This is a genomic window from Pseudomonas taiwanensis DSM 21245 (assembly GCF_000425785.1).
Taxonomy (GTDB): domain Bacteria; phylum Pseudomonadota; class Gammaproteobacteria; order Pseudomonadales; family Pseudomonadaceae; genus Aquipseudomonas; species Aquipseudomonas taiwanensis.
On sequence record NZ_AUEC01000022.1, the window covers coordinates 1 to 115,343 of the forward strand.

The 115,343-nt window shown below is 62.6% G+C and carries 97 protein-coding genes and 1 tRNA gene (1 of these 98 running past the window's edge); 54 read left to right on the forward strand and 44 right to left on the reverse strand.

The window, feature by feature from the left end; genetic code table 11:
• Positions 1-517: 517 nt before the first annotated feature.
• Positions 518-1,717: a tyrosine--tRNA ligase gene (gene tyrS / locus H620_RS0110235; protein ID WP_023382642.1), complete on the reverse strand. Its 1,200-nt coding sequence runs from the start codon at positions 1,715-1,717 to the stop codon at positions 518-520.
• A gap of 215 nt (positions 1,718-1,932) precedes the next feature.
• Here tyrS and H620_RS0110240 point away from each other — a divergent pair, with 215 nt between their 5' ends.
• Both H620_RS0110240 and H620_RS0110245 read left to right on the forward strand, forming a co-directional pair.
• Positions 1,933-3,354: a peptidoglycan DD-metalloendopeptidase family protein gene (locus tag H620_RS0110240; protein WP_023382643.1), complete on the forward strand. Its 1,422-nt coding sequence runs from the start codon at positions 1,933-1,935 to the stop codon at positions 3,352-3,354.
• A gap of 4 nt (positions 3,355-3,358) precedes the next feature.
• Positions 3,359-4,450, forward strand: coding sequence for an anhydro-N-acetylmuramic acid kinase (locus tag H620_RS0110245; RefSeq protein ID WP_027907294.1), 1,092 nt, complete (start codon positions 3,359-3,361; stop codon positions 4,448-4,450).
• A gap of 57 nt (positions 4,451-4,507) precedes the next feature.
• Here H620_RS0110245 and erpA read toward each other — a convergent pair whose 3' ends face one another.
• The gene (gene erpA, locus H620_RS0110250; protein WP_023382645.1) at positions 4,508-4,858 is read right to left on the reverse strand and encodes an iron-sulfur cluster insertion protein ErpA; all 351 of its coding nucleotides are present in this window, start codon (positions 4,856-4,858) and stop codon (positions 4,508-4,510) included.
• Between the two features lie 145 nt (positions 4,859-5,003).
• Positions 5,004-6,038, reverse strand: a complete 1,035-nt coding sequence (gene argC / locus H620_RS0110255; RefSeq protein ID WP_023382646.1) for an N-acetyl-gamma-glutamyl-phosphate reductase — start codon at positions 6,036-6,038, stop codon at positions 5,004-5,006.
• Between the two features lie 142 nt (positions 6,039-6,180).
• Here argC and hemJ point away from each other — a divergent pair, with 142 nt between their 5' ends.
• The 6 genes from hemJ (at position 6,181) to H620_RS0110285 (ending at position 10,607) form a co-directional block, all read left to right on the forward strand.
• Positions 6,181-6,606, forward strand: coding sequence for a protoporphyrinogen oxidase HemJ (hemJ, locus tag H620_RS0110260; RefSeq protein ID WP_023382647.1), 426 nt, complete (start codon positions 6,181-6,183; stop codon positions 6,604-6,606).
• Between the two features lie 27 nt (positions 6,607-6,633).
• Positions 6,634-7,590 carry an NAD(P)H-dependent flavin oxidoreductase gene (locus H620_RS0110265; protein ID WP_023382648.1) on the forward strand — a complete coding sequence of 319 codons (957 nt, stop codon included), beginning with the start codon at positions 6,634-6,636 and terminating at the stop codon, positions 7,588-7,590.
• A gap of 67 nt (positions 7,591-7,657) precedes the next feature.
• Entirely contained in the window at positions 7,658-8,440 is a 783-nt protein-coding gene (locus H620_RS0110270) for an SDR family NAD(P)-dependent oxidoreductase (RefSeq protein WP_027907295.1), read from the forward strand.
• A gap of 64 nt (positions 8,441-8,504) precedes the next feature.
• Positions 8,505-8,843, forward strand: a complete 339-nt coding sequence (locus H620_RS0110275) for a histidine triad nucleotide-binding protein (RefSeq protein WP_023382650.1) — start codon at positions 8,505-8,507, stop codon at positions 8,841-8,843.
• A 65-nt stretch (positions 8,844-8,908) separates the two neighbouring features.
• Positions 8,909-9,556, forward strand: a complete 648-nt coding sequence (coq7, locus tag H620_RS0110280; protein ID WP_023382651.1) for a 2-polyprenyl-3-methyl-6-methoxy-1,4-benzoquinone monooxygenase — start codon at positions 8,909-8,911, stop codon at positions 9,554-9,556.
• A gap of 10 nt (positions 9,557-9,566) precedes the next feature.
• A complete protein-coding gene (locus H620_RS0110285) occupies positions 9,567-10,607 on the forward strand; it encodes a hypothetical protein (protein ID WP_027907296.1) in 1,041 nt (346 codons plus the stop codon).
• A gap of 80 nt (positions 10,608-10,687) precedes the next feature.
• Here H620_RS0110285 and H620_RS0110290 read toward each other — a convergent pair whose 3' ends face one another.
• Positions 10,688-11,110 (reverse strand): OsmC family protein, encoded by a 423-nt coding sequence (locus H620_RS0110290; protein ID WP_004376171.1) that lies wholly within the window; start codon positions 11,108-11,110, stop codon positions 10,688-10,690.
• A gap of 189 nt (positions 11,111-11,299) precedes the next feature.
• Here H620_RS0110290 and crp point away from each other — a divergent pair, with 189 nt between their 5' ends.
• Positions 11,300-11,944: a cAMP-activated global transcriptional regulator CRP gene (gene crp, locus H620_RS0110295; RefSeq protein ID WP_023382653.1), complete on the forward strand. Its 645-nt coding sequence runs from the start codon at positions 11,300-11,302 to the stop codon at positions 11,942-11,944.
• Here the strand turns inward: crp and H620_RS0110300 are convergent.
• From H620_RS0110300 to H620_RS0110315, 4 genes are all read right to left on the reverse strand, one after another.
• On the reverse strand, positions 11,941-12,645 hold the full coding sequence (locus tag H620_RS0110300; RefSeq protein ID WP_027907297.1) for a lipoate--protein ligase family protein: 705 nt from the start codon (positions 12,643-12,645) through the stop codon (positions 11,941-11,943). The genes crp and H620_RS0110300 overlap by 4 nt on opposite strands.
• A 68-nt stretch (positions 12,646-12,713) precedes the next feature.
• A complete protein-coding gene (gene trpC / locus H620_RS0110305) occupies positions 12,714-13,547 on the reverse strand; it encodes an indole-3-glycerol phosphate synthase TrpC (RefSeq protein WP_023382655.1) in 834 nt (277 codons plus the stop codon).
• Positions 13,544-14,593, reverse strand: coding sequence for an anthranilate phosphoribosyltransferase (trpD, locus tag H620_RS0110310; protein WP_023382656.1), 1,050 nt, complete (start codon positions 14,591-14,593; stop codon positions 13,544-13,546). Before trpD ends, trpC begins: the two co-directional genes overlap by 4 nt.
• 9 nt (positions 14,594-14,602) lie before the next feature.
• Positions 14,603-15,196 carry an aminodeoxychorismate/anthranilate synthase component II gene (locus tag H620_RS0110315; protein ID WP_027907298.1) on the reverse strand — a complete coding sequence of 198 codons (594 nt, stop codon included), beginning with the start codon at positions 15,194-15,196 and terminating at the stop codon, positions 14,603-14,605.
• Between the two features lie 381 nt (positions 15,197-15,577).
• Between H620_RS0110315 and estP the strand changes: the two genes are divergently transcribed.
• Positions 15,578-17,467: an esterase EstP gene (estP, locus tag H620_RS0110325; RefSeq protein ID WP_027907299.1), complete on the forward strand. Its 1,890-nt coding sequence runs from the start codon at positions 15,578-15,580 to the stop codon at positions 17,465-17,467.
• Positions 17,468-17,566: 99 nt separating this feature from the next.
• Here the strand turns inward: estP and trpE are convergent, their stop codons facing one another.
• The 9 genes from trpE to H620_RS0110370 all read right to left on the reverse strand — a co-directional run bounded on the left by trpE (position 17,567) and on the right by H620_RS0110370 (position 28,499).
• Positions 17,567-19,048, reverse strand: a complete 1,482-nt coding sequence (trpE, locus tag H620_RS0110330; RefSeq protein WP_023382659.1) for an anthranilate synthase component I — start codon at positions 19,046-19,048, stop codon at positions 17,567-17,569.
• Positions 19,049-19,118: 70 nt separating this feature from the next.
• The gene (locus H620_RS0110335) at positions 19,119-19,937 is read right to left on the reverse strand and encodes a phosphoglycolate phosphatase (protein ID WP_023382660.1); all 819 of its coding nucleotides are present in this window, start codon (positions 19,935-19,937) and stop codon (positions 19,119-19,121) included.
• Entirely contained in the window at positions 19,934-20,608 is a 675-nt protein-coding gene (gene rpe, locus H620_RS0110340; RefSeq protein WP_023382661.1) for a ribulose-phosphate 3-epimerase, read from the reverse strand. Before rpe ends, H620_RS0110335 begins: the two co-directional genes overlap by 4 nt.
• A gap of 132 nt (positions 20,609-20,740) precedes the next feature.
• Positions 20,741-21,568: an ABC transporter permease gene (locus H620_RS0110345; protein WP_023382662.1), complete on the reverse strand. Its 828-nt coding sequence runs from the start codon at positions 21,566-21,568 to the stop codon at positions 20,741-20,743.
• An 11-nt stretch (positions 21,569-21,579) separates the two neighbouring features.
• Positions 21,580-22,827 (reverse strand): ABC transporter permease, encoded by a 1,248-nt coding sequence (locus tag H620_RS0110350; protein ID WP_023382663.1) that lies wholly within the window; start codon positions 22,825-22,827, stop codon positions 21,580-21,582.
• 138 nt (positions 22,828-22,965) lie between these two features.
• Positions 22,966-24,000, reverse strand: coding sequence for an ABC transporter substrate-binding protein (locus H620_RS0110355; RefSeq protein WP_023382664.1), 1,035 nt, complete (start codon positions 23,998-24,000; stop codon positions 22,966-22,968).
• A 40-nt stretch (positions 24,001-24,040) separates the two neighbouring features.
• Positions 24,041-25,165, reverse strand: a complete 1,125-nt coding sequence (locus H620_RS0110360; protein WP_023382665.1) for an ABC transporter ATP-binding protein — start codon at positions 25,163-25,165, stop codon at positions 24,041-24,043.
• 306 nt (positions 25,166-25,471) lie between these two features.
• The gene (locus H620_RS0110365; RefSeq protein ID WP_177325270.1) at positions 25,472-26,104 is read right to left on the reverse strand and encodes a response regulator; all 633 of its coding nucleotides are present in this window, start codon (positions 26,102-26,104) and stop codon (positions 25,472-25,474) included.
• A 7-nt stretch (positions 26,105-26,111) separates the two neighbouring features.
• Positions 26,112-28,499: a PAS domain-containing sensor histidine kinase gene (locus H620_RS0110370; protein ID WP_027907300.1), complete on the reverse strand. Its 2,388-nt coding sequence runs from the start codon at positions 28,497-28,499 to the stop codon at positions 26,112-26,114.
• Positions 28,500-28,594: 95 nt separating this feature from the next.
• Here H620_RS0110370 and H620_RS0110375 point away from each other — a divergent pair, with 95 nt between their 5' ends.
• Complete coding sequence (locus tag H620_RS0110375; RefSeq protein WP_023382668.1) at positions 28,595-29,593, forward strand: alpha/beta hydrolase family protein; 999 nt, start codon at positions 28,595-28,597, stop codon at positions 29,591-29,593.
• 63 nt (positions 29,594-29,656) lie between these two features.
• Here the strand turns inward: H620_RS0110375 and H620_RS0110380 are convergent, their stop codons facing one another.
• Genes H620_RS0110380 through H620_RS0110390 form a run of 3 tightly spaced genes read right to left on the reverse strand, consistent with a single transcriptional unit; the run spans position 29,657 to position 32,098 of the window.
• A complete protein-coding gene (locus H620_RS0110380; protein WP_023382669.1) occupies positions 29,657-30,421 on the reverse strand; it encodes a TerB family tellurite resistance protein in 765 nt (254 codons plus the stop codon).
• A 1-nt stretch (position 30,422) separates the two neighbouring features.
• The gene (gene murU / locus H620_RS0110385) at positions 30,423-31,094 is read right to left on the reverse strand and encodes an N-acetylmuramate alpha-1-phosphate uridylyltransferase MurU (RefSeq protein ID WP_027907301.1); all 672 of its coding nucleotides are present in this window, start codon (positions 31,092-31,094) and stop codon (positions 30,423-30,425) included.
• Positions 31,091-32,098 carry an aminoglycoside phosphotransferase family protein gene (locus H620_RS0110390; RefSeq protein WP_023382671.1) on the reverse strand — a complete coding sequence of 336 codons (1,008 nt, stop codon included), beginning with the start codon at positions 32,096-32,098 and terminating at the stop codon, positions 31,091-31,093. Before H620_RS0110390 ends, murU begins: the two co-directional genes overlap by 4 nt.
• A 130-nt stretch (positions 32,099-32,228) precedes the next feature.
• On the opposite strand from H620_RS0110390, the gene H620_RS0110395 reads away from it, so the two are divergent.
• From H620_RS0110395 to H620_RS0110445, 11 genes are all read left to right on the forward strand, one after another.
• Positions 32,229-35,033, forward strand: coding sequence for an LPS-assembly protein LptD (locus H620_RS0110395; RefSeq protein ID WP_023382672.1), 2,805 nt, complete (start codon positions 32,229-32,231; stop codon positions 35,031-35,033).
• Positions 35,014-36,333, forward strand: a complete 1,320-nt coding sequence (surA, locus tag H620_RS0110400; protein ID WP_023382673.1) for a peptidylprolyl isomerase SurA — start codon at positions 35,014-35,016, stop codon at positions 36,331-36,333. Before H620_RS0110395 ends, surA begins: the two co-directional genes overlap by 20 nt.
• Entirely contained in the window at positions 36,330-37,319 is a 990-nt protein-coding gene (gene pdxA / locus H620_RS0110405; protein ID WP_027907302.1) for a 4-hydroxythreonine-4-phosphate dehydrogenase PdxA, read from the forward strand. The genes surA and pdxA overlap by 4 nt, the downstream gene beginning before the upstream one ends.
• On the forward strand, positions 37,316-38,116 hold the full coding sequence (gene rsmA / locus H620_RS0110410; RefSeq protein ID WP_023382675.1) for a 16S rRNA (adenine(1518)-N(6)/adenine(1519)-N(6))-dimethyltransferase RsmA: 801 nt from the start codon (positions 37,316-37,318) through the stop codon (positions 38,114-38,116). Before pdxA ends, rsmA begins: the two co-directional genes overlap by 4 nt.
• Before the next feature lie 145 nt (positions 38,117-38,261).
• Positions 38,262-38,642: a Co2+/Mg2+ efflux protein ApaG gene (apaG, locus tag H620_RS0110415; RefSeq protein WP_023382676.1), complete on the forward strand. Its 381-nt coding sequence runs from the start codon at positions 38,262-38,264 to the stop codon at positions 38,640-38,642.
• Positions 38,642-39,508 carry a symmetrical bis(5'-nucleosyl)-tetraphosphatase gene (locus H620_RS0110420; RefSeq protein WP_027907303.1) on the forward strand — a complete coding sequence of 289 codons (867 nt, stop codon included), beginning with the start codon at positions 38,642-38,644 and terminating at the stop codon, positions 39,506-39,508. Before apaG ends, H620_RS0110420 begins: the two co-directional genes overlap by 1 nt.
• 14 nt (positions 39,509-39,522) lie before the next feature.
• Positions 39,523-39,855, forward strand: a complete 333-nt coding sequence (gene glpE / locus H620_RS0110425) for a thiosulfate sulfurtransferase GlpE (RefSeq protein ID WP_023382678.1) — start codon at positions 39,523-39,525, stop codon at positions 39,853-39,855.
• 282 nt (positions 39,856-40,137) lie between these two features.
• The gene (locus tag H620_RS0110430) at positions 40,138-42,060 is read left to right on the forward strand and encodes a PrkA family serine protein kinase (RefSeq protein WP_023382679.1); all 1,923 of its coding nucleotides are present in this window, start codon (positions 40,138-40,140) and stop codon (positions 42,058-42,060) included.
• Between the two features lie 119 nt (positions 42,061-42,179).
• Positions 42,180-43,451 (forward strand): YeaH/YhbH family protein, encoded by a 1,272-nt coding sequence (locus H620_RS0110435; protein WP_023382680.1) that lies wholly within the window; start codon positions 42,180-42,182, stop codon positions 43,449-43,451.
• On the forward strand, positions 43,448-45,016 hold the full coding sequence (locus tag H620_RS0110440; RefSeq protein ID WP_027907304.1) for a SpoVR family protein: 1,569 nt from the start codon (positions 43,448-43,450) through the stop codon (positions 45,014-45,016). Before H620_RS0110435 ends, H620_RS0110440 begins: the two co-directional genes overlap by 4 nt.
• A gap of 60 nt (positions 45,017-45,076) precedes the next feature.
• Positions 45,077-46,183: a tRNA nucleotidyltransferase/poly(A) polymerase-related protein gene (locus H620_RS0110445; protein ID WP_023382682.1), complete on the forward strand. Its 1,107-nt coding sequence runs from the start codon at positions 45,077-45,079 to the stop codon at positions 46,181-46,183.
• Between the two features lie 62 nt (positions 46,184-46,245).
• Here H620_RS0110445 and folK read toward each other — a convergent pair whose 3' ends face one another.
• Positions 46,246-46,755 carry a 2-amino-4-hydroxy-6-hydroxymethyldihydropteridine diphosphokinase gene (folK, locus tag H620_RS0110450; RefSeq protein ID WP_023382683.1) on the reverse strand — a complete coding sequence of 170 codons (510 nt, stop codon included), beginning with the start codon at positions 46,753-46,755 and terminating at the stop codon, positions 46,246-46,248.
• Complete coding sequence (gene folB, locus H620_RS0110455) at positions 46,746-47,102, reverse strand: dihydroneopterin aldolase (RefSeq protein ID WP_027907305.1); 357 nt, start codon at positions 47,100-47,102, stop codon at positions 46,746-46,748. The genes folK and folB overlap by 10 nt, the downstream gene beginning before the upstream one ends.
• A gap of 74 nt (positions 47,103-47,176) precedes the next feature.
• Here folB and plsY point away from each other — a divergent pair, with 74 nt between their 5' ends.
• Positions 47,177-47,746, forward strand: coding sequence for a glycerol-3-phosphate 1-O-acyltransferase PlsY (plsY, locus tag H620_RS0110460; RefSeq protein ID WP_023382685.1), 570 nt, complete (start codon positions 47,177-47,179; stop codon positions 47,744-47,746).
• 15 nt (positions 47,747-47,761) lie between these two features.
• Here the strand turns inward: plsY and tsaD are convergent, their stop codons facing one another.
• The gene (gene tsaD / locus H620_RS0110465) at positions 47,762-48,787 is read right to left on the reverse strand and encodes a tRNA (adenosine(37)-N6)-threonylcarbamoyltransferase complex transferase subunit TsaD (RefSeq protein ID WP_023382686.1); all 1,026 of its coding nucleotides are present in this window, start codon (positions 48,785-48,787) and stop codon (positions 47,762-47,764) included.
• Between the two features lie 205 nt (positions 48,788-48,992).
• Here tsaD and rpsU point away from each other — a divergent pair, with 205 nt between their 5' ends.
• The 15 genes from rpsU (at position 48,993) to H620_RS0110540 (ending at position 68,395) form a co-directional block, all read left to right on the forward strand.
• A complete protein-coding gene (rpsU, locus tag H620_RS0110470) occupies positions 48,993-49,208 on the forward strand; it encodes a 30S ribosomal protein S21 (protein WP_003255575.1) in 216 nt (71 codons plus the stop codon).
• A 293-nt stretch (positions 49,209-49,501) separates the two neighbouring features.
• A complete protein-coding gene (dnaG, locus tag H620_RS0110475) occupies positions 49,502-51,484 on the forward strand; it encodes a DNA primase (RefSeq protein ID WP_027907306.1) in 1,983 nt (660 codons plus the stop codon).
• Between the two features lie 67 nt (positions 51,485-51,551).
• Positions 51,552-53,402 carry an RNA polymerase sigma factor RpoD gene (gene rpoD, locus H620_RS0110480; RefSeq protein ID WP_023382688.1) on the forward strand — a complete coding sequence of 617 codons (1,851 nt, stop codon included), beginning with the start codon at positions 51,552-51,554 and terminating at the stop codon, positions 53,400-53,402.
• Positions 53,403-53,521: 119 nt separating this feature from the next.
• Positions 53,522-57,265 carry a bifunctional diguanylate cyclase/phosphodiesterase gene (locus tag H620_RS0110485; protein ID WP_023382689.1) on the forward strand — a complete coding sequence of 1,248 codons (3,744 nt, stop codon included), beginning with the start codon at positions 53,522-53,524 and terminating at the stop codon, positions 57,263-57,265.
• Positions 57,266-57,281: 16 nt separating this feature from the next.
• Positions 57,282-57,358, forward strand: a tRNA-Ile gene (locus tag H620_RS0110490).
• Positions 57,359-57,524: 166 nt separating this feature from the next.
• Complete coding sequence (locus tag H620_RS0110495; RefSeq protein WP_023382698.1) at positions 57,525-57,986, forward strand: Lrp/AsnC family transcriptional regulator; 462 nt, start codon at positions 57,525-57,527, stop codon at positions 57,984-57,986.
• A gap of 276 nt (positions 57,987-58,262) precedes the next feature.
• A complete protein-coding gene (locus H620_RS0110500) occupies positions 58,263-59,945 on the forward strand; it encodes a flavin monoamine oxidase family protein (RefSeq protein WP_027907307.1) in 1,683 nt (560 codons plus the stop codon).
• Between the two features lie 14 nt (positions 59,946-59,959).
• Positions 59,960-60,763, forward strand: a complete 804-nt coding sequence (locus H620_RS0110505; protein WP_027907308.1) for a carbon-nitrogen hydrolase family protein — start codon at positions 59,960-59,962, stop codon at positions 60,761-60,763.
• A 75-nt stretch (positions 60,764-60,838) separates the two neighbouring features.
• Complete coding sequence (gene pqqF, locus H620_RS0110510; RefSeq protein WP_023382701.1) at positions 60,839-63,118, forward strand: pyrroloquinoline quinone biosynthesis protein PqqF; 2,280 nt, start codon at positions 60,839-60,841, stop codon at positions 63,116-63,118.
• A gap of 168 nt (positions 63,119-63,286) precedes the next feature.
• A complete protein-coding gene (pqqA, locus tag H620_RS25730) occupies positions 63,287-63,358 on the forward strand; it encodes a pyrroloquinoline quinone precursor peptide PqqA (RefSeq protein ID WP_008365141.1) in 72 nt (23 codons plus the stop codon).
• Positions 63,359-63,436: 78 nt separating this feature from the next.
• Positions 63,437-64,348: a pyrroloquinoline quinone biosynthesis protein PqqB gene (pqqB, locus tag H620_RS0110520; RefSeq protein ID WP_023382702.1), complete on the forward strand. Its 912-nt coding sequence runs from the start codon at positions 63,437-63,439 to the stop codon at positions 64,346-64,348.
• A gap of 98 nt (positions 64,349-64,446) precedes the next feature.
• Entirely contained in the window at positions 64,447-65,202 is a 756-nt protein-coding gene (gene pqqC, locus H620_RS0110525; protein WP_023382703.1) for a pyrroloquinoline-quinone synthase PqqC, read from the forward strand.
• Positions 65,199-65,474 carry a pyrroloquinoline quinone biosynthesis peptide chaperone PqqD gene (pqqD, locus tag H620_RS0110530; protein WP_023382704.1) on the forward strand — a complete coding sequence of 92 codons (276 nt, stop codon included), beginning with the start codon at positions 65,199-65,201 and terminating at the stop codon, positions 65,472-65,474. Before pqqC ends, pqqD begins: the two co-directional genes overlap by 4 nt.
• Positions 65,446-66,606: a pyrroloquinoline quinone biosynthesis protein PqqE gene (pqqE, locus tag H620_RS0110535; RefSeq protein WP_027907309.1), complete on the forward strand. Its 1,161-nt coding sequence runs from the start codon at positions 65,446-65,448 to the stop codon at positions 66,604-66,606. Before pqqD ends, pqqE begins: the two co-directional genes overlap by 29 nt.
• On the forward strand, positions 66,587-68,395 hold the full coding sequence (locus tag H620_RS0110540) for an alpha/beta hydrolase family protein (protein WP_027907310.1): 1,809 nt from the start codon (positions 66,587-66,589) through the stop codon (positions 68,393-68,395). Before pqqE ends, H620_RS0110540 begins: the two co-directional genes overlap by 20 nt.
• Before the next feature lie 51 nt (positions 68,396-68,446).
• Here the strand turns inward: H620_RS0110540 and H620_RS26420 are convergent, their stop codons facing one another.
• Positions 68,447-68,605 (reverse strand): YqaE/Pmp3 family membrane protein, encoded by a 159-nt coding sequence (locus tag H620_RS26420; RefSeq protein WP_009681539.1) that lies wholly within the window; start codon positions 68,603-68,605, stop codon positions 68,447-68,449.
• A 164-nt stretch (positions 68,606-68,769) separates the two neighbouring features.
• A complete protein-coding gene (locus tag H620_RS0110550; protein WP_023382707.1) occupies positions 68,770-70,050 on the reverse strand; it encodes an aspartate aminotransferase family protein in 1,281 nt (426 codons plus the stop codon).
• Positions 70,051-70,258: 208 nt separating this feature from the next.
• Here H620_RS0110550 and H620_RS0110555 point away from each other — a divergent pair, with 208 nt between their 5' ends.
• Positions 70,259-71,182 carry a LysR family transcriptional regulator gene (locus H620_RS0110555; RefSeq protein ID WP_023382708.1) on the forward strand — a complete coding sequence of 308 codons (924 nt, stop codon included), beginning with the start codon at positions 70,259-70,261 and terminating at the stop codon, positions 71,180-71,182.
• Positions 71,183-71,471: 289 nt separating this feature from the next.
• Here H620_RS0110555 and H620_RS0110560 read toward each other — a convergent pair whose 3' ends face one another.
• The 9 genes from H620_RS0110560 to bioB all read right to left on the reverse strand — a co-directional run bounded on the left by H620_RS0110560 (position 71,472) and on the right by bioB (position 81,904).
• Positions 71,472-73,250, reverse strand: coding sequence for an acyl-CoA dehydrogenase C-terminal domain-containing protein (locus H620_RS0110560; protein ID WP_027907311.1), 1,779 nt, complete (start codon positions 73,248-73,250; stop codon positions 71,472-71,474).
• A gap of 123 nt (positions 73,251-73,373) precedes the next feature.
• Complete coding sequence (locus H620_RS0110565; protein ID WP_027907312.1) at positions 73,374-74,657, reverse strand: GGDEF domain-containing protein; 1,284 nt, start codon at positions 74,655-74,657, stop codon at positions 73,374-73,376.
• 204 nt (positions 74,658-74,861) lie between these two features.
• Entirely contained in the window at positions 74,862-76,667 is a 1,806-nt protein-coding gene (locus H620_RS0110570) for a phenylacyl-CoA dehydrogenase (RefSeq protein ID WP_023382711.1), read from the reverse strand.
• A 367-nt stretch (positions 76,668-77,034) separates the two neighbouring features.
• Positions 77,035-77,331 carry a hypothetical protein gene (locus H620_RS0110575; protein ID WP_023382712.1) on the reverse strand — a complete coding sequence of 99 codons (297 nt, stop codon included), beginning with the start codon at positions 77,329-77,331 and terminating at the stop codon, positions 77,035-77,037.
• Between the two features lie 113 nt (positions 77,332-77,444).
• Positions 77,445-78,125 (reverse strand): dethiobiotin synthase, encoded by a 681-nt coding sequence (gene bioD, locus H620_RS0110580; protein WP_023382713.1) that lies wholly within the window; start codon positions 78,123-78,125, stop codon positions 77,445-77,447.
• Positions 78,126-78,135: 10 nt separating this feature from the next.
• A complete protein-coding gene (gene bioC, locus H620_RS0110585; protein ID WP_027907313.1) occupies positions 78,136-78,954 on the reverse strand; it encodes a malonyl-ACP O-methyltransferase BioC in 819 nt (272 codons plus the stop codon).
• Positions 78,947-79,678, reverse strand: a complete 732-nt coding sequence (locus H620_RS0110590; RefSeq protein ID WP_027907314.1) for an alpha/beta fold hydrolase — start codon at positions 79,676-79,678, stop codon at positions 78,947-78,949. Before H620_RS0110590 ends, bioC begins: the two co-directional genes overlap by 8 nt.
• The gene (bioF, locus tag H620_RS0110595) at positions 79,671-80,843 is read right to left on the reverse strand and encodes an 8-amino-7-oxononanoate synthase (protein ID WP_027907315.1); all 1,173 of its coding nucleotides are present in this window, start codon (positions 80,841-80,843) and stop codon (positions 79,671-79,673) included. Before bioF ends, H620_RS0110590 begins: the two co-directional genes overlap by 8 nt.
• A 2-nt stretch (positions 80,844-80,845) precedes the next feature.
• The gene (gene bioB, locus H620_RS0110600) at positions 80,846-81,904 is read right to left on the reverse strand and encodes a biotin synthase BioB (RefSeq protein ID WP_027907316.1); all 1,059 of its coding nucleotides are present in this window, start codon (positions 81,902-81,904) and stop codon (positions 80,846-80,848) included.
• 90 nt (positions 81,905-81,994) lie between these two features.
• Between bioB and H620_RS0110605 the strand changes: the two genes are divergently transcribed.
• From H620_RS0110605 to rarD, 4 genes are all read left to right on the forward strand, one after another.
• Positions 81,995-82,747, forward strand: a complete 753-nt coding sequence (locus H620_RS0110605) for a ComF family protein (protein ID WP_027907317.1) — start codon at positions 81,995-81,997, stop codon at positions 82,745-82,747.
• Positions 82,748-82,802: 55 nt separating this feature from the next.
• On the forward strand, positions 82,803-83,567 hold the full coding sequence (locus H620_RS0110610; RefSeq protein WP_023382719.1) for a TOBE domain-containing protein: 765 nt from the start codon (positions 82,803-82,805) through the stop codon (positions 83,565-83,567).
• A 98-nt stretch (positions 83,568-83,665) separates the two neighbouring features.
• On the forward strand, positions 83,666-84,640 hold the full coding sequence (locus H620_RS0110615) for a serine/threonine protein kinase (protein WP_023382720.1): 975 nt from the start codon (positions 83,666-83,668) through the stop codon (positions 84,638-84,640).
• A 64-nt stretch (positions 84,641-84,704) separates the two neighbouring features.
• Positions 84,705-85,592 (forward strand): EamA family transporter RarD, encoded by an 888-nt coding sequence (rarD, locus tag H620_RS0110620; protein ID WP_027907318.1) that lies wholly within the window; start codon positions 84,705-84,707, stop codon positions 85,590-85,592.
• Between the two features lie 224 nt (positions 85,593-85,816).
• Here the strand turns inward: rarD and H620_RS0110625 are convergent, their stop codons facing one another.
• Positions 85,817-86,335 (reverse strand): glycine cleavage system transcriptional repressor, encoded by a 519-nt coding sequence (locus H620_RS0110625; protein ID WP_027907319.1) that lies wholly within the window; start codon positions 86,333-86,335, stop codon positions 85,817-85,819.
• 441 nt (positions 86,336-86,776) lie between these two features.
• Between H620_RS0110625 and H620_RS0110630 the strand changes: the two genes are divergently transcribed.
• Positions 86,777-88,954 (forward strand): malate synthase G, encoded by a 2,178-nt coding sequence (locus tag H620_RS0110630; protein ID WP_023382723.1) that lies wholly within the window; start codon positions 86,777-86,779, stop codon positions 88,952-88,954.
• A 109-nt stretch (positions 88,955-89,063) separates the two neighbouring features.
• Here the strand turns inward: H620_RS0110630 and H620_RS0110635 are convergent, their stop codons facing one another.
• Positions 89,064-89,507, reverse strand: coding sequence for a response regulator (locus H620_RS0110635; RefSeq protein ID WP_027907320.1), 444 nt, complete (start codon positions 89,505-89,507; stop codon positions 89,064-89,066).
• Positions 89,508-89,693: 186 nt separating this feature from the next.
• Here H620_RS0110635 and H620_RS0110640 point away from each other — a divergent pair, with 186 nt between their 5' ends.
• The 8 genes from H620_RS0110640 (at position 89,694) to H620_RS0110675 (ending at position 100,888) form a co-directional block, all read left to right on the forward strand.
• Positions 89,694-91,631, forward strand: a complete 1,938-nt coding sequence (locus H620_RS0110640; RefSeq protein ID WP_027907321.1) for a DUF294 nucleotidyltransferase-like domain-containing protein — start codon at positions 89,694-89,696, stop codon at positions 91,629-91,631.
• A complete protein-coding gene (locus H620_RS0110645) occupies positions 91,628-92,338 on the forward strand; it encodes a 3'-5' exonuclease (RefSeq protein ID WP_023382726.1) in 711 nt (236 codons plus the stop codon). The genes H620_RS0110640 and H620_RS0110645 overlap by 4 nt, the downstream gene beginning before the upstream one ends.
• A 214-nt stretch (positions 92,339-92,552) precedes the next feature.
• Positions 92,553-93,071, forward strand: a complete 519-nt coding sequence (locus tag H620_RS0110650; RefSeq protein WP_027907322.1) for an RNA polymerase sigma factor — start codon at positions 92,553-92,555, stop codon at positions 93,069-93,071.
• On the forward strand, positions 93,068-94,024 hold the full coding sequence (locus tag H620_RS0110655; RefSeq protein ID WP_027907323.1) for a FecR domain-containing protein: 957 nt from the start codon (positions 93,068-93,070) through the stop codon (positions 94,022-94,024). Before H620_RS0110650 ends, H620_RS0110655 begins: the two co-directional genes overlap by 4 nt.
• A 160-nt stretch (positions 94,025-94,184) precedes the next feature.
• A complete protein-coding gene (locus tag H620_RS0110660) occupies positions 94,185-96,620 on the forward strand; it encodes a TonB-dependent siderophore receptor (RefSeq protein ID WP_027907324.1) in 2,436 nt (811 codons plus the stop codon).
• A gap of 106 nt (positions 96,621-96,726) precedes the next feature.
• Positions 96,727-97,839: a PepSY-associated TM helix domain-containing protein gene (locus H620_RS0110665; protein ID WP_023382730.1), complete on the forward strand. Its 1,113-nt coding sequence runs from the start codon at positions 96,727-96,729 to the stop codon at positions 97,837-97,839.
• Positions 97,836-98,009, forward strand: a complete 174-nt coding sequence (locus H620_RS27180; RefSeq protein WP_023382731.1) for a hypothetical protein — start codon at positions 97,836-97,838, stop codon at positions 98,007-98,009. Before H620_RS0110665 ends, H620_RS27180 begins: the two co-directional genes overlap by 4 nt.
• 68 nt (positions 98,010-98,077) lie before the next feature.
• Positions 98,078-100,888 (forward strand): dermonecrotic toxin domain-containing protein, encoded by a 2,811-nt coding sequence (locus H620_RS0110675; RefSeq protein ID WP_027907325.1) that lies wholly within the window; start codon positions 98,078-98,080, stop codon positions 100,886-100,888.
• Here the strand turns inward: H620_RS0110675 and H620_RS0110680 are convergent.
• The 8 genes from H620_RS0110680 to glnE all read right to left on the reverse strand — a co-directional run bounded on the left by H620_RS0110680 (position 100,849) and on the right by glnE (position 110,882).
• Positions 100,849-102,291, reverse strand: a complete 1,443-nt coding sequence (locus tag H620_RS0110680; RefSeq protein ID WP_023382733.1) for a lipopolysaccharide kinase InaA family protein — start codon at positions 102,289-102,291, stop codon at positions 100,849-100,851. The two genes, H620_RS0110675 and H620_RS0110680, sit on opposite strands and share 40 nt — an antisense overlap.
• The gene (locus H620_RS0110685; protein ID WP_023382734.1) at positions 102,291-103,043 is read right to left on the reverse strand and encodes a lipopolysaccharide kinase InaA family protein; all 753 of its coding nucleotides are present in this window, start codon (positions 103,041-103,043) and stop codon (positions 102,291-102,293) included. Before H620_RS0110685 ends, H620_RS0110680 begins: the two co-directional genes overlap by 1 nt.
• Complete coding sequence (locus H620_RS0110690) at positions 103,040-103,774, reverse strand: lipopolysaccharide kinase InaA family protein (RefSeq protein ID WP_023382735.1); 735 nt, start codon at positions 103,772-103,774, stop codon at positions 103,040-103,042. Before H620_RS0110690 ends, H620_RS0110685 begins: the two co-directional genes overlap by 4 nt.
• Entirely contained in the window at positions 103,774-104,580 is an 807-nt protein-coding gene (gene rfaP, locus H620_RS0110695; protein WP_023382736.1) for a lipopolysaccharide core heptose(I) kinase RfaP, read from the reverse strand. Before rfaP ends, H620_RS0110690 begins: the two co-directional genes overlap by 1 nt.
• On the reverse strand, positions 104,577-105,701 hold the full coding sequence (locus H620_RS0110700; RefSeq protein ID WP_027907326.1) for a glycosyltransferase family 4 protein: 1,125 nt from the start codon (positions 105,699-105,701) through the stop codon (positions 104,577-104,579). The genes rfaP and H620_RS0110700 overlap by 4 nt, the downstream gene beginning before the upstream one ends.
• The gene (gene waaC / locus H620_RS0110705; RefSeq protein WP_027907327.1) at positions 105,701-106,759 is read right to left on the reverse strand and encodes a lipopolysaccharide heptosyltransferase I; all 1,059 of its coding nucleotides are present in this window, start codon (positions 106,757-106,759) and stop codon (positions 105,701-105,703) included. The genes H620_RS0110700 and waaC overlap by 1 nt, the downstream gene beginning before the upstream one ends.
• A complete protein-coding gene (waaF, locus tag H620_RS0110710; protein ID WP_023382740.1) occupies positions 106,760-107,809 on the reverse strand; it encodes a lipopolysaccharide heptosyltransferase II in 1,050 nt (349 codons plus the stop codon).
• A 139-nt stretch (positions 107,810-107,948) separates the two neighbouring features.
• Complete coding sequence (gene glnE / locus H620_RS0110715) at positions 107,949-110,882, reverse strand: bifunctional [glutamate--ammonia ligase]-adenylyl-L-tyrosine phosphorylase/[glutamate--ammonia-ligase] adenylyltransferase (RefSeq protein ID WP_023382741.1); 2,934 nt, start codon at positions 110,880-110,882, stop codon at positions 107,949-107,951.
• A 383-nt stretch (positions 110,883-111,265) separates the two neighbouring features.
• On the opposite strand from glnE, the gene aceE reads away from it, so the two are divergent.
• The gene (gene aceE, locus H620_RS0110720) at positions 111,266-113,911 is read left to right on the forward strand and encodes a pyruvate dehydrogenase (acetyl-transferring), homodimeric type (RefSeq protein ID WP_023382742.1); all 2,646 of its coding nucleotides are present in this window, start codon (positions 111,266-111,268) and stop codon (positions 113,909-113,911) included.
• 13 nt (positions 113,912-113,924) lie between these two features.
• Positions 113,925-115,343: the 5' portion of a dihydrolipoyllysine-residue acetyltransferase gene (gene aceF, locus H620_RS0110725; protein WP_027907328.1), read on the forward strand. Its footprint extends 219 nt past the window's final position; the window shows 1,419 of its 1,638 coding nt (coding positions 1-1,419); the start codon lies at positions 113,925-113,927; its stop codon lies off the right edge, out of view.

Here is a 115,343-nt window from a genome sequence, read left to right on the forward strand (position 1 = left end):
TGTGACTATCAGTCCATACTCACAAGCACCCACACGAATTGCTTGATTCGATTTGTTAAAGAGCGTTTGGCTAAGAGCGTTTCGTCTCAACCGAGGCGCGCATTCTACGCTTTCCTCATTTGCTGTCAAGCGTTTATTTTGAAGTTTTTTGCGAGAAACTCGTTTAGCTTCAAACACTTGACTCGCTGCGATCTCTCGTAGCGGGAGGCGAATAATACAGCGTTTTAAAACGCTGTCAACCACCTCTTTCAGCGCTTCCGATTGCTTTCTAAACGCTCAACCTGTTGATTAACAAGGAGTTTTTCGTTTCGACTGCGTCGGAAGTGGGGCGCATTATAAGGGGATTCGAGAAGTGGTCAACCCCTAAATTCCATTAAACAGAAATAATTGTGAAACGGGGCCGCACGCCGTTGGCCGCTCGGTGTTGAGGCGGTCGGCCGTTAGGGACGCGCCATAAAAAAGCGGGGAGGCCTGTTGCCCCCCCCCGCTTCTATATAGCTGCAACACCTGCAAGCGATCACTCAGCCTTGAGGGTAACCCGCGCAAATGCCTTCTTGCCGGCCTGGCACACATGAGTCGCGCCAATTGCAAACATGAAATCTCGCTCAACCACCGCGCCATCGACCTTCACTGCTCCGGCACCGAGCAGATCCCGCGCCTGAGCCGAGTTCTTGACCAGACCAGCCCGGTTCAGCACCGCGGCAATCGGCAGGTCTTCAGTTGCACTCACCTCGACCTCCGGTAGATCTTCCGGCAGCTCACCTTCCTTCATGCGGTTACCCGCCGCACGGTGAGCATTGGCAGCCGCCTCTTCACCATGGAAACGCGCAACGATTTCTTCCGCCAGCTTGATCTTGATGTCCCGCGGGTTCGCACCATTGGCAACATCAGTCCGGAACTGATCGATTTCTTCCATCGAACGGAAGCTCAGCAGCTCGAAGTAACGCCACATCAACGTATCCGGAATCGATACCAGCTTGCTGTACATCACACCCGGCGCTTCCTGGATGCCCACGTAGTTGCCCAGCGACTTGGACATCTTCTTCACGCCATCGAGCCCTTCGAGCAACGGCATGGTCACGATGTTCTGCGCTTCCTGGCCATAGGCCCGCTGCAGCTCACGCCCCATCAGCAGGTTGAACTTCTGGTCGGTACCACCCAGCTCGACGTCAGCCCTCAACGCCACGGAGTCATAGCCCTGCACCAGTGGGTAGAGGAACTCGTGGATGGCAATCGGCTGGTTGGTGGTGTAGCGCTTGTCGAAGTCGTCGCGCTCGAGCATGCGCGCAACGGTGTACTGCGAGGCCAGGCGAATGAAGTCTGCCGGCGTCAGCTTGTCCATCCAGGTGGAGTTGAATGCGACTTCGGTCTTGGCCGGGTCGAGGATCTTGAACACCTGCTGCTTGTAGGTCTCAGCGTTTTCCAGTACTTGCTCGCGCGTCAGCGGTGGACGAGTCGCGCTCTTGCCGCTCGGATCGCCGATCATCCCGGTGAAATCACCGATCAGGAAGATGACCTGGTGCCCAAGGTCCTGGAACTGGCGCAGCTTGTTGATCAGCACCGTGTGCCCCAAATGCAGGTCCGGGGCAGTCGGATCGAAGCCTGCCTTGATACGCAGAGGCTGGCCGCGCTTGAGCTTCTCCACCAGTTCCGACTCGACCAACACTTCTTCCGCACCGCGCTTGATAAGCGCCAGCTGCTCTTCAACCGACTTCATAGACAGACCCGCAAGGCTCAGATTCAAGGGGAGCCAACCATACAAGATCGGCCATCAAATACAAGTTTCGCAAAGGAATGTGACCCGGGTGAAGCCTTCCGGCGTCTATGCGCCCTTGCGCGAAAATGGATTTGGTTATATTTTATACAGTTATTTCATCTTCATCATGTCATTCATCTTTTCCATATTCATTTTTCTTCAAAGCCACCTTACCTATGACCAACAAAACGCCTAAAGCGCCTCCGCTTTATCCGAAAAGCCATCTGTTGGCCGCCAGCGGCATTGCCGCCCTGCTCAGCCTGGCCTTGCTGGTGTTCCCCTCCAGTGAGGTCGAAGCCAAGAAGACCACGCTCTCCCTCGAACTGGAGAGCCCTGCCGAGCAATTGAAGGACGAAACCAGCAGCGCACCGCTGGTCCAGTCCGAAGGCGACCAAGGCTCCCCCTTCGCCCAGATCGAAAACGCCGAGCCGAGCACCGAACAGACAGCCTCCCAGCAAGCCCCGGAGGGCCAGCCGGAAACCGCAGCCAAGGACCCTGCCCACCGCGAAGTCACCGTGGCCCGTGGCGATACCCTGTCCACCCTGTTCGCCAAGGTCGGCCTGCCGGCGAACGCGGTCCATGACCTGCTGGCCAGCAACAAGCAAGCCAAGCAGTTCACGCAACTCAAGCATGGCCAAGTCCTGCAGTTCGAACTGGACAAGGATGGCCAACTGGCCAGCCTGCACAGCAAGGTCAGCAACCTGGAAACCATTCGCCTGAGCAAGACCGCCAAGGGCTATACCTTCGACCGCGAGATCAGTAAACCGATCGTGCGCACCGCCTACGCCCATGGCGTGATCAAGAGCTCGCTCTCTGCTTCCGCCCAGCGCGCCGGTCTGTCCCACAGCATGACCATGGACATGGCGCGAGTACTTGGCTACGACATCGACTTCGCCCAGGACATCCGTCCAGGTGACGAATTCGACGTGGTCTACGAACAGAAGGTCATGGATGGCAAGGTCATCGGCACCGGCAACATCCTGTCCGCTCGCTTCACCAACCGCGGCAAGACCTACACCGCCGTGCGCTACACCAACAAGCAGGGCAATACCAGCTACTACACCGCCGACGGCAACAGCCTGCGCAAGGCGTTCATCCGTACCCCAGTTGACTTCGCCCGCATCAGCTCGCGCTTTTCCGCCGGGCGCAAGCACCCGATCCTGAACAAGATCCGTGCGCACAAAGGCGTCGACTACGCAGCCCCTCGCGGCACGCCGATCAAGGCTGCCGGTGACGGTCGCATCGAGCTGGCCGGGCGTCGTGGCGGTTACGGCAACACCGTGATCATCGCCCACGGCAACCGCTACAAAACCCTCTACGGCCATATGCAAGGCTTCGCCAAGGGCATCAAGACCGGCAGCCAGGTCAAACAGGGCCAGATCATCGGCTACATCGGTACCACCGGCCTGTCGACCGGACCGCACCTGCATTACGAGTTCCAGGTCAATGGCGTGCACGTCGACCCATTGAGCCAGAAAGTGCCAATGGCTGACCCGATCGCCAAAGCCGAGCGCCAGCGCTTCCTGCAGCAAAGCCAACCCCTGATCGCACGCATGGATCAGGAAAAGGCCACGCTGCTCGCAGCCAACAAGCGCTGAGCCCATGGCGCTTTATCTGGGGGTAATGTCCGGCACCAGTCTCGATGGCCTGGACATCGCCCTGATCGAACAACGCGAGCAGCCCCGCCTGCTCGCTACCCACTACCTTCCGATGCCCTCAAACCTGCGCCAGGAGCTGCTGAGCCTCTGTGCCAGCGGCCCTGACGAGATCGCACGCGCTGCCCTCGCAGAAAACCGCTGGGCCAGCCTCGCCGCACAGGGCATCCGTCATGTACTGGCCCAGCAAGGGCTCGAGGCTGCTGCAATCCGCGCCATCGGCAGCCACGGCCAGACCATTCGCCATGAACCCTCTCGTGGCTTCACGGTACAAATCGGCAACCCAGCCCTACTCGCCGAACTGACCGGTATCAGCGTGGTAGGTGACTTTCGCCGTCGTGACGTCGCTGCCGGCGGTCAAGGCGCCCCGCTGGTGCCTGCATTCCATGAAACCTTGTTCGGCCACCTCGGCCAGCGCTTGGCAGTGCTCAACGTGGGCGGTTTCAGCAACCTCAGCCTGATCGAGGTCGACAGCCCGGTGCACGGTTTCGACTGTGGCCCAGGCAACGTGTTGATGGATGCCTGGATCGAGCGCAAGCGCGGGCCTTCCTATGATGCCGATGGCGCTTGGGCTGCGAGCGGACAGGTGCAGGTTGACCTGCTCAGCGCACTGCTCAGCGATCCGTTCTTCGCCGGCAGCGGCCCGAAAAGCACTGGCCGTGAGGTGTTCAACCTGCAGTGGCTCGATGGCCACCTGACTCGCCTGCCCCAGTACCGCGATGAAGATGTGCAAGCCACGCTACTGGAACTGACCTGCCGCAGCATCATCGAGTCGCTTCGCAATGCCCAACAGAGCACAGAAGCCCTGCTGGTTTGCGGCGGCGGGGCCCACAACAGAGCACTGATGGCGCGACTGGCTACCTTGCTGCCCGACGCCAAGGTCAGCAGCACAGCCGCCCATGGTGTGGACCCGGACTGGGTCGAAGCGATGGCCTTCGCCTGGCTGGCCCATTGTTGCTTGGAGGGTATTCCTGCCAACCGCCCCAGCGTCACGGCGGCACAAGGGCTGCGCATATTGGGTGCGATCTACCCGGCTTAGTCCCCTGCAGAAAGCAAAACGCCGCGCAATTGCGCGGCGTTTTCGTATGGCCGAAGCTCAGATCGAGAACGAGGAGCCACAGCCACAGGTGGTAGTAGCGTTGGGGTTCTTGATCACGAAGCGCGAGCCTTCCAGGCCTTCCTGGTAGTCCACCTCGGCACCCGCCAGGTACTGGAAGCTCATTGGGTCGACGACCAGGGAAACGCCTTCGCGCTCGACGATGGTGTCATCCTCGGCCACATCTTCATCGAAGGTGAAACCGTACTGGAAGCCCGAGCAGCCGCCACCCGTCACGAATACACGCAACTTCAGGCGATCGTTGCCTTCCTCGGAAACCAGTGTCTTCACCTTTTGCGCAGCCCCGTGAGTGAACTCCAACGCGGTGGGGGTGAAGGTTTCGACGCTCATGTTGATTCTCCCGGCGCACTGCCGCCATAAAACTCGATGGTGCGCATTATCCGCTTCTCCGAGAAAATCGGTCAAGAATTGTGCTGCTTTAGTCGCGCCCAACAAAAAGGCCCGCACAAGGCGGGCCTCAGGAACGAGCTTGCGCTTACGGCAGCAGGCCGGCGTGGGACAGCCCCATGCGCTCGTCCAGGCCGAACAGGATGTTCAGGTTCTGGACAGCCTGGCCGGATGCGCCCTTGACCAGGTTGTCGATGACCGACAGCACCACCACCAGGTCGCCGCCCTGCGGACGGTGAACCGCAATACGGCAGACGTTGGCGCCTCGCACGCTGCGGGTTTCCGGGTGGCTGCCGGCTGGCATCACGTCGACGAACGGTTCATCGGCATAACGCTTCTCGAACAACGCTTGCAGGTCGACCGAGGTGTCGACGACGTTCGCGTACAGGGTTGCGTGAATGCCGCGGATCATTGGCGTCAGGTGCGGCACGAAGGTCAGGCCGATGTCTTTCCCGGCCGCCAGGCGCAGGCCCTGGCTGATTTCCGGCAGGTGACGGTGCCCCTTGACCGCATAGGCCTTCATGCTCTCACCAGCCTCGCAGAACAGTGAGCCTACGGCAGCGCCACGGCCGGCACCGCTAACGCCCGATTTGCAGTCGGCGATCAATCGCGACGGATCGGCCAGCCCAGCTTCGAGCAGCGGCAGGAAGCCCAGTTGGGTAGCGGTCGGGTAGCAGCCCGGCACTGCAATCAGACGCGCCTGGCGAATCTTCTCACGGTTGACTTCAGGCAAGCCGTATACCGCATCCTTGAGCAGCTCGGGTGCACCATGCGGCTGGCCATACCACTTGCCCCATTCCACGGCATCCTGCAGGCGGAAATCGGCGGACAGGTCGATCACCTTGGTGCCGGCAGCCAGCAACTCGCCGGCCAGGGCGTGTGCAACGCCATGGGGGGTGGCGAAGAACACGACGTCGCAGGCACCCAGCGTCTTGCTGTCCGGCACACTGAAGGACAGGCCATCGTAGTGGCCACGCAGGTTCGGATACATGTCGGCAACCGCCACGCCCGCCTCGGAGCGCGAAGTGATGACCGCCACCTCGGCCTGTGGATGCTGTGCCAGCAGACGCAACAGTTCGACGCCGGTGTAACCCGTGCCGCCGACGATACCGACCTTGATCATAACGCTTGCCCCTTATCAACGAGCCGACTGGAAAGCGCACGATGATAGGGGGGCACGCCGCCTGTAACAACTCTTGGGGTGCCCCTTTGGGCGCTTGAGCTCTACTATCTGACGACCGTGAAAACCTGAAGGAACTCCCTCCATGCTTTATCTATGGATCAAGGCACTGCACATCATCAGCGTGGTCTGCTGGTTTGCCGGCCTGTTCTACCTGCCAAGATTGTTCGTCTACCACGCCCAGAGCCAGGACAGCATCAGCCAGGAACGCTTCATCACCATGGAGCGCAAGCTGTATCGGGGCATCATGAACCCGGCGATGATCGCCACGTACGTGTTCGGCGCCTGGATGCTCTACCTCACTCCGGGCTGGCTCAGCCAAGGCTGGCTGCACGCCAAGCTCACCCTGGTGATCCTGCTGACCGGCTACCATCATATCTGCGGCGCCCAGCGCAAACGCTTCGCCAGCGGCAGCAATACCCGCAGCCATGTTTACTATCGCTGGTTCAACGAGGTCCCTGTGTTGTTCCTGTTGGGCATCGTGATTCTCGTGGTGGTCAAACCGTTCTGACGACAAACCTGCCCGCAGGAGCCCTCCATGCCTTTGCCTGCCTCGCTTGAGCAACGCCTGCGCCTCCCGGTGGTCGCAGCGCCGATGTTCCTGATCTCCAACCCGCGCCTGGTCCTGGCTTGCTGTGCCAATGGCGTGGTGGGTAGCTTCCCAGCCCTGAACCAGCGCGACAGTGCCGGATTCAAGCGCTGGCTCGAAGAGATCGAGCAGGCTTTGCAAGCAATGGCCGCGCCAGCGCCCTACGCCGTCAACCTTATCGTCCACCCTACCAACCCTCGCTTGCAGGCTGACCTGGCTTTGTGCGTCGAGCACCGAGTGCCGATCGTCATCACGAGTCTTGGTGCGGTGAAGGAGGTGGTGGATGCCGTGCACGGCTATGGCGGCGTGGTGTTCCATGACGTCACCACACGGCGCCATGCCGAAAAGGCCGCCGAGGCTGGCGTCGATGGCCTGATCGCGGTAGCCGCCGGGGCTGGCGGTCACGCCGGCACCTGGAGCCCCTTCGCGCTGGTCGCGGAGATCCGCCAATTCTTCGACAAGACCGTGCTGCTGGCAGGCTGCATCAATCATGGCCATCAGATCCTCGCCGCCCAGCTATTGGGGGCAGACCTTGCCTACATGGGCACCCGCTTCATCGCCACGGCCGAAAGCCAGGCGCAGCCACAGTACAAACAGATGCTGCTCGATGCCCGTGCCGCGGATATCGTGCACACCCCAGCGGTGTCCGGCATTCCTGCCAGCTTCCTGCGCCAAAGCCTGCAGCAGGCGGGGTACGACATGGCCACCCTCGAGCGCGGCCACGAACAAGGCAAGCTCAAGCCGATCGACGACGAAGCCAAGGCATGGAAGACGGTATGGTCTGCTGGCCAGGGCGTGGGTGATATTCAGGACGTGCCTGGTGCAGCGGCACTGATCGAGCGCCTGCACGGCGAGTACCGGGCGGCTCTGGACCACAGCCTGGCGCTGCGTGACAAGGCCCTGTAGCAAAAGGCAACACCTTGCCTGACCAAGCTGTACACTAGGCGCCCTCTTCAGCCCCCAGGAGCCTTGCATGACCCGTTACGCCATGATTACTGGTGCTTCCAGCGGCCTGGGCCTGGCCCTGGCGGAAGCCCTGGCGCGGCGCGGTCGCAATTTGATCCTGGTAGCGCGCCAGCGCGAGACCCTTGAGCCGGTCGCCATCGAGCTCACCCAGCGCTTCGGCGTCGAGGTGCTGTTCCGCGCCTGCGACCTCAGCCAACCCTTGCGACTGTCAGGTTTCGTATTAGAGCTTGAGGAAGGCGAGCGGCGCATCGACCTGCTGGTGAACTGCGCCGGGCTGCGCAGCTATGGGCCATTTCTCGCCCATGAATGGGCCGACGAGCAAGATCTGCTGGAGGTCAACATCCTGGCCATGAGTCGCTTGTGCCACGCGATTGGCAACCTGATGGCGGTGCAAGGTGGCGGGCAGATTCTCAACGTCGCGGGACTGGCCAGCGCGGCCCCCGGCCCTTGGATGGCGACTTATGCCGCCAGCAAGGCCTATGTACTGAGTTTTTCCGAGGCACTGCGCGAAGAGCTCAGGCGCACGGGCATCAAGGTCTCGGTACTCAATCCTGGTCCCGTGCGTTCGTCCAGGCGCCCCATCCCGAGGCTCGAAGGCAAATCCCGTTGCCTGACGCCCGAAGAAGTTGCGCTTTACACCGTAAGAGCCCTCGACAAGAACCGCGCGCTGATCACCCCTGGCCGACGCAACCGCTGGCTGGCCTTCGTCCCACGCCTGCTGCCGCGCTGGCTGGTACGCAAGCTCGCAGGAGTGCTGCATCGGCGCTACTGCCCGATCGGCATGGAATAGCCACTGGGCGAGCGGCGCCCGGCTGAGTAAACTCGGCCCGGAACCTCACCATGGAGCAAGAGCTGTGGACGACTTATTCACCAGAATCATCAACCGGGAGATCCCGGCGAAGATCATCTATGAGGACGACCAGGTTCTGGCGTTCCACGATATCGCCCCCCAGGCGCCAGTGCATTTTCTGGTTATCCCGAAGAAACACATCCGCACCCTGAACGACCTGACCGAAGAGGACAAGGGCCTGGCCGGCCACATCCTGTTCACCGCCCAGCGCCTGGCCAAGGAACTTGGCTGTGAAGACGGCTTCCGCGTGGTCATGAACTGCAACGAACTGGGTGGACAGACCGTCTACCACATCCACATGCATGTGCTTGGCCAACGCCAGATGCACTGGCCTCCGGGCTGATCCAGGGCAAGCGACCCTGATCCGATTGCGGTAAACTGTCGGGCACACTCTAGCGGAGGTGCCCGATGGCTACCGAACGTCACTACTCGCCGCTCGACCGCTTGTTGCTGCAGGCCGATACCGCCATGCGCACCTTGCTGCCTTTCAGCGGCCAACCTTCCCGACCCTCCCCGGCCATCGTCCAGCCAGATGTCGAACTGGATGAAAGCCAGGCTCGTCACATCGCCGGCCTGATGCGGGTCAACCATACCGGTGAGGTGTGCGCCCAGGCGCTGTACCAGGGCCAGGCCCTGACGGCCAAGCTGCCGCAGGTACGCAAGGCCATGGAGCATGCCGCCGAGGAAGAAGTCGACCACCTGGCCTGGTGCGAACAGCGCATCCGCCAACTGGGCAGCCACCCGAGCGTGCTCAACCCATTGTTCTATGGCATGTCGTTCGGCATTGGCGCACTCGCCGGCCTGGTCAGCGACAAGGTCAGCCTGGGCTTCGTGGCTGCCACCGAGCATCAGGTGTGCAAGCATCTGGACGAGCATCTGGAACAGATCCCGCAAGAGGACGAGAAATCGCGCGCCATTCTCGAACAGATGCGCGTCGACGAAGAGCAACATGCCGAATCGGCCCTCGAAGCCGGTGGTTACCGTTTCCCCGCACCTGTGCGCTTTGGCATGAGCCTGCTGGCCAAAGTCATGACCAAGAGCACCTATCGCATCTAGGGCCAATACCATGACGGACCGCATCGACGCCAAGGACCTGGCGCGCGCCGTGCAAGCCGGCATCCTCCAGCCGGGCCAGGACCAGGCCCTGCTGGCATTCCTGCAACAGCCTCCGGTCCCACGCGGCACGCTGCAACTGGCCCACGTGGCGTTCTATTTCGGCGCCCTGCTGATCATGGGTGCCATGGGCTGGTTGCTGACCGAAGCCTGGATGCGTATTGGCGACGGCGCCCTGCTGGCCATCGCCATGCTGTACATCGTGCTAATGACCCTCTTCGCGCTCGGCCTGCAACGACGCCATCAACCCATCGCTGCCGGGGTGCTGGCCGCGGTCGCGGTAAGCATCGTGCCGCTGGCCGTCTTCGCCATCGAGCGTATGGCGGGGTGGTGGCCCATGGGCGACACGCAAACGGATTACCACCAGTACTACCGCTATGTGCAAGGCGGTTGGCTGTTGATGGAGGCCGCCACGGTGCTGGCAGGGCTGCTCATGCTGCGCCTGATCCCCTACCCGTTCATCGTCATGCCGATCGCCTTGGCCTTGTGGTTCATGTCGATGGACCTGAGCGAATGGTTCTACGGCTCGCCGTTGAGCTGGGAGCAACGCCGCACGGTATCACTGTGGTTTGGCCTTGGGCTGCTGCTGGCGGTGTTGATTCTGGACGGACGCACCCGCCAGGATTATGCCCACTGGGGTTATCTGGCCGGGCTGGCGGCATTCTGGGGCGGGCTGACATTGCTGGACAGCGGGAGCGAACTGGGCAGGGCGATGTACTGTGTGATCAACCTTGGGCTGATGGGCATGGCGGTGCTGCTGCGCCGACCGGTCTTCATGGTGTTCGGCGCGCTTGGCGTGGCGGCATACCTGGGTTACTTGTCGTACGACGTGTTTGCCGAATCCCTGTTATTCCCGGTAGTACTGACCTTGATCGGGCTGGGAGTGATCGGCCTGGGTCTGGCGTATCAGAAACGGCGAGAACAACTGAGCCAGGCCGTCCGGGGGCGCTTGCCGCAATGGTTGCTGACTGCCCTGCCAGCACTGCGAAATTGACGACTGCCGGCAAGCCCGCCCTTACAGGCTTGCACCCTCCTTGCCGGCGATGGGCTGCAAAGCAGCCCAAAGGGTGAAAATCAACCCAGCTCTACGATCTCGTAACCGTGGGTGATCTCAACGCCTGCACGCTCCAGCATGATCGATGCCGAGCAGTATTTCTCCGCCGACAGTTCGACAGCCCGTTTTACCTGGGCCTCTTTCAGACCACGCCCCTTCACCACGAAGTTCATGTGGATCTTGGTGAACACTTTCGGGTCTTCACTGGCGCGCTCTGCCTCCAGGAACGCTTCGCAGCTTTCCACTGCCTGGCGCGACTTTTTCAGAATGCTCACTACGTCGAAGCTGCTGCAGCCACCGAGGCCCAGCAGGAGCATTTCCATCGGGCGCACGCCCAGATTGCGACCACCCGCTTCGGGCGGACCGTCCATCACCACGACATGGCCGCTCCCGGACTCGCCGAGGAACATCGCTTCACCGGCCCACTGGATGCGTGCCTTCATCTATCCGGACTCCTAAATATCGGAAAAGGGTGTCAGCTTAGACCTTGTGTGGCTGTCGGAAAAGATCAAGACGTGTCGCAATTGTGCCGAAACATCCCACAGTGTCTGATAAGCTGGCGCCAAATGACTGGCGTCAACCGTCAGGCATCCTAGAAAAAGCTCATACCTCACATCGAACAGGATTTCGTGATGGTTGCCTCAGCCCTACCCGCCAAGATCAAGAACATCGATAAACTGCTGGTCCACTGCCAACGCCGCCGTTATGTCGCCAAGAGCAACATCATTTGCGCGGGTGATCGGGCCGAGACGCTGTCGTTCATCATCAAAGGGTCGGTCACCATCCTGATCGAAGACGACGAAGGTCACGAGATGATCATCGCGTACCTCAACAGTGGCGACTTCTTTGGCGAGTTGGGCCTGTTCGAGCCCGTGGGTAGCGATCAGCAGCGCAGCGCCTGGGTTCGCGCCAAGACCGAATGCGAGGTGGCGGAGATCAGCTACGACAAGTTCCGCGAACTGTCGCGCCACGACCCGGACATCCTCTATGCCCTGGGCAGCCAGATGGCCCAACGCCTGCGCAACACCACGCGCAAGGTTGGCGACCTGGCCTTCTTCGATGTGACAGGCCGAGTGGCGCGCTGCCTGCTTGACCTGTGCAAGCAACCCGACGCCATGACCCATCCGGATGGCATGCAGATCAAGATCACCCGTCAGGAGATCGGTCGCATCGTCGGCTGTTCGCGGGAGATGGTCGGCCGCGTCCTGAAGGACCTCGAGGAACGCAGCCTGGTGCAGGTCAAGGGCAAGACCATGGTGGTCTACGGAACACGCTAGTCCCTGGGCAGTTTCGCCAGCTCATCAGCATAGGCTTGCGACAAGCGCTCGAACCAGGGCGCTTCGGGCACCACTTCATGCAAAGCGATATGGCTGTCGGCGCGGCAGCGCTGCTCCAGGTCGCAACATTCGTTGAAACGGTTGACGGCCGCGACCATCGACTCCCGCTCGTTGTCCAGCAGCAGGGCGCCATGGACCAGCACCACGGCCCGCTTGCCACCCAGTCCCTGGCGCCAGCGCTGAGCGGTGCCGACCAGTTTGCGGCCGTTGAGGTTGACGTTGAAACGCCCGTCGCAGAAAGCACCGTCGATTTCGCCCACCGAAGCCACGCCACCCCATTCGCGCAGCACATCGCACAAAGGCAGGCACAGGCGCTCGTAGGCATGCTCGATTCGCCCATGGTCGCCTTCGCTGCGCGGTGCGACGTAGACCAGCGCGACATTCACCGTCGCGTGGGACTGTGGCACCGGCTCACCACCGGTTTCCCGCAGCAGCACAGGCCATCCGGCAATCGCCAACTCGGCGCATGCAGCCTCGAAGTTTTCCAGCCGGCTCATGCGCCGTGGCATCACCAGGGCATGATCGGTGGGGCGCCAGAACAGCACGCCAGCGTCACGCTCGCCGCGGCAGACGGCCGCCAGCAGTTCCTGCTCGGCGTGCAGGCCTTGTTCGACAGTCAGTGCCAGGGGTTGATCGGTCATCCTTTCACCTTTGTTAGCAGCCATGGCAGGCCTACAAAAAAGCCGGCAATACGCCGGCTTCGTTTCGATCAGTCCAGTTGCTGAACAGTCTTCTTGACCTGATCAGGGAAGAACAACCGCTGCAGCTCCAACCCTGGTTGCTCGGCACGCATGAACGCCTCCCCCACCAAGAAGGTGTAGACCTCGTTGATTTCCATCAGCTCGACGTCAGCACGGTTGAGAATGCCGCTTTCGGTAATGGCCAGGCGATCACGTGGGATGCGCGGCAACAAGTCGAGGGTGGTCTCCAGGCTCACCTCGAAGGTGTGCAGGTTACGGTTGTTGACCCCCACCAACGGCGTATCGAGCGTCTTCAGTGCACGCTCCAGCTCGTCGCCGTCATGCACTTCGACCAGGACATCCAGGCCGACCTCCTTGGCCGTGGCGGCCAGCTCAGCCATCTTCACGTCGTCCAGCGCCGACACGATCAGCAGCACGCAGTCGGCGCCCAAGGCACGAGCCTCGACGATCTGGTACGGGTCGACCATGAAGTCCTTGCGGATCACCGGCAGCGAAACGGCGGCGCGAGCTTGCTGCAGGTATTCGTCGGCGCCTTGGAAGTAGTCCACATCGGTCAGCACCGACAGGCAGGTCGCCCCACCCTTTTCGTAGCTGACGGCAATGTCCGCCGGCACGAAGTCCTCGCGGATCACACCCTTGCTCGGCGAGGCCTTCTTGATTTCGGCAATGACCGCCGCCTGCTTGCGCTTGGCCTGCTCGATCAGGGCATTGGCAAAACCTCGGGGCGCATCGGCCGACTTGGCCAGACGCTCCAGTTCGGCAAAGCTTACGCGCGCGCTGCGCTCGGCCACTTCCTGGAATTTGCGGGCGATGATCCTTTCCAGCACCGTCGGCACACTCATGCTTCGTTCTCCACCTTGAATACCGCCGTAAAGGCACCCAGCTCCTGCAGCTTCTCCCAGGCAAGCCCGGTGTGCAGCACGTCATGGGCCAGTTCCACACCCGACTTGAGGCTCATTGCATGGTCTGCGGCATACAACGCCGCGCCCGCATTGAGCACGATCATTTCGGCGGCTTTCTGCCCGTTCTCAGTCTTGCGACGACCCAAGGCATCGCGTATCAGCGCCAACGAGGCCTCCGGGCCTTCGACAGCCAGGCCATGCAGGCTCTGGCTCTTCATGCCGAGGTCCTCCGGTTCGACCCAGTACTCGGTGATCTGGTCATTCTTCAGTTCGGCCACGAAGGTCGGCGCGGCCAGGCTGAACTCGTCCAGACCATCCTTCGAATGCACCACCAGCACATGCTTGCTGCCCAGGCGTTGCAGCACTTCGGCCAACGGACGGCACAGGGCCTGGGTAAACACGCCGACCACCTGGTGTTTCACACCGGCCGGATTCGTAAGCGGGCCGAGCATATTGAACAGGGTACGCAGCCCCAGGTCACGGCGTGGGCCAGCCGCGAACTTCATTGCCTTGTGGTGGCTCTGAGCGAACATGAAGCCGATCCCCAGGCTGTCGATGCAACGGGCGACCTGGGTTGGATTCAGATCCAGGTAGACTCCGGCGGCCTCCAGCAGGTCCGCGCTGCCGCTCTTGCCGGAGACAGCACGGTTGCCGTGCTTGGCCACAGGGCACCCCGCCGCCGCGAGGACGAAGGAGGATGCGGTGGAAACGTTGAAGATGTTGGCGCCATCACCGCCGGTACCGACGATATCGACCACGCCATCGAGGCTTTGCAGCTCGACCTTGTCAGCCAGTTCGCGCATCACCGAGACCGCACCGACAATCTCGTCGATGCTCTCGCTCTTCATGCGCATGCCCATCAGGAAGGCGCCGATCTGCGCCTCGCTGCATTGGCCGGTCATGATCTGGCGCATGACATCGCGCATTTCTTCGGTGCTGAGGTCAAGGTGGCCGACGATACGGCTCAACGCGCTCTTGATATCCATGTTCGGTCCTTAGCGGCGGCCGCCGGTCTGCTTGAGGAAGTTGGCGAACAGCTCGTGGCCCTGCTCGGTCAGGATCGATTCAGGGTGGAACTGCACCCCTTCGATGTTAAGCGTCTTGTGGCGCAAGCCCATGATCTCGTCGACCGCGCCATCTGCGTGGGCGGTCCAGGCGGTCACTTCCAGGCAGTCAGGCAAGGTTTCGCGCTTCACCACCAGGGAATGGTAGCGGGTCACGGTGAGCGGATTGTTCAGGCCGGCGAACACACCCAGGTCGCGGTGCAACACCGGGCTGGTCTTGCCATGCATCACCTGACGCGCCCGCACCACATCGCCGCCGAAGGCCTGGCCGATGGACTGGTGCCCCAGGCAGACGCCAAGGATTGGCAGCTTGCCGGCGAAATGCAGGATGGCCTCGATGGACACACCCGCTTCGCTCGGTGTGCATGGACCAGGCGAGACGACGATGCGTTCCGGATTGAGGGCTTCGATCTCGGCGATGGTCATTTCGTCGTTGCGAATGACCTTTACCTCGGCACCCAGCTCGCCAAGGTACTGAACAACGTTGTAAGTGAATGAGTCGTAATTGTCGATCATCAGTAACATCGGGATGAACCTCTTGAATCTACTGACTTTTGAATTCGAATCTTCCTACACGCCAGAACAAGCGCAAATGCAGCCGCATCGTGCGGTGGCGGGTGTTACAAAGAGGAAGACAAACGGGGGCGGGCCGGACTTGCCGGCAGGAGATAAAGTCAGGCGCGCCAACGCCAACGGGCGTGGGCCTTGATTACGCGCATCAAGAGTTTGCTGACGATCAACACAGGATAGGTCTCGCTCATACGTCCCGGCACAGTAGCTTACCGGGGCGCCTGGCGCAATATGCCCGTAAACACGGGGTAACGAATGGACTTGTGAGAAAAGACCTTTGCTTTGTTAAGGTCAATCGGGCTGTTCCGATAAAAACAATGAGAAGGATATCTACCCATGCAACGTTCGCATTTCCTGCGCTTCACCCTCTGTACGCTCGCGCTGGCCTGCAGCCAAGCCCTGGCAGCTCCTTCGCCATATTCCACCATGATCGTGTTCGGCGACAGCTTGAGCGATGCCGGCCAGTTTCCCGATCTACTGGGAGGCACTGATGGCATGCGCTTCACCAACCGTGACAGCGACGGCAACTTCGCCCCCGTCTCGCCGATGATCCTCGGAGGACAACTGGGGGTAGCGCCAGCAGACCTCAACCCTTCCACCTCCTTCGGAATTCGCCCGGATGGTAACAACTGGGCGGTTGGCGGCTACACGACCCAGCAAATACTGGATTCGATCACCGGCACCTCTCAATTGATCATTCCCCCTGGCAACCTGGGAGCGGGCACCGTGATTCGTCAGCGACCTGGCTACCTGGCCAATGGCCTGCGCGCAGACCCCAACGCGCTCTACTACCTGACCGGTGGCGGCAATGACTTCCTCCAAGGCCTGGTGAACACCCCCGCGGACGCGGCGGCAGCCGGCGCACGCCTGGCCGCCAGCGCCCAGGCGCTACAGCAAGGAGGGGCACGCTACATCATGGTCTGGCTACTGCCAGACCTCGGCCAGACCCCGAACTTCAGCGGATCGCCCTTGCAAGGCGCCCTGTCACAGCTGTCGAGCGTGTTCAACCAATCGCTGGTCGGCCAGCTCGGGCAGATCGACGCCGAGATCATCCCACTGAATGTTCCCGTACTACTGCAAGAAGCCGTCACCGACCCGAGCCATTTCGGCCTGGCCACAGGACAGAACCTGATCGGCACCTGCTACAGCGGCAACAATTGCGTTGCAAACCCCGTGTATGGCGCCAACGGCACAGCGCCCGACCCAACCAAGCTTCTTTTCAACGACTCAGTCCATCCGACCATTGCGGGCCAGCTACTGATCGCCGACTACGCCTACTCGATTCTCTCCGCCCCATGGGAACTGACACTGCTGCCAGAAATGGCTCACTCCAGCCTCCGAGCACACCAGGACGAGCTGCGCAACCAGTGGCAGACGCCTTGGCAAGGCGTAGGGCAATGGCAACCGTTCGTTGCAACCGGTGCCCAGGACCTGGACTTCGACGAGCAAGGCAGCGCTGCCAGCGGTAACGGCCATGGCTATAACCTGACGCTGGGCGGCAGCTACCGGTTGAATGACGCTTGGCGACTGGGGCTGGCGGGCGGTGTGTATCGGCAAAAGCTGGAAGCAGGTGCACAGGACTCCAATTACAAGCTCGACAGCTACCTGGCCACTGCCTTCGCCCAGTTCAGACAGGACCGCTGGTGGGCCGATACCGCCTTGAGCGCGGGGCACCTGGACTACCGCGACCTCAAGCGTACCTTTGCCCTGGGGGTGAACGCCCGTAGCGAGAAAGCCGACACCGATGGCGAGGCCTGGGCAGTCACCGGCCGCCTGGGCTACAACCTGGCAGCAGCCAGCAGCACCTGGCAACTGTCACCCTTCCTCAGCGCCGACTATGCGCGGGTGAAGGTGGACGGCTACGACGAGAAGAGCGGACGTTCGACGGCGCTTGGCTTCGATGACCAGGAACGTACTTCACGACGCTTGGGGCTGGGGTTGTTGGGCAGTGTGCAGGTATCGCCGAGCACCCGGCTGTTCGCCGAGGTGGCGCGCGAGCATGAGTTCGAGGATGACCAGCAAGAGGTGACGATGCACCTGACCAGCTTGCCGGCGAACGAGTTCACACTGACCGGGTATACGCCGAACAGTAACCTCACCCGGGCCAGTGTGGGACTGACCCATGAGTTGACGGCCGGGGTGCATCTGCGAGGGAACTACACCTGGCGCAAGAGCGATGAGTTAACGCAACAAGGGATGAGCCTGGGGATCAGCGTCGACTTCTAGGACGGTGGGGGCCGCTTAGCGGCCCTTTTGCGACATCAGGCCGCTTCAACTGCTTGGAGACTGCGAAAGGGCTGCAAAGCAGCCCCAGATGCCGACGAACTACTTGGCAGAGGTCTGCTCAGCCAGCGCCACTGCCCGGAACATCGCCCGGCGCTTGTTGATGGTTTCTTCCCACTCCAGTGCCGGTACCGAGTCGGCAACGATGCCCCCGCCAGCCTGCACATGCAACTCGCCGTCCTTTATCACCGCCGTGCGAATGGCGATGGCTGTGTCCATATTGCCGTTCCAGGCAAAGTAGCCCACCGCCCCTCCGTACACACCCCGCTTGACCGGCTCGAGTTCGTCGATGATCTCCATCGCACGAATTTTCGGCGCCCCCGACAAGGTGCCCGCCGGCAGGATCGCCCGCAGCGCATCCATGGCGGTCAGGCCTTGGCGCAGTTGGCCAGTGACATTGGACACGATGTGCATCACGTTCGAGTAGCGTTCGATCACCATCTTCTCGGTCAGGCGAACGCTACCGGTCGAGGACACGCGCCCCACATCGTTGCGACCCAGGTCGATCAGCATCAGGTGCTCGGCGATCTCTTTCTCGTCCGACAGCAGGTCGTCTTCCAGCGCCCGGTCGGCTTCTTCGGTAGCGCCGCGCGGGCGAGTGCCGGCAATCGGGCGCACGGTGACCAGGTTGTCTTCTACCCGCACCAGCACTTCGGGCGAGCTGCCAACGACATGGAAGTCACCAAAGTTGAAGAAGTACATGTAGGGCGTCGGGTTGAAGCAACGCAGCGCACGGTAAAGGTCGATCGGCGCGGCCTTGAAGTCGATGGACATCCGCTGCGACGGCACCACCTGCATGCAGTCGCCCGCCAGGATGTATTCCTTGATCCGCCCAACCGCGTTCTCGTAGTCATCACGGGTATAGCTGGAGCGGAATTCCGGCTCGGCCGCCAGCGGGCCGCTCAAGTCCAGGCCACGGCGTGGCGTGATCGGTTGACGCAGGGTTTCCAGCAAACCCTGCAGGCGCGCCTGGCCCTGCTCGAAAGCCTGCTCCTCGGTCGGGTCGACCAGCACGATCGCATGCATCTTGCCCGCCAGGTTGTCGAACACCACCACGGCGTCGGACACCATCAGCAGAATGTCCGGCACGCCCAGCGGATCCGGGTTTGGGCAAGCGCCCAGACGCTTCTCGACATAGCGCACGCAGTCATAGCCGAAGTAACCGACCAGGCCGCCATTGAAGCGCGGCAGGCCAGGGATGTCGGCGACCTTGTAGCGGTCCTTGAAGGTTTCGACGAACGCCAGCGGGTCTTCCACATCGTGGTTTTCCACTTCGACGCCGTCTTGCAGGATGCTCACATGGTAGCCATGTACACGCATCACGGTGCGCGACGGCAGACCGATCATCGAGTAACGGCCCCACTTCTCGCCGCCCTGCACCGATTCGAGCAGGTAGGAATTGGGTTGGTCAGCCAGTTTCAGGTAGATCGACAGCGGCGTATCGAAGTCGGCCAGGGTTTCACAGGCCAAGGGGATGCGGTTGTAGCCGGCAGCGGCCAAGCGCAGGAATTCTTCGCGGGTCATGGGTAGCCTCGTGGCAAGCAGCAATGGGTTCGGGCAAGCGGACGGACCGGCAGGCGCCGGTGGGCAGAAGTCAGGCGCGCCAGCGCCAACGGGCCAGGGCCTTGATGACTTTCATCCAGAATTTGCCAGTAACCGCCACGGTGGACTCTCTGTCTTGTGAGGCTTGAAGGTCCGCCAACGTTATCCCAGTGGCCGGGTCTACGCAACCAGGCAGCAGGGCGCGCAGGTCGTCGACCACCAGATTGGGTGATTCGTCGTGAATCGGCCGACCGTGGTTGTAGCCATAGGTCAGGCCGACACACTTCACCCCTGCCGCCTTGGCCGCCAACACATCGCTGCGCGAGTCGCCGACGAACAATGACTGCTCGGGGGCAACGCCGGCCATTTTCATGACGAACAACAGCGCGGCTGGGTCTGGCTTCTTCTGGGGCAAGGTGTCGCCGCCGATGATCCAGCGGAAATATCGACCGATTTTCATCTGGTCCAGCAGAGGGCCGACGAAACGCTCGGGCTTGTTGGTGATCAACGCCATCTCCACGCCCTGCTTGCTCAGCCAGCGCAGGGTGTCCTTCACACCGGGGTAGATTTCCGTCAGCTCATGGCTTTGGGCATAGGCGTCCATGAACAGCGCCAGCCCTTGCTCGGCCAGTGCCTCATCCACACCCTCATGCTCGATATCGCCGGCCAGCGCACGGCGCACCAGGACCTGGGCACCATTGCCCACCCATTGGCGCACCGCATCGAGGCCAGCCGGCGGTCGCCCGAGTTCGAGCAGCATACGATCCACAGCGGCGGCCAGGTCGGGGACGGAGTCGATCAAGGTACCGTCCAGATCGAACATCACCAGCCTGGGCAGCGCCCCTGGGAACAGCTGCTCGAAGCCGCTCATGGGCGTGCCTGGGCCAGTTCGGCGCGCATCGTGGCGATGACTTGCTCATAGTCCGGGGCGTTGAAGATCGCCGAGCCGGCAACGAAGGTATCGGCACCAGCAGCGGCGATTTCACGGATGTTGTTGACGTTGACGCCACCGTCGATTTCCAGACGGATATCACGCCCACTGGCGTCGATCAGGGCACGGGCCTCGCGCAGTTTGTCGAGGGTGCCGGGGATGAACTTCTGCCCGCCGAAGCCTGGGTTGACGCTCATCAGCAGGACCATGTCGATCTTGTCCATCACGTACTTCAGGGCGTCCAGGCTGGTGGCCGGGTTGAACACCAGTCCAGCCTTGCAGCCGCCGTCCTTGATCAGTTGCAGCGAACGGTCGATGTGCTGGGAAGCTTCCGGGTGGAAGGTGATGTAGGTAGCGCCGGCCTCGATGAAATCGCCGATGATGCGGTCGACCGGGCTGACCATCAGGTGCACGTCGATCGGCGCGGTCACACCGTACTTGCGCAGCGCGCTGCAGACCATCGGGCCGATGGTCAGGTTGGGGACGTAGTGGTTGTCCATGACATCGAAGTGAACGATGTCGGCCCCAGCGGCCAATACCTTGTCGACGTCCTCGCCCAGACGGGCGAAATCGGCGGAAAGAATGGAGGGGGCAATAGCGTAGGGCTGCATGGCGCACCTGTTGGCAGAATCACGGTGGTGCGCATTGTAACTCAGGGAAACGGATCGGGGCTGATTAGCATCAACCTGTACCGACCTCTTAACAACTAACGCCGCGAAGAGGTCGGTACCGCCACCCCATGATCAGGCGGGTTGTTGAGTTCTGAGCTTCTCGCTACGCCCACGCAACCACTCCAGGGTCAGCAACAACACTACCGAGAAGGCAATCAGCAAGGTCGCCGCCGCGGCAATGGTCGGGCTCAGGTTCTCGCGGATCCCGCTGAACATCTGCCGCGGCAGGGTCGCCTGCTCGGGGCCCGCCAGGAACAGCGTCACCACCACCTCATCGAACGAGGTGGCGAACGCGAACAGCGCCCCCGAGATCACGCCCGGCGCAATCAGTGGCAGCGTCACACGACGGAACGTCAGCAGCGGCGAGGCGCCTAGGCTGGCTGCCGCCCGGACCAGGTTGTAATTGAAGCCCTGCAGGGTGGCCGATACCGTGATGATCACGAACGGCACACCCAGCACCGCATGCACCAGGATCAACGACACGAAGCTGTTGCCCATCCCCAGCGGTGCGAAGAACAGGTAACTGGCCACACCGATGATCACCACCGGCACCACCATCGGCGAAATCACCAGTGCCATCACCAGCGACTTGCCGGGGAAGTCGCCACGCGTCAGGCCGATGGATGCCAAGGTGCCGAACACCATGGCCAGCACGGTAGCCGCCGGGGCGACGATGATGCTGTTCTTCAGCGCGCGCATCCATTCGGCCGAGGCGAAGAAGTCGTGATACCACTGCAGCGAGAAGCCTTGCAGCGGGTAGACCAGGAAACTGCCGCTGTTGAACGACAACGGCACGATCACCAGCACCGGCAATACCAAAAACAGCAGGATCAGGCCGCAAAGAATGCGCAGGCTGTAGAACCAGACCCGCTCCACGGGCGACATGTAAGGGCTCAGCATGACAAGGCTCCTCAGCTCAGGCGCAGACGGCTGGCGCCGACCAGCCAGCTATAGATCAGGTACAACAGCACGGTCGCTAGCAGCAACAGCCCGCCCAGTGCGGTGGCCATGCCCCAGTTGATGCTGGTGTTGGTATAGAAGGCCACGAAGTAGCTGACCATCTGGTCGTTCGGGCTGCCCAGCAGCGCCGGGGTGATGTAGTAGCCGATCGCCAGGATGAACACCAACAGGCAGCCGGCGCCCACACCCGCGTAGGTCTGCGGGAAGTACACACGCCAGAAGCTGGCGAACGGGTGACAACCCAGCGAGATCGCCGCGCGCATGTAGCTCGGCGAAATGCCCTTCATCACGCTGTACAACGGCAGGATCATGAACGGCAGCAGGATGTGAACCATCGAGATGTATACACCGGTACGGTTGAACACCAGCTCCAACGGCTCATCGATGATGCCCATCGCCATCAACGCGCTGTTGATCAGGCCGCCCGATTGCAGCAGTACGATCCACGCCGCTACCCGCACCAGGATCGAGGTCCAGAACGGCAGCAGCACCAGGATCATCAGCAGGTTGCTTTGCCGGGTCGGCAGGTTGGCCAGCAGGTAGGCCAGCGGGTAGGCCAGCACCAGGCAGATGGCGGTGATCACCACACCCATCCACAGGGTGCGGGCGAAAATATCCAGGTAGATGGCTTGATCGGGGGTGGCCTTGGCCAGTTCACCGAGGTCATCGATACGGTGATCGAGCGAAGCCAGCAGGTAGAACGAGGTGACCGAACTGGTGTTGCGACGGATCGCCTGCCAGTAGGCCGGGTCGCCCCAACGCTCGTCGAGGGCCTGCAAGGCATCTTTATAGGAAGCAGGCTCGGCCTTGAACGGCAGTGCCCGTGCAGTCTTGGCCAACAGGCTGCGGTAGCCGGCCAGCTCCATGTTCAGGCGCTTGGAGAGGTCGCCCAATGTCTGGTTCTTGCGCGATTCGGCCAGGTCCTGACTCAGCGCCTTATAGACGTCCTCGCCAGGCAGGCTCTTGCCGTCCCACTGGCTGATCACCTCGACCGTACGCGGCAGGCCGCCCACCACTTCCGGGTTGCCGACGCTCTTGTACAGCAGCGCCGCAATCGGCACCAGAAACACCAGCAGGAGAAACAGCGCCAGCGGCGCGATCAACGCCTGCGCCTTCCAGCGGTTGACCCGCTCGGCGTGCTTGAGGCGCTGCTTGAGACTTGGACCTGCGCCTTCGTTTAGGGGCACTGCAATGGCCATGGCGAACTCCGCGAAACAGAAAAACGGGGGGCGCTGTCGCCGCCGGGTAACGGCGACAGGTTGAGGCTGTGGTGCAGCCCATCGCCGGCAAGCCGGCTCCTACGGACCTGTAGGAGCCGCGCAGCGGCTCCAAGTCGATTACTTCTTCGCCGCCCAGGCGTTGAAGCGCTGCTCCAGCTGCTCGCTGTTGTCAGCCCAGAAGGCCACGTCGATCTGCACCTGGTTGGCAATGTTTTCAGGTGTGGTCGGCATGTCTTTCTTCACCGCATCGGCCAGCAGCGGTACCGCCTTGGAGTTGGCAGGGCCGTAGGCGATGTTCTCGGAGTAGGTTTTCTGCTGCTCGGGCTGGACGCTGAAGGCGATGAATTTCTTCGCCTCTTCGACGTTCTTGGCGCCCTTCGGAATGGCCCAGGCGTCGAAGTCGTAGATACCGCCGTTCCACACCACCTTCAGGTTGCTTTCCTTCTGCACCGCGGCGATACGGCCGTTGTAGGCCGAGCTCATGACCACGTCACCCGAAGCCAGGTACTGCGGCGGCTGGGCGCCGGCTTCCCACCACTGGATGCTTGGCTTGAGCTGGTCGAGTTTCTTGAAGGCACGGTCCACGCCCTCTTTGGTACCGAGCACCTGATAGACGTCCTTCGGCGCAACACCGTCGGCCATCAGCGCGAACTCGAGGGTGTACTTGGCGCCCTTGCGCAGGCCGCGCTTGCCTGGGAATTTCTTGGTGTCCCAGAAATCAGCCCAGCTGGTCGGCGCGGTCTTGAGTTTGTCGGCGTTGTAGGCCAGTACCGTGGACCACACGAAGAAACCGACACCGCAAGGCTGGATGGCACCCTTGACGTAGTCGCTTTCGTTGCCGAACAGCGCAGGGTCGAGCTCCTCGAACATCCCCTCGTCGCAGCCACGGGCCAGCTCTGGCGACTCCACCTCCACCAGGTTCCAGGACACGCTGTTGGTGTCGACCATGGCTTTGACCTTGGCCATTTCACCGTTGTACTCACCCGCAACGATCTTGCCGTTGCCAGCCTTTTCCCACGGCTCGTAGAACGCTTTGACCTGGGCCGCCTTGTTGGCACCACCGAACGACACCACGGTCAGGTCCGCCGCCATGGCCTGGCCGGCGGCGAACAGCCCCAGGGCCAGGGCGGTCAGTTTCAACTGCTTGCGCATTCTTATTCTCTCCACAGTACAGGGTTGGTGAAACACTCCATCAATGGGCTTCGGCAATCGGATCGAGCGCGCGGGCGTGCTCCACCTCCCAGCCCAGCGGTACCACATCGCCCACGGCCAGCGCCGGGTCGAGTTCGGCAATCGGCTGTTTGACGAAAAAGTCAGCCTTGCCGCAAACCTCAAGGCGCACACGCACGTGGTCGCCCAGATAGATGAATTCGGCCACCCGGCCAGAGAAGCGGTTGACACAGCGTTCGCTGTGGCCGTTCAGGCGCACGCGTTCAGGACGGATAGACAGCGTGACCGGCTCGCCGGCCTGGCCGACATTCACCGCCAGCGCCTCGACCCGCTCGCCACGCCCGAGCTGCACCTGGCAACGCTTGCCATCGCTGCCCAGTAACGTGCCGTTGATGCGGTTGTTTTCGCCGATGAAGTTGGCGACGAAGGTATTGCAGGGTTCTTCATACAGGGTGCGAGGGTCGGCGATCTGCTGGATCTCGCCCTGATGGAACACCGCTACCCGGTCAGACATGGTCAGCGCCTCGCCCTGATCGTGAGTCACGTAGACCACGGTCACACCCAGCCGCTGGTGGATGTGCTTGATTTCCATCTGCATGTGTTCGCGCAGCTGTTTGTCCAGCGCCCCGAGCGGTTCGTCCATCAATACCAACTGCGGTTCGAACACCAGTGCCCGGGCCAATGCCACGCGCTGCTGCTGGCCGCCGGACAACTGCCCGGGGTAGCGCTTGGCGAAGGCATCGAGCTGGACCATGTTCAGCACGCGCTTGACCCGCTCGCTGATGTCAGTCTTGCTCAGGTTGCGCACGGTCAGGGGGAAGGCCAGGTTCTCGGCCACGGTCATGTGCGGGAACAGCGCGTAGTTCTGGAACACCATGCCAATGTCGCGCTTGTGTGGCGGCACGTTGTTGATCGAGCGACCGGCCAGCTGGATCTCGCCTGCGGTAGGGGTTTCGAAGCCGGCCAGCATCATCAGGCTGGTGGTCTTGCCCGAACCGGAAGGGCCCAGCAGGGTCAGGAACTCACCCTTGCGGATGTCCAGGTTGAGGTCTTTGACGATCAGCGACTCGCCGTCGTAGCTCTTTTGCACACCACGGAAGCTGACCAGCGTCTCGCTGGTGGCCGCGTTCGAATTCGCCTCGCTCATGCCTGCACCTTCTTGTTGGATGACTGCGTGGATACAGACTAGACAAGGTGCAAGCCCCCGAAAATCGGGGGCACTGAGAGAATGCCATCATCCGGATGGAAGACTTCTTGTAGGGATTGCCCTACAAAGATGGCGGAATTGAGATAGCCCGAAGGCCAAATGCCACCGCTGTGTGGCAGCGAGTCCACCCGCGAAGACGCCAGCCCAAGCGCTACAAAACGGCAGGCCAGGCGCTTTTCGCCGGTAAAACCGCTCCTGCAGCGTGCACAGCCGTACCTCGGATCGTTGCTGTCGCAACCAGAACAGTCACAACAGCTTGTGCTCCATGGCGTACTTCACCAGCTCTGCCAGCGAGTTGACCTTGAGCTTCTGCATCAGCCGCGCTTTATGGGTACTGATGGTCTTGCTCGAAAGCGCCAGCTGCTGCGCGATGTCATTGACGTTGGCCCCCTGAGCCAGGCGCTCGAACACGGAAAACTCACGCTCGGAGAGCAACGTGTGCAACGGCCGAGTCTCGGTCAGGCCTACCTCGAACACCATGCGGTCGGCCAGGGCCGGGTCGATGTAGCGCCCACCTCCAGCCACCCGGCGTATGGCAGTCAGCAGCAAGGCCGGGTCACTGTCCTTGGTGGCATAGCCCGCCGCACCGGCCTTGAGCGCGCGCGCCGCCATCTGGGCTTCGTCGTGCATCGACAGCATGAGAATCGCTGGGGCGTCGTTGAGCGCGCGTATCCGCGGGATGGCTTCCAGGCCATTCACACCGGGCATGGAGATATCCAGCAAGACCACCTCGCAGGGGGTATGGCGCAGGGTTTCCAGCAATTGCTCGCCGTTACTGGCCTCCCCCGCCACCTGCATGTCCTTGGCCAGGCCAATGAGCTGCTTGATGCCTTCACGGACAATGGTGTGGTCTTCGGCCACCAACACTCGAATCACGATCGTTCTCCTACTCCAACGGAATGGCCACGCTCAGGCTGGTGCCCTCGCCCGGTTCACTGTCCAGGGTCATGCTGCCACCAAGCATCAGCACCCGCTCGCGCACACCCACCAGACCGAACGAGGTCGGTCGGGCCTGGTCGCGACAAAAGCCCACGCCATCGTCACTGACCGTCATGCGCAACTGCCCTGCCTCGCGCACCAGTTCGATTTCCACGCTGTGCGCCTGGGCATGACGCATGACGTTGGTCAGGGCTTCCTGGAGGATGCGGAACAGCCCTGTGGCTTTGGCATCGCTCAATGCTGGCAGATTATCCGGCACTTGCACCAGGCAAGGTATCTGCGTGCGCGCTTCGAAGCGACGGGCCTGCCACTCGATGGCCGAGGCGATACCGGCATCGAGAATGGGCGGCCGCAAGGCAGTGGCGACATCACGCACCAACTGGAACAACTGGGCAATCAGGCGCTTCATGCTGGCAAGGCGCTCGTTCAGGCCGGGGTCCAGTTCGGCATAGGCCAGTTCGCACATCGACAACTCCAGCTTGAGCACGGTGAGCATCTGCCCCAGTTCGTCGTGCACTTCCCGGGCGATACGCGCCTTTTCTTCCTCACGCACGCTCTCCAGGTGCGCCGACAACTCACGCAGTTGCTCCTGGGACCGCGCCAGGGCCAGTTGGGCCTGCTTGCTCTGGGAAATGTCCCAGACGATGCCGTCCCAGACTACCCGACCACTGGCCAGGCGCCGGGCACTGGCCTTGATGTCGGCCCAACGCTCTTCGCCCTCACGGGTCAGGATGCGCCCTTGCCAGGACCAGTCCTGCCCTGAGGCGATGGCCAGGTCCTGCACCTGATGATAATTCGCCCGGTCTTCTGGATGGACCAGGTTACGCAAGCCCATTTGCGGATGCTGGATCTGCGCGGGCGTATAACCCACCAGCGCCTCGCTGCCCTCGCTGATGTAGGGAAACTCCAGGTCGCCCTCGGCAGGGTCCGGTTCCAGTCGGAACACCAGCCCTGGGACGTTGCCCGCGATACCCTTGAGCCGCGCATCGCTTTCACGCAGCGCCGCCAAGGCGCGATGGCGTTCGGTGACGTCAGCCAGGTACACGACCAAGTACTCGGCATCGCGAAAGCGCAGGAAACTCAGCGACAACTCGACCGGAATCAGGCTGCCGTCGGCATGCAGGCAACGCGTCTCGAACTGCCTGACGCCGCCATCGCCAGCACGCGCCGCCCGCCACAAGTCCAGCCAGCGGTCCATGTTCAGGCTCGGCTCGAAGTCGATCAGCGGACGGTCCAACAACTGTGCCTCGCCATACCCGAGCATGCGCTCGACAGCATGGTTGGCATAGCGGATGTGACTGTCCCAGTTAACCCACAGGATCCCCACCGTGCTTTGGTCGATGGCGAATTGGCTCAGGCGCAGGGCTTCTTCGCGGGTCTGGCGTTGCGCCAGGGTTTCGCGGGCGGCCAGGAGGCTGCGCTCGACCTGGCGCTGCTGGCGACGCTGCCAGGCCAAGGTAGCCAGGGCACACAGCAGCAACAGGCCCAACAGTAATGTCAGGTTCTGCCAGAAGCCGGCCGACTCGCTGAAGCGGGGATACTTGGGCTGCAGCCAGCGCTGGTGCAACTGCTCCAGCTCCTTGGCCGGCATGGCCTGCACGCCGCGTTCGAGCACATCGGCCAGCAGTGGCCAGTCGCGGCGCGAACCGATGCGCAGCAGTTGCGGAAGACCGATATCGCCGACCACCGCCAGCTCGCCGAACTCAGTTTCGCGAGACAGCCGACTGAGCTGGGCTTCATCCACCACTGCATAGCTGGCCTGGCCGCCGACCACCAATTGCAGCGCCTCGCGCTCGTTGGGCACCCCTTGCAGGTTAAGGTTGGTGTAGTTGCCACGCAGATAATCAGCCAGTGCGCTCGGCATGCGTACCGCTACACGCTCATGAGCCCCGAGCTTCTCCAGCTCGACAGCCACTGCGCCGGTACGTGTCCCTACCACCAGTTGCGGCACACGCATGTAGGGGTCGCTGAACAGCCACAAGCGCAGGCTTGCCGGCGTCTGGGTCAGGCCGGGGGCGAAATCCACCTCGCCGGCCTGCAGGGCATGCTCGAGACTGGACTGGTCGGGGAAGTTGCGCCAGGTCAGATCCAGGCGCAGCGCTTGCGCCAACCCGTTCACCAGTTCGACGTTGGCCCCATACAGTTGCTGCAGGCGCCGGTCGAACTGGGCATAGGGCGCCTGCAGCACAATGCCGACCCGCAAACTGCGATGGGCCTCGAGCCATTGCTGCTGGGCCGGTTCCAGTGCCACCGGCGCAGGCGCCTGTGACCCAGCAAAGGCGATCAAGGGCAGCCATAACCAGCCGATAACCAACAGGCGACGCACTCGCTTCATCTACACGCTCGTCTTGGCAAGGGCGGCCATGCAGCATGGCCGTCGCGGGCAAATACTATTAGGCTGCCGGGATCATTCTGGCCTTGGGTTGATTCATGTCCACACTTTATCGCACGACGCTGGCAATGTGCTGCCTGGCCTCGCTTCTACCGTTCGGCGCCATGGCAGCCGACGCCGAACAACCGCAGGCCGCAACCGAAACGCCGGCCACCGCCGCCTCGCGCGCCCCCTTGCTCGAACGCAGCCAGGAAGATGCCCTGGCCCTGGAGCGCCTGGTGCCCAAAGCCGAACAACGCACCTTGCAAGCGGGTGCGGACAGTTTTCTGGCCCTTTGGAAACCGGCTAACGACGGTGACCCACAAGGCGCGGTAATCATCGTACCCGGTGCCGGCGAAACGGCCGACTGGCCCAACGCGGTGGGGCCGCTACGGCGCAAGTTCCCGGATGTCGGCTGGCACAGCCTGAGCATTACCCTGCCAGACCTGCTCGCCGACAGCCCGTTGGCACGGGTCGAAGAAAAGCCGGCCACCCCCGCTGAACAAGCCAAGGGCGAAAGCGCACCGGCCAAGGCCACACCAGACGATGCCAATGCCAACGTCGCCCAGGCCACCGCAGCCGACGCCGACACCGCTGAAAGCACCAATGCCGAAGAGGCCGACCAGCAGGCCGATGTGGCTGACGCCGAGCGCATCTTCGCCCGCCTCGACGCTGCGGTGGCTTATGCACAGCAGCAAAATGCCCGCAGTATCGTACTGATCGGCCATGGCAGCGGGGCATATTGGGCGGCGCGCTACCTGAGTGAAAAACAACCACCCCAGGTGCAGAAGCTTGTAATGGTTACGCCGCAGACACCGGCGCGAGTCGAGCACAGCCTGGACAGCCTGGCACCGAGCCTGAAAGTACCGACCGCCGACCTTTATTACGCTACCCGAGCCGGCGACAGTCGGGCCGCCGCACAGCGTCTGCAGGCGAGCAAGCGGCAGAAGGACAGCCAGTACCGACAGTTGACGCTGACGGCGATTCCGGGCAACCAGGCAGCCGAACAGGAGCAACTGTTCCGACGGGTGCGCGGGTGGATCAGCCCACAGGAGTGATCAGCCCAGGCCATTCTGCCCTATCGCCGGCAAGCCGGCGCGGGGTCTTTGCAGGATTGGGCGTCAAAGCCCGCGGCGCTTGCGAATCAACGCATAGGCCAGGTGCAGCTCGCGAGTTCGCTCGGTCGCTTCACGCACCTGGGCCGGGCTGGCTCCGCTGCCTGCCAGTTTGTCCGGATGATGCCGGCTTACCAACCGACGGTACGCCTGCTTGACCTGCGCGCCTTCGGTGTCGGCCTCGACCCCCAATAGGCGCAGGGCCGCCGCATACGTCATGGCGCCACCCTGGACACTGGATTTACGCGGCTCGTACTCCAGCGACATCGCCTGTACCTGACGCCGGCTAAGCCCCAGCTTCTGGCCCCAGTCCAACAACAAGTCACGCTCGCGCTGACCGGCCTTGCCATCGGCCCAGACCATTCGCCAGCAGGCGCGCAACGTACCTTCCGCCGCATGCGGCTGCTCGCGAATACGGCGCAGGTGCCCCGCTAGCCGGTCTTTGCCGGACTTACCCCGGTTGAACGCAGCGATGGCGCGCAATCTGGCGGGTTCAGCCAAGTCCAAACGCACCATTTCTTGTCGCGCTTGCTGAATGTGCTGCTCCGCCACCCGGCCATCGCTCTTGGCCAGACGCCCAAGCAGAACGAACAACAACTCCTCATCACGCAAGGCCGGGCGGCCACCCAGGCGCTCGCGCATGTCCTCCCAACCTTGCAAACGCAGGCGCCGGTCCATGGCCTGGCCCAGCAAAGCCCCCAGCAAGGCACCGGGAATGCTGGCCACCGCAAACCCGGCCCCAGCCCCTATCACCGTGCTCGGCCACCACATGTCAGGTGCGCTCGAGGATCAGACGCTCGGCCTCGGCAAGGCGCTCGCGGGTGCCCACATCGACCCAATGGCCAGGGTGATGCTCACCACTGACCTTGCCCTGGCCCATGGCCTGGCGCAACAGCGGGGCAAGCTTGAACGCGCCCGGCTCGCAACCGTCGAACAGTGCCGGTGCCAGTACCGAGATGCCGCTGAAGGTCAGCGTTCCGGGCGCGTCGTCGCCATCGACCACCTGCTCGCCTACCAGGCGGAAGTCGCCGCGCCCGTGATGGCCAGGGTTGTCGACCAGCACCAGATGCGCCAGGCCCTGCAGCGGCGCTCGCAAGCGCGCGAAGTCGTAATCGGTCCACACATCGCCGTTGACCAGCAGGAACGGCGCTTCGCCCAACAGCGGCAAGGCCTTGAAGATACCGCCCCCAGTCTCCAACGGCTCGCCCTCGGGCGAATAACGGATACTCAGGCCAAATTGACGGCCATCACCCAAATGGTTTTCGATTTGCTGGCCGAGCCAGGCGTGATTGATCACCACCTCGGTGAAGCCGGCGGTCGCCAGGGCGCGCAGGTGGTACTCGATCAGAGGCTGGCCGGCGACCGGCAACAGGGGCTTTGGCGTATGCAAGGTCAGCGGACGCATCCGCTCACCCTTGCCAGCCGCCAGGATCATTGCCTTCATGCACGCGCTCCGGCTTTCAGTTCGGCGATCAGCTCACCCAGTTCCGCCAATTCGGGCCGGCGACCAATCACTTCCTCTATATAGGCGAAGAAACGCGGAACGTCGGCCAGGTAGCGTGGTTTCCCGTCACGATGGCAAATCCGGGCGAAGATACCGATCACCTTGAGGTGGCGCTGCACGCCCATCAGGTCGCTGGCGCGCTGGAACGCCTCGAACGAGTCCTGCACCGCAATACCCGCGGCCCGCGCTTTCTCCCAGTAGTCGCGCAGCCAGCCCTCTACCCGGGCCTGCGGCCAGCTGAGGAAGGCATCCTTGAACAGACAGGTGATGTCATAGGTCACCGGACCGTAGACCGCGTCCTGGAAATCCAGCACACCAGGGTTCGGCTCGCTCTGCATCAGGTTGCGTGGCATGAAGTCGCGGTGCACCAGCACCTTTGGCTGGGCCAGGGCACTGTCGATCAGCATCTGGCTGACGCGCTTCCAGGTAGCTTGTTGGGTTTCATTGAAGGCAAGCCCCAGCTCACGCCCCACGTACCACTGCGGGAACAGTTCGACTTCACGGCGCAGCAAGGCATCGTCATAGCTCGGCAGCGGTGCATCCATTGGTAGGCGCTGGAAGGCCAGCAACGCGTCGATGGCGTCGTGGAACAAGCTGTCGGCGTTATCGGCGTCGATGACGTCCAGGTACGTCTGACGGCCCAGATCGCCCAGCAGCAGGAAGCCACGCTCCAGGTCTTCGGCGTGAATCACCGGCACATGGACATTGGCGCTGGCCAGCAAGTGGTCGATGGCAACGAAGGGCCGGCAATTTTCCTGCGGCGGTGGCGCATCCATGATCACGAAGCTCTGGCCCGCGCCCTGCCAGCGGAAGTAGCGGCGGAAGCTGGCGTCGCTGCTGGCGGCGGTCAGGCTGCCCTCAGCGGCGTTGATATGGAAAAGTTGTTCGAGCTGCTCGGCGAGCCAGACAGTCAGTTGTTGCAGGCGTACATCGTGATCAGGCATTACAAGGGTCTCCGACGGCCCTAGCCGTCAAGCGGGTCATGCTTTATTATCCAGCATCTTTTTCAGACCATCGAGAGGCGTGCGGCCCCACACGCGGGCAGATGGCACGCAGGAAGCCCGGACTAATAAGATGGCATTGAAATCCCCCGCGTTTCGTAGAAAGTTTCCGTTGCTGGTGACCGGCGGTCTGCTGGCCCTGCAACCTCTGGCCACGTCGTACGTGGTGGCAGCCGAGCAGTTTGACTGCCAAGTGTCCGCCTCCGGTGGTTGGGACTGCAAGCCCAAAACCCCTGTCAGCAACCTTCCGCCGCGCCCGGTGCACGAAGGTGCTGCCGTCAGTTCCGGTACCGAGGCCGAAGCCGCCGATGCCGGCGACAAGCCTGTGCTGGTCACCGAGAGCAAGGGCCGCGGCCTGAAGTCGCGTAGCGAAGACTACAGTCACCTGGACTGGGTTCCGCGCGAAAAGCTCACCGCAGCCCAGCTGGCCGAAACCGGCCCGTATTGCGGTGGCGCCTATATCGAACCGACCCGTCCTGGCATGGCCGACACCACGCCCAAGGACGAGTCGCCGACCTACATCAACGCCAAGGTCTCCAAGTACCAGCAGGAGCAGCAGATCGCGACGCTCGCCGGTGATGTGGTCATGCGCCAGGGCAGCATGCAGGTCGAAGCCGACGAAGCCAACCTGTATCAGGCCGAGAACCGTGGCGAGCTCAAGGGCAACGTCAAGATTCGCGACAATGGCTCGTTGGTGGTTGGCGACGAAGCCCAGATCCAGCTCGACACCGGCGAGGCCCAGGTCGATAACGCCGAATACGTGATGCACAAGTCGCATATCCGCGGCAACGCCCTGTACGCCAAGCGTGGCGAAAACGCCATCATCCGCCTCAAGGATGGTACGTACACCACGTGCGAACCGGGCAGCAATGCCTGGCAGCTGAAGGGCAACAACATCACCCTGAACCCGGCCACCGGCTTCGGTACCGCGACCAACGTCACCTTGCGGGTCAAGGATTTCCCGGTGTTCTACACACCGTACATCTACTTCCCGATCGACGACCGTCGCCAGTCCGGCTTCCTGCCGCCGTCGTTCAGCTCGACCAGTGACAGCGGCTTCACGCTGGTCACGCCGTACTACTTCAACCTGGCCCCGAACTACGACGCCACGTTGTACCCACGCTACATGACCAAGCGTGGCCTGCTGATGGAAGGTGAGTTCCGCTACCTGACCAAGTCCAGCGAAGGCCAGTTCGGCGGTGCGTACCTGAACGACAAGAACGACGATCGCAAGGACCAGACTGATTACAAGGATCAGCGCTGGATGATCAACTGGCAGCACAAAGGTGGCCTGGACGAGCGCCTGATGACTGAGGTTGATTACACCGACATCAGCGATCCGTTCTACTTCCAGGACCTGGAAACCGACCAGATCGGTGTTGAAAGCCGTGACGTGGTGAACCAGCAGGGGGCACTGACCTACCGTGGCGACACCTACCGCGCGCGCCTGAATGTGCATGCCTACGAGATGGCGACCATCTCCCGGATCACGCCGTATGATCGTCTGCCGCAGATCACCTTCGACGGCAAGTTGCCGTACAACCCGGGTGGCCTGGATTTCACTTACAAGACCGAGGCGGTTCGCTTTGATCGTGATCTGAAAACCGGTCCGGTGTTCAATGAAGATGGCGTGCTCGATACCACTGCTGGCGCAGATGGCCGCAGGCTCGACGAGAACATCTTCGGCCTGGCTCGTGCCAACGGCACCCGTCTGAACCTGGCGCCTGCCGTCAGCTTGCCGATGGAAGCCAGCTATGGCTTCTTCAAGCCGACGCTGAAGTACGTCTACACCCATTACGACCTGGACCTGGACAGCAAGGGCAAGACCGACCTGGCCAACGCCAGCGCCACTACTCGTGACCTGCGCGGCGACTTCTCCAGCAGCCAGGAACGTAGCGTTCCGGTATTCAGTGTCGACAGCGGCCTGTACTTCGACCGCGACACCCAGTACTTCAGCAAGAACTACCGCCAGACCCTCGAACCGCGTCTGTTCTACCTCTACGTGCCGTATGAGGACCAGAAAGACATCCCGGTCTTCGACACCAGCGAAACCTACTTCAACTACAGCTCGCTGTTCCGCGACAACCGCTTCAGCGGTGGCGACCGCATCGGCGACGAGAACAAGCTGTCGTTGGGCGTGACCTCGCGCTGGATCGAAGAAAACGGCTTCGAGCGCCAGCGCGTCAGCGTCGGCCAGGCCCTGTACTTCCAGGACCGCAAGGTGCAGATGCCAGGCATCGACTGGCGTACCCGTTCGGACTCGCAGACCGATGTCTCGCCGTACGCACTTGAGTACATGTTCGCCTTCAACCGCGATTGGCGCCTGAACGCCGACTACAACTGGGACCCGGACACCCACAGCCCTCGCTCGGGTAGCGCGGTGTTCCACTACCAGCCGGAAGACAACCCGAACAAGATCGTCAACCTGGGCTATCGCTACCGCAACGACCTGGTCCGCTATGACCAGCTGACCGGTACCTGGCAGGTCGGCGGTGGCGACTACGGCACTCCGGGCAGCCCGAACTACATCAAGGACTACTACAAGATCGAGCAGCATGACTTCTCCGTCATTTGGCCGATCGTCCCGCAGTGGAGCGTCATCGCTCGCTGGCAGCACGACTACAACCGCAACCGCACCCTGGAAGCCATGGGCGGTTTCGAGTATGACAACTGCTGCTGGAAGCTGCGCCTGATCAACCGTTACTGGATCGACTACGACGACTTCAGCCAGGCCGTTCCGGACAACGAAAAAGGCGACCATGGCATCTTCCTGCAAATCGTGCTGAAAGGCCTCGGTGGCGTGGTAGGCAACAAGGTCGAGTCGTTCCTCGATGAAGGCATTCAAGGTTACCGTACACGTGAAGACCAAGCTTATTGATCGTCTGCGCCCGCTGCTGGTGGGCGCTGCACTGCTGAGCAGCGCGGTTCACGCCGCGGTGCAACCTCTGGACCGTGTGGTGGCCATCGTCGACAACGACGTGGTCATGCAAAGCCAACTGGACCAACGTGTCCACGAAGTCCAACAAACCATCGCCAAGCGCGGCGGCGGCGTGCCGCCGACCGGCGCCCTGGAGCAGCAGGTACTGGAACGCCTGATCGTCGAGAACCTGCAACTGCAGATCGGCGAACGTTCCGGCATCCGCATCACCGATGAAGAACTGAACCAGGCCATCGGCACCATTGCCCAGCGCAACGGCATGTCCCTGGACCAGTTCCGCGCAGCCCTGGCCCACGACGGCCTGTCGTTCGATGACGCCCGCGAGCAGGTCAAGCGCGAGATGATCATCAGCCGTGTGCGCCAGCGCCGTGTGGCCGAGCGCATCCAGGTCTCCGAGCAGGAAGTGAAGAACTTCCTTGCCTCGGACCTGGGCAAGATGCAGATGTCGGAAGAGTATCGCCTGGCCAACATCCTCATCCCGACCCCGGAAGGCGCCAATTCGCAAGACATCCAGAACGCTGCCCGCAAGGTTGGCGACGTGTACCAGCAACTGCGACAAGGCGCGGACTTCGGCCAGATGGCGATTGCCAACTCAGCCAGCGAAAACGCCCTGGAAGGCGGCGAGATGGGCTGGCGTAAAGCGGGCCAACTGCCGCCGGAATTCGCCAAGCTGCTGAGCACCATGTCCACTGGCGACATCACCCAGCCACTTCGCATTCCCAGCGGCTTCATCATCATCAAGCTCGAAGAGAAGCGCGGTGGTAGCGAGAACGTGCTGCGTGACGAAGTCCACGTGCGCCATATCCTGATCAAGCCGAGCGAAATCCGCAGCGAAGCGGCGACCGAACAACTGGCGGAGCGCCTCTACGAGCGCATCAAGAATGGCGAAGACTTTGGCGAGCTGGCCAAGAGCTTCTCGGAAGATCCGGGTTCGGCGCTCAACGGCGGCGACCTCAACTGGGTCGACCCGAACAGCCTGGTTCCCGAGTTCCGCGAGCAGATGGCCAACGCCCAGCAAGGCGTAGTGACCAAGCCGTTCAAGACCCAGTACGGCTGGCACGTTCTGGAAGTGCTGGGCCGTCGCGCCACCGACAGCACCGAGCAAGCTCGCGAAATGCAGGCGATGAACGTTCTGCGTAACCGCAAGTACGACGAAGAGCTGCAGACCTGGCTGCGCCAGATCCGCGACGAAGCCTACGTTGAAATCAAGCTGCCTGGCGCCGACCAGGCCACCCAGTGAAGCCGCTGCGCTTCGCCGTCACCCCCGGTGAACCAGCAGGCATAGGCCCGGACCTGTGCCTGCTGCTCGCCGCCGACGCCCAGCCCCATCCCCTGATTGCCATCACCAGCCGTGACCTGCTCGCCGAGCGGGCCACGCAGCTGGGGTTGGCGGTCGATCTGCTGCCGGTTGCGCCGGGCCAGTGGCCCGACCAGCCCGCACCTGCCGGTAGCCTGTACGTATGGGATACCCCCCTGGCAGCGCCCGTGGTACCAGGCCAGCTCGACAAGGCCAATGCCGCCTTCGTCCTGCAAACCCTGACGCGCGCTGGCCAAGGCTGCCTCGACGGGCATTTTGCCGGGATGATTACAGCCCCCGTGCACAAGGGTGTGATCAACGAAAGCGGTATCGCCTTTTCCGGCCATACCGAGTTTCTCGCCGAACTGACGCATACCGCCCAAGTGGTGATGATGCTGGCCACACACGGGCTGCGCGTGGCCCTGGTGACCACGCACCTGCCACTTCGCGATATCGCCGATGCCGTCACCGCCGAGCGCGTGGAGCGGGTCATCCGCATTCTCCACGCTGACATGCGCGACAAGTTCGGCATCGCCCAGCCACGCATCCTGGTATGCGGGCTCAACCCCCATGCGGGTGAAGGCGGCCATCTGGGCCGCGAAGAAATCGACATCATCGAACCAACCCTGGCACGCCTGCGCACCGAAGGCATGGACCTGCGTGGCCCGCTGCCAGCCGATACCCTGTTTACCCCCAAATATCTGGAGCACTGCGACGCGGTGCTGGCGATGTACCACGACCAAGGCTTGCCCGTACTCAAGTACAAAGGCTTCGGCGCCGCGGTCAACGTGACGCTGGGCCTGCCGATCATCCGCACCTCGGTCGATCACGGCACCGCCCTGGACCTCGCCGGTACCGGCAAGGTCGACACCGGCAGCCTGCGGGTCGCGCTGGAAACCGCCTACCAGATGGCCGAGAACCGACCATGAACGAGCACTACCAACACCGCGCGCGCAAGCGCTTCGGCCAGAACTTCCTGCACGACGCCGGCATCATCGACCGCATCCTGCGCGCCATCAACGCCAAGGCGGGTGAACACCTGCTGGAAATCGGCCCGGGCCAAGGCGCACTCACCGAGGGCCTTTTGGGCAGCGGCGCACAACTGGATGTGGTCGAACTGGACAAGGACCTGGTGCCGATCCTGCAGCACAAGTTCGCCGGTCGCGATAATTTCCGCCTGCACCAGGGCGATGCCCTGAAGTTCGATTTCAATCAGCTGGGCGTACCGCCCCGCAGCCTTAAGGTAGTCGGCAACCTGCCCTACAACATCTCAACCCCGCTGATCTTCCACTTGCTCAGCCATGCCGGGCTGATTCGCGACATGCACTTCATGCTGCAGAAAGAAGTGGTCGAGCGCATGGCCGCTGGCCCCGGCGGTGGCGATTGGGGCCGTCTGTCGATCATGGTGCAGTACCACTGCCGCGTGGAGCACCTGTTCAATGTCGGCCCGGGCGCGTTCAACCCGCCACCGAAGGTGGATTCGGCCATCGTCCGCCTGGTCCCCCATGAAGTGCTGCCGCACCCGGCCAAGGATGCGCAACTGCTCGAACGCGTGGTGCGCGAAGCCTTCAACCAGCGCCGCAAGACCCTACGCAACACCCTCAAAGGCCTGCTCGACAGCGCGGCCATCGAAGCTGCGGGTGTGGACGGCAGCCTGCGCCCTGAACAACTGGACCTGGCGGCCTTCGTGCGCCTGGCTGACCAGTTGGCGGATCAGCAAGCCTGATATCGCTTGTACCTCCCCTATCGCCGGCAAGCCGGCGATAGGGGCGGCCCTGACAACACCGATCCCCGAGCCCTTCTACCGCTGGCCCTCCCCCCGCTCAATGGCCTAGACTGCATTATTGCGTCAGTTCTCCCAAGGCCTTTGCATGTCCGATCCCCGCTACAAGATCGACGTCAGCGTCGTGACCCGTTATCTCAAAGACCAATCCGACCCCGAAAACAGTCGCTTTGCCTTCGCCTATACCATCACCGTGCAGAACAACGGCCTGGTCAAAGCCAAGCTGATGTCTCGTCACTGGCTGATCACCAACGGTGACGGCGAGGTAGAGGAGGTTCGCGGCGCAGGCGTGGTTGGCCAGCAACCGACCATCGAACCCGGCCAGAGCCATACCTACAGCAGCGGCGCGGTGATCAGCACCCGTGTCGGCACCATGCAGGGCAGCTACCAGATGTTCGCCGAAGACGGCAAGCGCTTCGACGCCCAGATCGCCCCCTTCCGTCTGGCGGTGCCAGGGGCGCTGCACTGATGGCCACCTACGCTGTCGGTGACCTGCAAGGCTGCCTGCAACCGCTCAAGTGCCTGCTGCAACGAGTGAACTTCAACCCAGACGTCGATCGCCTGTGGCTAGTCGGCGACCTGGTAAACCGTGGGCCGGAATCACTGGAAACCCTGCGTTTTCTCTACTCGATCCGCCACGCGCTGGTCTGCGTGCTGGGCAATCACGACTTGCACCTGCTCGCTGTCTGGCACAACGTCGAGCGCCTGAAGAAAAGCGACACCCTGCGTGAAATCATCGAAGCACCAGACGCCGACCAACTGTTCGACTGGTTGCGTCGGCAAAAGCTGCTGCATTACGACGAGCCACGCGGCATCGCTCTGGTCCACGCAGGCATTCCCCCCCAATGGACACTCGGCAAGGCCCTTGAACTGGCGGGCGAAGTCGAGGAAGTGTTGCGTGACGATGAGCGCCTGAAGCTGTACCTCGATGGCATGTATGGCAACGAACCGAACAAGTGGAGCAAGAGCCTGGCCGGCGTCGAGCGCCTGCGCGTCATCACCAACTACCTGACGCGGATGCGCTTCTGCACCGCCGATGGCAAGCTCGACCTCAAGAGCAAGGAAGGCCTTGGCACGGCGCCAAAGGGCTACAAGCCCTGGTACGCGCACAAGGACCGCCGCTCACGCCACGTGAAGATCATCTTCGGCCACTGGGCAGCCCTGGAAGGACGTGTCGACGAACCCGGCGTGATTGCCCTGGACACCGGTTGCGTGTGGGGCGGCGCCATGACCCTGTACAACCTCGACAGTGGCGAATACCACCGCTGCGACTGCGCCGACGACGGCACCGTACGCCAAGCAGCACAACCCACTAGAATGAACGACCAACCCTGAAGGAAACCGTACCCATGAGCGAATTCAAGCGCATCCCCCCAGAGCAGGCCTTGGAGCTTCGCAAAAAGGAAGGTGCGGTCGTCGTCGACATTCGCGACCCACAAGCCTTTGCCGCAGGCCACATCACCGGCGCCAAGCATCTGGACAACCATTCGGTCGCTGACTTCATCCGCAACGCCGACCTGGACGCCCCGACCCTGGTGGTCTGTTACCACGGCAACTCCAGCCAGAGCGCTGCCGCCTATCTGGTAGGCCAGGGCTTCTCGGACGTCTACAGCGTCGATGGCGGCTTTGAGCTGTGGCGCGCCACCTACCCGGCCGAGACTGCCCAAGGCTCCGCCGAATAATTTTTTCATTTTTGCTGCAGCCCGCGCCCCATGCGGGCTTGCGCCTTTTCTGACGAACGGTCGAAAGCAACTTCTCGGCCCCGCGACCTTGACCTTGCGTATTACCAACTATCCTTAAGCGCAGGCCATCCAAAAAAGGGGAGAGCCGGTACACCGGCGTGCGGGTCATCGGTAGCGTTACAAGGTGTTCTGGGGGGTATACAGCAATCGGCCCAGCCGCTTGCATGCCAGCATCAGCTGACTGATCCGGCGTCGTCTCCACGTATCGAGCGAGGTGACGTCATGAGCATTTTTAGCCACTTCCAACAACGTTTCGAGTCAACACGCCAGGAAGAACTCTCGCTACAGGAGTACCTCGAGCTGTGCAAAGAGGATCGTAGCGCCTACGCTTCGGCGGCCGAACGGCTGTTGCTGGCCATCGGTGAGCCCGAGCTGATCGACACCTCAACCAACTCCAGACTGTCGCGGATCTTCTCAAACAAGGTAATTCGCCGCTATCCAGCCTTTGCCGACTTCCATGGGATGGAAGAGTGCATCGACCAGATCGTGTCGTATTTCCGCCATGCCGCTCAGGGCCTGGAAGAGAAGAAACAGATCCTCTACCTGCTGGGTCCGGTGGGCGGCGGCAAGTCGTCGCTGGCCGAAAAACTCAAGCAGTTGATGGAGAAAGTGCCGTTCTACGCCATCAAGGGCTCGCCGGTCTTCGAGTCACCCCTGGGCTTGTTCAATCCCGCCGAGGACGGCGCCATTCTCGAAGAGGAATACGGCATTCCGCGCCGCTACCTGAACAGCATCATGTCGCCTTGGGCTACCAAGCGCCTGCAGGAATTCGGCGGCGACATCAGCAAGTTCAAGGTGGTCAAGCTGTACCCGTCGATCCTCAACCAGATCGCCATCGCCAAGACCGAGCCGGGTGACGAGAACAACCAGGACATCTCCGCACTGGTGGGCAAGGTGGATATCCGTAAGCTTGAGGAATTCCCGCAGAACGACGCCGATGCCTATAGCTACTCGGGCGCGCTGTGCCGGGCCAACCAGGGCCTGATGGAATTCGTCGAGATGTTCAAGGCGCCGATCAAGGTCCTGCACCCGCTGCTGACTGCCACCCAGGAAGGTAACTACAACAGCACCGAAGGCCTCGGCGCGATCCCCTACTCCGGGATTCTGCTGGCCCACTCCAACGAATCGGAATGGCACACCTTCCGCAACAACAAGAACAACGAAGCGTTCATCGACCGTATCTACATCGTCAAGGTGCCGTACTGCCTGCGCGTCAGCGACGAGATCAAGATCTACGACAAGCTGTTGGTCAACAGCTCGCTGGCCAAGGCCCACTGCGCGCCGGATACGCTCAAGATGCTCGCCCAGTTCACGGTGCTCTCGCGACTCAAGGAGCCGGAAAACTCCAACATCTACTCCAAGATGCGCGTCTATGACGGCGAAAATCTCAAGGACACCGACCCGAAAGCCAAGTCTATTCAGGAGTACCGCGATGCCGCGGGCGTCGATGAGGGCATGAACGGCCTGTCTACCCGCTTCGCCTTCAAGATCCTGTCCAAGGTGTTCAACTTCGACCCCCATGAAGTGGCCGCCAACCCGGTGCACTTGCTGTATGTGCTGGAACAGCAGATCGAACAGGAACAGTTCCCGGCCGAAGTGCGCGAACGCTACCTGCGCTACCTGAAGGAATACCTGGCGCCGCGCTACATCGAATTCATCGGCAAGGAAATCCAGACCGCCTACCTGGAGTCCTACAGCGAATACGGCCAGAACATCTTCGACCGCTACGTGCTGTACGCCGACTTCTGGATTCAGGACCAGGAATACCGCGACCCGGAAACTGGCGAGATCCTCAACCGTATCGCCCTCAACGAGGAACTGGAGAAAATCGAGAAGCCGGCCGGCATCAGCAATCCGAAGGATTTCCGCAACGAAATCGTCAATTTCGTGTTGCGCGCCCGGGCCAACAACAATGGCAAGAACCCGAGCTGGCTGAGCTACGAGAAGCTGCGGGTGGTCATCGAGAAGAAAATGTTCTCCAACACCGAGGATCTGTTGCCCGTCATCAGCTTCAACGCCAAGGCCAGCAAGGAGGACCAACAGAAACACAACGACTTCGTCACCCGAATGGTGGAACGTGGTTACACCGACAAGCAGGTGCGCTTGCTGTCGGAATGGTATCTGCGGGTCAGGAAATCGCAATAAAGCGGCAAGCTACACGCCGCGCGCCCTTGGCTGCCCAGTCAGCCTCGGGCGGCGGCGGCTGCTTTTACGTGCAGCTCGTAGCTTGAAGCGTGCAGCTGTTCCCAGCTACCGGAGGGACCATGAGCTACGTTATCGACCGACGCCTGAACGGCAAGAACAAGAGCACGGTCAACCGCCAGCGCTTCTTGCGGCGTTACCGTGAACACATCAAGAAAGCCGTCGAAGAGGCCGTGAGCCGCCGCTCCATCATGGACATGGAACATGGCGAGCAGATCAGCATTCCGGGACGGGACATCGACGAGCCGGTGCTGCACCACGGTCGTGGCGGCAAGCAGACCATCGTGCACCCAGGCAACAAGGAATTCACTGCCGGCGAACACATACCACGGCCCCAGGGTGGCGGCGGTGGTGGCGGTCGCGGCAAGGCTGGCAACTCTGGCGAGGGCATGGACGACTTCGTCTTCCAGATCACCCAAGAGGAATTCCTCGAATTCATGTTCGAGGACCTGGAGCTGCCCAACCTGGTCAAGCGTCACCTGACGGGCGCCGACACCTTCAAGACCGTACGTGCGGGTATCGCCAACGAGGGCAACCCCTCGCGCATCAACATCGTGCGCACCCTGCGCTCGGCCCACGCCCGCCGCATCGCCCTGACCGGCAGCAGCCGTGCCCTGCTGCGCGAAGCCCAGGCGGAACTGGCACGGCTGAAAGTCGAAGAGCCTGACAATTTCACCGATATCCAGGAAACCGAAGCCGAGATCGAACGCCTCAAGGCACGCATCAACCGCCTGCCGTTCCTCGATACCTTCGACCTCAAGTACAACCTGCTGGTCAAGCAACCCAACCCCAGCTCCAAGGCCGTGATGTTCTGCCTGATGGACGTCTCCGGCTCGATGACCCAGGCCACCAAGGACATCGCCAAGCGCTTCTTCATCCTGCTGTACCTGTTCCTGAAGCGGAACTACGACCGCATCGAGGTGGTGTTCATCCGTCACCACACCAGTGCCCGCGAAGTCGACGAGGAAGAATTCTTCTACTCTCGGGAAACCGGCGGCACCATCGTCTCCAGCGCGCTCAAGTTGATGCAGGAGATCATGGCCGAACGCTATCCGGCCAGCGACTGGAACATCTATGCCGCCCAGGCCTCCGACGGAGACAACTGGAACGACGACTCGCCGATCTGCCGCGAGATTCTCTCCAAGCAGATCATGCCGCACGTGCAGTACTACACTTACGTCGAAATCACCCCGCGTGAGCATCAGGCGTTGTGGTACGAGTACGAGCGAATCGGCGAGGCCTTCCCCGACACATTCGCCCAGCAGCAGTTGGTTTCGGCCGGCGATATCTACCCGGTCTTCCGTGAACTCTTCCAGCGCAGGTTAGCCACATGACCGCCAGAGCACAGAGACGCCAACCCATTTCCACCGGGTCCGAGTGGACGTTCGAGCTGATCCAGACCTACGATCGGGAAATCAGCCGGCTGGCCGAGCGTTACGCCCTGGACACCTATCCCAACCAGATCGAGGTGATCACCGCCGAGCAGATGATGGACGCCTACGCGTCCGTCGGCATGCCGCTGGGTTATCACCACTGGAGCTACGGCAAGCAGTTCCTCAGCACTGAGAAGTCTTATAGCCGCGGCCAGATGGGCCTGGCCTACGAGATCGTGATCAACTCGGATCCCTGCATCGCCTACCTCATGGAAGAGAACACCATGTGCATGCAGGCCTTGGTGATCGCCCACGCCTGCTATGGCCACAACAGTTTCTTCAAGGGCAACTACCTGTTCCGCACCTGGACCGACGCCAGCTCGATCATCGATTACCTGGTATTCGCCAAGCAGTACATCGCCCAGTGCGAAGAGCGCCATGGCATCGATGCGGTCGAAGACCTGATCGACTCTTGCCACGCCCTGATGAACTACGGTGTCGACCGCTATAAACGCCCCTACCCCATCTCCGCCGAAGAGGAGCGTCGGCGGCAGAAAGAGCGCGAAGAGCACCTGCAACGGCAGATCAACGACCTCTGGCGCACCATTCCCAAGAGCGCAGAGAAAGGCAATGAGCGCGATGATGCGCGTTTCCCCGCCGAACCTCAGGAAAATATTCTCTATTTCATCGAGAAGAACGCGCCACTGCTCGAGCCCTGGCAGCGCGAAGTGGTGCGCATCGTGCGCAAGATAGCCCAGTACTTCTACCCGCAACGCCAGACCCAAGTGATGAACGAAGGCTGGGCGACGTTCTGGCACTACACGCTGATGAACGACCTGTACGACGAAGGCCTGATCACCGAAGGCTTCATGATGGAGTTCCTGCAGTCGCACACCAGCGTGGTGTACCAGCCCGGCTTCGACAGCCCGTACTACAGTGGCATCAACCCTTACGCACTGGGCTTTGCGATGTATACCGACATCCGGCGCATGTGCGAGAACCCGACCGAGGAAGATCGCCGCTGGTTCCCAGACATCGCTGGCAGCGACTGGTTGTCAACCATCAAGTTCGCCATGAGTAGCTTCAAGGACGAGAGCTTCATCCTACAGTACCTGTCGCCCAAGGTGATCCGCGACCTCAAGCTGTTCAGCATCCTCGATGACGACCAGCGCGACGACCTGCTGGTGCCTGCTATCCATGACGAAGCGGGCTACCGGATCATCCGTGAGCAACTGGCCGCCCAGTACAACCTGGGCAACCGCGAGCCCAACGTGCAGATCTGGAGCATCGACCGCCGTGGCGATCGCTCACTGACCCTGCGCCACCAGCAACACAACCGCAAGCCACTGGGCGACTCCACCGATGAAGTGCTCAAGCACCTGCACCGGCTGTGGGGCTTCGATATCCACCTGGAAACCGTGCAAGGCGACCAGGTCATGAAAACCCACCACATGCCGCCACGCGGCGAGCACAGTGACAGCGGCGATTATGGCCGCATGGACCTGGCCGTGGTTCATCACCTTTAAGCTCGACGCACCGCCATAACTGCCAACAGGGTATCCTGTGGGCAGTTATGGAGGCTGCACATGCAAATTTACAAAGTCGGTGGCGCGGTGCGTGATCGTCTGCTCGGGCGCGCGGTCAGCGATATCGACTGGCTGGTGGTGGGCGCGACGGTCGAGGAAATGCAGGCCAAGGGTTTTCGCCCGGTCGGCGCGGATTTTCCGGTGTTCCTGCACCCGCAGACGGGCGAGGAATACGCGCTGGCACGCACCGAGCGCAAAAGTGGACGCGGCTATGGCGGGTTCACCTTTCATGCCAGTCCAGAGGTCACGCTCGAAGAGGACCTCATACGCCGTGACTTGACCATCAATGCAATGGCGGAGGATGACCAGGGCAACGTACTGGATCCCTACCACGGCCAGGAAGACCTTGAACACCGCCTTTTACGCCATGTTTCCCCCGCGTTCGCCGAAGATCCTTTGCGTGTGCTGCGCGTCGCCCGCTTCGCCGCACGGTATGCGCCATTGGGCTTCCAGGTAGCTGACGATACCCTTGAGTTGATGCGCCAGATCGCCGCGTCCGGCGAACTGCAAGCGTTGACTGCCGAGCGCAGCTGGAAAGAGATCGAGCGAGCATTGATGGAGGAACAGCCACAGGTGTTCATCCAGGTGCTGAACGACTGCTCGGCACTTCAGGAGTTGATGCCCGAGCTCCACTGTGACGCGGATTCGCTGGCAGCGCTGGTACAGGCAGCCAAGCATCGACAACCTCTGCACGTGCGTTGGGCGTGCCTGTTGGATAGGGTGCAGCCGGCAGCCATCAAGGCACTCAACCAGCGATTCAAAGCCCCGCGTGAATGCCAGGAACTGGCCGTGTTGACCGGTGAGTTTTCCGGTCGTGCCGATGCAGGAATGGCGCTTGAGCCTTCAGGCTTGCTGGAGATGCTGCAGAAATTCGACGTCTATCGGCGGCCACAGCGCTTCGAGGACTTCATAGTCACGTGCGAAATGAGGGCGCTTGGGCGCGGGGAGCAAACGTATCCACAGGCCGAGTACCTGCGTGGAGCGGCGGCAACGGCCAGGGCAGTTAATGTGAAGCCGTTGGTGGACGCAGGCCTGGCCGGACAGGCGCTGGGAGAGGCCCTCAAGAACGAGCGACTGAAAGCGATCGAGGCGTACCAACGCCGCTGACCACGCGGCCCGCCCGCTCCAGGCGCGGCCTCGTGTCGCGCCTACGACGATCGCGAAAAAGCTCAAGCCGGGGTCAACTGCACGCCCCGCCACTCGAACGCCACCGGTGCCAGCACCTGATCGATGTTCGCCTCCTCCCACAACTGCGCCATGCGCTTTCCGGCCCCTGGGTGCACCAGCTCAGGCGCTAGCAACGACAGTGGCCACAGCACGAACGCGTTCTTCAGAATTTCCGCCCTGGGCAGCACCAGCCCATCGAAGGTACCGTACAGATCGTCATACATCAGCACATCGATATCCAGCGGCAAGCCCTTGCGATCCGGTGCGTAACGGCCGTTGTCCGCCTCAATGAACTTGAGCCGGCGATCCAGCTCCATCAGCGGAAGATCTGTCTTGCCGGTGACCACGAAATTGATGAAGGGGCCACTCTTGATCCCCACGGCCTGGCTCTCGAACGCCGGAGAACAACGCATGTCCTTGAGGATGCCAGCCAAGGCGTCGAGCCCAGCGCACAGGTGCGCCTGGCGGTCGATATTGCTACCCAGGCCCAGGTAAACCGTGCTCAGAGACATCCGCGCTCGATCTCCACGCCAACACCGCCACGGGCTGCCGGGACAGCTCCTGGCTTGGTCAGTTTCAGGCGTACCCAAGGAATGTGGAACTCTTCCATCAACGCTGCCACCAAGCGCTCGGCAAAGGTTTCCACCAGCTCGAAGCGCGCCTGCTCGGCGAAAGCCTGGATGCGTGCCGATACGCTGGCATAGTCCAGCGCCAGGCTCAGATCGTCACCGGCCGCCGCTGGGCGGTTGTCCCAGGCGAAACTCAGGTCAAGGCGCAGGCACTGGCGAATATCCCGCTCCCAGTCATAGGCACCGATGACGGTATCGACTTCCAGGCCTTCGATGAACACTCTGTCCAAGCACTTCTCTCCACAGCACGACAAGGGCGACTGGCGCCGTTAGAATCAGGGCGTCCTCGCCCGGAATAGTTAGCATGTTTTGGTTATTGGCGCTGCTCGCCTACCTGCTCGGCTCGCTGTCCTTCGCCATCGTCCTCAGCCGCCTTTCAGGCAGCCCGGACCCGCGTTCCAGCGGTTCAGGCAATGCCGGCGCCACCAACATGCTACGCCTGGCAGGCCGTAAACTGGCGATCCTGACCCTGCTTGGCGACCTGTGCAAGGGACTTTTGCCCGTCTTGCTGGCCCGTCTCGCTGGCCTGGACCTGCAGGAGCAGGGCTGGGTCGGCGTCTGCGCGGTGCTCGGCCACCTGTTCCCACTGTACTTCAACTTCAAGGGTGGCAAAGGTGTCGCCACCGCGGCCGGCATGCTGATGGGCCTGTACTTTCCCGCCGCATTGCTGGCCATCGGCGCCTGGCTGCTGACCTTCTACCTGACTCGAACCAGCTCGCTGGCCGCGCTCATCGCCACTCCACTTACCCTACCGCTGCTGGCCTGGCGCGAGCCCGAAGCGCTGCTGCCGATCAGCGTCCTGACCGTGCTGATCGTCTGGCGCCACCGTAACAACCTGCGGGATTTGTTCGCCGGGCGCGAAAGGCATTTCTAACGCACCCATCGACCTTCACACCGGCGGCAACTGCTCCATCGGCCAGCGCGCCTGCACGCTGATCGCCAGGTCCTGCTGCTGCCCGGCCAGCAAGCGCTGACAACCGGCGTAGGCGATCATGGCGCCGTTGTCGGTACAGAACCGCGGGCGGGCGTAGTAAACATTGCCTTTGATACCGGCCAGCATCTCTTCCAGCGACGCCCGCAGCGCCTTGTTGGCACTCACGCCACCGGCGATGACCAAGCGCTTGAGCCCGGTCTGCTTGAGGGCTCGCTTGCATTTGATGGTCAGAGTCTCCACCACCGCCTGCTGGAACGCCAGGGACACGTCGCAACGGGTTTGCTCACTGTCGTCACCAGCATCGCGGCATTGCTGCCAGGTGTTGAGCGCGAAGGTCTTGAGGCCGCTGAAGCTGAACTGCAGGCCTGGGCGATCGGTCATCGGTCGCGGGAATACGAAACGCCCGGGCACGCCGTGTTCGGCCAGACGGGCAATTTCCGGCCCACCCGGATAGTTGAGGCCGATCAGCTTGGCGGTCTTGTCGAACGCCTCGCCGGCCGCATCGTCCAGGCTCTCGCCCAACAGTTCGTAACGCCCGATGCCATCGACGCGCACCAGCTGAGTGTGCCCGCCGGACACCAACAAGGCGACGAACGGAAACTCAGGAGGCTGCTCCTCGAGCATGGGTGCGAGCAAGTGGCCTTCCATATGATGAACGCCGATCGCTGGAATATCCCAGGCGAACGCCAGGGCCTGGGCGCACGAGGCACCCACCAGCAGCGCCCCGACCAGGCCAGGGCCTGCGGTATAGGCAATGGCGTCGATCTCGGTGGCCACGCAGCCGGCCTCGTCCAGCACCTGGCGGATGAGCGGCAGCATGCGCTTGACGTGGTCACGCGAAGCAAGCTCCGGCACCACCCCGCCAAACACGCGGTGCAGGTCGATCTGACTGAACAGCGCGTCGGCCAACAAACCGCGCTCGCTGTCGTATAATGCGACGCCGGTTTCGTCGCAGGATGTTTCCAATCCCAGTACTAGCATGGGTTCGTCCCTTGTGGGGGCTGAATTCGAAGCCGCGCATGATAGTCCCCGTGCCGGGTGCCGACCAGCGGTTTTCGATCAGAGGCTTTGCATTCCGGCCAGCTAAGGGTTAACATCCGCAACCCTTGAAAACCGACGTTCTCCAGCACACCTTTTGTTTTGCCAGGAGCACGTCTACCCCGGTAATGAATTAAGGTAGCCCTGGATGCCAGCCGTCAAAGTTAAAGAGAACGAACCCTTCGACGTAGCTCTGCGTCGTTTCAAGCGCTCCTGCGAAAAAGCCGGTGTACTGGCTGAAGTTCGTAGCCGCGAGTTTTACGAGAAGCCGACCGCCGAGCGTAAGCGCAAAGCAGCTGCTGCTGTTAAGCGTCACGCCAAGAAAGTTCAGCGCGAACAGCGCCGCGCCGTTCGTCTGTACTAATACAGACGTTCTACGCAGAGCTTCTGCCCAGCCCGGCACCATGCCGGGCTAATGGCAGCAGTTGCTTTACCCCTTGAGCTCTCGCTTGAGGCGCCCAAATGCAGTGTCCTTGCATAGCGGCAACCTGCCTTAACACGTCAGAGCTGGTCTACGACCAGTCGTGCACGTCCTGACTGACGAGCCCTCACCGGCTGGCGACGAGCACACATTCCCTCGCATTTCCCCAAGCAGCAACCACTCCGATGTGGCGCGTTAGCGATTAGACTTGCCAATTGCCAGATGACGAGACTGCCATGGCCGGGCTGATTCCCCAGAGTTTCATTGACGACCTTATCAACCGCCTCGACATCGTCGACGTGGTGAGTTCGCGCGTCCAGCTGAAAAAGACCGGCAAGAATTACTCCGCCTGCTGCCCGTTCCACAAGGAAAAAACGCCGTCCTTCACGGTAAGCCCCGACAAGCAGTTCTACTACTGCTTCGGCTGCGGGGCCGGCGGCAACGCCCTGGGCTTCGTCATGGACCACGACAACCTGGATTTTCCCCAGGCCGTGGAGGAACTGGCCCGCGCCGCCGGCATGGAAGTACCCCGCGAGGAAGGCCGGCGCTCGCAAAAAACCCGCCAGCCGACCGACTCACCGCTGTATCCGCTGCTGGAGGCGGCCGCCGGCTTCTATCGCCAGGCCCTGCGCAGCCACCCGACCCGCAAGGCCGCGGTGGATTACCTCAAAGGCCGAGGCCTGTCTGGCGAAATAGCCCGCGACTTTGGCCTGGGCTTCGCCCCACCCGGCTGGGACAACCTGCTCAAGCACCTGGGTGCCGACAGCCTGCAACAGAAGGTGATGATCGACGCCGGCCTGCTGATCGAGAACGCCGAAAGCGGCAAACGTTACGACCGCTTCCGCGACCGGGTGATGTTCCCGATCCGCGACAGCCGTGGCCGAATCATCGCCTTCGGCGGTCGGGTGCTGGGCGACGACAAGCCCAAGTACCTCAACTCCCCGGAAACCCCTGTCTTCCACAAGGGCCAGGAGTTGTACGGGCTGTACGAGGCACGCAAGCACAACCGCAACCTCGACGAGATCATCGTCGTCGAAGGTTACATGGACGTCATCGCCCTGGCCCAACAAGGCCTGCGCAATGCCGTGGCGACACTTGGCACCGCCACCAGTGAAGAACATCTCAAGCGCCTGTTCCGCGTGGTGCCAAGCGTACTGTTCTGCTTCGACGGCGACCAAGCAGGGCGCAAGGCCGCCTGGCGCGCCCTGGAGTCGACCCTGTCGGCCCTGCAGGATGGCCGTCGGGCACGCTTTCTGTTCCTGCCCGAAGGCGAAGATCCGGACAGCCTGGTCCGCGCCGAAGGCACCGATGCCTTCATGGCACGCATCAACCAGCACGCCCAGCCGCTGGCAGATTACTTCTTCGAGCAACTGAGCAACGAGGCCGACCCGCGCTCACTGGAAGGCAAGGCCCATATGGCCACCCTGGCCGCACCGTTGATCGAAAAGATTCCGGGTGCCAACCTGCGTCAGCTGATGCGCAATCGCCTGAAGGAAATCACCGGCCTCGATCCGCAGCAGGTCGAGCAACTGGCCCAGCATGCCCCGGCGCCGAACAGTGTGCCGGACTACGACCCTGGCTACGACTACGACGCCATGGCCAGCTTCACCCCCGACTACGGCGACCTGGCGCAGCACGACTACGCCCCTGCCCATCAGGCGCACGAGTGGAAGTCCAACAAGGGGGGCGGTAAGAAGCCGTGGAGCGACAAGCCCTGGGACAAGAACCGCAAGGGCGGCAAGCCATGGCAGCAGCGTGACGAAGCCCCGTCCCGGGTGCCGGCACCGGTGGAACCGCCTACCCTGGCGGCCCTGCGCACCCTGCTGCACCACCCGCTGTTGGCCGGAAAGGTCGAGGACGCCAGTCATTTCGCCGACGAAGAGCATCTTTACAGCCAGCTGCTGGTCGCACTGATCGAAGCCGCACAGAAAAATCCTGGGCTAAGCTCAATGCAGTTGATCGCACGCTGGCACGGCACCGAACAAGGCCGCCTGCTGCGGGCCTTGGCGGAAAAGGAATGGCTTATCGTAGCCGACAACCTTGAACAACAGTTTTTCGACACTATAACTAGCTTGTCCGCCCGCCAACGCGAGCGCAGCCTGGAACAACTGCTCAGGAAATCACGTCAAAGCGAATTGACCAGCGAGGAAAAATCTCAGCTCCTCGCCCTGCTGAGCCGGAATGTTCCCGCACAAACGCCGACCTCATCTGGCGCGTGAGGCCCATGCTCGGGTATAATCCTCGGCTTGTTTTTTGCCCGCCAAGACCTTCAGTGGATAGGGTGTTATGTCCGGAAAAGCGCAACAGCAGTCTCGTATCAAAGAGTTGATCACCCGCGGTCGTGAGCAGGGCTACCTGACTTACGCGGAGGTCAACGACCACCTGCCTGAGGATATTTCAGATCCGGAACAGGTGGAAGACATCATCCGCATGATCAACGACATGGGGATCAACGTATTCGAGAGTGCTCCGGATGCGGATGCCCTTCTGTTGGCGGAAGCCGACACCGACGAAGCCGCGGCCGAAGAAGCCGCCGCTGCGTTGGCGGCCGTTGAAACCGATATCGGCCGCACGACCGACCCGGTGCGTATGTACATGCGCGAAATGGGTACCGTCGAGCTGCTGACTCGCGAAGGCGAGATCGAAATCGCCAAGCGTATCGAGGAAGGCATCCGTGAAGTCATGGGTGCTATCGCCCACTTCCCGGGCACTGTCGACTACATTCTCGGCGAATATGACCGCGTCACCAGCGAAGGTGGCCGTCTGTCGGATGTTCTCAGCGGTTACATCGACCCTGACGACAACATCGCCGCACCGACCGAAGAAGTGCCGATTCCTGGCGCCAAGACCGCTGCCGCGAAAGAAGAGTCCGAAGACGAGGACGAAGAAAGCGACGACAGCGGTGACGACGAAGAGCAGGAAAGCGGTCCGGATCCGGAAGTCGCTCGCCAGCGTTTCGGCGCCGTCGCCGACCAGCTCGCCATCACCCTCAAGGTGCTGAAGAAGCATGGTCGTGATCATGCCGACAGCATCGCTGCGATGCAGGCCCTGGCCGATCTGTTCATGCCGATCAAGCTGGTGCCCAAGCAGTTTGACGCATTGGTCGAGCGTGTACGCGATTCGCTGAACCGCCTGCGTCAGCAAGAGCGCGCCATCATGCAGCTGTGCGTACGTGATGCGCGCATGCCGCGTGCCGACTTCCTGCGCCTGTTCCCGAGCAACGAAACCGACCAGACCTGGTCCGGTGATCTGGCCAAGCGCAACACCAAATGGGCTGCCGCCCTGGGTGAAAAGGACGCCGCCATCGTCGCCTGCCAGCAAAAGCTGATCGACCTCGAGAACGAGACCGGCCTGACCGTCGCCGAAATCAAGGAAATCAACCGTCGCATGTCCATCGGCGAGGCCAAGGCCCGTCGCGCCAAGAAAGAAATGGTCGAGGCGAACCTGCGTCTGGTGATCTCCATCGCCAAGAAATACACCAACCGTGGCCTGCAATTCCTCGACCTGATCCAGGAAGGCAACATCGGCTTGATGAAGGCGGTGGACAAGTTCGAATACCGTCGTGGTTACAAGTTCTCGACCTACGCCACCTGGTGGATCCGCCAGGCGATCACCCGCTCGATCGCCGACCAGGCGCGCACCATCCGTATTCCGGTGCACATGATCGAGACGATCAACAAGCTCAACCGTATTTCCCGGCAGATGCTGCAGGAAATGGGCCGCGAACCGACTCCGGAAGAGCTTGGCGAGCGCATGGAAATGCCTGAGGACAAGATCCGCAAGGTATTGAAGATCGCCAAAGAGCCGATCTCCATGGAAACCCCGATCGGTGACGACGAAGACTCGCATCTGGGCGACTTCATCGAGGACTCGACCATGCAGTCCCCGATCGACGTGGCCACGGTCGAAAGCCTCAAGGAAGCGACCCGCGACGTACTCTCGGGCCTGACCGCACGCGAAGCCAAGGTGCTGCGCATGCGTTTCGGCATCGACATGAACACCGACCACACCCTCGAAGAGGTGGGCAAGCAGTTCGACGTGACCCGCGAGCGGATCCGTCAGATCGAAGCGAAGGCGTTGCGCAAACTGCGCCACCCGACCCGCAGCGAGCACTTGCGCTCCTTCCTCGACGAGTGATGACGAACCCCGGCCCAGGCCGGGGTTTTTCTTGTGCAAAAAAAGGTTGTGGTACACAGCTACCCCAGACGAAATGCCCGTCTACACTCGACTTCAGATCACCTGAATGCGAGGCCGCTATGCCCCTTATGCCGGCCATTCTGTTGCTGCTCCTTATCCTTTGGAACACAACGGCCGGCGCCCTGACCCTGACTGACGAGGAAAAGACCTGGCTTGCTGCCCACCCGCAGCTGAGGCTGGGTGTCGATGCTTCCTGGCCACCTTTCGAGTTCCGCGACCAGGAGGGCAGATACCAGGGATTGGCCGCCGATTACATCGCCATGATTCAGGAGCGCCTCGCAGTGGCGCTCAAGCCCATCGAGCCCAGCAGTTGGACCGAAGTACTGGAGCAAGCGCGTACCAGTCGCATCGACCTGCTACCCGGCATCATGTCGACGCCTGAGCGTCAGGACTACCTGGCTTTCACCCGCCCCTACCTGGATTTCCCCATCGTCATTCTTGCCCATGAAGGCGGGCCGCAACCTCGCACCCTAAAGGACCTGTACGGCCTGAAGATTGCCGTGGTGGAAAACTACGCGCCCCACGAGCTGCTGCGCACCCACCACCCAGACCTCAACCTGGTGGCCATGCCCAATGTCAGCTCGACATTGCAGGCCCTGGCCACCGACGAAGTGGACGCAGTGGTCGGCGACCTGGCCTCAAGCATCTGGAGCTTGCGCCAGCTGAAGCTCGACGGCCTGTACGTCAGCGGCGAAACCCCCTATCGCTACCAGCTGGCAATGGCAGCCCCCAAGGACAAGAAGATCCTGGTGGGCATTCTCGACAAGGTCATGGCCGACATGTCCAGCGGCGAGGTCAGTCAAATCCAGCAGCGCTGGGTTGGCAATGTGGTCGACCAGCGTACCTTCTGGCACGACATGCTGCTCTATGGCCTGCCAGGTGTGCTGATCCTGGTGGCCATACTCGCTGCGATGATTCGTGTAAATCGCCGGCTCAGTTCGGAGATCTCCCGTCGCATTGCACTGGAGCAGGAGCTGCGCAGCAGTGAGTACCACTATCGCGGGCTGGTCGAGAGCCTGTCGGCGATTGCCTGGGAAGCCGACGCGAACGATTTCACCTACAGCTACGTTTCACCCCATGCCGAGAACCTGCTCGGCTACCCTCTGCACGACTGGCTCAAACCCGGGTTCTGGCGCAGCATCCTGCATCCTGAAGACGCACTGTGGGCCCAGGCCTTCAGCGAAAGCGAAACTGCCGCGGGCCGCGACCACAGCCTGGACTACCGGGTGATGCGAGCCGACGGGCAACCGGTATGGATTCGCAACATCGTCAGTATGATCGAGCACGGCCACCGGCCACTGATGCGTGGGCTGATGATCGACATCAGCGAAACCAAGCGCACCGAAGATGCCCTGCGCCTGTCCGAGCAGAAGTTCGCCTCGGTCTTCCAGCAGTGCCCCGACATCCTGCTCATCGCCCGCCACAGTGACGGCTGCCTGTTGGAAGTCAACGAAGCCTTCGAGGAACAGATAGGCCTGCCACCCGGCCAGGTGATCGGCCGCACCGCCACCGAATTGAACCTGTGGGGCGTCGACGGAACCGGCCCTTTGCTGCTCGAGCGCCTGCATCGAGGCGGCATCCGCAACCTTGAAATGAGCTTCAGGCGAAGCAATGGCCAGCTGTTCACAGGCCTGACATCGGCCGAAACCTTCGACCTTGACGGCACCCAGGCATTGGTCGTGGCCGTGCGCGACATCAGCCAACTCAAGGAAACCCAGCAACAACTGCAAACCTCGGAAGAAAAGTTCGCCAAAGCGTTCCACGCATCGCCTGACGGCCTGCTGCTGTCGCGCCAGAGCGATGGCCTGCTGATCGAGGTCAACGAGGGCTTCTGCCGCCTGACCGGCTATGACTTTACCCCCAGCATCGATCAGACCTCCCTGGACTTAGGCATCTGGGTCGACCTCAACGAGCGCAAGCGCTTGATCGAGCTGCTCAACCGCGATGGTTTCGTCCGCGACTTCAGCTGCCTGATCCGCCGAAGCGATGGGCAGATTCGCCTGTGCGAGCTCTCTGCGCGTCCGCTGCCGATCGCTGGCGTCGATTGCATGCTGACCATTGCCCGTGACATCACCGAACGCCACCTGATGCAGGAAAAGCTGCAACTGGCCGCAACCGTGTTCGAGAACACCGCAGAGGGCGTGCTGATCACCGACACCGACCAGCACATCAGCGCGGTCAACCGCGCGTTCAGCGAGATTACCGGCTACAGCGAAGTCGAAGCCCTCGGCCAGACCCCACGCCTGCTCGCTTCAGGCCAGCACGACAGCGCCTTCTACGCAGCCATGTGGCACCAGCTGACCGCAGAGGGACATTGGCAAGGCGAGATCTACAACAAGCGTAAGAACGGCGAGCTGTACCCAGGCTGGCTGACTATCAGCAGCGTGCGCAACAGCGATGGCGAGATCACTCACTTTGTCGCGGTGTTCGCCGATATTTCCAGCCTCAAGCACGCCCAGGCCAAGCTTGATTACCAGGCGCACCACGACCCACTCACCGGCCTGCCCAACCGCGCCCTGTTCGAGAACCGCCTGCAAGCCGTGTTGAGCTGCGCGCAAGTCTCCAACCGGCAGGGTGCGGTGCTGTTCCTCGACCTCGACCGCTTCAAACACATCAACGACAGCCTTGGCCACCCAGTCGGCGACTTACTGCTCAAGGGCATCGCACAACGCCTGAAGGAGCAAGTTCGCGATGTCGACACCGTAGCGCGGCTGGGCGGCGATGAGTTCATCATTCTCCTGCCAGGCTTGCACAAACCCAGCGACGCCAGCGCCATCGCCAACAAACTGCTGGCCTGCTTTAGCGCGCCGTTCCAGGCAGGCGAACATGAGTTCTTCACCAGTGCCAGCATCGGCATCAGCCTGTATCCGCAGGACGGCACCGACGTCGCCACGTTGATCCGCAATGCCGACGCGGCCATGTACCGTTCCAAGGCCAAAGGCCGCAACCGCGTCGAGGCCTACACCCGCGACCTGACCATCCAGGCCAGCGAGCGCATCGCCCTGGAGCACGAACTGCGGCGCGCCATCGAACGCAACGAAATGAGCCTGAGCTTCCAGCCCAAGTTCAGCTTAAAGACCCAGAGCCTGGTAGGCGCCGAAGCCTTGCTGCGCTGGAGCCACCCCACCTTCGGTGAAGTTCCGCCGGAGCACTTCATCCACCTGGCCGAAGAAAACGGCACCATCCTGCAACTGGGCGACTGGGTGCTGGAGCAAGCCTGCCGGCAGATGCATGCGTGGAAGAAGCGCTACAGCGCCTTCGGCCCACTGTCGATCAACCTGGCTGGCGCCCAGCTCCGCCACCCCGGCCTGGCCAAACGCATCGAAAGCCTGCTCAAGACCTACCAGCTCAAGGCCGGCGACCTGCAACTGGAGATTACCGAGAACTTCATCATGAGCCAGGCTGAAGAAGCCCTGGCCGTGCTGCATCAGCTCAAGCAACTGGGCGTACAGTTGGCCATCGATGACTTCGGCACCGGCTACTCCTCGCTCAGTTACCTCAAGCGCCTGCCGCTGGACATCCTCAAGATCGACAAGTCATTCATCCGCGGCCTGCCCGACGACCCGCACGACGCGGCCATCGCCCGCGCCATCATTGCCCTGGGCCGCAGCATGCAACTGACCATCATTGCCGAGGGTGTGGAAAGCCAGGCCCAGCAACGTTTCCTGGCCAGCGAAGGCTGCGAACAGATCCAGGGCTACATCGTCAGCCTGCCGCTGTCCCCGGAAGAGTTCGCTGCTACGTTTCTTCGCATAGCACTGTCCGATCTTTCGGATGGCACGCTTTCAAAACCCTCGTTATAATCCGCCCACCTTCTGAGGGCCTATAGCTCAGTCGGTTAGAGCAGAGGACTCATAATCCTTTGGTCCACGGTTCGAGTCCGTGTGGGCCCACCAAGTACCAGAAAGCCGCGCATCAGCGCGGCTTTTTCGTATCCATTGCCCATCAGTGGATGGCGGCACTACTTCGGCTCAGGTTCAATGCCCATCCCGGACATGTCGCCAGCCTTGCCCTTGCCACCTCTGGCTGGCTAGGCTAACGCGCCCACCACAGAGACTCACCATGTCGGACTCCCGCGCCATTACCCTGGACGAAATCGACCGCCAACTGATCGCGCTTCTGCAGATCAACGCACGCGAAAGCGTCGCCACCCTCGCCCGTCAGCTCGGCATCGCCCGCACCACGGTCAACTCACGGCTGGAGCGGCTGGAGAAGAACAAGGTCATCACCGGCTATGGTGTGCGCCTCGGCCAGCGCTTGGTCGGCGGTGGTCTGCAGGCCTATGTGGGCATCAAGGTCCAGCCACGGTCCGGCAAAGAGGTGGTGCGGCGTTTGGGGGCCATGGGGCAAGTTCAGCAGCTGTGCGCGGTGAGTGGCGAGTTCGACTATGTGGCCTGGCTGCGCAGCGATTCGCCAGAACAGCTCGACCAACTGCTCGATCAAATTGGCAGCGTGGAGGGCGTGGAGAAGACCACAACATCGATCATCCTCAGCAGCAAGGTCGATCGTGGGCAGCCCGTCTGACACGACTGGCCTGCCCGCTTGCCCGCGAACCTGGGCTCAGCCGGTGCCCAACACCGTGGTGCATGCTTCGTGGAGGAACGCACCCCTATCGGTTCGCTGCACCTGGTTATCGCCATCCTCGTCATAAGTAGAAGAACTCCCGTCACTTAGACGAACATAACTACATACCGCCACCACTCTGCATCTTAATTACGAACACCCCTCGCCATAAAATGACCTCCAGCCATCTCCTATACTCAGGCTCCGCCCTCGCGCAGCCCTCTGGCAAGGTCATTTATGAACAAGAAAAACCGCCACCCCGCCGACGGCAAGCAACCGATCACCATCTTCGGCCCAGACTTCCCTTTCGCCTTCGACAACTGGCTGGAACACCCCGCCGGCCTGGGCAGCATTCCGCCTGAGCGCCATGGCGAGGAAGTCGCCATCGTCGGTGCCGGCATCGCTGGCTTGGTGGCGGCGTACGAGCTGATGAAGCTGGGTCTCAAGCCTGTGGTGTACGAAGCCGCGAAGCTGGGTGGACGGTTGCGTTCCCAGCCGTTCAACGGCACCGATGGGATCATCGCTGAGCTGGGCGGTATGCGCTTTCCGGTGTCGTCCACGGCCTTCTACCATTATGTGGACAAGCTTGGCCTTGAGACCAAACCCTTCCCCAACCCGCTGACTCCCGCCTCGGGCAGCACGGTGATCGACCTCGAAGGCCAGACCTACTACGCCGAAAAGCCAGCCGACCTGCCCGCGTTGTTCCATGAGGTGGCCGACGCCTGGGCCGATGCGCTTGAAAGCGGTGCCCAATTCGCCGATATCCAGCAAGCGATCCGCGACCGCGACGTACCTCGCCTGAAAGAACTGTGGAACAAACTGGTGCCCCTGTGGGACGACCGCACCTTCTACGATTTCGTCGCCACCTCGCGCTCGTTCGCCAAGCTGAGCTTCCAGCACCGTGAAGTGTTCGGTCAGGTTGGCTTCGGCACCGGCGGCTGGGACTCGGACTTCCCTAACTCGATGCTGGAAATCTTCCGCGTGGTGATGACCAACTGCGACGACCACCAGCACCTGGTCGTCGGTGGTGTCGAACAAGTGCCCCAAGGCATCTGGCGTCATGTACCTGAGCGCTGCGCCCACTGGCCAGAGGGCACCAGCCTGAGCACCTTGCATGGCGGCGCGCCGCGTACGGGGGTCAAGCGCATAGCCCGCGCCGCCGATGGCCGCCTGGCCGTGACCGACAACTGGGGCGATACCCGCCACTACAGCGCCGTGCTCGCCACCTGCCAGAGCTGGCTGCTGACCACACAGATCGACTGCGAAGAGTCGCTGTTCTCGCAGAAGATGTGGATGGCCCTGGATCGCACCCGCTACATGCAGTCGTCGAAAACCTTCGTCATGGTCGACCGTCCTTTCTGGAAGGACAAAGATCCGGAAACTGGCCGCGACCTCATGAGCATGACCCTCACCGATCGTCTGACCCGGGGCACCTACCTGTTCGACAACGGAGACGACAAACCCGGGGTGATCTGCCTGTCGTACGCCTGGATGAGCGACGCGCTGAAGATGCTGCCACACCCCGTGGAAAAGCGCGTGCAACTGGCCCTCGATGCACTCAGGAAAATCTACCCCAAGACCGACATCGCCGGGCACATCATCGGCGACCCGATCACCATTTCCTGGGAAGCCGACCCGCACTTCCTCGGGGCGTTCAAGGGCGCGCTGCCAGGACACTACCGCTACAACCAGCGCATGTACGCGCATTTCATGCAGCAGGACATGCCGGCCGAACAGCGCGGTATATTCATCGCAGGAGACGACGTGTCATGGACCCCAGCTTGGGTCGAGGGCGCGGTACAGACGTCGCTGAATGCCGTGTGGGGTATCATGAACCACTTCGGTGGCAGCACCCACCCCGACAACCCAGGCCCTGGCGATGTGTTCGCCGAAATCGGCCCCATCGCCCTGCCCGACTGATACCAGGAGACGCCATGCGCATTGCTCTGTTCCAAGGCATCCCCAAGCCACTGGACGTGCCTGGAAACCTGCAACGATTGCAGCACCAGGCGCAACTGGCCGCCGAGCGCGGGGTGCAACTGCTGGTGTGCCCAGAGATGTTTCTGACCGGCTACAACATTGGGCTGGAGCAGGTGGAGAACCTGGCCGAAGCCAATGACGGGCCGTCGGCCATGCGCGTGGTGGAGATTGCCCAGGCACACCGCATCGCCATCGTGTACGGCTATCCAGAGCGTGACGACGACGGTGCCCTCTACAACAGCGTGCAGTTGATCGATGCCCATGGCAGCAGCCTGGGCAACTACCGCAAGACACACTTGTTCGGCGAGTTGGACCGTTCCATGTTCAGCGCGGGCCACGACCACTTCCCAGTGGTCGAGCTCGATGGCTGGAAGGTCGGTATGCTGATCTGCTACGACATCGAGTTTCCGGAGAATGCGCGGCGCCTGGCCTTGGCAGGCGCCGAGCTGATTCTGGTACCCACGGCGAACATGGAACCCTACGATTTCGTTTGCCAGGTGACCGTGCGAGCGCGGGCGCAGGAGAACCAGTGCTATCTGGTGTATGCAAATTATTGTGGCGCCGAGGGCGAGATCCACTACTGCGGGCAAAGCAGCATTGTCGGGCCGGACGGCAGCCTGCTGGCCATGGCGGGTCACGATGAGTGTCAATTGATGGCCGATCTTGCGCATGAACGAATCAAGCAAGGGCGGGAGGCATTTCCCTACCTGGCCGACCTGCGCCAAGACCTGCACCGACAAGACGCCGGCCCTCTGTAGGCGCCGGCTTGCTGGCGATTCGGCCCGGCCAGGCAACACAAATGGGTTAGCATGAACACCTGCCCCGGAGTTCCCATGCCTGACGCCATCCGCCACCTGACCCTCACCAATGGCCTGCAGCTCACCCTGCGCCATGCCCCGCGCCTGAAACGCTCGGCAGCCGCGGTACGGGTCCACGCGGGCAGCCATGACGCTTCGCCTCGCTGGCCGGGCCTTGCCCACTTCCTTGAGCATCTGTTCTTTCTCGGCACCGCGCGTTTTCCACTGGACGATGGCCTGATGCGCTATGTTCAGACGCTCGGCGGACAGGTCAACGCCAGCACGCGGGAACGCACCACCGACTTCTTCTTCGAGGTGCCGTCCCCTGCTCTGGCAGGCGGGCTGGAGCGTCTGTGCCAGATGCTTGCCGAGCCTGACCTTGGCATCGAGCGCCAGCGCCGCGAACGTGAAGTCATCCATGCTGAATTCATCGCCTGGTCGCGCGACCCTGAAGCCCAACGGCAATTCACGCTGTTGCAGTCGGTGTCGCCACGCCACCCGCTCAGCGGCTTTCATGCTGGTAACCGCCACACACTCGCGCTGCAATGCCCTGACTTCCAGCACGCGCTGAGCGGATTCCACCAGCGCTTCTACCGGGGCGGTCAGATCGTCCTGAGCCTGTGCGGCCCGCAGACGCTGGATGAGCTTGAGCAATTGGGCACACGATTCGGCAGCCTGTTCGCTTCGGGACAACGCGTGCCGCAAGAGCCACCACCCGCGTTGTCGGGCACCGTGCAGCCCATGACCTTCGCCCACGAAGCCTTGGGCGATGCAGCTGAACACGCACTCGACCTGCTGGTTACCTGCCTGAGCGATACCCGCCCCGGCAGCTGGCTCGGGACCCTGCGTCAGCGCGGCTGGTTACAAGGGTTCAAAGCCCAGACGCTGTACGCCTACGCAGGCCAATTGCTTTGGCATATCGAGTTGCAGCTCGCCGCCTCGGCCTGTGCAGAACAAGCCGAAGCCTTGCTACACGGCTGGTTCGGTTTCATTCGTCAGACCGATCCAGGGCACCTCAACGTCGAGTATGGCCTCCTGCAGAAGATCCGTGAGTCGCTCGCCAGTGCGCTGGACCTGGCGCGTCGGGACAGTGCAGGCAAGCCGTTCAGTGCGTTGGATGAGAATGGCCTGCTGGCGCTACGTGCGCTGCTCGACGACCTCCCCCGATGCCGACGGGGTCACTGGCATCTGCCAGAAACCGACCCGTTGGCGACTGCCGAATTACCGGCTGGCCGAGGACCATTGCCAATAGCACTGGCCGTCAGTCATGAACTACCGGCCGCACGCCAATTCGCCGCCCTTTTCCTACGCTGGCGTATCGAATCGCCACTGCGTCAGCGCTTGTACAGCCTGTTGGCCCACGCCCTTCGGCCCTTGCAAGAACGGGCGCAGCGGGTGGGCGTGCAACTGCAGTTCGATGCCGCAGGCCAGTGCTGGGAACTGCGCGCCAGTGGGCTGCCTGCAGCGGTGATTCGTACCGTCGAACAAGCACTGGCAGAGCTGCGAGTACCCGACAGTTGGCAGGACACGCCGCAACCAGAGCCTGCATTGATTCCAATCCGGGCATTGCTCAAGCAACTGCCCGACGCCCTGCAGCCAGCGAAAGCCGAGCCAATGCCCTCGGGCACGGCCAATCAAGCACAGCTCGATGACGTGTGGCAGCAGGCACGGTGGCACGGCTTGGCGGTGGGCTTCGATGAAGATGGGGTGCACGCCTTGGGCGACACTCTGCAAGCGTGCCCTGGCATCGGCTCGGCACCCGTCGCGCCCACCCTGTGGCCCCGCCGCCGCTGGCATCACGCCGATATAGCAGGCAGTGAACATGCCTTGCTGTTGTTCTGCCCTCTTCACGCTACTGATGAAGCTGCCGGCCGCTTGCTTGCCCAGTCGCTGCAAGGGCCGGTATACCAGCGCCTACGTGTAGAACTGCAACTGGGCTACGCGGTGTTCAGCGCCTTCCGTCAGCTCGAAGGCATCAACGGTCTGCTGTTCGGCGTGCAGTCGCCACACGCGTCCCCTGTCGAGATCCTGCAACACCTGACGCGCGTCCTGGGCGAAGGTGTACAGCTTGACCCCAGCGCCCGCCAAGCGTTGGCCGAGCAGTTCAGCGAACCGCAGAGGGTCAACTCGGAAATCGCCGAATGGGCGTGGCAGGCACATCTGGCTACACATTCAGGGAAACTCTCCGACCTGCGGTGGTCTATCCTCCAAACACAGCAATGCGACCTGGACGATCTCCTGCGAGCATGCTCAAACCCTGGTGCGGCGTGGCTTTGCCTGGCCAATGCGGCTGCCCCGGACGGGACTTGGCAGTGAGCAAAAGGTGGATTGTTACGCAGGCTGCAAGGGCGCTTTTCGAAGAATTAACCTTTCGGTACAAATTTTTCTTGTAAGATAGCGCAATCTCAGTTTATGCAGCCGCCCAGCCAAGCGGCCGCCAACCTGTCAACTGACAACCCCAACCCACCCGGAAGGAGCAACTCTATGTGGACCAAGCCTGCTTACACTGACCTGCGCATCGGCTTCGAAGTCACCATGTACTTCGCCAGCCGCTAAGCCCAGTCGCGGTTCGACGCCTCGGCCCGCCGGGGCGTTTTCGTTTTTCGGATACGGTTTTTCGGACAGAGAGTAGTCATGTACATCCAGATCCTCGGCTCCGCCGCCGGTGGCGGGTTCCCCCAGTGGAACTGCAACTGCGCCAACTGCAAGGGCTACCGCGATGGCAGCCTGCGCGCCACGGCACGCACCCAGTCGTCCATCGCCCTGTCCGATGACGGCGAACACTGGATCCTGTGCAACGCCTCACCGGACATCCGTGCCCAGCTCCAGGCCTTTGCGCCCATGCAGCCGGCCCGCGCCCTGCGCGATACCGGCATCAATGCAATCGTCCTGCTCGACAGCCAGATCGACCACACTACCGGCCTGCTCAGCCTGCGCGAAGGCTGCCCACACCAGGTCTGGTGCACCGACATGGTCCACCAGGACCTCACCACCGGTTTCCCGCTGTTCAACATGCTCAGCCACTGGAACGGCGGACTGGTATGGAACCGCATCGAGCTCGAAGGCAGTTTCGTGATCGAAGCCTGCCCGAACCTGAAGTTCACCCCCTTCCCCCTGCGCAGCGCCGCACCGCCCTACTCGCCGCACCGCTTCGACCCACACCCAGGCGACAATCTCGGCCTGATGGTCGAAGACACCCGCACCGGCGGCAAGCTGTTCTACGCCCCAGGGCTTGGCCAGGTGGACGACAAGCTGCTGGCGATGATGCACGGCGCCGATTGCCTGCTGGTCGACGGTACGCTGTGGGAGGATGATGAAATGCAGCGGCGCGGCGTCGGTACCCGCACCGGCCGCGAGATGGGCCACCTGGCACAGAACGGCCCCGGGGGCATGCTCGAGGTGCTGGACGGCTTCCCCCGTCAGCGTAAGGTGCTCATCCACATCAACAACACCAACCCGATCCTGGATGAAGACTCTGCAGAACGGGCCGAGGTGGAGCGTCGGGGCGTTGAAGTCGCCTACGATGGCATGAGCATCGAACTGTGAGGCAAACGGCCCATGCAGCCGCCGGCTCTCCGGCGGTGCAGGCCCCGCGGGAAAAGCCGGCTCTCAGGAGAGCCCCCGCTGTTACAGGAGTCCGCTGAATGAGCGACACAACCCCGATGTCCCCTGCCGAGTTCGAGCAGGCCCTGCGCGCCAAGGGCGCCTATTACCACATCCACCACCCCTATCACGTGGCGATGTACGAAGGCCGCGCCACCCGCGAACAGATCCAGGGCTGGGTGGCCAACCGTTTCTACTATCAGGTCAACATCCCGATGAAGGATGCCGCGATCCTGGCCAACTGCCCGGACCGCGAAGTACGCCGCGAGTGGATCCAGCGCCTGCTCGACCACGATGGCGCCCCCGGCGAAGACGGCGGCATCGAGGCCTGGCTGCGCCTGGGCCAGGCCGTAGGGCTGGACCCTGACCAACTGCGCTCCCAAGAGCTGGTACTGCCAGGTGTGCGCTTTGCCGTGGACGCGTACGTCAACTTCGCCCGCCGCGCCAGTTGGCAGGAGGCCGCCAGCAGCTCGCTGACCGAGCTGTTCGCCCCGCAGATCCACCAGTCGCGCCTGGACAGCTGGCCGCAGCACTACCCTTGGATAGACCCGGCCGGCTATGAATACTTCCGCACGCGCCTGGGCCAGGCCCGACGTGATGTCGAGCATGGTCTGGCGATCACCCTGCAGCACTACACCACTCGCGCCGGCCAGGAGCGTATGCTGGAGATCCTGCAGTTCAAGCTGGATATCCTCTGGAGCATGCTCGACGCCATGAGCATGGCCTACGAACTGAACCGCCCGCCCTATCATTCCGTCACCCGCGAGCGGGTCTGGCACAAGGGAATCGCCCTATGAGTTTCGATCGCAAGCTAGTGCCGAACTGGCGCCCCGGCTACCGCTTCCAGTACGAGCCCGCACAGAAGGGGCACGTGTTGCTGTACCCCGAAGGCATGATCAAACTTAACGAAAGCGCAGGGCTGATCGGTGGCCTGATCGACGGCCAGCGCGACGTGGCGGCGATCATCGCCGAGCTTGAGCAGCAGTTCCCCGATGTCCCGGAAGTCGCCGACGACATCGAGCAGTTCATGGAGGTGGCCCGTGCCGAACACTGGATCGTCCTCGCCTGAGTTGCCGCCCACGCCCGCGGTCGGCCTGCCGCTGTGGCTGCTGGCCGAACTGACCTACCGCTGCCCGCTGCAATGCCCGTACTGTTCCAACCCGCTGGACTTTGCCGCCCAGGGCCAGGAACTGACCACCGCGCAGTGGTTCAAGGTAATGGCCGAGGCCCGCGAAATGGGGGCCGCGCAGATCGGCTTCTCCGGTGGTGAGCCTTTGGTACGTCAGGACCTTGCCGAACTGATCGGCGAGGCTCGTCGGCTCGGCTACTACACCAACCTGATCACCTCAGGCATCGGCTTGACCGAAGCGCGCATCGCCGACTTCAAGAAAGCCGGGCTGGACCACATCCAGATCAGCTTCCAGGCCAGTGACGAGCAGGTGAACAACCTGCTGGCCGGCTCCAAAAAGGCCTTCGCCCAAAAATTGGAGATGGCCCGGGCGGTCAAGGCCCACGGCTACCCGATGGTGCTCAATTTCGTCACCCACCGGCACAACATCGACAAGATCGACCGCATCATCGAGCTGTGCATCGCGCTGGAGGCCGACTTCGTCGAACTCGCCACCTGCCAGTTCTATGGTTGGGCCCACCTCAACCGCCTGGGCCTGCTACCGACCCGCGCCCAGCTCGAACGTGCCGAGCGCATCACCAACGAATACCGGGAAAAGCTCAAGGCGCAGGGCAGCCCCTGCAAGCTGATCTTCGTCACCCCGGACTACTACGAAGAACGTCCCAAGGCCTGCATGAACGGCTGGGGCAGCCTGTTCCTGACCATCACCCCGGACGGCACCGCGCTGCCGTGCCACGGTGCTCGCCAGTTGCCGGTGGAATTTCCCAACGTGCGTGACCATGACCTGCACCACATCTGGTACGACTCGTTCGGCTTCAACCGCTTCCGTGGCTACGCGTGGATGCCAGAACCCTGCCGCTCCTGCGACGAGAAGGAAAAGGACTTCGGCGGCTGTCGCTGCCAGGCCTTCATGCTGACTGGCGATGCCAGCAATGCCGACCCTGTGTGTGCCAAGTCAGCTGACCACGGCATCATTCTCAAGGCCCGCGAAGAGGCGGAGACCGCCCAGCTGGAAATCGAGCAAATGACCTTCCGCAACGAGCGCAACTCCCGTGTCATCGCCCGTGGATGAATTCAGCGCCGCACAGGCGGTGGCTGCCAGCACCGACTTTGCCGAGCTCAAGGTCGGCGAAGCCGGGCTGTTCTGGAACGAATTCCGCCCGGCCGACGGCGCCTGCCGTATCTGGCACTGGCGCGACCAGCAGGCCCGGTGCCTTACCCCCGATGGCTTCAGCGTGCGCAGCCGAGTCTATGAGTACGGTGGCGGCAGTTTCTGCCTGGGTGGCGACGGGGTGCTGTTCGTCAACGAGCAGGACCAGCAGGTCTATACCCAGGCGCTGAATAGCGTGACACCTCGCCCGCTCACCCACCGCCCGGAATGCCGCTACGGCGACCTGCAATGGCACACCGGCCAGGTCCTCGCCGTCGAGGAGCGCAGTGGCAAGCCCGTCGAGCATCGCCTGGTCATACTTGGCGAAAGCACCCGCGAAGTCCTCGCCGAAGGTGCTGATTTCTATGCGTCCCCCACCCTGTCCAACGATGGTACGCGCCTGGCTTGGGTCGAATGGGACCGCCCAGCGCAACCCTGGACCCGTACCCGCCTGATGCAGCGCCAACGGGACAGTAGCGGCGCCTGGGGCCCGGCGCGTTGTGTCACCGGGACCGATGAATCCCTGCAACAACCGCGCTTCGACGCCCAAGGCCGGCTGTATTGCCTCTCGGACAGAAACGGCTTCTGGCAGCCCTGGGGCGAGGTCGATGGCCAGTGGCAGGCTCTGCCAGCAGAACCCGCCGACCACGCTGGCGCCCCTTGGCAACTGGGGGCCAGCAGTTGGCTTGCAATAGGTCCGCAAAGCTACCTGGCCAGTTGGTTCGAAGACGGCTTTGCCAAGCTGGGGCTGCGTACGCCGGGTAATCCTGTCGAACATTTCGCCAGCGCCTATACGCGTTTTCGTAGCCTGGCGATGGATGCCGAGCATCTCTACGCCATCGCCGCATCGCCGATCAGCCCGCCTGCGGTCGTCGCCATCGACCGCAACAGCCACCAGGTACGGGTAGTGGCCGGTGGCGCCGAAGTGCTGCCAGCCCAACGCATCAGCCTGCCCCAGCCGATCCGCTACAGCAGCGCAGGCGAAACTGCCCATGGTTTCTTCTATAAGGCCGTTGATGGGCAAGGCCCGGCCCCACTGGTGGTGTTCATCCACGGCGGCCCGACTTCGGCCTGCTACCCGGTGCTCGACCCGCGTATCCAGTATTGGACCCAGCGTGGTTTTGCCGTCGCCGACCTCAACTATCGCGGCAGCAGTGGCTACGGCCGGGCCTATCGCCAGGCTCTGCACCTGCGGTGGGGCGAATGCGATGTGCAAGATGCCTGTGCGGCCGTCGAGCACTTGGCCGGAAAAGGGCTGATCGATGCGCGCAAAGCGTTCATTCGCGGCGGCAGCGCAGGCGGGTACACCACGTTGTGCGCCCTCGCCTTCCACGATGTGTTCCGCGCAGGTGCCAGCCTGTATGGCGTCAGTGACCCGGTCGCATTGGGCCGTGCCACGCACAAGTTCGAAGGCGATTACCTGGACTGGCTGATCGGCGACCCGCAACAGGATGCCGAGCGCTACCGACAACGCACGCCGCTGCTGCATGCCTCGGCTATCAAGGTGCCGGTGATTTTCTTCCAGGGCGAGCTGGATGCAGTGGTAGTGCCTGAGCAGACCCGCTCAATGCTGGCGGCCCTGAAAGCCAATGGCATCGAGGCCGAAGGGCATTTCTACCCAGGGGAACGCCATGGGTTGCGCAATGCGCAGAACCTGGCGCATGCGCTCGAGGAAGAATGGAAGTTCTATTGCCGGGTGTTGGGGCTATAAGCCCCAACCACCCTGTAGGCTCTGCTTGCCGGCGAGGGCGCCAAGAACGCCTCAGCGCTTGGCGATGATGTAGACCGCATGCACGATCCCCGGAATGTACCCCAGCAAGGTCAGCAGGATATTCAGCCAGAACGCCCCACCAAACCCCACCTGCAGGAATACACCCAGGGGCGGCAGAATGATCGCGATGATGATGCGGATGAAGTCCATGTGAATCTCTCCTGAAGGGGTTTCAACAGAGACTAGCCGCGCCAGCCAGAGGTTCCACAGTAACGCCAGGCAAAAAAAACGCCCCGAGCCAAATGAAGCTGGCCAAGGGCGATGCGCAGAAACGCGAGACGGTTCGTTGAAAATCTGTGGCTCGCCGCTACCGGTCAGGCCGGTACCTCGCGGCGGCTTTGCTGTTGCGCGTGCAGCCTGGCAAAGGCCCGGGCAAGGCGTAGGAGCATCTCGTCGATGTTGCCCTTGCTGACCGTCAGCGCGGGCGAAAAACGCACCACGTCGGCCTGGGGCGCATTGAGCAGCAGGCCCTCCTGCAAGGCTGCCTGCACCAGGTCTTGGGCCAGGTCTTCGTGCAGTTGCAATGCCCACAAGAGGCCCTGGCCACGCACCTCGCCCTGGCCGTAGCGACCGGCCAGGCGGCTCAGGCCATCGCGCAAGTGGCGACCACTGTCCTGAACGTGCTCGAAGAAGCCCGGCTCCAGCACGGTATCCAGCACGGCAAGGCCTGCCGCGCTCATCAGCGCGTTGCCGTGGTGGCTGCCTTCGAGCTCACCGGGTTCAGCGCAGCAAGCGGTCCCCCGCGCCAACAGTGCCGCCAACGGCACACCGCCGCCCAAGCCTTTGCCGAGGGTGACGATATCGGCACGTACGCCATAGGTCTCCTCGGCCAGCAACGCGCCACAACGGCCAATGCCCGTCTGCACCTCATCGAGAATCAGCAGGATGCCGAGCTCGCGGCAGAGTTTTTCCACACCCTGCAGGTATTGGCGCGTTGCCGGGATCACACCCGCCTCGCCCTGGATGGGCTCGAGCATGATCGCCACGGTGCGCGAGTCCACCTCGGCATGCAGCGCATCGAGGTCGTTGAACGGCACCTTGCTGAAACCTGGCAAGCCCGGCTCGCAACGGTTGCACGGCAGCGGGTCGGACGCCGACAGCGCCCCCAGGCTGCGACCGTGACAGCCTTGCGTGGCCGTGATGATGTGGTAGGCGCCGTTGCGATGCTTCTGACCCCATTTGCGCGCCAGCTTGATCGCCCCTTCGCAAGCTTCGGCGCCGCTGTTGAGCAGGTAGGCCTGATCGCTGCCGGTGCTCTGGCACAGGCGATTGACCAAGGCCAGCAAACCACGGCTGTGGAACCCCGAACCTGGATTGATCAGCGCCTGGGCCTGGTTGCCCAAGGCCTTGACCAGCACGCTGGGGCTGTGGCCGAGGCTGTTGACCGCACCGCCTTGGGTGAAGTCCAGGTAGGCATGCCCTTCGTTGTCCCACAACCAGGAGCCTTGGCCTCGGACGAACACCTGCGTGGCACGTTCGGTGCTGGGCATCAGACGCTCGCGGGACAACTGCGGCGCATCCGGCACGATCACCGGCGCACGCTTGGGCTCGGCGACTGCGGTAGGGGCCGAACGGCGCAAGTTGAACAGGTTCATCAGGGCTCCAACCAATCACGGCAAAGGGCGGCAGGTCCGGTCGGTATGCCGGCGCTCGATATTTTGCCTTTCCTATCAAAAGTGTTTTTCATCCAAGGTAACAATCGACTGAATCAGCGCTGTAACCTACTGGAATACGGCGATAGACTAGGGCTCACGGGCGGCTGAGGCCATTCCGTTTTTCCAGCTTTTTCGATAAGTAATACTTATGGATTTTCGCCAACTGCGTTATTTCGTCGCGGTGTATGAAGAAGGCCACGTCGGCCGGGCCGCCGAGCGCCTGTCCTTGTCACAGCCGGCGTTGTCGCAGCAGATCAGGCAGCTGGAACACAGCCTCGACCTGAGCCTGTTCGAACGTAGTAACAAGCGGCTGTTGCCGACGCTCGCCGCCCATACCCTGTACAACCATGCCCTGCCGCTGCTCGACGGCCTGCAGCGGGCCCATGAGGCCATGCGCAACTTCAAGGGTCAGTCCCTGCGAACACTGGCCATTGGTGTGTTGCAGACGGTTCGCCCAAGCATGGTGCCGCGCCTGCTGGAACGGGTGCGCAGGGCGCAACCCCACCTGGTGGTGCAGATCTACGAACTGTCGGGGCTGGAAATCGAACGGCGCTTACTCAGCGGCAGCCTGGATATTGGCATCAGCTACCTGCCACCGCGCCAGCCGGGGCTTCATGGCTTGCTGTTGTACGAAGATGAACTGCAGCTGGTCATCCCCGCCACCCACCCCTTGAAGGACTTCAAGAAGGTGTCCATCCGCCAGGCCGCTGAGTTGCCAATGCTCATGCTCGGGGAAGAGTTCCAGATCCGCCAGATCTGGAAGGAACAGCTGGCCAGCCAGGGCCGCCGACCGCAGGTTCAGGCCGAGATGAACAACATGGCGGGAATTCTCGACAGCCTGTCGCACACGGCCTTGGCGACCATTCTGCCGGGCCGGGCCAAGGAGGCCGCCGAGGATGACCAAGGCCTGCTGTGGAAGCCGTTGAGCGAACCGCGCGTACCGCTCAAGGTGGGCTTGGTGTTTCGCGACGCACAGCGTCAGCAGGCGTCAGTGGAGATGCTGCGCACATTGCTGGAAGAAGAGACCGATGCGCGCCAGCTGGGGGCCTCGCCCCTGGATGTGCTCGGGTAAAAACACGCGCACAAAGAAAACCCCGCCGAAGCGGGGTTTTCCAGACTGTTTCCCTTTGACATCCCTATCGCCCCACCATCCTGGCAGGCATTCCTTCGTTGTCCCTGTTCTGTCCTTTGCGCTTCCTGCGCAACGTCCATGTGGGAAATATTAGCTATGGATCCAATCTTAGGCCAGTGGCGAAAAGTCACCACGTCATGTAGGAGAAAGCTTACAAGCGGCGCCATTTCCAAACGCTGGTCCTGTGCCAGTCGCCGGCAAGCCGGCGACCAGGCTGACACGCCATGCCTCAGAACTGCTCGGCATCGAGCAGGTACAGCGACTCGCTGCCCGCCTTGACCGAGGCCACCAGCGAATCCAGCCGCGGTAGCAGCCGCGCGAAGTAGAACCGAGCGGTCCCCAGCTTGGCCGAATAGAACGCCTCATCCCCTTCACCCGCCTTGGCGGCACGGGCCATCAATGCCCACATGTAGGCATAGGCCACATAGCCAAAGGCATGCAGGTACTCGACCGACGCCGCACCGATTTCATTCGGGTTGCCCTTGGCCTGTTCCAACACCCACTCCGTCAGCCCGTCGAGCTTGTCGAGGGCGGCAGCGAGCGGCGTGGTGAACTCGCTCAGATCGTCCTTGGCACTGGCGATGAACTGGCGAATCTCGTCGGAGAACAGCCGGTAGTAGGCACCACCACTGGCGACGACCTTACGCCCCATCAGGTCCAGCGCCTGGATGCCATTGGTACCTTCGTAGATCTGTGTGATACGCACATCGCGCACCAGCTGCTCCTGGCCCCACTCGCGGATGTAGCCATGGCCGCCGAACACCTGCTGGCCGTGCACGGTGCACTCCAGGCCCAGATCCGTGAGGAAGGCCTTGGCGACCGGCGTCAGCAGCGCTACCAGCTCCTCGCTGCGCTTGCGGGTAGCCGCATCCTCGCTGTACTTGGCACTGTCCAGTTGCATGGCCACATAGGTGGAGAAGGCGCGGCCACCTTCGATCAGCGCCTTCATGGTCAACAGCATGCGGCGCACATCGGGGTGCACGATGATCGGGTCCGCGGCTTTTTCCTTGGCCTGCGGACCCGTTGGCGCGCGGCTCTGAAGGCGGTCGCGGGCGTACTCAACGGCGTTCTGATAAGAGCGCTCGGCCGATGCCAGGCCCTGGATACCGACGCCGAGGCGCTCGTAGTTCATCATGGTGAACATGGCCGCCAGGCCCTTGTTCGGTTCGCCCACGATGTAGCCGACCGCCTCGTCGAAGTTCATCACGCACGTGGCCGAGGCCTGGATGCCCATCTTGTGCTCGATCGAGCCGCAGGTGGCTGGGTTGCGCGCCCCTAGGCTGCCGTCCTCATTGACCAGGAACTTAGGCACCAGGAACAGCGAGATACCCTTTGGCCCGGCCGGGGCATCAGGCAACTTGGCCAGCACCAGGTGGATGATGTTCTCGGTCAGGTCATGCTCGCCACCGGTGATGAAGATCTTGGTGCCACTGACCTTGTAGCTGCCGTCGGCCTGCGGCTCGGCCTTGGTGCGGATGATGCCCAGGTCGGTACCGGCATGGGGCTCGGTCAGGCACATGGAGCCTGCCCATACACCCGCGTACATGTTGGGCAGGTACTTTTCCTTAAGCGCTTCGCTGGCGTGGGCGTTGATCGACAGGCAGGCGCCGGCGGTCAGCATCGGGTACAGGCCAAAGGCCAGGCTGGATGCGTTGACCATTTCCTCGACCTGGGCCGAAATGGCCTTGGGCATGCCCATTCCGCCGAACAGCGGGTCGCCGCCAACGCCCACCCAGCCGCCTTCGGCGTAGGTGTGGTAGGCATCGATGAAACCGGCTGGTGTGCGCACCGCGCCGTTGTCCCAGTGGCAACCCTCTTCGTCCGCCGCGCGGCTGAGCGGAGCAATGGTCTTGCCGGTAACCTTGCCGGCCTCTTCCAGCACCGCCATGGCAGTGTCCGCGTCCACCGCTTCGGCCAAGGCCGGCAGTTGAGCCCAGAGCTCGGCCACGTTGAAGACTTCATTCAGAACGAAACGCATGTCGCGCAGGGGCGCTTTATATTCAGCCATGACTACCTCTCGCTAACAGGGTCGGGGCGGTCTCAGGGAACCGCGGCACTGGATTGAAGGCAGTGTAACCGAACAACTTTTGCGAGACATAGGGTCATCAAGCGACCGAATAGTCAGCTATGGTCACGCCATCCGAACAGCCCCGCGTCGCGATTGTTGCCCGTAGACCATGACGCAGTTACGCCCCGCGCCTTTGGCGCTGTACAGCGCCTGGTCAGCGGCCTTGAGCACTTCCTCTGGGTTACGGTGCTCCACCAGCCGCTCGGCCACACCGATGCTGATGGTCACCGATACCGTGGTGGCCGCATTGCCTGCGCGCCGCTGCCGACCGGCAGAATCGTCCTGGGGGCGGCTGCTCTGATCACGTAGTTGCATAGCATAGTTGGCGATCATTTCACGCACGGCCTCAAGGTGCGGCTGGCACTCTTCGGCCGTCTTGCCCGCGAACACCAAGGCGAACTCCTCGCCGCCGTAGCGATAGGCTCGTCCCCCGCCGGTCACCTTGGACAAACGGCTGGCGACCAGTCGCAGCACCTGGTCGCCGACGTCGTGGCCGTGGGTGTCGTTGAATTTCTTGAAGTGGTCCACGTCGGTCATGGCGATCACGTAGTTGCGACCCAGCCGCTGCATGCGTTCGTTCAACGCACGGCGCCCCGGCAACCCGGTCAGCTCATCCCGGAAGGCCATCTGATAGGCCTCATGGGACACTGCCGCGGCAATCATCAGCATCACCTGACTGCACATGATGTTCAGGGTGAACGGCAGGATGAAGGTCTTGGGCAGCATCCAGAAGATGCCGATCAGGCCGATGATCTGCGCGGCATGCAACGGCCTGGGTTCACGCAGGTACTGCACGACCAACAGGACGAATACCCCTACGAACAGTGGGTAGACCATCTGGATCAGGCTCATCCACTGGCCATGCAGCGCCGGCCAGCGAATTTCGGCGAGCCAGGCGAGCAGCGCCTTGGGGAAGCTCTGCTCAAGCGCCACCGCGACGCTGCCGACGGCGAACAGCACGGCAAACCGGGCGAGCAGGTCCTGGGCCAGGTGCGTGCGCTCCTGCCAGGCGCCAAACAAGCCGAACAACGCAGGCAACAACAGGCATACCAGGTGGAATATCACCGCCGCGTCTTCGCGCACCCGGCCGTTGTCACGGTAGAAATCAGTCTGGGTGTCGAGCAGGAAATAGGCGATGTATACCGTCACCATCAGGAACAGCTCGCGCTGGCGGCGGTATACCGCGCAGTAGGCGCCCCCCAACAGCAGCACCAACGTGGGTAGAACATTGAACAGCGAAGTGAAGAAGACGCTGAGGTCTCTCACATACGCCGCCGCGAGCCCCGACAACAAGAGAAACAGCGAAGGCAGGAAATGGCTCGCGCGTACAGCGTTTAGACGAAACAAGGGTAATCTCCGACCCGGCAGATCAATAATGGCATTGTGCCCTTACTTCATCGGCAGCGCACATGAATAGATGAATACACGGCGTGTTTAACGGCCGCAGGGGTGGAGGGCTTGAGCTTTTGTTGTTACTGAATCTTTAGGAGCCGGAAACAAAAAAAAACGCCTGCCGGTGAGGCAGGCGTTTTTTTATACCGATGAACAGGCTTAGATGGACAGGCCGAAATCTTCTTCCTTCATCGCCATCAGGTTGTCGGCACCGGACAGCATCGCGGCCACATGGGCACGGGTGCGGGGCAGGATGCGCTGGAAGTAGAAGCGCGCGGTCTGCAGCTTGGCGGTGTAGAACGCCTCTTCGCTGGTACCTGCCGCCAGTTTCTCGGCCGCCAGGCGGGCGATGTCGGCCCAGAAGTAAGCCAGGCAGGCATAGCCGGAGTACATCAGGTAATCCACCGAAGCGGCACCCACTTCTTCACGGTCTTTCATGGCGGCCATACCGACCTTCATGGTCAGTTCGCCCCACTCCTTGTTCAGTGCAGCCAGCGGCTCGACGAACTCCTTGACGCGCTCGTTGCCTTCCTGTGCCTGGCAGAACTTGTGCACGATCTTGGTGAAGCCCTTGAGCGCTTCGCCCTGGGTCATCAGCACCTTGCGGCCCAGCAGGTCGAGAGCCTGGATACCGGTGGTGCCTTCGTACAGCATGGAGATACGGCTGTCGCGCACGTTCTGCTCCATGCCCCACTCGGCAATGAAGCCATGGCCACCGTAGATCTGCACGCCGTGGTTGGCCGCTTCGAAGCCGACTTCGGTCATGAATGCCTTGGCGATCGGAGTGAGGAAGGCCAGCAGGGCGTCGGCCTTCTTGCGCTCTTCCTCGTCCTGGCTGTACTTGACGATGTCGACTTGCTTGGCGGTGAAGTACACCATCGCACGGTTGCCTTCGGCGAAGGCCTTCATGGTCAGCAGCATACGGCGCACGTCAGGGTGGACGATGATCGGGTCGGCTGCCTTGTCCGGCGCTTTCGGGCCGGTCAGCGAACGCATCTGCAGCCGGTCACGGGCGTACTTCAGGCCTCCCTGGAAGGCCACTTCGGCGTGAGCCAGGCCCTGCAGCGCGGTGCCCAGGCGTGCAGTGTTCATGAAGGTGAACATGCAGTTCAGGCCCTTGTTGGCTGGGCCGATCAGGTAGCCGGTAGCGCCGTCGAAGTTCATCACGCAGGTGGCGTTGCCGTGGATACCCATCTTGTGTTCGATGGAGCCGCAGCTCACGCCATTACGCTCACCGACGCCACCGTCGGCATTAGGCAGGAACTTCGGCACGATGAACAGCGAGATGCCTTTGGTGCCAGCCGGCGCATCCGGCAGGCGGGCCAGGACGATATGGACGATGTTGTCGGCCATGTCGTGCTCACCGGCCGAGATGAAGATCTTGGTGCCGCTGACTTTATAAGTGCCGTCGGCCTGAGGCTCGGCCTTGGTGCGCAGCATGCCCAGGTCGGTGCCGCAGTGCGGCTCGGTCAGGCACATGGTGCCGGTCCACTCGCCACTGACCAGTTTGGTCAGATAGGTGTGCTGCTGCTCAGGCGTGCCGTGCGCGGAGATGGTGTTCATCGCGCCATGGGAAAGGCCTGGGTACATGCCCCACGACCAGTTCGACTCACCGACCATTTCGCTCAGCGCCAGGCCCAGCGACTCAGGCAGGCCTTGGCCGCCGTGTTCGACGTCATGCGCCAGGCTCGGCCAGCCGCCTTCGACGAATTGCTTGTAGGCTTCCTTGAAGCCGGTCGGGGTCTTCACACCCGACTCGCTCCAGGTGCAGCCTTCCAGATCGCCAACGCGGTTGAGCGGGGCCAGTACTTCTTCACAGAATTTCGCGCCTTCTTCCAGGATCGCGTTGACCATGTCAGGGGTGGCGTCCTGGCAACCCGGCAGGCTCTGATAGTGCGCCTCATAGCCGAGCAGCTCGTCGCGAACGAAGCGAATATCACGCAAGGGGGCTTTGTAATCAGGCATTGCGATGAACCTCTGTGATGAGTTCTGGGGAAGACCGCTTATACCGACCAGCTCTTGGCGGCTTTCGATCAAACAGTTGTTTGAAACTTACGTTTAGCACCGCCTAATGTCAAGACGGGACCATGGTGCCATTTATGCCGCGAAAAATGGCATTTACGCCACGCCCTGATAAATAGGGTCGAACCTGGTTGAGTGGGGGTAATTTTCTTCTGGGAACGACCTGTCCTCGGGGCGGCCTCGCAGCCCTTTGGCGACGCAAGGTCACTCCCACATGAGTTCACCGCACGAGTGCAGGCGCCGGCTTGCCGGCGATAAGGCCATGGCGCAACGCCCAGAAGGGGCTGGCCACACCTTGGACGACGCCAGATCAGGCGTAGGTATCGATGAACCGCCCGAGCATTTCGTCGGAAGCTTTTGCCACCTTTACGCCCAGTTCGACTTCCTGTTTGCCGAGGGCCAATTGCACGGCGCTGGTTGCCAGGTCCATCTGCTGACTGCGGTCGACCGCACGCAGGCGCTCGGCCTGATAGTCGCTGGACTGGCTGGTGGCCGCACGCTCGACAGTGCTGTTGGCAATTTGGCTGGCGGCCTGGTCGACGCGGTTCTGCCCGGCCTGAATGCTGCCAAGGCCCGCGTAGAAAGCGGAGCTACCGGTGATTTCCATGTCAGGACTCCATTGACGCTGGATAGGAACAGGGCCAATTAAAGCAGGCCAAGGGCAAAAAGGCTCGTTTAAATCCCTAATGGCTCAGTGCCATTTGATAGGCGATGGGCATCTCAGTCCAGCAAGTCCAACTGCACGTGTTCAGCCACGGCATCGGCAGAGGCCTGCTTCAGTTTCGGCACCCGGCCCAGGCACGGTGCTGGCAAGCGCTCCGCCAGGCTGGCGAGGTTTTCTTCCAGTCGCGATGTGCGCGGATCGATGATGTTGGCCACCCAGCCCGCCAGTTGCAGACCGTCCCGGGAGATGGCCTCGGCACTGAGCAGCGCATGATTGATGCAGCCCAGACGCACACCTACCACCAGGATCACCGGCAGTTTCAAGGCAATTGCCAGGTCCGACAGGTTGTCAAGGTTGGACAGCGGCACGCGCCATCCTCCTGCGCCTTCGATCAGGGTGAAGTCCGCCCCCTGGTCCAGCACATGGCGCATGGCCTTGAGCAACACCGGCACTTGCAGCGCAACGCCGGCCTCGCGCGCCGCTATATGTGGCGCAATGGCAGGTTCGAAGGCAAACGGGTTGACCTCTTCGTACGCCAGCTTGATCGAACTTTCGTCGATCAATGCCTGGGCGTCGGCATTGCGCAGCCCTTTGGGTGTGACGCTGCAACCAGAAGCCACCGGCTTGGCACCGAGGGTGCTCAGCCCTTGGAGACGGGCCGCGTGCAACAACCCGGCAGCAATGGTGGTCTTGCCCACATCGGTATCGGTACCGGCAATGAAATAGGCCTGGCTCATCTGGCTCCCCTTACACCTCTGGCTTGCGCAAAACACCATAGATCACCTCATAGGTGGCTGGCAGCCCCTGCGGCTGACGGAACGCTTCGTATGCCTGCAGCAGACGCTGCATGCGCGCACGACCGGTCAGGCCCGAGGGCCGGCCCGGATTGAGGTTGTGGGCGCCAAGGGCCTTGAGTTCGTGGGTCAGGCTGCGCACATCGGGGTAATGCAGTACATGCGCCCGTTGCTGCAGGCTGACTTGCTCCAGCCCGCTACTGGCACACAGGCGCTGGTAATCGGCAAAGTGGCGGAAGCGATTGACATGCACCAGGCCATCCACCGCCTGCCAGCTGGAACGCAGTTCGCCGAGCGTACCGACGCACAGGCTGCTGAAGGCCATCACCCCACCCGGACGCAGGACACGGCGAACTTCGTCCAGGACACAGGCGAACTGGTCGCACCATTGCACTGCCAGGCTGGAGAACACCAAGTCCATGCTGGTGTCTCGCAGCGGCAGTCGTTCAGCGTCGCCGGCCACGTGGTAGCACGCCCCACCCTGCTCACCACGGGCGTGGTGCAACATGCCTTCGGCGATATCCACAGCCACACCGGTTGCAGCCCGATAACGCTCGGCCAGCACGCGACTGAAATGACCCGTGCCGCTGCCCAGGTCGAGCCAGCGCGATGGGCTCAGGCCATCGGGCATCTGGTCCAGCAAGCTCACCCCCACCGCACGTTGCAGAGCCGCGACGCTGTCGTAGCTGGCCGCTGCGCGGGAGAATGAAGCCGCCACCTGACGCTTGTCGGGCAAGGCTCCTGGCAGGCTTGGATAGGAAAGGTCAGTCATCACCACTCTCATGCAGGAAACTCTTGATACCCGCCGCCAGTTCCTGTGGGTACTCCAGCAGGAATGCGTGGGAACTGTCTTCGACCAGGCCGACTTCCACGTCGGGCAGCAGTTCGCTCAGGGCTTTTGCCGCCTCGACCGGCACCAGGGCATCGCTGCCGGCGTACAGGTGCAACTGCGGGCCACCATAGGCTTCCAGTGCAACGCGGGTATCGAGCTCGGCCAGCACTTCCAGGCCACTGGCCAAGTACAACGGATCGGTATCCGGAACCCCCACGCCCAACTGGCGCAACAGCGTGCGTGGCTGCTGCGCACCCTCGCTGCACAGGCTACGGAAACGCTTTAGGGTCACCTGGGTATGGCTGCGACAGCCATCCAGAAAGGTGCCGAAGGTGTCCTTCGGCATGCCATGGGGCCAATCGGGACGCGCCACGAAACTCGGGTTGCTGGCCAAGGTCAGCAACCCACAACAATGGTCGCCTCGCTTGCATGCCAGCTCGCTGGCCAACATGCCACCGAACGACCAACCGCCCAGCCAGGTATCGGTGGGCAACTTGCGGTCGAGGTAATCGACCCATGCCTCTACGCTGGTGTCGGCCAGCTCTGGTAGCGGCATCAGTTCGACGTGCAGGCGCAGGTCCTGCGCACGCAGGCTGGCGGCCAGCGGCTCCAGGGCAGCGGTACCCAGTCCCCAGCCGGGCAGAAGAATCAGGCGATCACGCATCGGCGGCCTCCAACTGTGGATAACACTCGGCCAATGCATTCAACAATAGCTGGACCTGCGCCTGACTGTGCGCAGCGCTCAAGGTCACGCGCAGCCGGGCGCTGCCGGCCGGCACGGTGGGCGGACGAATCGCCGTCACCAGCAGGCCACGCGCTCGCAGCATGCGCGACAGGCGCAGAGCCTGGGCGCTTTCGCCGATCAGGATCGGCTGGATCGCCGTAGGACTGTCCATCAGCGTCAGGCCGATCTGCTCGGCACCCTGGCGGAACTGACGAATCAAAGCCGCCAGGTGCTCGCGACGCCAGGTTTCGCGGCGCAGCAGCTCCAGGCTCTTGAGGGTGGCGCAGGCCAATGCGGGGGGTTGGCTGGTGGTGTAGATGTATGGGCGGGCGAACTGCACCAGCGCCTCAATCAGCGCTTCACTGCCTGCGACAAAAGCCCCAGCCGTGCCACAGGCCTTGCCCAGGGTACCGATCAACACCGGCACGTCGTCGACACCCAGCCCGAAGTGTTCGACGATACCGCCGCCTTGCTCGCCCAGCGTACCCAGGCCATGGGCGTCGTCGACCATCAGCCAAGCTCCACGGGCGCGGGCAACGTCGGCCAGCGCCGGAAGGTCGGCAAGGTCGCCATCCATGCTGAACACCCCGTCGGTCACCACCAGGGTGTTGCCGACGGCTTTGTCCAGGCGGCTGGCCAGGCTGACCGGATCGTTGTGCAGGTAGCGGTTGAAGCGGGCGCCGCTGAGCAACCCGCCATCGAGCAGCGAGGCGTGGTTCAGGCGGTCCTGCAACACCGTATCGCCCTGCCCCACCAATGCGGTGATGGTGCCAAGGTTGGCCATGTAGCCGGTGGAGAACAGCAGCGCACGCGGGCGCCCGGTCAGCTCGGCCAGGGCCTCTTCGACTTCGTGATGCGGCGTGCTGTGGCCCACCACCAGGTGCGATGCCCCGCCACCGACGCCCCAACGTTCGGCGCCAGCCTGCCATGCGGCGATCACTTCAGGATGATTGGCAAGGCCCAGGTAGTCGTTACTGCAGAAGGCCAGCAATCGCTGGCCATCGACCACTACCTCCGGCCCTTGCGGGCTTTCCAGCAATGGCCGCTGCCGATATAGGTCTGCGGCGCGCCGTTCGGCAAGGCGCGCCGCCAGATCGAAGGCCATGCTCAGGCCGACGCGGCGTTGTAGAACAGCTCGTTGCTGCGTTGTTCGACCAGCGCCTGCTCGATGGCCGCCTGGTGCACTTCGTCAGCGTGCTCTTCACGCGCTTCTGGCTTGATGCCCAGTCGGGCGAACAGCTGCATGTCCTTGTCGGCCTGCGGGTTGGCGGTGGTCAGCAGCTTCTCGCCATAGAAGATCGAGTTGGCACCGGCCATGAAGGCCAGCGCTTGCATCTGTTCGTTCATCTGCTCGCGGCCGGCGGAAAGGCGTACATGGGATTTGGGCATGAGGATACGCGCGACCGCCAGCATGCGGATGAAGTCGAACGGGTCTACGTCGTCTTCATCGGCCAGCGGGGTACCGGCGACTTTCACCAGCATGTTGATCGGCACCGATTCCGGATGCTCCGGCAGGTTGGCCAGCTGGATCAGCAGACCGGCGCGGTCGTCCAGCGACTCGCCCATGCCAAGAATGCCGCCCGAGCAGATCTTCATGCCTGCATCACGCACATAAGCCAGGGTCTGCAGACGCTCAGCGTAGGTACGGGTGGTGATGATGCTGCCGTAGAACTCCGGCGAGGTGTCGAGGTTGTGGTTGTAGTAGTCAAGGCCTGCCTCGGCCAGGGCCTTGGTCTGCTCTTGGTCGAGCTTGCCGAGGGTCATGCAGGTCTCCAGGCCCATGGCCTTGACGCCTTTGACCATCTCCAGCACGTACGGCATGTCTTTGGCCGACGGGTGCTTCCAGGCCGCGCCCATGCAGAAACGGGTCGAGCCAATGGCCTTGGCCCGAGCGGCTTCCTCCAGGACTTTCTGCACTTCCATCAGCTTCTGTTTTTCCAGCCCGGTGTTGTAGTGGCCGGACTGTGGACAATATTTGCAATCTTCAGGGCAGGCGCCGGTCTTGATCGACAACAGCGTGGAGACTTGCACGCGGTTAGGGTCGAAATGCGCGCGATGCACGGTCTGCGCCTGGAACAACAGGTCGTTGAACGGTTGCTGGAACAGCGCCTTGACCTCGGACAGGGACCAGTCGTGACGTGTTGTTGCAGTTGTGCTGGCGCTCATCGGCGTTTCCTTGTTTAGGCTGTTTCTAGCGCCGGGACAGGAACGGCCCGCCAGCGCATCACGGATAGCTCGCATAGTCACGGAAGGCCCATGTACTGTCAACCACTCATAAAACAACTGGTTTACAAGTGTCTAAATATTAACCACGCCTGTTTGCTGTGTGACGAAGCCAGTGAGCAACCCCACCCCATCTGCGTCGCCTGCGAGCACGAACTGCCTTGGCTGCACGACTGCTGTTCACGCTGCGCCCTGCCTTTGTCCATGCCGGGGCTGACCTGCGCCCAGTGCTGCCGGCGAGCTCCGGCATTCGCTCAGGTGGTTGCCTTGTGGCATTACGGCTTCCCGGTGGATACGTTGATCAGTCGCTTCAAGCACAACCAACAGTGGCCGCTAGGTCGACTGATGGCCGAACTGCTCGTCCATGGCTTGCAGCATCGCTACGACGAAGGGCTGGCAAAACCCGACCTGCTGTTGCCTGTACCGCTGGCCAAACGTCGACAGCGCGAGCGCGGCTTCAATCAAGCCGGCATGCTGGCGCGCTGGCTGTCCGTGCCACTGGCGATTCCCTGTGACGAACGACTCCTTCAGCGGGTACGCGATACACCTGCGCAACAGCATCTGCACGCCAAGGCGCGTCGACAGAATCTGCGGGGGGCGTTCAATGTCGAGCGAGGTCGAGCGGTCGAGAACCTGCATATCGCTGTGGTCGACGACGTGTTGACCACCGGAGCCACGGCTCAAGCCATCGCGCAGTCGTTGCGCAAGTCGGGCGCGCGGCGGGTCGATGTCTACTGCCTGGCCCGCACGCCAAAGCCCGACCGAGGCTGGCAGGCGGGAACTTGACTGCTGCCGGTCCGGCAGGCAACGTCCCTTCATTGATCATCAAGCGCGTTTCGCCATGCCCCTACCTGCCCTGCTCACCCAGCACATCGCCCGGCGCCCCCAGCGCATCGCCCTGCTGCAACATATCGCCGAACAAGGCTCGATCACCCGCGCCGCCAAGGCTGCCGGTATCAGCTACAAGGCCGCCTGGGACGCCATCGATGAGCTCAACAACCTGGCCAGCCGACCGCTGGTCGAGCGCAGCACGGGTGGGCGCGGCGGCGGCGGCGCCCGCCTGTCGGCAGAAGGCGAGCGGGTGCTGCGCCTTTATCAACGCCTGCAAGCATTGCAGGCGCAGTTCCTGGAGGCAGCCGAGGACTCCGGCGACCTTGACCTGTTGGGCCGACTGATGCTGCGCACCAGTGCACGCAATCAACTGCAAGGCCAGGTCAGTGGCCTGCGCCGTGAAGGCCGGCATGACCGCGTGAGCCTGGCCCTGGGTGGGGGCTTGGAAATCGAGGCGTTGATTACCCATGACAGCACCGACCGCCTGGAGCTGACCTTGGGCACCACGGTCGTGGCGCTGCTCAAGGCTGGGTGGGTACAGTTGCTGGGTGACGAGGACAAGGTAGAAGTGGGCAGCAATTGCCTAACAGCAGTGGTCGAAGATGTGCTGACCGACGAGCAAGGCCCTTGCGAAGTACGCCTGGCACTGGGCAATGGGCAGACCTTGTGCGCCTTTGCCCAAGCGCAGTGGTTAGCGCGCCAGAAGGTGACCACAGGCAACCGGGTGCGCGTGCAATTCAAACCGTCGCATGTTCTGCTGGGCGTTCCGGTATAGCCTGTCGCGCCACAGGAAGTGTGGTGAAGCATGGAGCCGGTACTGCCCAGTGGCAGCACTGGTACTATTGCCTTACGCCGCACTCTCTCGGAGCTTTCATGTCCCACCCTTTCGACACCCTCACGCCCGACCTGGTCCTGGACGCCGTGGAAAGCCTAGGCTTTCTCAGCGATGCCCGGGTGCTGGCCCTGAACAGCTACGAAAACCGCGTCTACCAAGTGGGCATCGAAGAGTCGCAACCCCTGATCGCCAAGTTCTACCGGCCAGGCCGCTGGAGCGACGATGCGATCCTCGAAGAACACCGCTTCACCGCCGAGCTCGCCGAGTGCGAGGTGCCCGTTGTCGCCCCTCTGCAACACGACGGCAAGACCTTGTTCGAACACCAGGGCTTTCGCTTTACCTTGTTCCCCCGCCGCGGCGGCCACGCCCCAGAGCCTGGCGACCTCGACCAGCTCTATCGCCTGGGCCAGTTGCTCGGCCGCCTGCACGCAGTAGGCGCAGCGCGTCCGTTCGAGCACCGCGAAGCGCTGACCGTGGACAACTTTGGCCATGCCTCGCTGAAGACGCTGCTGGACGGCAACTTCGTGCCCCGTGAGCTATTGCCCGCGTTCGAGTCCGTGGCCCGCGACCTGCTCAAGCGGGTCGAAGACATCTACGCTCGCACCCCGCACGCGTTGATTCGCCTGCACGGCGACCTGCACCCCGGCAACCTGATGCACCGCGACGATGTCTATCACGTGGTCGACCTCGACGACTGCCGCATGGGCCCGGCGGTTCAGGACCTGTGGATGATGCTCGCCGGCAGTCGCGAGGAGCGCCTGGGGCAGTTGGCCGAACTGATCGACGGCTATAACGAATTCCATGACTTCGATCCTCGCGAACTGGCGTTGATCGAGCCTTTGCGCGCCTTGCGCCAGCTGCACTACAGCGCCTGGCTGGCCCGCCGCTGGGACGATCCGGCGTTCCCGCCGAGCTTCCCCTGGTTCGGCCAACCACGTTACTGGGGCGACCAGATCCTCGCGCTGCGCGAACAGATAGCAGCGCTGGATGAACCCGTGCTGAAATTGTTCTAGATGCACAGCGGCGTCTGTCTACAATAGCCGCTGCGCTATTTAGCTACCTAAGCAAGGATTCTGCATGCACGCTGCAAACCCGCGTCGCGGGTATTTACTGGGCCTTGGTGCCTACATCATCTGGGGCCTGTTTCCACTCTACTTCAAGGCAATCCAGAGCGTTCCCGCCGTCGAGATCATCGTCCACCGGGTACTCTGGTCGGCGCTGTTCGGCTCGCTGTTGCTGCTGGTCTGGAAGCATCCAGGCTGGTGGCGCGAGCTGCGCGACAATCCGCAACGCCTGGGTATTCTCGCCGTCAGCGGGGCATTGATCGCCGCCAACTGGTTGACCTACGTGTGGTCGGTGAACAACGGGCGCATGCTCGAAGCCAGCCTGGGCTACTACATCAACCCGCTGATCAACGTGCTGTTGGGCATGCTGTTGCTGGGGGAACGCCTGAGGCGCCTGCAATGGCTGGCGGTGGGCATGGCGGCGCTGGGTGTGGCGCAACAGGTGTGGCAGGTCGGCAGCCTGCCCTGGGTGTCGTTGGCGCTGGCCTTGAGTTTCGGTTTCTATGGGCTGATCCGCAAGAAAGCCCCGGTGGCAGCGCTGCCGGGCCTGGTGGTGGAGACCTGGATGCTGGTGCCGTTGGCGCTGGGCTGGTTGCTGTTGAACCCCACGGCGATGAGCGCCCAGGGCTCGTTCTACGCCAGCAGCGAAGCCTTGTGGCTGATGGCGGCAGGCCCGGTCACGCTGGTACCGCTGGTGTGCTTCAACGCCGCTGCACGTCACCTGCCCTACACCACGCTGGGGTTCCTGCAGTACCTGGCGCCCACGCTAGTCCTGTTGCAGGCAGTACTGCTGTTCGATGAGCACCTGTCACCGAGCAACCTGATGGCGTTCGTCTGCATCTGGGCCGGTTTGGCCATCTACAGCGTCGATGCCTGGCTCAGCCTGCGCAAACGCGCCTGATCAAAAAACGATCAAAATCCTGCAGGCCTCGCCGCGCCTGGCCTGCAGAAACATCTCCAAAGGTTATCCACACCCTCGTCCCCGTGCTTTGTGCACAAGCACCTGATTATTGGGCATTTTTTGATCAAACCTGTGCAAGCCTCGGCCCGCCTGGGCCGGAGAATGATGCGCCCAGGTTATCCACAGGGCCGTCCCCGTGAAAACGGGATAACCCACAAGCCACGTCATTCCTCCGGACGCAGCTTCAACTCCACCATCAGATCGTCGGCCAGGCTTTCCAGGCGCTTCTGCAATTCATCCAGCGACAGCGTCAACGGTAATGCCAGCAAGGCATCGGCGCGGAACAGAGGCTCACTGCTCATCGGCGCCGGATTGACCTCGGTGCTCAAGCGTTCGAGGTTCACGCCCAGCTCGGCCAGCACCTTGGTGATATCCCGCACGATCCCCGGCCGGTCGTTGCCCACAAGCTCCATGGCGATCGGCTTCCAGGTGCACGAGGGTTCGATTCCGCTTTCAGCAATCAACACGCGAATGTCGTGCTTGGCCAGCTTCTGCAGCGCCTCGACCAGCTCATCGTAATTTTCCGCCGGTACAGCCACCCGCAGAATCCCTGCGAACTGGCCCGCCATGCGCGACATGCGACTTTCCAACCAGTTGCCGCTATGGTCGGCGATGCATTTGGCGATACGTTCGACCTGGCCGGCCTTGTCAGGGGCAATCACGGTCAGTACAAGATGGTCCACAGGCCATTCCTCAGCAAAATGCCGCCGCGGGCGGCGAGAATCGGGGGGATCGACTCAGTATAGGCAAGGCGCGGCAACCTGCCGCAGGACAGTCCGACTAACAAATCGTGTACTGTTTCAAGATTTATCTGGAACAATCCACCCGTTTTTTGCGAACATACCCACTCCCAGCGTGACCCTATGCGACCAATTGGTCGCACAACGACGCTTTTAGTCTGATTTTCCCCCGTCTACTGCTTCATGTAGTATGCCGTGGCGCGGACTACAAAATGTGTTGTTTGGATGTCTGCCAAGGCGCCTGTGAAAATACGTACACTGCTTGCCAGGCTATCTGGCAGGCCGCACCCAGCCGCCTTCGGGCATGCACTGGTGCCGTGTTTAGAGAAGCGCTACAGGCTTAATAAAGAAGAGCGAAATAGCTGAGCAGAGGTGAGGCAAGCAATGACTGGATACGTTCAAGTCGGTGGCCTTCAGGTCGCCAAGGCCCTGTACGACTTCGTCAACAACGAAGCCATTCCGGGAACCGGTATCGTCGCCGAGCAGTTCTGGGCCGGTGCCGAGAAGATCATCAATGACCTCGCTCCGAAGAACAAAGCCCTGCTCGCCAAGCGTGACGAGCTGCAAGCCAAGATCGACGCCTGGCACCAGGCACGCAAAGGCCAGGCACACGACGCCGTCGCCTACAAAAGCTTCCTCCAGGAAATCGGCTACCTGCTGCCACAAGCCGACGATTTCCAGGCCACCACGCAAAACGTCGATGAAGAAATCGCCCACATGGCCGGCCCACAGCTGGTCGTGCCGGTGATGAACGCTCGCTTCGCCCTGAATGCCGCCAATGCCCGCTGGGGTTCGCTGTACGACGCGCTCTACGGCACCGATGCCATCAGCGAAGAAGGCGGTGCCGAAAAAGGCCAGGGCTACAACAAGGTCCGTGGTGACAAGGTCATCGCCTTCGCCCGCGCCTTCCTCGACGAAGCCGCGCCACTGGCTGCTGGCTCCCACGTCGACTCCACCGGTTACCGCATCGAAGGCGGCAAGCTGGTCGTTTCGCTCAAGGGCGGCAGCAACACCGGCCTGCGTGACGATGCCCAACTGATCGGCTTCCACGGCGACGCCGCGGCCCCGACCGCCGTGCTGCTCAAGCACAACGGCCTGCACTTCGAAATCCAGGTCGACGCCAGCACTCCTGTTGGCAGCACCGACGCCGCAGGCGTGAAAGACATCCTGATGGAGTCGGCACTGACCACCATCATGGACTGCGAGGACTCGGTCGCCGCCGTCGATGCCGACGACAAGGTCATCGTCTACCGCAATTGGCTGGGCCTGATGAAAGGCGACCTGGCTGAAAGCGTGACCAAGGGCGGCAAGACCTTCACGCGCACCATGAACCCGGATCGCGAGTACGCCGCGCCGAACGGTGGCAGCGTTACCCTGCACGGCCGTTCGCTGCTGTTCGTGCGCAATGTTGGTCACCTGATGACCAACCCGGCAATCCTCGATGCCCAAGGCAACGAGATTCCGGAAGGTATCCAGGACGGTCTGTTCACCAACCTGATCGCCCTGCACAACCTCAAGGGCAACACCACCCGCAAGAACACCCGCACCGGCAGCGTCTACATCGTCAAGCCGAAGATGCACGGCCCCGAAGAAGTCGCCTTCGCCGCCGAGATCTTCAGCCGTGTCGAAGACCTGCTGGGTATGCCGCGCAACACCGTCAAGGTCGGCATCATGGATGAGGAGCGCCGTACTACGGTCAACCTCAAGGCCTGCATCAAGGCGGCCGCTGAGCGTGTGGTGTTCATCAACACTGGCTTCCTCGACCGTACCGGTGACGAGATCCACACCTCCATGGAAGCCGGCGCCGTCGTGCGCAAGGGCGCCATGAAGAATGAGAAGTGGATCGGCGCCTACGAGAACAACAACGTCGACGTTGGCCTGGCTACCGGCCTGCAAGGCCGTGCGCAGATCGGCAAGGGCATGTGGGCCATGCCTGACCTGATGGCGGCCATGCTCGAGCAGAAGATCGCTCACCCGCTGGCTGGCGCCAACACCGCCTGGGTGCCTTCGCCGACCGCGGCCACCCTGCATGCGCTGCACTACCACAAGGTGGACGTTCAGGCGCGCCAACGCGAGCTGGCTTCGCGTACGCCGGCTTCGGTCGACGACATCTTGACCATCCCGCTGGCGGCCAACACCCAGTGGTCGGCCGAAGAGATCCGCAACGAGCTGGACAACAATGCCCAGGGCATCCTTGGCTACGTGGTTCGCTGGATCGACCAGGGTGTAGGCTGCTCCAAGGTGCCCGACATCAATGACGTCGGCCTTATGGAAGACCGCGCCACCCTGCGCATCTCGGCCCAGCTGCTGGCCAACTGGCTGCGCCACGGCGTGGTCAGCCAGGAGCAAGTGCTGGAAAGCCTCAAGCGCATGGCCGCAGTGGTGGACAAGCAGAACGCAGGTGACGCCCAGTACCGTCCGATGGCGCCGAACTTCGATGACAACATCGCGTTCCAGGCGGCTGTCGAGCTGGTGGTTGAAGGTGCCAAGCAGCCCAACGGCTACACCGAGCCAGTGCTGCACCGTCGTCGTCGCGAGTTCAAGGCGCGTAACGGTTTGTAAGCAATAAAAGGGTTGCTTTGCAGCCCTTCGCCGGCGAGCCGGCTTCTACAGGGTCCACCGCGAACTTGTAGGAGCCGGCTCGCCGCGATTGCTTTTCACGGATGCATCATCATTCGATCCGCAGTTCTCTTTTCACCAAGTCGAGCAACTTGCCCAAGTCCACCGGCTTGAGCAGGAAATCCACCACCCCAAGGTGCATCACGTCCACTGCCTCTTTCACATCGGTGTCCCCCGAGACCACGATGATCGACAACGCCGCCCGCTCCGACTGTCGGATTTGTCGAATCAACTCCAGACCGTCCTTAGGCTTCATGCGTAAGTCGGTGATCATCAGCGCGATTCTCGGCTCGTAGTGCAGTTTGAACATCGCCTCCTGCGCACCATCGGCTTTCATGCAGTCAATGCCCCGGCTTTTCAGATAAAGGCATAGCGCCTCGCTGTTCACCGGATCGTCGTCCACGACCAGCACCACCGGCTTGGGCGCGACAGGCGCACTCAACACGGCCAGCGCTTCGCGCTCGGCGTCACTCAGGATGTCGTCATGCTCAACCATGATCATCTCGTCAGAAACATCTCGTCCCTTCGCTAGGACAACGCCTTGTGAGGTTGTTCACAAACGCTCCATAGACTTACGTCCAATGGGCACCACACCGCCGTCGGCCGACCATGGAGGCAGAGAACAACAAGGCCGACACTTATATAGATATATATAGTTCGGCGTAGCGATACGGTCAGTTTCATGAGCAAAAAGGACGCCTACAGCCAGGCGGGCAGGACGGCTGTTCTGCAGAACATTCAGGGCACGTTGCAGTTTCTGCAGCGGTTTCCCCCGTTCAACCAGATGGAACATAGCCACCTGGCCTACCTGGTGGAACAATGCCAACTGCGTTTCTATGCAGAGGGGGAGAGCATCCTCAAACCCGCCGATGGCCCCGTTGAGCATTTCTACATCGTCAAGCAGGGCCGCGTAGTGGGCGAGCGCCAGCACCTGATCAAGCCAGGTGTGGAAACCACCTTCGAGATTACCAGCGGCGAATGCTTCCCCCTGGCAGCCCTGCTGGGCGAGCGGGCCACCCGCACCGAGCACTTGGCCGGTGAGGACACCTTCTGCCTGCAACTGAACAAAGCAGCGTTCATTCGCCTGTTCTCGCTGTCGGACGTATTCCGTGATTTTGCCCTGCGCGGCGTCAGCAGCCTGCTCGATCAGTTCAACCAGCAGGTACGTCAGCGCGCCGTGGAGACGCTGGGCACGCAGTACTCACTGAACACGCCGCTGGGCGAATTGGCCATGCGTCACCCGGTTGTCTGTCCCCCTGACACGCCCCTGCGCGATGCCGTGCGGCAGATGCACGAGCAGCAGGTCGGCAGCATCGTGGTGGTCGACCCGCAACGCTACCCGGTAGGCATTTTCACCCTGCGCGACCTGCGTCAGGTGGTGGCCGCCGCCGATGCCGACCTGGGTGCGCCGATCGATCGGCACATGACGACCAAACCGTTCTATCTCAACCCGCAGTCCTCGGCCTTCGATGCGGCCATCGCCATGACCGAACGGCACATCGCCCATGTCTGCCTGGTGGAAAACCGTCGGCTGTGTGGCGTGGTGTCCGAGCGCGACCTGTTCTCGCTGCAACGGGTCGACCTGGTGCACCTGGCCCGGACCATTCGCCACGCACCGCGTCTTGAAACCTTGGTGTCCCTGCGCGGTGAAATCGGTCAATTGGTCGAGCGCATGCTCGCCCATGGCGCGTCGTCGACGCAGATCACCCAGATCATCACCCTGCTCAACGACCATACAGTCTGCCGAGTCATCGAACTGGCCCTGGCCGAACGCGGCGACCCCGGGGTGCCCTTCAGCTGGCTGTGCTTTGGCAGCGAGGGCCGTCGCGAGCAAACCCTGTACACCGACCAGGACAACGGCATCCTGTTCGAGGCCGCCAACAGCGCCGAGGCCGATGCCATTCGCGCCCGGCTGCTACCGTTGGCGCAATACATCAACCAGTGCCTGGCCCAGTGCGGCTTCACCCTGTGCAAAGGCAACATCATGGCCGGCAATCCCGCGCTGTGCCTGTCGCGCAGCGAGTGGGCGCGCCGCTTCGCCGGCTTCGTTCGTGAAGCCAGTCCGGAAAACCTGCTGGGTTCGAGCATCTACTTCGACCTGCGCGTGGTCTGGGGGGACGAGCAGGGCTGCGAACAGTTGCGTCAGGGCCTTCTCGAACAGGTCGCCGACAACCGTATCTTCCAACGCATGATGGCCGAAAACGCCCTTCGCCAGCGCCCGCCAGTGGGCCGTCTGCGCGAGTTCGTGCTGACTCGCCAAGGAACCGACAAAGCCGCCACCCTCGACCTCAAGGTCCAGGGACTCACGCCCTTCGTCGACGGCGCACGGCTGTTGGCGCTGGCCAATGGTATCGGCGCTTGCAATACCCTCGAGCGTCTGCGCCAGCTGGTCGACAAAGGCATCATCGAACCGCTCGATGGCGCCGCGTTCGAAGAGGCTTACCACTTCATCCAGCAAACCCGCATGCAGCAGCACCAGCGCCAGACTCGCGAAAACCTGCCGCATTCCAACCGTCTCGACCCGGACAGCCTCAACCACCTGGACCGACGCATCCTGCGCGAGTCCCTGCGCCAGGCCCAGCGCCTGCAAAGCAGCCTGGCCTTGCGGTACCAGCTATGAGCCTGTTCACCTGGTTGCGCCCCAACGCGCCCCTGCTGGAGGCCTCGCTGCGCCAGCGCCTGTCGCAGTTGCCCAAGCCTGCGCCACTGGGCGTCTGTACCCTGCGTGAGCAGCGCTGGGTGGTGCTGGACCTGGAAACCAGCGGCCTGAACACCAACCGCGATCAGGTGTTGTCGATCGGCGCGGTGGCGATCGAGGATGGCGCCATCGACTTTGCCCAACAGTTCGAGCGCACCTTGCGCCGCCCGGAGCACAAGACCAACGCCAGCGTGCTGATCCACGGCCTCGGCCCTAGCGCCCTGGCTGCCGGATGCGACCCGGCCGAAGCATTGCTCGACCTTCTCGAGTTCATTGGCGACAGCCCGGTGCTGGCTTTCCATGCGCCTTTCGATCAACGCATGTTGGCCCGCTCGCTGAAGGAAAGTCTTGGCTATCGCCTGCAGCATCCCTTCATCGACATTGCCGAACTGGCCCCCCTGCTCAACCCCGACACCGTGCTGCGCGAAGCCAGCCTGGACGACTGGTTGGCGTGCTTCGGCCTGCAAGTGGACGAACGTCATCATGCCAGTGCCGATGCCCAGGCGACGGCCGAGCTGGCCCTGATCCTGTTCAGCCAGGCCCGCCGCCAGAAATTGGATAGCCCGTTGCAATTGGAGCAGCGCTTGCGCGTGATGCGTCGGCGCAAGGCTCATCACTACGGTCTTTAGTGAGATAGCCATCGAGCCTGCACGTGCAACGCACAACACACCCGTAGGCGCGAGCCTCGCTCGCGATGCGCCGCGCAGGCGGCGCCCGACCTCACCGGCACATGACGCCCCCATACTGGCATTCCGATAAGCGTCCATTGCACCCCGCCCCTCGGCTCTGCAACAATCGCGAATAATTATCGTTAGTTAATGCATTCGTTCCGGGGGACGCTGCTTGTCGTCTGTACAGAGCCCACTCGCCGAGCTGGTTGGAGCACTCTACCGCGACCATCGCGGCTGGCTGCTCGCCTGGCTGCAACGCAGCATGGCATGCCGCCAGCGTGCCGAAGACCTGAGCCAGGACACCTTCGTGCGTCTGCTGGGCCGCGAGCAACTGGACAGCCCTCGTGAACCCCGCGCCTTCCTGGCCGCCATCGCCAAAGGCCTGATGTTCGACCATTTCCGCCGCGCTGCGCTGGAACAGGCCTACCTGGCAGAGCTTGCGCGCGTGCCGGAGGCCGAGCAGCCCGCACCGGAAGTCCAGTTGCTGATCCTGGAAGACCTCAAGGCCATCGACCGCTTACTTGGCAAACTGTCGAGCAAGGCCCGCGCGGCATTCCTGCACAATCGCCTGGACGGCATGGGCCACGCCGAGATCGCCGCGCACCTGGGGGTCTCAGTGTCGCGGGTACGGCAGTACATCGCCCAAGGCATGCGCCAGTGCTATGTAGCGCTGTACGGGGAGCCGACGTGAATAACTCACCGGTTTCGGCCCGTGTTCTCGACGCCGCCATCACCTGGAAACTGAGCCTGGACAGCGGCAGCAGCACACCCGATGAACGCAATGCCTTCATGCGCTGGCATGCAGCCAGCGAAGAACATGCCCGCGCCTGGCAGCAGCTGGGGGCCTTGGACCAACGCGTCAGCGCCGCCGCTGGCCCCGCGCGCCAGGCCCTGGTGCAGTCGCGGGTAGGCCTCAGGCGACGTATCGGCAAGGTCGGCGGCGGCCTGGCCAGCATGTTCCTGCTCGGCTCCCTGCTGGCCTGGGCGACCGCGCCGTCGCTATCGCCACATTACTGGTTGGCCGACCAACGTACCGCCACCGGCGAGCTGCGCACCTTGCGCCTGGAAGATGGCACGCTGCTAAGCCTGAACACACATACCGCTGTGGATATCGACTTCGAAGGCGAGCAGCGCGTGCTGGTACTGCATGAAGGCGAAATTTCCGTTGAAACCGGCCACGCCGACCCTCGCCCACTGCTCGTGCGCACCGAGGATGGCCGCCTGCGCCCACTGGGCACGCGCTTTTTGGTACGCCGCGAAACCCATGGCACACGCCTGGAGGTGCTGCAATCGTCGGTCGCGGCGATGCCACGCAACAGCGGTGACGAACACGTCCTGGCCGCAGGCCAGCAGGTGCTGATGCATGCCGATGGCCTTGGCCAGGTCGCCCCGGTACCAGCCGGCGCCGACGCCTGGACCCGTGGCATGCTGGTGGTGGACAACGTGCGCCTGGCCGATCTGCTCGCCGAACTGGGCCACTACCGCCACGGCCACCTGGGGATGGACGACGAGGTCGCCGACCTGCGCGTGACCGGTAGCTTCCCGCTGCACGATACCGACCTGGCCCTGGCCTCGCTGATACCGGCACTGCCGGTGAAGATCGAGCGGCATACACCGTGGTGGGTGACCGTCAAAGCCAAGTAACCCTGCGCTCCCCCTGCAGACGCCGGCTTGCCGGCCATGACCCGTGGCGAGCGAAAACGATTTCTAAATAATTCTCACTTTTTTTCAGACGACCCCTGTCACTTTCCAAATCTCGCTCGGCAAGGAAGCAGTTAGCACTTATTCGTCGAGGAGCCACTGCATGTCCCGTGCTGTTGATCGTTTCCTGCGCCCCAGCGTAATGGCCCTGGCCATCGGCCTGGCCGCCCCGTTGGCCAGCCCAGCCCTGTTCGCTGCCGAACAGTCCACCCTGCGTGCCTATGACCTGCCTAGCGCACCGTTGGCCACCACCCTCAACCTGATCGCCAGCCAGTCGGGCATTGCCCTGGCCATCGACCCGGCCTTGGTCAGTGGCCGCAATTCGGCTCCCGTCAGTGGCCAGTACGATGGCCTTGGCGCCCTGCAGGTGGCCCTGCGGGGTACTGGCCTGCAACTGCAGCAGAGCAGCGTCGGCAGCTACAGCCTGGTGGCCACGCCGGACGGCACCCTGGCGCTGCCGGAAACCGCCATCAATGCCAACGCCGCCTATGAAAGCGCGTGGGGCCCGGTCGATGGCTACACCGCCACCCGCACCGCAGCCGGTACCAAGACCGACACAGCCATCGCCGAACTGCCGCGTTCAGTCACGGTGATCACCCGTCAGCAGATGGAAGACCGCCCGGTGCTCAACCTTAACGACGCCCTGCGCTACACCGCCGGTGTGCAAAGCAGCGGCTATGGCTCGGATTCGCGCAGCGACTGGCTGCTGGTGCGCGGCTTCGTGCCTACCCAGTTCCTCGATGGCCTGCCCTTGCCCAAGGGCAACTACGCCACCCCCAAGATCGAACCTTGGAACCTTGAGCGTATCGCCGTACTGCGCGGTCCGGCTTCGTCGGTTTACGGCCAGACGCCACCCGGTGGCCTGCTGGACATGACCACCCGTCGCCCACAGTTCGAGAGCAGCCACGAAGTAGAGCTTCAAGCGGGTAGCAACGAACACAAGCAGATCAACTTCGACAGCACCGGCAAGATCGACGACGAAGGCCAGTTCCTTTATCGCGTCAGCGGCACCGTTCGCGACAGCAACTCGCCGGTCGATCACATTCCAGACAAGCGCTACAACATCGCCCCCAGCCTGACCTGGAACATCAACGACGATACCAAGCTGACTTTCATCACCCAGTACACCCGTGACGACACGGGCATCACCGGCCAGTTCCTGCCCCTGCAAGGCACCAAGCTCGACAGCCCGGCGGGCAAGATCTCGCACCACAAGAACCTGGGTGACCCGGACTGGGAATCCTACGACCGCACCTACTATCACCTGGGCTATGCCTTCGAAACCCGCCTGAACGACACCTGGCAGTTCCGCCAGAACCTGCGCTATGCCCGAAACGAGCTGGACTTCAAGGGCATCACTGCTGGCGGCTCGATCTGGCCAGCCGGCCCGGATGAAGCGGTCAGTGCCGACGGCACGGTGCAACGTACCGCTGGTATCGTCGAGGAAGACATCAGCCAGTTCGCGGTGGACAACAACTTCCAGGCCGACTTCCAGACGGGTGCACTGAGCCACACCGTGTTGCTCGGCCTCGACCACCAGCGTTCCGACAGCAATGCCCGCTGGCGCTGGGGGTCGAACGGCGTACCGCCGAGCAACATCCACAACCCCATCTACGGGCAGGACTTCTCGAACGTCGAGTACTTCGACATGTACGACTACGACCAGAAGACCCAGCAAACCGGCCTGTACATCCAGGACCAGATGGCCCTGGACAACTGGCGCCTGACCCTGGGTGGTCGCCAGGACTGGGTACACACCGGCACGACCTTCCACAACAAAGGCGATGCCACCAACACCCAGCGTGACAAGAAGTTCAGCAGCAACGCAGCCCTGAGCTACGTCTTCGACAACGGCATCACCCCATACTTCTCCTATGCCGAGTCGTTCCAGGCGGCCGCCGGCGCTACGGTCAACGCCACCGATGGCTTCAAGCCAACCGAAGGCAAGCAGTACGAGCTGGGTATCAAGTACCAACCCCCAGGCAGCAAGACCCTGCTCAGCGCAGCGGTGTTCGACCTGACCCAGGAAAACATGTCGGTAACCGAAGGCGGCGTAACCCGACAGGTTGGCGAAGTTCGGGTCAAAGGCCTGGAGCTGGAAGCCACCTCGGATGTCACCCGCAACCTCAAGCTGATTGGCTCCTACACCTACAACGACAGTGAAATCGTCAAAGGCAACGACGGCGAGAAAGGCAAGCGCATGGCCCAGGTTCCACGTAACCAGGCCACGGCCTGGGCTGACTACACCTGGCACGAAGGCCTGCTCGACGGCTTTGGCGTGGGCGTGGGCGTTCGCTATGTGGGCGATACCTACGGCAATACCACCAACACCGACTGGGGCCACGTAGGTTCCTACACCGTCTACGACGCCTCGGTGCACTACGACCTGGGCCGCGTGAACAGCACGCTCAAGGGCGTGACCGTGGCGGTGGATGCCAAGAACCTGTTCAACAAGGACTACCTGTCGACCTGTGACGGTTACTACTGCTACTACGGCGACGAGCGCAACGTGGTGGCAAGCGTCAATTACAAGTTCTGACCGCCCGGGGCCACCGTGCAGCCCCATCGCCCAGTAGGCGCCGGCCTGCCGGCGATTGGGCTGCAGCGCAGACCCAGGGTCCATCAGACCAAAAACCGGAACCCAGATGAAAAGCCAAACCATCCGCCGCTGGTCGGCGATCCACACCTGGAGCAGCCTGGTCTGCACCCTATTCCTGCTGCTGCTCGCGCTCACCGGTTTGCCGCTGATCTTCCACCACGACCTGGAACACCTGCTTGGCGACGCGCCTGAACTGCGCGAAATGCCAGCGGATACCCCGCACCTTGACCTGCAACAACTGGTGCTCAAGGCTGAGCAACACCGTCCCGGCGAAGTCATGCAGTACGTTGGCTACGAAGATGACGAACGCAATGGCGTGGTAGCGATCATGGCCGCCACTGCCGGGACAGAACCCAACGCGTCGCACACCTTCATGCTCGATGCACGCACCGGCGAAGCCGTGGCCATGCCCGCAGCCAATGGCGGCGTGATGATGACCCTGCTGCGCCTGCATGTGGACATGTTCGCCGGGCTTCCCGGCAAGCTGCTGCTGGCTTTCATGGGCGTGCTGTTCGTTGTCGCCATCGTTTCCGGTACCGTGCTCTACGCGCCATTCATGCGTCGCCTGGAATTCGCCACCGTACGCCACGACAAATCACGCCGCCTGCGCTGGCTCGACCTGCACAACCTGATCGGCATCGTCACCCTGGCCTGGGCACTGACGGTGGGCGTCACCGGCGTGATCAGTGCCTTGTCCGACCTGGTAATCGCCGCCTGGCGCAACGACAGCCTGGCCGCCATGGTCGCCCCGTACCGGGATGCTCCACCTCTCACCCAGCGAGCCCCGGCGACGCACCTGCTGACGATCGCCGAACAGGCCGCACCCGGCATGCGCCCGGACTTCATCGCCTTTCCCGGCACCCGCTTCTCCAGCGAACACCACTATGCAGTATTCATGAAAGGCGCGACGCATTTGACCTCGCACCTGCTCACCCCGGTGCTGATCGATGCTCAGACCCTGCAAGTGACTGCCATCGGCGAACGCCCCTGGTACATGGATGCCATGGGCCTGTCCCAACCCCTTCACTTCGGCGACTACGGTGGACGTCCGATGCAACTGCTGTGGGCTGTGCTCGATGTCCTGACCATCATCGTGCTCTGCAGCGGCCTGTACCTGTGGTGGGGCAAGCAACGCAACGGCAAGAAGGAGCGTGCATGAGCCACAAGTCGCAACCGACCCAGCGGATTTTCGCCTGGCCAAGCCTTATCGCCGCGCTGGGCGCAGCCGGGCTGTTCGCGGCGCTGCTCGGGGATGGCGCCTGGGATGCACTGTCCTGGCTGGGCCTGGGCATCCCGGCGTGGCTCGGGGTTCGTGCCCTGTGGAGGTAATCGGCTAACACGCTTGTATCGCCGGCAGGCGCCATGCTCGACGGCTCATTTATCGCGGAGCCAGTTCGATGAGCCTGCACTACTTTCAATCCTTCGACCGACACCTGGCCGCCCTGCTTGCCTCGCCTCCCCAACCTGACCGCTCGCGATCGCTGCTGCAGGCACGTCAGCACTACTTCGCCGACCTCGCTCGGTACTGGCTTGCCAGCGACGCCTCGCTAAGCCGGCGGACGCAGTTGATCGCGTTGCTCCGTCAGCAAATGCTGGCGCAGATTGCACTGCGCTGCGACGACCATACACTCGGCGACCACCATGCTGCTCTGGTCAGGTGTTGCGTGAACATGCCGCTGCCCTCGCAGCGCCAGCATCTGCCTGAGGCTGAGCGCCCGCAGGTCTACCGGCCAGTACTGGATATCGGCACACCCAACTGGCGCAGCTACCTGCCCGGCGCTTTCGTGATCGTCGAAGGCGGCCCCGAAGGCAGTAGGGCGGACCCCAGGCAAACCAGCGATTACGCGCTGCTCTGCAGCCTGTCGCATGGCATAGAGGCGTTCGACAATCTCGGCGACCTGCACACCGAACTGTGCGAGCGACTGGACGATCCTCAGCAAAGCCAGTCGCTGCTGCGGTATCTGGACAGCGACCAGGATCGAGAGCTGGCACGCAACGCCGAACGCCTGCGCTACGACTGGTTCAACGATGACCTGATCCAGACCCAGGCCCAGGCGCTGATCGATGGGCAACAAGCAGCGCTCACCCGCGTATGGCACGACGCGCTGCTGCAATCCCCGGTGGACTGGCCGATGCTCGAGGAACGCTTGCGCAAGGCCGCGGATCTGCTGCCGCTGGCCGACAGCCGATCTGCGCTGACGACACGCTACGGCCTGTTGTTGGAACGAAACGCACCGGCCTGGCTCAGAAATGCCTCGACCCAAGGCCTTACGCACATCATGCAAACCTTGCAGGAGCTGGTGATTGCCATCGACCGCGCGAGCGCCCCCGGCATCCTCAGCCACGAACAGTTCCTCGATCGCAACCATCTCAAGGCCTGGACCCGCGAGCACCTGCGCAGGGCGTTGCAGCTACGGTATCAGTTGGATGTCGATCCGCTCGATCTGTATGTCAGCATCACCAGGGCCAGGCAGGTAGGCCCGGTGTCGCACCCTGGCATCACCAGCGTCTGGATTCCTGCGGCCAGCCGTGCGCAGGCAGGCAATACCGTCGAACTGGTGCGCCAGACCTACCGCCTGGATGAGCTGGCGTTTCTCAACATCGGCGTGCTCGACATCGACTACTGGCTGACTGCACGGGTGCATGACAAGGATGAACGAACAGCCGCGGGCATCACCCCAAGCCAGGTCAAGCAGTTGGTACGCGAACTGGACGTCGGCGAACGCTACAGCCAGTACCTGCGTACCCATTTGCTGACGTCGCAGCAGGCTCAGTGGCGCCGGGAGCGCTATGTCGACATCAGCCGTGCGCGCATGCGTGCCGAGGCGGCCAAGGCACGGTACGCCGGCCATTACCTGGAGGACCCGTTCGAACGAGGCTTCGCTTGGACCACCCTGGTACTCGACCACCCAGACAGCCAGTTGCGCAAACAAGCGAACCGGGAGCGCCTGAGCGTGCGCCAACTGCTGATCGGCGGACATAGCCTACAAGGCGTCATGTTGGTGACGCCGGACAAAGCTGGGACCACGCGGTTTCTCGCCTACACCCCAGACGCGCCCGACCGCCGTGCATGGCGGGAGTATCGCAATACCCGCCACCTGCTCAGAGCGCTGCGTGAACAGCCTGCCCTGCGCGAATACGTAAAAGACCGACTGCCGCTGGTAGCGCGTAGGCAAGTCGAACGATGGCTGACCAAGGGCGGCCTTGGCGCAAACACCCAACGCCCAGAGATCACCGGTAACTTCCAACAGGCCCGCTATTTGGCCGAGGTGAACGCCACGCTCGCCGCTGTCGATGCCGGCACCAATACCAAGCTCGAACTGCTGGGCGAGTTGAGCCTGCACGCGTTATCGGTGCTGCTGGACCTGATCAGCCTCGTGCTACCCAACCGCGCATTGGTGGCGGTGTCGCTGGGGCGCTCGGTGCTGTCGGTGATCGATGCCGGCAGGGCCTTCAGGCAAGGTGACCAGCTCGGCATTCTGAAACACATGGTCGAGGCGTTCACGCACGCCAACGACGCGGTGAACAACATCGGGGGAACCACCGTGGTGCGGCGAGCCATTCGAGCCATTCCACCAGCCCCGCCGCTGAAGTTGCCGCAGTCGTTGGCGGTGGGGGTCGATACCGACAGATTGCACTATCGCGTCGATGGCATTCACAAGGAAGGCATCTATGAACAGCCCTCGTCCTATCCCGGGCTGACCTTCTACTACATCAAGGATGCCGCCGGCACGACCTACCAGGTGTCCTTCGACGGCTACCGCTGGCGTGTCGTCGACCCCCGCATGCCGGATGCCTACACCCAGGTGCCGGTAAAACGACGCCGCGACGGAGAGTGGGTCGTGGACTCCCCGGTCCTGTGGTACGACGGCCTACCCGACCTGGGCGCATTGCTCGAAGACTGCCGACTGGCCGAGCGGCCCGCAGGGGCCGAGGTCGAAGGCGTGGACGGACTGTCTCGCCACGGACAGCGATATTACCTGCTTGCAGGTGGGCACGCCTTGCCGCTGCGCGCGCACTTGCTGGACAACCACTACCACCTGCTGATTCCCGGGCAACCGCTCAGTACCGGGGCGGCATGGGCCATCCTGCGCTGGCAGGACGACCAATGGCGCATCCGCGTGCGCCAGGCTGGACGCAGCAGCGAGTGGCTGGCGCTGCCGCCAGCTTATTCCGTCAGCCGCGGCAGCAGCCTGTCCAGCCGCTGATACAGGGCGCTGCCACTGGGCCAGTTGCGCAACAGCCGTGCACGATCACGGGCATAGGCCGGCGCGAAGCTGAGTTGAGTGGCATGCTGGCACATCGCATCGAGGTCGATCAGCGACCACTGGCCGTTGTGCCAGAACAGGTTGTGACCCTTGAAGTCACCATGGCTGATGCGCTCGCGGATCAGTTGCTGCATCAGGTGCACCAGGGCGTCGACCTGCTCTTCGGGGGCTTCGCCGTTTTCCACGTAGGGCGCGAAACAGGCAGCCAGGTCCGGGCCATCGACGTACTCGGTCACCAGGTAGGCGCGGCTGCGCAGGCCCATGACCCGTTGTTCGAGCACCGCCAGGGGCTTTGGCGTGGCGATGTCGAGGAATTCCAGGCGGTGCCCTTCGATCCAGGAATGCCAGGCCCGGCTCGGGCGCCAGAAGCGCTTGAACCAGTGGGCGGTATTCTTGATGTTGTAACGTTTGACCACCAGCGGGCGGCCATTGACCTCTACGCGAGCGACGCTGGCCGCACCACCGGTCTTGTACAGGTGCCCCTGGTCGATCAGCGCGTCGGCCTGTTCGAGAACCGGCAGCATGGCATCGGTTTCACTGCGCCGAATCGCCCGCAACCCGGAGAGGCTGCGCTCGACGCTGAACAACGAACATTCTCGCCCGGCCTTTTCCAGATAGTCCTTCAAACGCCAGTTGCGCACCTTGTCCACCTGCTTCTGCAACGCTTCCATCGGCAAGGCGTGTTCGGCGTTGGCGAGCAGGTAATGCACCAGCAACTCTTCGATGAACGGCTCCAGGCGCTTGGGCAACTGGGCGAAGAACACACCGAGGTTTTCCAGCACGCGAGGGCGCGAAAGCTGCTGACCGGGCGTTTCGGCCTTGATGCCGGCACCGTCGATCAGGTACAGCTTGCCGCCGTGGCGCAGCAGGTTGTCCAAGTGCAGGTCTTCCTGCCACAAGCCTTTGGCGTGCATCTGAGCAACAGCGGTCAGCGCCTCGCCCAGCACTCGGTGTTGCTCATCGGCCAGCACCGGCAAAGGCTCTACGTCGGCCCAGGCATCGGCCAGGCTTTCAGCGTCGTCGAGAAACTCGAACAACAGCCAGCCGCCCTCGCCTTCCTTGAGGCCATCGGCCAACAGCTTGGGCGTGGTGAGGCCTTGTTCGGCAAGCAGCTTCACCCCTGCCAGCTCACGCTGGAAATGGCGAGCGGCGTTGCCACCGACCAGCAACTTGGCCAATACCGGCGTGCCACGCCAGATACCCGCGCCCACGTAGCGTTGGCCGGGCAAGACACGCAACAGGCTGAGCAACTGCAAGTCAGCGCTACCGGCAGCATCGGCCAGGGTGATGGACAGGGGCAGCGAAGGGCTGCGACCTGCGTTCTTCAATTCGGACAAACGCATCAGCGGGCCTCTTTATGTCGACGGCGTTGCGTCAAGCGTTGTAACCAGGTGTCGACCCGCACGCTGTCTGCCGGCTGGCCAAGGTAGGCCGCCAACAAGGTTCGCACGTCACCCTCGGACCAGGCGCGCGCGCGGCGCAGCAAGGGCTCCAGGTCCTTGAGCCGGTCGCGCATGCCGAACAGCAGCGGCCGGGTCTTTTCCAGGTCGATCAACTGCGCGTCCCAGCCTTCACGGCGTTGGCGCAGGAAAATATGCTTGGGGTAGAAGCAGCCGTGCACCTGGCCGGCCTTGTGCAGGGTGCGCGCCAGCTGGCCACAGGCCTGGAGAATACCCTCGCGCTCATGCTCGCCCAGCTGCGACCAGCGCGCCAACAGGCTGTCCAGGTCGCTCCAGTCATCCAGCGCCCGGGTCATGAGAATGGCCCGGTGCTGACCAGCCTGTTTGCGCTCACCATAGAACACCGCCTGCAAAGCCGGTATGCGCAGTTTCTGGTAACGGCTGATGTTACGGAACTCGCGGGCGAAGGTCGGCTCGCCGAATGGCCGGTGCAAGGTACGCGTCAGGTAGTCGCTCTGGCGCTTGAGGTAGTAGCCCTTGCCTTCGAGTTCCAGGCGGAACACGCGGCTCCAGCCGCCTCGCCCGGTGTTGGGCTCGTCGACGGCGTCGAGCTGCAAGGCCCACAGCGCCTCGAAATCGTTCAGGCCATGACGTTGCAGCAGCGCAAGGTCAGCGCTGGCCAGGTAATCGGTCATTCCCTTCCCTCGAAAAAGCTCAGCACCTGGCGAATGCGCCGCTTGTCGCGCAGGCTCAGGCGTTGGCGCCCACGGTATTGCAGGTAGAAACGCAAGCGCTGGGTGGCTGACAGATGATACTTGGCGACCTTGTCCAGGCACGCCAGGTCCTTGATCAGCCGGTGGCGCCACATGAAGCCGCGCCAGAAGTCGCCGGTCGGGCAGTCGATGAAGAATAGCGTGCCCTGGTCGTCGACCAACAGGTTGCGCCACTTCAGGTCGTTATGGGCGAAGCGGTGCTCATGCATGATCCGCGTGTGTCGCGCCAACTGGCGGCTGACATGCGCCACCCAGGCAGGGTCGGACAGCCGTGGATCATTACGCCTGGCCAGTTCGGACAAGTCTTCGGTACGCGGCAGCTCGCGGGTGACCATGGCCCCGCGACCAAAAGCCAGGCCCTTGCGCTCAAGCCCCCAGGCGACCACTTCGGCGGTGGGAATGCCCCACTTGGCGAACTGCTTGAGGTTCTGCCATTCGGCCTTGATGCGTGGACGGCCCAGGTAGCGACGCATGTGCTTGCCAGCGCCGGTATAGCGTTTGACGTAGTAATTGACCCCATCGCGCTCGACGCGGATCACTTCGCTGAGCGGGTCACGCGTCAGGCGCTCGCCTTGCAGGGCGAACACCGCATCGAGGCTGCCAAAATCCGCCACCAGGTGTTCATAGCCCGGCGCCAGTGTCCAACCCGCCATCAGAGTGCATCCCCATAGCGTTGCTTGCGATCGTAGAGTTTTTGCGCCTTGCGTTCGAGCCACGCCAGCAACGCGGCTTCGTCGGCCAGGACCTGGCGCAGTGGGCGCTGGAAGTAGCCACGCAGAAAGCGCAGTTTGTCGCGCCGGGTCAGGCCGATGTCCAGCGCCGAGAAGTACAACGCAGCCAGGTCCTTGTTGCGCCAGCGCCGGCTGATTGTCGCCCGGGTCTGGGCACGATGCAGGTCGATGACCGACAGTTTGAAGTCATCGGGCGTCACCGGACGGTCGGTGTGCAGCAGGAAATGACAGATGTAGCAGTCGCGGTGATTGACCCCGGCGCGGTGCATGCCGCCGGTCATCTTCGCCACCTCGGCGATCAGCGCGCGCTTGAGGCGGGGCGCAGGTGGCTGCTTGACCCAGTCGATGCTGAAGTCTTCGAGACTGATGGTCGGTGCCAGCTCTTCGGTGACGATGAACGAATGCTGCGCAGCCGGGTTGCTGCCGCGCTCGCCATAGGCGACCGCCGTCATGGTCGGCACACCGGCCTCATGCAGTCGCTGGATCGCCTGCCATTCCTGGCCAGCGCCCAGCACAGGCAGCTTGGCGGTCAGCAGGTTCTTGAAGATCTCGCCCCAACCGATGCCACGGTGGATCTTGACGAAGAAGCCCTCGCCATCGACCTCGGTACGCAGCGTGCGGCGGCCTTCGAGCTCGCGGTATACCTCGCCTTGCAGCGCTTCCACGGCCTCGAAGGCGTCACGCCCGGCCCACAGGTGCTTGAACGGTTCGGCCAGAATCAGCTTCATGCGGTCTCCTGCCCCAGGATCACGTCAGCGGCATGTTGCGGCATGCTGTAAAGGTCGGCGGTTTCTGCGAACGCCAGGCCGTTGCGCGACCAGTCGGCGCGGGCCTGCGGCTCTTCGAGCATGCGTTGCAGGTAGCGGTTGAGCTGCTCCTGCTCGAAAGGCTCGTCCAGCACCAGGCCGCTGTCGGCCTCGGCGATGTAATGGGCGTAGCCGCACACCTGCGAGACCAGCACCGGCAACCCCGCCACCAGGGCTTCGAGCAGCACGGTACCCGTATTCTCGTTGTATGCCGGGTGGATCAGCAGGTCGGCGCCCAGCAGGAAGCGCGGGATATCACTGCGTCCCTTGAGGAACTGTACCTGCTCGCCAAGGCCCAGCGCGGCACTTTGCAACTGGAACACCTTGGGGTCGTCCTGGCCGATGACCATCAACCGGGTACGCTTGCGCAACGCCGACGGCAGCGCGGCCAGGGCCTTGAGGCTGCGGTCCACGCCCTTGGTCTTGAAGCCGGAGCCGATCTGCACCAGCAGCAGGTCGTCGTCCCCCAGGTCGAACTCCTTGCGGAAGTCGGCGCGGATCTCGGCGGCATTGGCCGGAGCCCGGCGATCCTGGGAAATCCCCGGTGGCAGCAAGTGAAAGCGCTCCACCGGCGTGCCGTAATGCTTGATGAACAGCGGTTGCTGCACCTCGGAAATCATCAGCACCTCGGTATGGGCGTCCTTGGCGAACACCGCCCGCTCGTACTCGGCAAAATGCCGGTAGCGCCCCCAACGGCGGTACAAGCCACCGCGCAGGGTCTGCGCCTTGTCTTCGAAGCAGCCGTCGGCAGCGTAATACACATCCAGACCCGGCATCTTGTTGAAGCCGATCAGACGATCGACCGGGCGCTTGGCCAGGTCGGCGGCCATCCAGGCACTGAGCTTCTCGTTGCGACGGTGGTTGAACAGCGCCTTGACCGGCGCCACCAGCACCTCGAAACCCGGTGGAATATCACCCTCCCAGATCAACGTGTAGACACGGATCTGGTGGCCCCGCTTCTGGCATTCCAGGGCAATGCGCATGAAATCACGCTGCAGCCCGCCGAAGGGGAAATACTTGTAAAGCACAAAAGCCAGTTGCATCAACGGACATCCTCAGCCAGCAGCAACGCGCTCAAGCGGCTCGCCACATGCTCGGGATTCAGGCGAGTGAAGCACAGCGGCCACTCGCGTTTGAGATCGAACCGGCGCAGGTCCTCGGCGCTCGGCTTATAGGTGCACTTCTTCTGCAGGCAGGGCGCGCAGGGGAAATTGCTGGCCTGATGAACCTGAGCCCGACCATAGGCCCCGGTGAGGCCCGGATTGGTCGGGCCGAACAGCGAAATGGTCGGCACATCCAGTGCCGCGGCGAGGTGGCCCAGGCCAGTATCCACCGCCACGCACGCCTTGGCGGCCGCCAGTACACGGGCGACGCCGGCAAGGTTCAACTTGGGCAGCACCTGACAGTTTTTCAAGCCTTGGGCGATACGCTCGGCGCGAGCCTTCTCCTGCGGGTTGCCCCATGGCAGGCGCACCTGCAGGTTGCGCTGGCCCATGCGCTCTGCCAGTTCGCGCCAGTAGGCCTCGGGCCAATGCTTGGTGGCCCAGGTGGTACCGTGCAGGAACACCACGTAGGGCGCGGCTGGGGGCAGCTGCAGGCGGTCCAGGTCCAGGCCATAGTTGCCGATGCCTTCGGGCAAGTCGTAGGCCAGGGCCATGGCGAACAACTGACGCACACGCTCCACCGCATGCTGGCCAACGGCGACCGACAGGCGTCGGTCATAGAAGCGACTGGCCCAGCCCTCACGCGCCGAATAGCGGTCCAGGCCGGCCACCGGCGCCTTGACGTAGCGGGTCAGCCAGGCCGATTTGACCAGGCCCTGGGCATCGATCACCAGGTCGTACTTGCGCTCGCGAACGCGTTGCTTGAACGCCTTCCACTCGCCGCTCTTGAAAGTCTGCCAGAGGTTTTTGCGCCAGCGGCGAATCGCCACCGGAATCACCTGGTCGACCGCAGGGTGCCAACTGGGGATCTCGGCGAAACCTTCCTCCACCACCCAGTCGAAGCGAATGCCTGGCATGGCATGGGCGGCATCGGTAAGCGCAGGCAGGGTGTGGATCACATCCCCTAGCGATGAGGTCTTGATGATCAGTACCCGCACTTAGTCGACCTCGGCCACGGTATCGATCAGGTTCGGACCACCCAGGCGGTGCAGGGCGGCGATGACGTTGCCAGGCTCCAGCAGGCGCAGGCAGTTGTAGTGACCGAAGCGGCAGGTGCGGTCGAAGCACGGGCTGCATTCGATGCCGGTGCGCACGATCTCGACGTGCTCGGCCAGTGGCGGGGTGAAGCCCGGCGAGGTCGAACCATAGACGGCGACCAGCGGACGGTTCAGCGCAGCGGCCACATGCATCAAGCCCGAGTCGTTGGACACCACGGCGTCGGCGCAGGACATCAGGTCGATGGCTTCGGCCAAGGAAGTTTCACCGGCCAGGTTGTACGACTCTTCACGCAACCCCGGAATCAGACGGTCGCGGATCTGCTCGCCCACCGGGTGGTCGTTCTTCGAACCGAACAGCCATACCTGCCAGCCCTGGCGGATCATCGCGTCGGCAACCTCGGCGTAGTGCTCGGCGGGCCAGCGCTTGGCCTCGCCAAACTCGGCACCTGGGCACAGCGCCAGCACCGGCCGGTCCAGCTCCAGGCCGAACTTGGCCAGGGCGGCTTCGCGGCTGGCTGCCTCGATCTGCAGGCTGGGCCGTGGGTAAGGCTGCGGCAGCTCGGCACCGGGCGCATAGGCCAGGGCCATGAAGCGTTCGATCATCAGTGGGTAGCGGGCCTTGTCCAGCGTGCGCACATCGTTGAGCAGGCCGAAGCGCATTTCGCCGCGCCAGCCGGTGCGCTTGGGGATACCGGCGAAGAAGGGCACCAGCGCCGACTTCAGCGAGTTCGGCAGCAGGATGGCCTGGTCGTACTGGCCCGCCAAAGACTTGCCAATACGCCGCCGCGTGGCCAGTTCCAGGGCGCCATGGCCGAGCGGAAAGCTCAAGGCCTTGCGCACTTCGGGCATGCGTTCGAGGATCGGCCGGCTCCACTCGGGTGCCAGCACGTCGATCACGCAGTCGGGGTGCTGCTGTTTCAGGCACTGGAACAGGGTCTGCGCCATCACCATGTCGCCGACCCAGCTGGGGCCAATGATCAGTATTCTCATGCTTAGTCCAGAAACGCTCGGGGAGGCTGCAGACTGCGGTACAGCCTGGCCTCCCCTCTTTATATTCAGGCTATTTGGCGGACAGTGTACCACTCAGGCCCATCCGTCGCTGATCGCAGCCCCTGTGGCAGCGGGGCCTTCAGCTCAAACCCAGCTCAGCCCAGATCCGCCGCACCTCGCGTCGTTCATCGGCAAACTGCGCCGCGTCGATCACTCCAGCCTGCTTCTGCAAGGCCTGGCGGTGCGAAGCCGAACGAAACGCCTTGTACACTTCACGCAACAGCACCGCGTCACTGGCCGGCATCAACCCTGCCTGTTCCAGCTCTTCCAGAATGCGGATGTTATCGGTCCATCGCAGTATGGCCGGATGGTCGTGAGACCAAGCCAAAGCGGCGTATTGCACCATAAATTCGATATCGACGATACCGCCTGCATCCTGCTTGATATCGAATGGAACCCCCGCATCGAAAGCGTTGGCCGCCGTGCCCGCGACGGTCGCCTTGGTGCCGAGGTTGTCGCGCATCTTGGCGCGCATCTCGCTGACCTCGGTGCGCAGCTTGTCCAGGTCGCGAGCCTGGCCTAGCACCCTGGCGCGCACGCCTTCGAATGCCGCCGCCACCTGCTTGCATCCCACTAGTACGCGGGCGCGCACCAGGGCCTGGTGCTCCCAGGTCCAAGCCTCGTTCTGCTGGTAGCGCTCGAACGCCCCCAGCGAGCTGACCAGCAGCCCGGAGGCACCGGACGGGCGCAGGCGCATGTCGACGTCATAGAGCTGGCCAGAGTTGGTCTGGGTGGTCAACAGGTGAATGATCCGCTGGCCCAGGCGGGTGAAGAACTGGGCGCTGTCGATGGGCTTGGCGCCGTCGGTCTCGGCTTGAGGGTCGCCATCATGGATGAACACCAGGTCCAGGTCCGAGCCATGGCCCAGCTCGAGGCCTCCGACCTTGCCGTAGCCAATGATGACGAAGCCCGGATCGCACAAGCTGCCATCGCTGCGCTTGGGCTGGCCGTGGCGCGACACGGTCTGGCGCCAGGCCAGGGCCAGTACCTGGTCTAGGATGGCCTCGGCCAGCCAGGTCAAGTAGTCGCTGACTTTCATCAAAGGCAGGTTGCCGCTGATTTCAGAAGCGGCCACGCGCAGGCTGTGGGCCAGTTTGAAGTGGCGCAGCGCTTCCATCTGCTGCTCCAGGTCATCCTCGGGAATGCGCGTCAACCGCTCGCGCAACTCACTGGCAAGTTCAGGTGCCAGCGGCGGGCTGAACAAGCGCCCTTCGTTGAGCAACTCATCGAGCAACAACGGGTAACGGGCGATCTGCTCGGCGATCCAAGGGCTGGCCGCGCACAATGTCAGCAGCCGGCGCAGGGCGCCTGGGTTCTCGGTCAGCAGCACCAGGTAGGCCGAACGCCGGGCCACGGCTTCTACCAACGGCAATACGCGTTCGAGCACCAGGTCAGGGTTGTCATGCTCCACCGTCTGCGCCATCAGGCGCGGCACGAAAGCATCGAGGCGCTCACGGCCGATACGCTGCATCGAACGCAGCTGGGGGCTTGCGCGCAGGCCGGAGAGGCGACGCAACGCCTCGGCAGGTTGCTTGAAGCCTGCTTCTTCCAACTGCCGGCTTGCAGCGTCTTCGTCCAGCGCCTGCTCCCACAGTGGCAACCACTCGCCCCCGACCACCAGCTCGCCCTCGCCTTCTTCATCGTCCGGGTCGGCGATGACCTGGCGGAAGTGCCAGTCGACCCGGCCGCGCCAGTACATCAGCTGGTCGTGGAAGCTCTGCCAGTCGGCAAAGCCAAGGATGTACGCCACCCGCTCACGGTCAGTCTCGCTGTCTGGCAGCATCTGGGTCTGGCGGTCGGCGATGGCCTGCAGGGCATGTTCGGCGTAACGCAGGAATTCGTAGCCTTCGCGTAGCTCTGCAACCACGGCCGGTGGCAGGTAGCCCTGGCCTTCGAGGGTCGCCAGCACCTTTAGCAGCGGCCGCTGTTGCAGGCTCAGGTCACGTCCACCGTGAATCAGCTGGAAGGCCTGGGCGATGAACTCCACCTCGCGGATGCCCCCGGCACCGAGCTTGATGTTGTCGGCCATGCCCTTACGTCGCACTTCCTGCTGGATCAGCTGCTTCATGGTGCGCAGCGCTTCGATCGCCGAAAAATCCAGGTAACGCCGGTAAACGAAGGGACGCAGCATTTCCTGCAACTGGGCACCGGCGTGCTGGTCGCCCGCTACCACGCGGGCCTTGATCATGGCGTAACGCTCCCAATCGCGACCCTGGTCCTGGTAATACTGCTCCAGGGCGTTGAAGCTGAGCACCAGTGCACCTGCCGAACCATAAGGACGCAGGCGCATGTCGACACGGAAGACGAAACCGTCGACGGTCACCGGGTCCAGGGCCTTGATCAGGCGCTGGCCCAGCCGGGTGAAGAACTCCTGGTTGTCCAGCGAGCGCTTGACCCCTTCGGTCTCGCCGCCTTCGGGGAATGCGAAGATCAGGTCGATGTCCGACGACAGGTTCAGCTCCACCGCACCGAGCTTGCCCATGCCCAGCACCACCATATGTTGCGGCTGGCCACTGCGATTGCCGATGGGCGTACCGAACTGCTGGCAATGGCGCGGGTACAGCCATTGATAGGCCTGGTCGATGGCGGCGTCGGCAAGGTCGGACAAGTCTCGGCAGGTTTCGCCCAGTTCGGCTTGGCGGGTGATGTCGCGCCAGATGATGCGCAGTTGCTGGCGGTTGCGTTCACGGCGCAGATTGCGCGCCAGCTCGTCCTCGGTCTGCGCCGCCTGGGCAGCGGCGGCGATATGCGCGCACAGATCGCCCGGGCCATAGCGACGGTCCAGCTCACCGCTGGCGACCAGTTCGAACAGCATGGCCGGTTCGCGCTGGGCCAGGCCCAGGACGAAGTCACTGGCCGCGGCTACCTGATCGAACTGTTGCCGATGGGCCAGGCTCCAAGCGTGCAAGTCCAGCTCAGGGTGACCGGCGATGGCATCGAGCAGGAACTGCTGGTTGCGAGCGACCAGCGGTTGCAGGGTAGCGGGCAGATCGAGCGGCAAAGGCAGGCGCATGGACTATCCTTGATCGGCGAGAAAGTGAGGGGTAGAGGCGGCCAAGGGGAAGCCCGACCACGGTTGGACTGTCATACAAAAGTTGGAAATAGCTGAAAAAAACGAATCACTGGCAAAAAACATCAAGAACCACCTGTTTTCGGCACAACGCCAACCAACATGAACGTTTTTCCTCACAACGCAGGGTGCGACCAAACGTCGCATTTCTGTAGTATTACTACTACCCCGACCGTGTAAAAGCATGAAATGCGAAAGCTTTTGTAGTAAAACTACACGGCGCCGGATGAGACCCCGGTAATCCAAGAATTCACGACGTCTGCCCATAAGGCCAGTCGCAAACTCAGGCCACCGATTCTGGTGGCCTTTCCGCCCTGGAGCAAGCCATGCAAGACCTCGATCCAATCGAAACCCAGGAATGGCTGGATGCCCTGGAGTCGGTCCTCGACAAAGAAGGCGAAGACCGCGCTCATTACCTGATGACCCGTATGGGCGAGCTGGCCACCCGTAGTGGCTCCCAGCTGCCGTATGCGATCACCACGCCATACCGCAACACCATCCCTGTCACCCACGAAGCACGCATGCCTGGCGACCTGTTCATGGAACGCCGCATTCGCTCGATGGTACGTTGGAACGCCCTGGCCATGGTCATGCGTACCAACCTGAAAGACTCGGACCTGGGCGGACACATCTCCAGCTTCGCCTCCAGCGCCACCCTGTACGACATCGGCTTCAACTACTTCTTCCAAGCCCCGACCGAAGAGCACGGCGGCGACCTGATCTTCTTCCAGGGCCACGCCTCGCCAGGCGTCTATGCCCGCGCCTTCATGGAAGGCCGCATCAGCGAAGAACAGATGAACAACTTCCGTCAGGAAGTGGACGGCAACGGCCTGTCTTCGTACCCGCACCCTTGGCTGATGCCTGACTTCTGGCAGTTCCCGACCGTTTCCATGGGTCTGGGCCCGATCCAGGCGATCTACCAGGCGCGCTTCATGAAGTACCTGGAAGCCCGTGGCTTCATCCCGGCCGGCAAGCAGAAGGTCTGGTGCTTCATGGGCGACGGCGAGTGCGACGAGCCGGAATCCCTGGGTGCAATCGCCCTGGCTGGCCGCGAGAAGCTGGACAACCTGATCTTCGTCATCAACTGCAACCTGCAGCGCCTGGACGGCCCGGTTCGCGGCAACGGCAAGATCATCCAGGAACTCGAAGGCGTGTTCCGTGGCGGCGGCTGGAACGTCAACAAGGTCGTCTGGGGCCGTTTCTGGGACCCACTGTTCGCCAAGGACACCAACGGTGCCCTGCAGCGTCGCATGGACGAAGTCATCGACGGCGAGTACCAGAACTACAAGGCCAAGGACGGTGCGTACGTCCGTCAGCACTTCTTCAACACCCCAGAGCTCAAGGCCATGGTCGAAGACCTGTCCGACGAGGAAATCTGGAAGCTCAACCGTGGCGGCCACGACCCGTACAAGGTCTATGCGGCCTACCACCAGGCGGTCAACCACAAGGACCAGCCTACCGTCATCCTGGCCAAGACCATCAAGGGTTACGGTACCGGTGCTGGCGAAGCCAAGAACACCGCGCACAACACCAAGAAGGTCGACGTCGACAGCCTGCGTCACTTCCGTGATCGCTTCGACATCCCGGTCAAGGATGCCGACCTCGAGAACCTGCCGTTCTTCAAGCCCGAAGAAGGCTCCGCCGAAGCCAAGTACCTGGCCGAGCGCCGTGCTGCCCTGGGTGGCTTCGTGCCACAGCGCCGCAGCAAGAGCTTCAGCGTGCCGACCCCGCCACTGGAAACCCTGAAGGCGATCCTGGACGGCTCGGGCGACCGCGAAATTTCCACCACCATGGCCTTCGTGCGTATTCTGGCGCAGCTGGTCAAGGACAAGGAAATCGGCCAGCGTATCGTGCCGATCATCCCGGACGAAGCCCGTACCTTCGGTATGGAAGGCATGTTCCGTCAGTTGGGCATCTACTCGTCGGTCGGCCAGCTCTACGAGCCCGTCGATAAAGACCAGGTGATGTTCTACCGCGAAGACAAGAAGGGCCAGATCCTCGAGGAAGGCATCAACGAAGCCGGCGCCATGTCGTCGTTCATCGCTGCCGGTACCTCGTACAGCTGCCACAACCAGCCGATGCTGCCGTTCTACATCTTCTACTCGATGTTCGGCTTCCAGCGTATCGGCGACCTGGCCTGGGCCGCTGGCGACAGCCGCACCCGTGGTTTCCTGATCGGCGGTACCGCCGGCCGTACCACCCTCAACGGTGAAGGCCTGCAGCACGAAGACGGTCACAGCCACATGATGGCGGGCACCATCCCGAACTGCCGCACCTACGATCCGACCTACGGCTACGAGCTGGCGGTGATCATCCAGGACGGCATGAAGAAGATGACCGAAGAGCAACAGGACATCTTCTACTACATCACCGTGATGAACGAATCCTACCAGCAGCCAGCCATGCCGGCCGGTGTCGAGGAAGGCATCATCAAGGGTATGTACCTGCTCGAAGAAGACACCCGCGAAGCCGCGCACCACGTACAGCTGATGGGCTCCGGCACCATCCTGCGCGAAGTCCGCGAAGCCGCGAAGATCCTGCGTGACGAGTTCAACGTCGGTGCCGACGTATGGAGCGTCACCAGCTTCAACGAACTGCGTCGCGACGGCCTGGCCGTGGAACGCGCCAACCGCCTCAAGCCTGGCCAGAAGCCTCAGAAGACCTACGTCGAAGAGTGCCTGTCCGGTCGCAAGGGCCCGGTCATCGCGTCCACCGACTACATGAAGCTGTTCGCCGAGCAGATTCGCCAGTGGGTACCGAGCAAAGAGTTCAAAGTCCTGGGTACCGATGGCTACGGTCGCAGCGACAGCCGCAAGAAGCTGCGTCACTTCTTCGAAGTCGACCGTCACTTCGTCGTGCTGGCTGCCCTGGAAGCCTTGGCTGACCGTGGCGAGATCGAACCCAAGGTGGTGGCAGACGCTATCGTCAAGTTCGGTATCGACCCGGACAAGCGCAACCCACTGGACTGCTGAGGAGTATTTTTAAGTGAGCGAACTCATTCGCGTACCTGACATCGGCAGCGGTGAAGGTGAAATCATCGAGCTGTTCGTCAAGGTCGGTGACCGCATCGAGGCCGACCAGAGCCTGCTGACCCTGGAGTCCGACAAGGCCTCCATGGAGATTCCAGCGCCCAAGGCCGGTGTCATCAAGGAACTGAAGGTCAAGCTGGGCGATCGCCTGAAAGAAGGCGACGAGCTGCTGGTCCTGGAAGCCGAGGGCGCCGCTGCGGCGCCCGAGGCTCCGGCCGCGGCCGCTCCGGCTCCAGCGGCTGCCGCTCCGGCGCCGGCTGCCGACGCCGCCCCTGCTCCGGCTGCAGCCCCCGCTGCCGCCAGCGTTCAGGACATCCACGTGCCGGACATCGGTTCGTCGGGCAAGGCCAAGATCATCGAAGTGCTGGTCAAGGTCGGCGACACCGTCGAGGCTGACCAGTCGCTGATCACCCTCGAGTCCGACAAGGCCTCGATGGAGATTCCATCGCCTGCCGCTGGCGTGGTCGAAGAAGTGCTGTGCAAGCTGGAAGATGAAGTCGGCACTGGCGACTTGATCTTCAAGCTGAAAGTCGCTGGCGCCACGCCTGCTGCTGCTCCGGCTCCGGCTCCGGCTCCGGCTCCGGCCGCTGCCGCTCCAGCTGCTGCTCCAGCCCCGGCCGCCGCTCCGGCAGCCGCCCCGGCGCCGGTCGCCACCGCACCGGCTGCCGGCAGCAATGCCAAGGTTCACGCAGGCCCGGCCGTTCGCCAGTTGGCGCGTGAGTTCGGTGTCGACCTGGGCGCGGTCGCCGCGACCGGTCCGCACGGCCGCATCCTCAAAGAAGACGTACAGGTCTACGTCAAGGCCATGATGCAGAAGGCCAAGGAAGCCCCGGCAGCCGCCGGTGCGACTGGCGGCGCTGGCATCCCGCCGATTCCTGCCGTGGACTTCAGCAAGTTCGGTGAAGTGGAAGAAGTCGCCCTGACCCGCCTGATGCAGGTCGGTGCCGCCAACCTGCACCGCAGCTGGCTGAATGTGCCGCACGTCACCCAGTTCGACTCCGCCGACATCACCGAGCTGGAAGCCTTCCGCGTTGCACAGAAGGCCGTGGCCGAGAAGGCTGGTGTCAAGCTCACCGTGCTGCCACTGCTGCTCAAGGCCTGTGCCTTCCTGCTCAAGGAACTGCCAGACTTCAACAGCTCGCTGGCCCCCAGCGGCAAGGCCATCATCCGCAAGAAGTACGTGCACATCGGCTTCGCCGTGGACACGCCGGACGGCCTGCTGGTGCCTGTGATCAAGAACGTCGACCAGAAGAGCCTGCTGCAACTGGCTGCCGAAGCCGCTTCGCTGGCCGAAAAAGCCCGCACCAAGAAGCTGTCGGCAGACGAGATGCAGGGCGCCTGCTTCACCATCTCCAGCCTCGGCCACATTGGCGGC

Excerpts from the sequence above, each read along its gene's own strand:
- tyrS (WP_023382642.1), bottom strand. The coding sequence starts at position 1,717 with ATGAAGTCGGTTGAAGAGCAGCTGGCGCTTATCAAGCGCGGTGCGGAA.
- H620_RS0110240 (WP_023382643.1), top strand. The coding sequence starts at position 1,933 with ATGACCAACAAAACGCCTAAAGCGCCTCCGCTTTATCCGAAAAGCCAT.
- H620_RS0110245 (WP_027907294.1), top strand. The coding sequence starts at position 3,359 with ATGGCGCTTTATCTGGGGGTAATGTCCGGCACCAGTCTCGATGGCCTG.
- erpA (WP_023382645.1), bottom strand. The coding sequence starts at position 4,858 with ATGAGCGTCGAAACCTTCACCCCCACCGCGTTGGAGTTCACTCACGGG.
- argC (WP_023382646.1), bottom strand. The coding sequence starts at position 6,038 with ATGATCAAGGTCGGTATCGTCGGCGGCACGGGTTACACCGGCGTCGAA.
- hemJ (WP_023382647.1), top strand. The coding sequence starts at position 6,181 with ATGCTTTATCTATGGATCAAGGCACTGCACATCATCAGCGTGGTCTGC.
- H620_RS0110265 (WP_023382648.1), top strand. The coding sequence starts at position 6,634 with ATGCCTTTGCCTGCCTCGCTTGAGCAACGCCTGCGCCTCCCGGTGGTC.
- H620_RS0110270 (WP_027907295.1), top strand. The coding sequence starts at position 7,658 with ATGACCCGTTACGCCATGATTACTGGTGCTTCCAGCGGCCTGGGCCTG.
- coq7 (WP_023382651.1), top strand. The coding sequence starts at position 8,909 with ATGGCTACCGAACGTCACTACTCGCCGCTCGACCGCTTGTTGCTGCAG.
- H620_RS0110285 (WP_027907296.1), top strand. The coding sequence starts at position 9,567 with ATGACGGACCGCATCGACGCCAAGGACCTGGCGCGCGCCGTGCAAGCC.
- H620_RS0110290 (WP_004376171.1), bottom strand. The coding sequence starts at position 11,110 with ATGAAGGCACGCATCCAGTGGGCCGGTGAAGCGATGTTCCTCGGCGAG.
- crp (WP_023382653.1), top strand. The coding sequence starts at position 11,300 with ATGGTTGCCTCAGCCCTACCCGCCAAGATCAAGAACATCGATAAACTG.
- H620_RS0110300 (WP_027907297.1), bottom strand. The coding sequence starts at position 12,645 with ATGACCGATCAACCCCTGGCACTGACTGTCGAACAAGGCCTGCACGCC.
- trpC (WP_023382655.1), bottom strand. The coding sequence starts at position 13,547 with ATGAGTGTGCCGACGGTGCTGGAAAGGATCATCGCCCGCAAATTCCAG.
- trpD (WP_023382656.1), bottom strand. The coding sequence starts at position 14,593 with ATGGATATCAAGAGCGCGTTGAGCCGTATCGTCGGCCACCTTGACCTC.
- H620_RS0110315 (WP_027907298.1), bottom strand. The coding sequence starts at position 15,196 with ATGTTACTGATGATCGACAATTACGACTCATTCACTTACAACGTTGTT.
- estP (WP_027907299.1), top strand. The coding sequence starts at position 15,578 with ATGCAACGTTCGCATTTCCTGCGCTTCACCCTCTGTACGCTCGCGCTG.
- trpE (WP_023382659.1), bottom strand. The coding sequence starts at position 19,048 with ATGACCCGCGAAGAATTCCTGCGCTTGGCCGCTGCCGGCTACAACCGC.
- H620_RS0110335 (WP_023382660.1), bottom strand. The coding sequence starts at position 19,937 with ATGAGCGGCTTCGAGCAGCTGTTCCCAGGGGCGCTGCCCAGGCTGGTG.
- rpe (WP_023382661.1), bottom strand. The coding sequence starts at position 20,608 with ATGCAGCCCTACGCTATTGCCCCCTCCATTCTTTCCGCCGATTTCGCC.
- H620_RS0110345 (WP_023382662.1), bottom strand. The coding sequence starts at position 21,568 with ATGCTGAGCCCTTACATGTCGCCCGTGGAGCGGGTCTGGTTCTACAGC.
- H620_RS0110350 (WP_023382663.1), bottom strand. The coding sequence starts at position 22,827 with ATGGCCATTGCAGTGCCCCTAAACGAAGGCGCAGGTCCAAGTCTCAAG.
- H620_RS0110355 (WP_023382664.1), bottom strand. The coding sequence starts at position 24,000 with ATGCGCAAGCAGTTGAAACTGACCGCCCTGGCCCTGGGGCTGTTCGCC.
- H620_RS0110360 (WP_023382665.1), bottom strand. The coding sequence starts at position 25,165 with ATGAGCGAGGCGAATTCGAACGCGGCCACCAGCGAGACGCTGGTCAGC.
- H620_RS0110370 (WP_027907300.1), bottom strand. The coding sequence starts at position 28,499 with ATGAAGCGAGTGCGTCGCCTGTTGGTTATCGGCTGGTTATGGCTGCCC.
- H620_RS0110375 (WP_023382668.1), top strand. The coding sequence starts at position 28,595 with ATGTCCACACTTTATCGCACGACGCTGGCAATGTGCTGCCTGGCCTCG.
- H620_RS0110380 (WP_023382669.1), bottom strand. The coding sequence starts at position 30,421 with ATGTGGTGGCCGAGCACGGTGATAGGGGCTGGGGCCGGGTTTGCGGTG.
- murU (WP_027907301.1), bottom strand. The coding sequence starts at position 31,094 with ATGAAGGCAATGATCCTGGCGGCTGGCAAGGGTGAGCGGATGCGTCCG.
- H620_RS0110390 (WP_023382671.1), bottom strand. The coding sequence starts at position 32,098 with ATGCCTGATCACGATGTACGCCTGCAACAACTGACTGTCTGGCTCGCC.
- H620_RS0110395 (WP_023382672.1), top strand. The coding sequence starts at position 32,229 with ATGGCATTGAAATCCCCCGCGTTTCGTAGAAAGTTTCCGTTGCTGGTG.
- rsmA (WP_023382675.1), top strand. The coding sequence starts at position 37,316 with ATGAACGAGCACTACCAACACCGCGCGCGCAAGCGCTTCGGCCAGAAC.
- apaG (WP_023382676.1), top strand. The coding sequence starts at position 38,262 with ATGTCCGATCCCCGCTACAAGATCGACGTCAGCGTCGTGACCCGTTAT.
- H620_RS0110420 (WP_027907303.1), top strand. The coding sequence starts at position 38,642 with ATGGCCACCTACGCTGTCGGTGACCTGCAAGGCTGCCTGCAACCGCTC.
- glpE (WP_023382678.1), top strand. The coding sequence starts at position 39,523 with ATGAGCGAATTCAAGCGCATCCCCCCAGAGCAGGCCTTGGAGCTTCGC.
- H620_RS0110430 (WP_023382679.1), top strand. The coding sequence starts at position 40,138 with ATGAGCATTTTTAGCCACTTCCAACAACGTTTCGAGTCAACACGCCAG.
- H620_RS0110435 (WP_023382680.1), top strand. The coding sequence starts at position 42,180 with ATGAGCTACGTTATCGACCGACGCCTGAACGGCAAGAACAAGAGCACG.
- H620_RS0110440 (WP_027907304.1), top strand. The coding sequence starts at position 43,448 with ATGACCGCCAGAGCACAGAGACGCCAACCCATTTCCACCGGGTCCGAG.
- H620_RS0110445 (WP_023382682.1), top strand. The coding sequence starts at position 45,077 with ATGCAAATTTACAAAGTCGGTGGCGCGGTGCGTGATCGTCTGCTCGGG.
- folK (WP_023382683.1), bottom strand. The coding sequence starts at position 46,755 with ATGTCTCTGAGCACGGTTTACCTGGGCCTGGGTAGCAATATCGACCGC.
- plsY (WP_023382685.1), top strand. The coding sequence starts at position 47,177 with ATGTTTTGGTTATTGGCGCTGCTCGCCTACCTGCTCGGCTCGCTGTCC.
- tsaD (WP_023382686.1), bottom strand. The coding sequence starts at position 48,787 with ATGCTAGTACTGGGATTGGAAACATCCTGCGACGAAACCGGCGTCGCA.
- rpsU (WP_003255575.1), top strand. The coding sequence starts at position 48,993 with ATGCCAGCCGTCAAAGTTAAAGAGAACGAACCCTTCGACGTAGCTCTG.
- dnaG (WP_027907306.1), top strand. The coding sequence starts at position 49,502 with ATGGCCGGGCTGATTCCCCAGAGTTTCATTGACGACCTTATCAACCGC.
- rpoD (WP_023382688.1), top strand. The coding sequence starts at position 51,552 with ATGTCCGGAAAAGCGCAACAGCAGTCTCGTATCAAAGAGTTGATCACC.
- H620_RS0110485 (WP_023382689.1), top strand. The coding sequence starts at position 53,522 with ATGCCCCTTATGCCGGCCATTCTGTTGCTGCTCCTTATCCTTTGGAAC.
- H620_RS0110495 (WP_023382698.1), top strand. The coding sequence starts at position 57,525 with ATGTCGGACTCCCGCGCCATTACCCTGGACGAAATCGACCGCCAACTG.
- H620_RS0110500 (WP_027907307.1), top strand. The coding sequence starts at position 58,263 with ATGAACAAGAAAAACCGCCACCCCGCCGACGGCAAGCAACCGATCACC.
- H620_RS0110505 (WP_027907308.1), top strand. The coding sequence starts at position 59,960 with ATGCGCATTGCTCTGTTCCAAGGCATCCCCAAGCCACTGGACGTGCCT.
- pqqF (WP_023382701.1), top strand. The coding sequence starts at position 60,839 with ATGCCTGACGCCATCCGCCACCTGACCCTCACCAATGGCCTGCAGCTC.
- pqqB (WP_023382702.1), top strand. The coding sequence starts at position 63,437 with ATGTACATCCAGATCCTCGGCTCCGCCGCCGGTGGCGGGTTCCCCCAG.
- pqqC (WP_023382703.1), top strand. The coding sequence starts at position 64,447 with ATGAGCGACACAACCCCGATGTCCCCTGCCGAGTTCGAGCAGGCCCTG.
- pqqD (WP_023382704.1), top strand. The coding sequence starts at position 65,199 with ATGAGTTTCGATCGCAAGCTAGTGCCGAACTGGCGCCCCGGCTACCGC.
- H620_RS26420 (WP_009681539.1), bottom strand. The coding sequence starts at position 68,605 with ATGGACTTCATCCGCATCATCATCGCGATCATTCTGCCGCCCCTGGGT.
- H620_RS0110550 (WP_023382707.1), bottom strand. The coding sequence starts at position 70,050 with ATGAACCTGTTCAACTTGCGCCGTTCGGCCCCTACCGCAGTCGCCGAG.
- H620_RS0110555 (WP_023382708.1), top strand. The coding sequence starts at position 70,259 with ATGGATTTTCGCCAACTGCGTTATTTCGTCGCGGTGTATGAAGAAGGC.
- H620_RS0110560 (WP_027907311.1), bottom strand. The coding sequence starts at position 73,250 with ATGGCTGAATATAAAGCGCCCCTGCGCGACATGCGTTTCGTTCTGAAT.
- H620_RS0110570 (WP_023382711.1), bottom strand. The coding sequence starts at position 76,667 with ATGCCTGATTACAAAGCCCCCTTGCGTGATATTCGCTTCGTTCGCGAC.
- H620_RS0110575 (WP_023382712.1), bottom strand. The coding sequence starts at position 77,331 with ATGGAAATCACCGGTAGCTCCGCTTTCTACGCGGGCCTTGGCAGCATT.
- bioD (WP_023382713.1), bottom strand. The coding sequence starts at position 78,125 with ATGAGCCAGGCCTATTTCATTGCCGGTACCGATACCGATGTGGGCAAG.
- bioC (WP_027907313.1), bottom strand. The coding sequence starts at position 78,954 with ATGACTGACCTTTCCTATCCAAGCCTGCCAGGAGCCTTGCCCGACAAG.
- H620_RS0110590 (WP_027907314.1), bottom strand. The coding sequence starts at position 79,678 with ATGCGTGATCGCCTGATTCTTCTGCCCGGCTGGGGACTGGGTACCGCT.
- bioF (WP_027907315.1), bottom strand. The coding sequence starts at position 80,843 with ATGGCCTTCGATCTGGCGGCGCGCCTTGCCGAACGGCGCGCCGCAGAC.
- bioB (WP_027907316.1), bottom strand. The coding sequence starts at position 81,904 with ATGAGCGCCAGCACAACTGCAACAACACGTCACGACTGGTCCCTGTCC.
- H620_RS0110605 (WP_027907317.1), top strand. The coding sequence starts at position 81,995 with ATGTACTGTCAACCACTCATAAAACAACTGGTTTACAAGTGTCTAAAT.
- H620_RS0110610 (WP_023382719.1), top strand. The coding sequence starts at position 82,803 with ATGCCCCTACCTGCCCTGCTCACCCAGCACATCGCCCGGCGCCCCCAG.
- H620_RS0110615 (WP_023382720.1), top strand. The coding sequence starts at position 83,666 with ATGTCCCACCCTTTCGACACCCTCACGCCCGACCTGGTCCTGGACGCC.
- rarD (WP_027907318.1), top strand. The coding sequence starts at position 84,705 with ATGCACGCTGCAAACCCGCGTCGCGGGTATTTACTGGGCCTTGGTGCC.
- H620_RS0110630 (WP_023382723.1), top strand. The coding sequence starts at position 86,777 with ATGACTGGATACGTTCAAGTCGGTGGCCTTCAGGTCGCCAAGGCCCTG.
- H620_RS0110635 (WP_027907320.1), bottom strand. The coding sequence starts at position 89,507 with ATGGTTGAGCATGACGACATCCTGAGTGACGCCGAGCGCGAAGCGCTG.
- H620_RS0110640 (WP_027907321.1), top strand. The coding sequence starts at position 89,694 with ATGAGCAAAAAGGACGCCTACAGCCAGGCGGGCAGGACGGCTGTTCTG.
- H620_RS0110645 (WP_023382726.1), top strand. The coding sequence starts at position 91,628 with ATGAGCCTGTTCACCTGGTTGCGCCCCAACGCGCCCCTGCTGGAGGCC.
- H620_RS0110660 (WP_027907324.1), top strand. The coding sequence starts at position 94,185 with ATGTCCCGTGCTGTTGATCGTTTCCTGCGCCCCAGCGTAATGGCCCTG.
- H620_RS0110665 (WP_023382730.1), top strand. The coding sequence starts at position 96,727 with ATGAAAAGCCAAACCATCCGCCGCTGGTCGGCGATCCACACCTGGAGC.
- H620_RS27180 (WP_023382731.1), top strand. The coding sequence starts at position 97,836 with ATGAGCCACAAGTCGCAACCGACCCAGCGGATTTTCGCCTGGCCAAGC.
- H620_RS0110675 (WP_027907325.1), top strand. The coding sequence starts at position 98,078 with ATGAGCCTGCACTACTTTCAATCCTTCGACCGACACCTGGCCGCCCTG.
- H620_RS0110680 (WP_023382733.1), bottom strand. The coding sequence starts at position 102,291 with ATGCGTTTGTCCGAATTGAAGAACGCAGGTCGCAGCCCTTCGCTGCCC.
- H620_RS0110685 (WP_023382734.1), bottom strand. The coding sequence starts at position 103,043 with ATGACCGATTACCTGGCCAGCGCTGACCTTGCGCTGCTGCAACGTCAT.
- H620_RS0110690 (WP_023382735.1), bottom strand. The coding sequence starts at position 103,774 with ATGGCGGGTTGGACACTGGCGCCGGGCTATGAACACCTGGTGGCGGAT.
- rfaP (WP_023382736.1), bottom strand. The coding sequence starts at position 104,580 with ATGAAGCTGATTCTGGCCGAACCGTTCAAGCACCTGTGGGCCGGGCGT.
- H620_RS0110700 (WP_027907326.1), bottom strand. The coding sequence starts at position 105,701 with ATGCAACTGGCTTTTGTGCTTTACAAGTATTTCCCCTTCGGCGGGCTG.
- waaF (WP_023382740.1), bottom strand. The coding sequence starts at position 107,809 with ATGAGAATACTGATCATTGGCCCCAGCTGGGTCGGCGACATGGTGATG.
- glnE (WP_023382741.1), bottom strand. The coding sequence starts at position 110,882 with ATGCGCCTGCCTTTGCCGCTCGATCTGCCCGCTACCCTGCAACCGCTG.
- aceE (WP_023382742.1), top strand. The coding sequence starts at position 111,266 with ATGCAAGACCTCGATCCAATCGAAACCCAGGAATGGCTGGATGCCCTG.